This is a genomic window from Roseateles microcysteis (assembly GCF_036880965.1).
GTDB lineage: Bacteria > Pseudomonadota > Gammaproteobacteria > Burkholderiales > Burkholderiaceae_C > JAUASW01.
This window is the reverse complement of the sequence record NZ_JBAJMV010000002.1, coordinates 451,876-567,218: the sequence shown is the minus strand read 5'-3', so window position 1 is coordinate 567,218 and position 115,343 is coordinate 451,876. Positions and strand designations below refer to the sequence as shown.

The window sequence follows — 115,343 nt, the reverse complement described above, 5'->3', positions numbered from 1 at the left end:
TGGCGCGAGCGAAGAAGACCTGTTGTGGCTGGCCGATCAAGCGGAGAACTTTGACGGCAGTTGGTGGAGCGCGCTGCACTCTGGCGACACTGACCCTGCGCCCGGCGAAGCGCTGCCGCGCGCGGCCCGCCTGCTGGCCGCCTGGTCGGCCCGTGCGGGCCGCTGCAGCCCGCATGAGCTGCTCGACCAGATCGCCCATGAGGGCGAACTGCTGCCGCGCTTGCTGGCCGTGGTCCCCCCCTCTGAGCGGCGCTCTCGGGTCCATGCAATCGAGGCTCTGATCGCCCTGGCGCTTGACCTCGATGGTGGCCGCTACGCCAGCCTCTACGGCTTTGTGCGTGCCTTGAAGAGCAGGGCGCTGAAGTTGAGTGCGCCGGTCGAGAGCGAGGCCGTGCAGCTGTTGACTGTGCATGGTGCCAAGGGCTTGGAAGCCGAGGTCGTGTTCCTGCTTGATGGTGAAGCCGGCCCCGCGCGCGCCGAGAGTGCGACGCTGCTGATCGATTGGCCCGTGCATGCCAGTCATCCCACGCGCGTCGCCTTTCTGGCCTCTGAGAGCAAGGCACCGCCTGCATTGCAAGCCCTGCTGGATGAGGAACGCACGCAGCGGCAGCGCGAAGAACTCAATGCGCTTTATGTGGCGATGACGCGAGCGCGCTCCCGCCTTGTACTGAGCCGCACGCCTGCGTTGCGGGCGAGCAGCCAGGCCACGTGGTGGGGGCGATTGCAGCCCTTGTCGGTCCAATGGCAGCCGGATTCCGACGCGCCAATGAATGGAGAAGCGCAGCCTGCACAGTGCCTGGAGCTGCCTGCCGCGCCGCCGCTGCCGCCGCCGCCGCCGCGTGTCCAGTCCGGCGGTGAGGCCGAAGACGCCGCCAGCGCGGCGCTCGGTGAAGCCCTGCATCGCGTGCTCGAGTGGGCCAGCGGACCGGCGCCGCAAGCCTTGCCTCGCTTGTTGGCCAGTGCGGCCCAGATGTATGGGCTTGATGCCAAGCGGACCCAGGCGCTGGAGCGCAGTGCCACGGCGATTCTTCAAAGCAAGGAATGCGCGCCGTTCTTCGCGGCAGATCAGCTCTTGTGGGCAGGCAACGAAGTGGCCGTGAGCCTCGATGGCATGGACCAGCGCATCGACAGGCTGGTCTGCACGATCGACAAGACCTGGTGGGTGCTCGACTACAAGTTGAACCCGGTGCCGGAGCGAAATCCGGACTATGTCGAACAGCTTCGGCGTTACCGTCGTGCGGTTCTCGCGCTGCAGCCCGGAGAAAATATTCGCACTGCTTTCATCACTTCGGACGGAAGGCTCGTGGAATCAGGCTAGAATGGCGGTCTTGTCGGAGTGTAGCGCAGCCTGGTAGCGCACCTGCTTTGGGAGCAGGGGGTCCAAGGTTCGAATCCTTGTACTCCGACCAAGATGGTTCAAAGCAAGCCCGCATCGAGTTTCTTGGTGCGGGCTTTTGCCTTTGCGGGCCTCTGCGCGTCTGCCTTTGTTGAGAGCGTTTTTCAGTGCGATGTCCTCGGGCAAGCCCGACTGCCGACACGGCAGTTGCCCGCAGACAATCGCGCGCCAGTTTCCCTGGCAGCAGCCCACAAGGCACGCAGCGGCTCCTCTGCAGCCGCCCTCGTCACCGATCAAGAAGCGATACCCATGGCCATTCTTCAGCTTAGCGACGAACAGATCCGCACGATGACGCGGGCCGAAAAGGACCAATGGTGGTTCAGCAAGGTCTATCGCGACGACATGGCGCAATTGACACTGCGCTCGGCCCTGATGGGTTTCTTCCTCGGTGGCATCCTTTCGGCCACGGGCCTTTATATCGGCGCGAAGACCGGCATCACGTTGGGCGTTGGCCTGACCTCGGTGATCCTCGCCTTTGCGCTGTTCCGCATCCTGCACGGCGCCGGCCTGGCGGCCGACTTCACGATCCTCGAGAACAACTGCACCCAGTCCATTGCCACGGCCTCGGGCTATGTGGTGAGTCCGCTTTATGCAGGTCTCGGTGCCTACATGCTGGTGACCGGCAACATCCCGCCGTGGTGGCAGATCACAGTCTGGATGATCGTCGTCGCCATCCTTGGCGTGCTGGTGGCCTTCCCGATGAAGCGCCGCTTCATCAATGAAGAGCAGCTGCCGTTCCCCGAGGGGCGCGCCAGCGGCGTGGTGCTGGATTCGCTCTACACCGGCGACGCCGGCGAAGGCATGTTCAAGGCCCGCATCCTTGGCTTCACGGCCCTGGGCGCCGCGATCTACCAGGCCATCATCAGCGATGGCTGGATGAAGCTCCTGCAGGTCAAGACCTTTGGCGCTCAAGCCGCCTGGGTGCTGCACGAGCGCATCGACACCTATTACTACCAGGCGGCTGCCAAACTGGACTGGGTGATCCCGAAAATTCTCGGCACCGACCTGCGCGTGCTGGGCCTGCGCGCCACGCTGGACGTGGCCATGATTGGCACCGGCGGCCTGATGGGTATCGCGGTTGCCACCAGCTGCCTGATCGGCGCGGTGGTGAACTTCGTGCTGCTGGCGCCGCTGATGATCCAGCTCGGCGATATCGCGCCCCGCATCGCCCCCAATGGCTCGGTCGTGGCGCTGAACCGCGTCGAGATCGTCAATCAATGGTCGCTGTGGTGGGGTGTGACGATGATGGTGGTGGGCGCCATGGTGAGCCTGGCCGCCAAGCCCGAGCTGTTCACCGGCGCCTTCAAATCGATCTTCGGCAAGAAGAAAGCGGGCGCGCCCACCGTCGGCTCCGATGTGCTGGGTGGCATCGAAGTGCCGCTGTGGCTGTCCTATGTCGGTGTGCCGATCTTCAGCGTCATCGGCGTCTGGCTGACTCACACATTCTTTGGCGTGCCCTGGTTGCTGTGCTTCATCTCGCTGCCGCTGATCTTCATCCTGACGGTGATCTGCGTGAACTCGATGGCGCTGACCTCCTGGACCCCGACCGGCTCGCTGTCCAAGATCACGCAGTTCTCGATGGGTGCCATCGACAGCAGCAACCCGGCCAGCAACCTGCTGCCCGCAGCCATGACGGCCGAGGTGGCAACCAATGCCAGCAACCTGCTCTCCGACATCAAGGCCGGCTACATGCTCGGCGGCAAGCCGCGCCATCAGGTGGTCGGCCATGTGATCGGCATCTTTGCCGGCGTGCTGGCCTGCGTGCCGCTGTTCTTCCTGCTCTTCCTGCAGCCGGATGCCAATGGCGTGCGCACCACTGCCTCAATGATCTCCGACCAGTTCGCCATGCCGGCCGTCATGCAGTGGAAGGGCGTGGCCGAGCTGATCGCCAAGGGCGTCAAGGGCCTGCCGAGCTCGGCTGTCATGGCCATGGCGATTGCCGCCGTCGTGGCGCTTGTGATGGAAGTGACCCGCATCGTCACCAAGGGCCGCTTCAAGCTGTCTTCCGTGGCCATCGGCCTGGGCGTGGTGCTGCCGCCGGAGTCGGTGTTCGCGATGTTTGCCGGCGCCCTGATGTTCTGGGTCATGGGCCTGCGTCACAAGAAGACGCCGGGCACCTTGGGGCATCGCATCTGGGTGGAATGCTGCGAGCCGATCTGTGCCGGCCTGATCTCGGGCGCAGCGCTGATGGGCATCGGCAACGCCATCATCAATGTGCTGATCTGATACAGCAGGGGCTACCGCGAGGTGTCCCCATGCGAGAATTCGCCGCTCGCTGCCCGTAGCTCAACTGGATAGAGCAGCTGCCTTCTAAGCAGCAGGTCGGGGGTTCGAGTCCCTCCGGGCAGGCCATCACCGGCTTCAGTGGCGCTTGTACTGCGTGGCGCCGAAGAGGTTTTCGCGTGCGGTCTCGTCCATCATGGGTTTGCGGGCGGCCGCCAGCACTTGCACGCCGCGCTGCACGGCCGGCCGTGAGGCGATTTCGTCGAACCAGCCTTTCAGGTGCGGGAACTCGCTCATCTCAACGCCCTGGTTCTTCCAGGATCGCAGCCAGGGGAAGACGGCGATGTCGGCGATGCTGTACGCCTTGCCGCCGATGTAAGGGCTCAGGCCCAGGCGCTTGTTGATCACGTTGTAGAGGCGATGTGCCTCGTTGCTGTAGCGCTCGATGGCGTACTCGATCTTCTCGGGCGCGTAGATGCGGAAGTGGTGCGCCTGGCCCAGCATCGGGCCGACGCTGCCCATCTGGAACATCAGCCATTCCAGGACTTCGTATTTGGCTGCCGTGCCTGCAGGCAGATACTTTCCCGTCTTGCCTGCCAGGTAGAGCAGGATGGCGCCCGACTCGAACAGCGAGAGCGGCTTGCCATCGGGCCCCTCGGGGTCGACGATGGCCGGTATCTTGTTGTTGGGGCTGATGGCCAGGAACGCCGGGTCGAACTGGGCGCCGCTGCCAATGTCCACAGGGATCACCCGGTAGGGCAGGCCGCATTCTTCCAACATGATGTGAACCTTATGCCCGTTGGGCGTTGCCCACGAATAAACTTCAATCATTTGTCGGTCTCCATACGGCCACCCGCGCGGCTCATCAGCGGCTCCGGCCGGCCAAATGCATTGTCCTGACTCATGGTAATTAAGCAAGTCAAAAGCTGGTTTGTCGCCCGTGCCAATGCGGCCCGATGGCGGGGTGTGGCCGATTGGGCCGACAGCCGTCATGCGGTCTTCAAGCAGATACGCGATGGTCGCGGTTTCGTGATCGAGCAGCCCAAGGCCACGCCGGGCGGTCTGCGCATCGAATGGGGTCCATCGCAGCGCAGCTACATCGTCGGCCATGAGCTGCGCATCCGCTGCGAGCTCAAGCTGCATTCCGACTTGCAGATGATGGTGCTGGCGCGCGAGCTGATGGAGTCGCTCGAGAACACGGTTTTCGAGGCCTACACAGACACACTCAAGACCCGCGTCGATACCGACACTCCGGAAGAGATGCGCTGGCTGGTCATGTTCCCCAAGCTCGGCAATATCGCCTCCAAGCTGGTGCGTTCACGCTTTGGTGCCGTGGGTGTCAACAAGGAGCTGACCACCGCGTGGATCGATGGTGACCTGAGTCCGGCGCTGGTGCAGGCCAGCCAGGACTTGCTGCCGGCCAACCGGGCGTTCGTGCTTCTGACCATGCGCGGCAACGCCTATCTGCGTACCTCGATGGAGGAGCCGGTGCTGGAGCAGATCCAGTCCTTCGTGAAGCTGATGGAAGTGGCGGGCCGTGAAGCACAACGCGTGAACGGCCGCCTTGCCGATAGCGGCCCCTGGCCTACGACTTCGTCGATTGCCTGGCAAAGCCAGCCACCCGACGAAGAGCCCACCAGCCCGCCGCCGCGCGGCTGAGCGGCCTGGCTCGAGCTCAGCGCTGCGAAGCAGCGCTTTTCTGCGCGAACTGCCAGCCCAGTTCCGCCATCGGTCGCGCCCCGGCGCCGGCTTCCCGGGCCTTGTCGCTCGAGGCCGTGCCGGCTTCCACCCGCTTGGCAATGCCTTGCAGAATGGCAGCGATGCGGAACAGGTTGTAGGCGAGGTAGAAGTTCCAGTCGCGCATCACGGCGTCCACGTCCATGCGGCCAGTCCGCTCGCAATAGCTGCGCACATAGGCCAGCTCATCCGGGATGCCCAGCGCTGCCAGGTCGCGGCCGCCAATGCCGCGAGCTGCGCCCGAAGTCTGGATGTGCCAGGACATGCAGTGGTAGCTGAAGTCCGCCAGCGGGTGTCCGAGTGTCGAGAGTTCCCAATCGAGCACCGCGATCACGCGCGGCTCGGTCGGGTGAAACATCAGGTTGTCCAGGCGGTAGTCGCCATGCACGATGGACACTTCGGCCTCGTCGCGGGCAGAGGCCGGTATGTTGGCCGGCAGCCATTCGATCAGCCGGTCCATCGCCTCGTTCGGCTGCGTGATCGAGGCCTGGTACTGCTTGCTCCAGCGGCCGATCTGGCGTTCGAAGTAGTTGCCCGGCTTGCCGTAGCCGGCCAGGCCGATGGCGGCGAAATCGACTTGGTGCAGTGCGGCGATCACCCGGTTCATCTCGCGATAGATCGCGCTGCGCTCCTCATTGCTCATGCCGGGCAGTGATTGGTCCCACAGCACACGGCCTGCCATGAATTCCATGACATAGAAGGCGCGGCCGACGATGGCCTCGTCTTCGCACAGCGCAAGCATCTGGGGCACCGGGACCTGGCTGCCTTGCAAGGCGCTCATCACCGCGTACTCGCGCTCGATGGCGTGGGCTGAGGGCAGGAGCTTGGCCACCGGCGCGGGCTTGGAGCGCATCACATAGCTGCGCCCTGGCGTAACGAGTTTGTAGGTCGGGTTTGATTGGCCGCCCTTGAACTGCTCGATCGTCAGCGGGCCGGCAAACCCCGGTACGTGGCTGGACAGCCAGCCGGCCAGCGCCTCGCTGTCGATGGCTTGGGAAGGTGCTCGGGTGCCGGTGTTCTCGTCCATGGGTGCTGCTTCTCCTGGGCCGATTGTGGGGCGAGACCCGGCCCCGGGCAGTCGCTTGAGTGACGTGCTGTTGGGCGACCTGCTGACTTACTTGCTTGCTATCGCCAGCAGCTTGTCCTTGCTGAGCACCACGAGGCGGGTTGGTTCCACGCGCACCGCGCCATCGCGCTCGAAGCCCTTGAGCTCCTGGTTCACGCGCTGGCGCGAGGCGCCCAGCATCTGCGCCAGATCTTCCTGGGCCAGTTGCAGGCCGATGCGGATTTCTTCCTCGCCCTGCGGCACACCATAGGAGCGCGCCAGCAGCAGGATCTGCTTGGCCAGGCGCGAAGCGAGCGGCCGGGTGTTGAGGTCTTCGACCACGTCGAACATCAGACGCAGGCGGCGGCAGTTCAGGCGCAGCAAGGCTTCGTACAGCTCGGCATGCCTGGACAGCAGGTCCTTGAAGTCGGGCTTGCGGATGACCAGCAGCGTGGTGTCGCCATGCGCCGTTGCGTCATGCGTTCGGGGCAGGCCGTCGAAGAGCGAGATGTCGCCGAACCAGGTACCCGGCTCGACGTAGGTCAGGGTGATCTGCTTGCCGGAGAGCGAGACCGAGCTGATGCGCACCGCGCCCTTGGCCACGCCGCACCATTCCTCGGCAGGCTCACCGCGGCACGAGAGCAGGGCGTCGTCGCCCAGGCGGCGCACGGTGGCGCGCGAGAGGATGTCGGTGCGCAGGGCAGGGGAGAGCTTGGAGAACCACGAGCCTGCTTCAATGCTGCTGCGTTCGGATGCTGTGAGAACCGTGCTGTTCATGGGCTTGTCGCTGACGTGACAGCAAGGGCTTGCCGTCCTTGCCTATTGTCCACGAGCCGCCCCAACCCTTGCTTGACCGGAGCTCCCATGTCGCACCACCTGAATGAAACCTCGTCGCGCCGCGAGACTTGCAGCCCGGAGGAATGGGCCTTGCGCGTCGATCTTGCTGCGGCCTACCGGCTGGTCGCACTGTTCGGCTGGGACGACCTGGTCTTCACACACATCAGTGCGCGGTTGCCAGACAGGCACGACGAATTCCTGATCAATCCCTACGGCCTGATGTTCGATGAGATCACGGCCTCCAGCCTGGTCAAGGTCGACATGAACGGCAACAAGCTCGAGGACTCGCCCTTCCCGGTCAACCCGGCCGGTTTCACCATTCATAGCGCGGTGCATGCGGCGCGGCCCGATGCGCAGTGCGTCTTGCATACGCACACGCTCAATGGCGTGGCGGTGTCGGCACAACGCGGCGGTGTGCTGCCGATTTCCCAGCATTCGATCTTCGTGCTCTCGAGCCTGGGCTATCACGACTATGAAGGCGTGGCGCTGCGCGACGAAGAGAAACCGCGGCTGGTCGCCGACCTCGGCAAGAACAACTACCTGATGCTGCGCAACCACGGCTTGCTGACCGTCGGGCGTTCGGTGGCCGAAGCCTTCCAGGCCATGTATTTTTTCGAGGCGGTCTGCAATATTCAGATCCGGGCCCAGGCTGGTGGTGGCGAGTTGATCCAGGTGGACCCGGCGATCATCGCCACTGCCCAGGAGCAGGCGCGCCAGGTCACCAAGGGGCAGGGCGGTTCGCTCAGCTGGCCGGGCCTGCTGCGCCGGCTGGACCGACGTCTGCCCGGATACGAGTGCTGAATCACCGAGTCAAGGGGAGTCCCCCGGGGAGAGATGTAACTCTCCGTGATAGAGTGCCCGGCATCCAAGCTTTGCCTGTTGGCATGGAGCCTGTCATCAGCGCGCGAACTAGCAAATCCGAGGTACCGAAGCTCGCCCCACTGATGCTGGCGGTGTTGCTGCTCGGTGCGCAAAACAGTGCCCAGGCTCTGGGCGTCGGTCGGCCGCTGACCTTGTCGGCGCTGGGGCAGCCGCTCAACCTCCTGTTCCCCATCCAGCTGGGTGCCGATGAAGCACTGACCCCCGATTGCGCGCGCGCCGAAGTGATTGCGGGCGAGAGCCGCATCCTTGCCACGCAGGTGCAGGTGCAGCTGGAAGGCGAGAGTGACAGCACGGTGCGCGCGGTGCGCGTGCAAAGCCTGGTGCCGGTGGACGAGCCGCTGGTCACGGTCACCCTGTCGCTGGGCTGCCCGACGCGCTTCACCCGCCAGTTCACTGCCTTTGTCGACCCGCCCAGCCTGCGAACCGATCTGCCGCAGGAGGCCCGCCTGCCCGACACCTCGGTGCGCAGCTACTCGCCGCAACTGCGTGCCGCGCTGTCGACCGCAGATGCCAAGCCCGGTCAGTTGCTGGCGCCCACAGCAGCGCCGGTGCCCGCGCCGCAGCTGGCACAGACGCCCACCGAGGCCGCATCCGCGCCAGCTCCGGCGCCCAAGCCAGCCGCGCCGCGCCGGCCGGCCGGCAATGCAGACGTGAGTGTGGCCGCTGCCGGCGAGGCTGATGCAGCGAGCGCACCGGCCCGCGCCGCGTCGGCCAGCAAGCCCAAGGCAAAGGCAAAGCCGCCTCGCAAGCCTGCCACCACGACGCAGGCCAGTGCGGGCGGCGCGACCGGTGCCAAGCCTGCACCGGTGGTCCGGCCGCGCCTTCAGCTCGAAGCTGCGGAGCCGCTGGAAACGGCGCTGCCTGCCTCCGCGCCCTTGCCGATGGCGAGTGCGCCCGACGCCGGCGCCGAGCGCATCAAGCGCCTCGAGGAAAGCCTGCAGCGCATCCAGACCCAGAACAAGGAAACGACCGACAAGCTGGCCCTCTTGCGCAGCCAGCTGGAGCAGGAGCATTCGGCCCGCTACCAGAACCCGGTCGTCTATGTGCTGGCCTTGCTGCTGGCGGGCCTCGCGGCTTTCTGCGCCTATCTGTGGCGTGCCCGTGCACGGGACCGTGCCCTGCATGAATCAACCTGGTGGAACGAGGCCAAGGAGCATGCACCGCACGGCAATCGCATGCTCCGCGAGCCCGAGGCCATGGGCCTGGCCGGCGCCAGCATGCCGATGCAGCTGGATGACTTGCCGCCCGAGCCGGCAACGATTGCCGTCCCTGTGCCAGCGCCAGCGCAGTCGCCAGCGTCGGCGACCAACAGCCTGGCGGCCCGCCTGAGCGCAGCCGACCTGGACCAGACCGACCTCCTGCGCGCCGTGGAAACGCCGGACCTGGACAGTGGCGGCCATTCGACCATCGCCATTCCGCAGCTGGGCGACTTCGTCAGCGACTCGATGCTGATGCCCGATTCCTCGCTGCGCCGCCCGGCCTACAGTGAGCCGCTGTCCATCTCGCTCGTCGAGCAGACCATTCCCCTGGACACGCGTCCGGCATCGGCACGCAATGCCGAAAAGCCGCTGTCGGTGGAAAGCCTGATCGACCTGGAGCAGCAGGCCGAGTTCTTCATGTTGCTGGGGCAGGAGGGTGCTGCCATCGAGCTGCTCAGCAGCAAGCTGCGCGGCGTCAGCAGTCCTTGGCCTTACCTGATGCTGCTGGAGATCTACCAGCGCCAGAACGACCGCTCGGCCTTTGAATTGGTGGGCGAGAGCTACGCCCATCAGTTTGGCGTGCCGCCACTTGACTGGGATTGGCCGTTGGGCGATGGCCCGGGCCTGCTCACCTGCCCTGAAGTGCTGCACACGCTGGAGAAGATCTGGATCGACAACGCCGCCTGCATGGACCTTTTGCGCGGCCTCTTGTCGCGTGGTGGTCAGTGGCAGGGCGGCAAGGTGGCATTGGCGCCGTCGGACCTGCAGGACCTGGCGCTGATGCGCGACATGCTGACGCTCTATCTGGTGGCGCGCGACCTGGCCGAGCACCCGGCGCGTACGGCGGCGGAGTCGGTGGACCTGGTGCTGCCGCTGGACAGCAGCGCGTCGAACGGCCTGGACCTGGAGCTCGACCTGGACATCACCGGCGAGACACCTGCCTCGCCGTGACGCCCGGCCCAGGCTTCAGAGCCTGGCGAGCTTCTAGCGAAAGCTGCCCTCAGAGTGAGGCCAGCTTGTCCAATGCCCGCTGCAGGGTTGCCTCGGTCTTGGCAAAGCAGAAGCGGATGACCCGCTGAACCGGCGCTTCGACACTGAAGGCCGACATCGGAATCGCCGCCACGCCCACCTCGCGCGTGAGCCAGGCACAGAAATCGGCGTCCGCCATGTCGCTGATTTCCGAGTAATCGACGCACTGGAAGTAGCTGCCCTCCGAGGCCAGCAGGCGCAGCCGCGTGCCAGTCAGGCCGGCCCGGAACAGGTCGCGCTTGGCCTGGTAGAAGGCCGGCAAGTCCAGATAAGGGGCTGGGTCTGCCATGTAGCTGGCCAGGCCGTGCTGCATCGGCGTGTTGACTGTGAACACGTTGTACTGGTGGACCTTGCGAAACTCGGCCATCAAGGCCGCCGGTGCGGCCACATAGCCGACCTTCCAGCCGGTCACGTGATAAGTCTTGCCGAAGCTCGAGACGATGAACGAGCGTTCGGCCAGGCCTGGGAACCGCGCCGCGCTTTGGTGCGATGCGCCATCGAAAACCATGTGCTCGTAGACCTCGTCGCTGACCACCAGCACCTCGCTGCCGGCCAGCAGCGCTTCCAGCTGGCGCATCTCGGCTTCGGTCCAGACCGTGGCGCTCGGGTTGTGCGGCGTGTTGATGACGATCGCTCGCGTGTCTGGCGACAGCGCCGCGGCGATGCGATCGAAGTCGGGCCGGTAGGTCTGCGGGTTCAGCGGCACCCGCACGACGCGGCCGCCGGCCAGCTCGATATTGGGTGCATAGCTGTCATAGCAGGGCTCGAGGACGATCACCTCATCGCCCGGGTGCACGACGGCCAGCAGCGCCGTGAGGATGCCTTGTGTGGCCCCGGCGGTGATGGTGATCTCGCGATCGGCGTCGTAGCCGTGACCATAGAGGGCCGCGATCTTGGCGGCGACGGCCTGACGCAAGGCCGGCACGCCGGCCATCAAGGGGTACTGGTTGTGGTCGGCCCGCATGGCCGCGTCAACGGCATCGATCAACCGGCGGTCGCAGGCGAAATCCGGGAATCCCTGGCCCAGGTTGACGGCGCCATGCTGTGCGGCCAGCGCCGACATGGTGGAAAACACGGTGGTGCCCACATGGGGCAGGCGGCTTTGCAGGGTCAGCGGCATCTCGATATTGAATTCAAAGTCCGTAGTCGCTCGCCTCGCCGCCCATGGCGCGCTCCAGCAGCGGGCGGTTCAGGCGGTCGGACAGCAGTTCGGCGAAAGCGTAAACATAATTTCTCAGGTACGCGCCGCGCTTGAAGGCAATGCGGGTGACGTTCTGGCCGAACAGATGGCCGAGCGGTCGCGACACCAGATCGCCGCCCGGCGGGTCTTCACGCACCGCCATCTCGGCCACGATGCCGATGCCCATCCCCAGGCGCACATAGGTCTTGATCACGTCGGAGTCGATGGCTTCGAGCACGATCTGCGGTGTCAGATGGCGGCCGGCGAATGCCCGGTCGATGCGGGTGCGCCCGGTGAAGGTCGGGTGGTAGGTCACCAGCGGCTCGGCAGCCAATTGCTCCAGCGAGACATGCTCCTCTCTTGCCAGCGGATGGTCCGCCGGCATCACCAGCACATGCTGCCATTCATAGCAGGGCAGGGTGACGAGCTCGGGCATCTGGGCCAGCGACTCGGTGGCCAGTCCCACGTCCGCGCTGTCATCCATCAGCATGCGCGCCACCTGATCCGGCGTGCCCTGGTGCAGGCTGACGCGCACCTGCGGCAGCTGCCTGCGCAATTGCGCCACCGGCCCGGGCAGCACATAGCGCGCCTGCGTGTGGGTGGTGGCGATGGACAGCGTGCCGGTGTCCTGCTTGGAGTATTCCTCGCCGATGCGCTTCAGGTTGTTGACCTCGCGCATGATGATCTCGACCGACTTCAGCACCTGCAGGCCCGGCTCCGTGATGCGGCGCAGGCGCTTGCCGTGGCGCGAGAAGATGTCGATGCCCAGCTCTTCTTCCAGCTCCAGGATGGCCTTGGAGACACCCGGCTGCGACGTGAACAAGGCCTTGGCGGTCTCGGTCAGGTTGAGGTTGCGGCGCGCCGCTTCCTGGACGAAACGGAACTGGTGCAGGTTCATGATGGCTTGACCGTCGGGGCGGCTGTGTTCAACCAGTCCAGCGTGGCGCCGGCCATGGCCTCGATGACGGCCGGATGCTCGCCAATTGCGGTGTGCAGCTGCCATCGCACCGCCGGCCCATGCTGCTGGCGCAGCGCCTCGACCAGAGGCGGCACATCGCGCCGCACGTGGCCGCTGGCACCGAGAAAGAGCGGCATGACGTCGATGCGACGGCAGCCCGAGCTGACCAGTTCCCGCGCCGCTTCTTCGAGGCCGGGCGACATGAATTCGAGAAATGCCAGGCGCACGACCAGCTCCGGCCTCTGGCTGGCAATCTGCGCCAGCACCGCTTCAAAAGGCCGCGCCCAGGCCGGGTCGCGCGCGCCGTGGGCAAACAGCAGGAGGCCGGTCTTCTCGTTCATCGGGTTTGTCGTATTCATCGGTAGCGCACCAGCCAGCCGAACGCCGCCAGTGACATCAGAAGGTAGAGCATGCTGGGCGCGCCCGCCACCGCCCAGGGGGTCAGGTCTTGCAGCAGGCCCAGGTGGCCGGCGAGGCTGTTCAACAGCGAGAAGCTGATGCCCAGCATGATGCCGCCGAACACCTTGAAGCTGATGCCGCCGCCACGGGCATGCAGGTAGGCAAAGGGCAGGGCCAGCGCCACCATCACCAGGCAGGCCAGGGGCTTGAAGGCGCGCTGCCAGAACTGGATCTGGTACGCCTGGGCAGACTGCTCCTGCGCCGACAGATGCTGGGTATAGCGATAGAGCTCGGTGGTCGTCATGGTGTTGGGGGGCAGCACGGCGGCGGCCACAACACCCGAGGTCAGCGAACTTTGCCAGGCCGACTCAACCAGGGTTTCGTCGCTGATCTTGCCGACGCTCCAGCGGGTGCGCTGCACATCATGCAGGCGCCACAAGCCCTTGCCATCGACGCTGGCCGATGCGGCGGCCAGGCGGCTCAGGAGTCCGCCGGTGGCGTCGAACTCGAAGATGCGGACCTGGCGCAGCTCGCCATTGGCGCTGGCCTGTTTGACATGGATGGAATAGCTGCGTCCGCCTTGCACCTCGCGGTCTTTCAGCCAGGCACCGCCGCGGCTGGGCGCCACGCCGCCGGTGGCGACGGCGCGCGTCAGTTCGGCCTGACGCTCGAACCAGGGCGCGGCGTAGTCGCCCACTGCGAAGGTCAGCGCCGCGAACGCCAGGCCCAGGGTGGCCAGGAGCGCCAGCGCGCGGCCGGGCCCCAGGCCACCGGTACGCAGGATGGTGAACTCGCTGGACTGGGCCATGCGCGCCAGCGCATAGATGCTGCCGATCAGCACCGCGATAGGAAAGAGCTCGTAGAAATGGCCCGGCAGCTCCAGCAGAGCCAGCAATGCGGCCCGGCCGGCACCGGCGCCAGCGCGGCTCATCCGGTCCAGCTCCTCGACGAAGTCGATGAAATAGAACAGTGACAGGAATGCCAGTGCGACGAAGAACACCGAGCTGACGATGTCGCTGTAAAGCAGGCGGCGGACGGTTTTCATGGCAAAGCAACCGCCTTCCTGCGCACGAAGCTGAGGCAGTTGCCCTGCTCACGCAGCCAGATCAAGGTCATGGCCAGCAGGATCGCGCCGCCGTGCACACCGATCAGGGCCTTGAACATGCTCGCCCGGCCACTGCCGACCCAGGACTGGCTGAGATTGATCAGGTTGAAATAGACGACGAAGCTCAAGAGCGCGAACAGCATGCTCCAGTTGCTCGGCCGGCGCGGATTGGTGGCCGACATGCCTATGCCCAGCAGCGTCATGTTGACGCAGCCGAGTATCAGGCCCAGGCGCCAGGTCAGCTCGCCCTGGTTCTTCTGTGTCGGGTCGCTGATCAGCTCCAGGGTGCTGCGCGCCTTGGGCGGTAGCTGGTCAGCTTGGCGCACCACCTTGCGGTCGGTCAGCACGCGGTATTGCTCGAAGCGTGCCAGCGTCTTCTCGCCGTTGTCCTTGTTGATTTCGTTGCGCTGGCCGTTGTCCAGCACCAGGTAGCGGTCTTCGTCGGCAATCTCGATGCGGCCCTTGTGCGAGGTGGTCACCGATTCGCGGCTGGCCTGGTCAGCGAGGATGAAGACATTGCGACCGGTCTGCATGTCGTCGCCATCGCGCTCGATGAAGAAGACCTTGGAACCGTCGCGCGAGCTCTGGAACTTGCCCGGCGCCACGCGCGAGAGGTCGCTGCGGCGCTCGTAGCGCTCCTTCAATTGCGCGCTGTTGCGGTTGCCCCAGGGCCAGACGATCAACTCCAGCACCACCACAGCCAGGATTACCGGCACAGCCAGGCGCAGCACAGGCTTGACGAAGCGGGTCAGACCGATGCCGCTGGCGAACCAGATCGTCATCTCGGACTCGCGGTACATGCGGCCCAGTGTGGCCACGATGGCCACGAACAGCGACAGCGTCAGCATGGTGGGCAGATGTCCGAGGGCCAGATAGCCCATCATCAGGAGCACGTCCTGAGGTGCCACGGAGCCCACGGCCGCCTGGCCTATCGTGCGTATCAGCATGATGGTCAGGACGATGGTCAGGATCACGACGAGGGTGACGCCGAAGCTGCGGGCCAGCTCTTTGCGCACAGTGGAATCGAATAACATCCGCACACTTTTTATCTTCTATACCGAGACATTATGGACTTCCGTACTCTGTCGGCGTCGCAAGACGCCCTGGCCGGCACCAGCGCCGACGCGCTCCTGCTCGTGGTGGCCGGCGACAAGCTGCCGGCAGGCCTGGACAAGGCCCTCGCTGCAGCCGTTGCCGACGCAGTGAAGCTGGGTGATTTCGAATTCAAGGGCGGCCGCACGCTGGCGCTGCAGCGCCCCGCTGGCATCAAGGCGCCGCGCCTGGTGCTGGCTGCCGCTGGCAAGGGCAGCTTGAAGGCGGCGCGCGCCGCGCTGTCGTCGGCGCTCGGTCAATTGAAGGGGCGTGGCGCTGCGCATGCGGCTGTCGCCTTTGTCGGCTTCGAAGCCAGCGTTGAAGCGCTTGCCGAGCAGACCGTGCAGGCGGTCGCCGAATCGGTCTACGTCTACCGTCATACCAAGCCCAGCGCTCCAGCAGCTGGCGCCTTGGCCAAGGTCAGCCTGATCACCAGCAAGGACGACGCCAAGGCCGCCAAGGCTGGCCTGGCTCGCGGCGAGGCGATTTCCGCCGGTATCGAGCTGGCGCGCGAGTGCGCCAACCGCCCGGGCAATTACGCCACGCCTACCTACCTGGCCGAGCAGACCAAGGCGCTGGCCAAGAGCCATGGCATCAAGGTCGAGGTGTTGGACCAGAAGGCGGTCGAGAAGCTCGGCATGGGCTCCTTCATCTCGGTGGCCAAGGGCTCGGACGAGCCGCTGCGCTTCATCGTTGCCCGCTACGAAGGCGCGGCCAAGTCGGTGGCGCCGGTGGTGCTGGTGGGCAAGGGCATCACCTTCGACTCGGGCGGCATTTCCCTGAAGCCGGGCGCCGAGATGGACGAGATGAAGTTCGACATGGGTGGCGCCGCCTCGGTGCTGGGAACCTTGCGCGCTGTGGTCGAACTTAAACCCAAGGTGAACCTGGTCGTCATCATCGCTGCTTGCGAGAACATGCCCAGCGGCCGTGCTTTGAAGCCGGGCGATGTGGTCACTTCGATGTCGGGCCAGACGATCGAGATCCTGAACACCGACGCCGAAGGCCGCCTGATCCTGTGCGATGCCCTGACGTATGCCGAGCGCTTCAACCCGGCTGTGGTGGTGGACGTGGCCACGCTGACCGGCGCCTGCGTCATTGCCCTGGGCGGCATCCGCAGCGGCATGTATGCCAGCGACGACGAACTGGCGGCATCGCTGACAGCGGCGGGCGAAGCAGCGCTCGATCTTTGCTGGCGCATGCCGCTGGACGACGACTACGAAGAAGGCCTGAAGAGCAACTTCGCCGACGTGGCCAACGTGGGTTCTCGCGCCGGTGGTTCGATCACCGCCGCCAAGTTCCTGCAGCGCTTCGCCTCGAAGTACCGCTGGGGCCATCTGGACATCGCCGGCACGGCCTGGAAGGGCGGCGCATCCAAGGGTTCGACCGGTCGCCCGGTGGGCCTCCTGACCCACTTCGTGCTGTCGCAGGCGAAGTAAGCACCTCAGCACAGGCATGACCCAGGTCAGCTTCTATACCGGCGTGCCGGACCGGCTGGCCTACTGCTGCCGCCTGCTGCGCAAGGCGCAGCAGAGTGGCGCGCGGGTGGGCATCCTGGCGCCCGCGGCCATGCTGGACAGGCTGGACGCGGCGCTCTGGAGCTTCGAGGCCACCGAGTTCGTGCCCCATATGCGCTGGCAGCCGAACAAGCCCGAGCTGATGGCCGCCACGCCGCTGCTGCTTGCCGAACGGGCCGAACAGTTGCGCGGCTGGCCGGTGCTGCTGAACCTCGGCCCCGAGATGCCCGACCCGATCGAGGCCTTTGACCGGATTCTCGAGGTGCTGTCGCGTGATCCCGAGCAGGTGCAGCTCGGCCGTCAGCGCTTCAAGCGCTACAAGGAACTCGGCCACCAGCTCGACCATCACGAGGTGAAGGACTGAGTGGCTGAGTTGAGCGCTGCCCGCACAGGCGCAGCGCTGACTTTCCCCTCTGGAGCGGACCCCGCATTTCGGGTAAGGTCCGCGCCGCTGCAGTCCCCTTTTTATTGATCGATACAGACCGGGCGCTTTCCTGCCCACTCCGGAGGTATTCAATGCAAATCAAGATGAATCTGATCGTTGGCGCGGCCGCACTGGCACTGGGTGGTGTTGCCCAGGCCCAGGAGATGGAGGTCAAGATCGGCCATGTGGCCCCGGTCAGCGGCACGGGCGCGCATCTGGGCAAGGACAATGAGCTGGGCGCCAAGTTCGCCATTGACGAGCTCAACGCCAAGGGCGTGATGATTGGCGGCAAGAAGGTCAAGCTGGTGCTGCTGGCCGAAGACGACGCGAGCGATCCGAAGCAGGGCACGGCCGCAGCGCAGAAGCTGGTGGACTCCAAAGTCAATGGCGTCGTGGGTCACCTGAACTCCGGCACCTCGATCCCGGCCTCGAAGATCTATTTCGACGCCGGCATCCCGCAGGTTTCGCCTTCGGCCACCGACGTGGCCTACACGGCCAAGGGTTACAAGACCGCCTTCCGCATCGTGGCCAACGACGGCCTGCTGGGCGGCGCTCTGGGTCGCTATGCCGTCAACACGGTCAAGGCCAAGTCCATTGCCGTCATCGATGACCGTACGGCCTATGGCCAGGGCGTTGCCAAGGAATTCGAGAAGAGCGTCAAGGCCGCGGGCGGCAAGGTCGTCGGCCATGAATACACCACTGACAAGTCGACCGATTTCTCCATCATCCTGACCAAGCTGAAGGCCAAGCAGCCGGACCTGATCTTCTTCGGCGGCATGGACGCCGTCGGCGGCCCGCTGCTGCTGAACATGAAGAAGCTGGGCATCAAGGCCAAGTTCATGGGTGGCGACGGCATCTGCTCGGCCAAGCTGCCCGAGTTGTCGGTCGGTGCCATGGCGGACGAGCAGGTCATCTGCGCCGAGGCCGGTGGTGTCGAAGGTGAGGCCAAGAAGTCCACCGACGCCTTCAAGGAAGCCTTCAAGAAGAAGTACGGCGTCGAGGTGCAGATCTATGCCCCCTATGTCTATGACGCTGTGAATGTGCTGGTTGCTGCCATGGTCAAGGCCGGCTCGGCCGAACCGGCCAAATACCTGCCGGTGCTGGCCAAGACGACGGATTACAAGGGCATTACCGGCAATATCACCTTTGATGCCAAGGGCGATATCAAGAATGGCGCCCTGACCCTGTTTACATACAAGGGCGGCAAGCGCGACCAAATTGCCGTGGTGCGCTGATACATCTGCTTGCAATTTCTCTCCGCGAAAGCCCACTTCGGTGGGCTTTTTTATTGGTCGTGAAATATGCCCGCCCGGGCGTAGAACGGGTTTTGCAAGCATTTTTGATGTGCCGTGGAAAACGCACGAGCGGGGCGGCCATTGAGCGCGCCGCAGGGCCGCAACTGATATCTACTCGCGGCTCGTTCATCGGCAAGAAATATGTTTTGGGGACACTGCGCGGCGAAACGTCCGGATTGCACGTTTCAAGGGGCGCCGACCCTCTAAACGGGGGGCTTTCAAGACAGGGGTAGGCGGGCATCATCCCGACCCATAACGAAGCGTTGCGGCTCATGACGACTCCCCAGAGGGAGCGGCAAGAACAACAGCGGCTTCGCAGGGCGGCAGCTTCGCATGACTCGGCCACCAGGCTTTGCAGATGTGTTCGGCAGTATCGATTTCAGACCGTGGCTTGCGAGAGCGACCCGGGCTACGGACTGAGCGGGGAATAGCATGATTCGGATCTTCAATCACTACCTACATAAGCAGACACTGCTCCAGGTCTTCTTCGACGTGGGGCTGATCGTCTTCGCAGTGATTGCTGTGGTGCTGAGCCAAGGTGGCACAGCCGAGCAGATCATTCCGTTCGCTGCATCGCATGGCCTGTCCCTGGCCGGCGGCATGTTCGTGATCAACTCCGCCACTGGCTTCTATCAGCATGTGCACAACCGCTCGGTGACCGAGTCCTGTGCCCGAGCCCTGCTGGCCCTGTTCCTGGGCCTGCCGCTGGCCTACGTGATCTTCGGCCTGCTGCCGACCGACGCGATCAATCGCCAGCTGATGACGTTTGCCGCCATGGCCGCCGTGGCTGCCGTGATGGTCCATCGCGTCTATGCCGCCCACACGGTTTCGCAATCGCGCAACCGCACCAAGATCCTGATCTTCGGTTCTGGCGCTGCCGCCAAGGCCGTGGGCAGCACACTGGCCGCTGCCGATCCGCATGCCGAGATCATCGGCTACTACGCCGGCCCGAACGAAGAACATCCCGAAGTGGCCCGCTCGGCTCTGGTCGAATCGCGTGGTTCGCTGACCGATACCGCACTGGCCCTGGGCGTTGACGAGATCGTCGTGGCGCTGTCCGAGCGCCGTGGTGGCAGCATGCCGCTGCGCCAACTGCTGGACTGCAAGCTCTACGGCATCCGCGTGGTCGATATCGCCACCTATTTCGAGAAGACCCTGGCCCAGATCAAGGTCAGCCATGTGAACGCCGGCTGGCTGGTGTTTGGCGACGGCTTCAACCAAGGCGTGGTCCGCACCCTGGTCAAGCGTGTCTTCGACGTGCTGTTCTCTGGCGCCATCCTGGTGCTGGCCCTGCCGCTGATGGCACTGACCGCCATCGCGATTCGCCTTGAATCGCGCGGCCCGGTGCTGTATCGCCAGGAACGCGTCGGCCTCAATGGCGAGGTGTTCGAAGTCATCAAGTTCCGCAGCATGCGCACCGATGCCGAGAAAGACGGCACGCCGCGCTGGGCCACGCTGAACGATGATCGCGTAACCCGCGTCGGCAAGTTCATCCGCAGGGTTCGCATCGACGAGCTGCCCCAGCTCTTCAACGTGCTGCGCGGCGAGATGAGCCTGGTCGGCCCGCGTCCGGAGCGCCAGTATTTCGTCGACGACCTGATCACCAAGATCCCTTACTACGCCGTGCGTCACAGCGTGAAGCCGGGCGTGACGGGGTGGGCGCAGGTGCGCTACGAGTACGGCTCGACGATCGAAGACTCGGTCGAGAAGCTTCAGTACGACCTGTACTACGTCAAGAACCACACGCTGTTCCTTGACCTCTTGATCTTGCTCGAGACCGTCGCCGTGGTGCTGACGGGCAAGGGCGCCCGCTGACCGCGCGAGCGAAGCGCCGAGCTTCGCTGATTGCTTCACCTTCGAGGCTGCCCGGGTCGGCGTTGGCCCCTAGCGTTTGCGCCGATTCCCGTCGGCGCTCTCGCTTGATCGAATAGCGCATGTTCAATCTTGCTGCGGCGAGCCATGTGCTCGCGGCGCTGGCTTATGGCGCCTTCGCCATCCTCGTCGGAGCCAAGCTGCTTCGCCGGGACGAAACCAGCAGCGCCACCCTGTCCCTGAGTCTGCTGGCCGCCTTGCTGGCCAGCTTGCTGTGGGCCGTCCTCGGGCTGATGGCGCCCAGTTCGGGCCTGCAGCAACTCTCTGCGATCGCCTTGCCCCTGGCGGATTCACTGCGCTACGGCCTCTGGTTCGTCTTCATCCTCGGCCTGCTTTCGGTGCCCGGAGCGGGTGATCCAGGCAAGCTCCGGCTGTGGGCGGCGCTCAGCGCACTCGCGCTGCCGATGCTGCTGCTGACGCGTGAGTTGCTCGACTACCGGCCCGCCACCTTGCAGCAGCAGATGGCTTTTGCCTCATTGGCCGCTGCCGTGGTCGGGCTGGTACTGGTGGAGCAATTGCTGCGCAATTCCCGCGGTGACGCGCGCTGGAACGCCAAGCCGGTCTGCCTGGGCCTGAGCGCGGTGTTCGCTTTCGACCTCTTCGTGTTTTCGCAGGCCGTGCTGTTCCAGCACTTTGACAGCGACGCCTTCGACGTGCGCGCCGCCGTGCATGCAATGGCTGTGCCCTTGCTCTATCTGGCGTCGCGCCGCGAAGGCAATTGGCTGGGCAAACTGCATGTGTCGCGAGCGGCGGTGTTCCATTCGGCCACGCTGCTGCTGGTGGGCGCCTATCTGCTTCTGGTGTCGGGCGTTGGTTACTACGTGCGCTACACCGGCGGTGACTGGGGCAGGGCGCTGCAGCTGGCGCTCATCTTCGTGGCGCTGATGGCGCTGGTGATGTTGCTGCTCTCCGGTACCTTGCGCTCCAAGCTGCGGGTCTACATCAGCAAGAATTTCTTCAGCTACCGCTATGACTATCGCGAGGAGTGGCTGCGCTTCACCGCCATTCTTTCGACGACAACGGCGCCGCAGGAAGTCGGCGGCTCGGTGGTGCGGGGGCTGGCCAATCTGGTCGAGAGCCCGGCTGGCACGCTCTGGATGCTGCGGGGTGACCGGCGCGAATGGCGCCAGACTGCCATCTGGAACATGCCTGAACAGCGTGAGGTGGAAGGTGAAGACTCGGCCCTTTGCGCCTACTTGCGTGAGCGCGCCTGGATCATCGACCTGGATGAGTTCCGCCGCGGCTCACCGGCCTATCAAGGCCTGGTCCTGCCCGAGTGGCTGGGCGGTGACGAGCGCAACTGGCTGGTGGTGCCGCTCTTGATGTCGACGGAGCTGATCGGCTTCGTCGTGCTCGGTCGGCCGCGAACGCCAGTGGAGTTGAACTGGGAAGTGCGCGACCTGCTCAAGACAGCGGGTAGCCAGGCTGCCGCCTTTCTTGCGCAGATGCAGTCGACCGAGGCCTTGCTGGAGTCGCGCAAGTTCGATGCGTTCAACAAGATGTCGGCCTTCGTCGTGCATGACCTGAAGAACATCGTCACCCAGCTCTCGCTGATGATGAAGAACGCCAAGCGTCTGCGCGACAACCCGGAGTTTCAGCAGGACATGCTGGACACGGTGGAGAACTCGCTCGACAAGATGCGCCAGCTGATGCTGCAGCTTCGCGAAGGCGGCAATCCTCATGGGGTTGCCGGTGGCGTGGACCTGGCGGCGCTGGCGCGACGCCTCGCGGCTGCGGCTGCCAGCAAGGGGCGCCAACTGGAGCTGCAAATCCACGCCGAGATCAGCACGCGGGGCCATGACGAGCGGGTGGAGCGTGTGATTGGCCACATGGTCCAGAACGCCTTTGATGCAACTCCGGTACAAGGTCGCGTCTGGCTCGCGCTCGACGCCAGCGGCAGCAATGCGCGAGTTGAAGTGGGCGATACTGGCTGCGGCATGTCACGTGACTTCATCCAGAACCAGCTGTTCAAACCGTTCAGCAGCACCAAATCCAGCGGCATGGGTATCGGAGCCTACGAGAGCTTCCAGTACGTCCAGGAGCTGGGAGGAAAGATCAATGTCGAAAGCGAGCCCGAGCAGGGCACCAGGATCACCTTGCTGCTGCCGCTGTTTCATGCGACAGCTTCGTCGGACCTCGGCTTGATGAACACCCGATGAGCGCTGAACGTCTGCCCAGTCTCTTGATCGTCGAAGACGATCTGGCCCTGCAAAAACAGCTGAAATGGTCGCTGGACCGCTTCGAGTCGGCACTGGCCAGCGATGCGCCGAGTGCGCTGCTGCAGTTCCGGCGGCACAACCCCGCCGTGGTCACCATGGACCTGGGCCTGCCGCCCGATCAGGACTCTGTGACCGAGGGCTTTTCGCTGCTGGAAAAGCTGATCGAGCTGGACCCGTCGGTCAAGGTGATCGTGCTGACCGGCCAGAATGACCAGAGCAATGCGCTGCGGGCGATACGCCTGGGCGCCTACGACTTCCTGGCCAAGCCGGTGGACCCCGATCAGCTGGCGCTGACGGTCGAGCGCGCATTCCGACTGCACGAACTGCAGCAGGAAAACCGCCGCCTGCAGATGCAGCAGCATGCCGAAGTGCTGGGTGGCCTGGTCACGCGCGACCCCGGCATGCAACGCATCTGCCGCACGGTAGAGAAGGTGGCGCCCACCGATGCCACCGTGCTCCTGCTGGGCGAAAGCGGCACGGGCAAGGAAGTGCTGGCGCAGGGCCTGCATGATGCTTCACGCCGCAAGGGCCGCTTCATCGCCATCAATTGCGCGGCCATTCCCGAGGCCTTGCTGGAAAGCGAACTGTTCGGCTATGAGCGCGGCGCCTTCACCGGGGCCACCAAGACCACCGTCGGCAAGATCGAGACAGCCAATGGCGGCACGCTGATGCTGGACGAAATCGGCGACCTGCCGATGCCTCTGCAGGCCAAGCTCCTGCGCTTCCTGCAGGAGCGCAGCATCGAGCGGCTCGGCGGCCGGCAGGAGATTGCGGTGGACGTGCGCATCGTCGGCGCGACCCACCAGAACCTGAAAGGCCTGATCGCCGACGGCCGTTTCCGCGAAGACCTGTATTACCGCCTGGCCGAGATCGTGGTCGAGATCCCGCCGTTGCGCGAGCGCGCCGGCGACGCGGTGCTGCTGGTGCATGCCATGCTGCGCCGCTACGCCTCCGAGATGCGCCGCCCGGTGCAGGCGCTCAGCGACGATGCGGTGCGAGCGATCGAGGCCCATGCCTGGCCCGGCAACGTGCGCGAGCTGCAGAACCTGGTGAAGCGCGCCTCCATCATGGCCGATGGCGACCGAATCACGGCAGCCGACCTCGGGCTTGCGGTACCTGAGGCCGCCGAGGGCGACGCGGAGTCGCTGGACCTGCGCACGGTGCGCGAGCGCGCCGAGCGCGCAGCCGTCATTGCCGCGCTGTCTCGCACCGACGGCAATATGGTCAAGACGGCGGAGATGCTGGGGGTCAGCCGTCCGACCTTGTATGACCTGATCAACCGACTGCAAATCAAATGAACAACAAGACGCAAAGCAAGAAGATGACGCGCAGCCCGGCCGCGCTCAGCGCCGGTGTGGCGCTGGCCTTGTCGGCCTCTCTGCTGAGTGGCTGTTTCGGTGAGTCGCCCGAGCAGCAAGTGGCGTCGGCCAAGGCCTTGCTTGAGAAGAATGAACCCAAGGCTGCAGTCATCCAGCTGAAAAATGCACTGCAACAGAATGCCTCGCTGGCCGAAGCCCGTTTCCTGCTCGGCAAGGCCCTGTTCCTGTCTGGCGACATGCCGGGTGCCCTGATCGAGCTGGACAAGGCCCGCAATGCTGGCCACAGCAATGACGAAATGACCGTGCTCACGGCCAAGGCCCGCCTGCTCAAGGGCGAGGCGGATCGCGTGCTCGCCGACTTTGGCGACAGCAAGTTGCAAGACCCGGTTCAGCGCGCCGAACTCCAGGTCGTTCTGGCCAATGCGCACATGGCCAAGGGCAATGGGGCCGCTGCCGGCGCGGCCCTTGAAGCGGCCCTGCGCGATGATCCGAAGAATGCGCAAGCCGCATTGAGCAAGGTTCGCCTCCTGACCAGCAGCAAGGACCTGGCCGGCGCCATGGCAGTGCTGGACAAACTCCTGCAAGAGCAGCCCAAGAACGCCCCGGCGTGGCGCCTGCGGGCCGAGTTGCTGCAGCTTCAGCAGGGCGACAGCAAGGAAATCATTGCGGCCTATCAGCAGGCGCTGGCCGCAGACAAGAAGGACGTGGCGACCCACGCCGGCCTGATCAACGCGTTCCTCCAGCAGCGTGATGCGGCCGCGGCCGAGAAACAACTGGAGGCCTTGCGCGCCGTCGCGCCCAATCATCCGCAGACCCGCTACAACGCCGCCATGGTGGCGCTGGAGAAGCAGGATCTCAAGGGAGCTGAAGAGCAGGCCCAGGCCCTCCTGAAGATGACGCCCGAGAGTCCTCAGGCCCTGCATCTCGCGGGTACGGTTGACTTGCAGCTGGGCAGCTACCAGCGCGCCATCACCGAGCTGACCATGGCCTTGCAGTCGCGCGGCGGCACGCGTGCGATGCGCCTGCAACTGGCACAGGCCTTCCTGCGCTCGGGCGATACCGCCAAGGCCTTGCAGACCTTGGAGCCCTTGCTGGCTGAGACCAACGGTTCGCCGGAGGCCTATGCGCTGGCTGCCGAGATTCACCAGCAGGCGGGCGAACCTGCTGCGGCGCAAGAGCTGTACGCCAAGCTGGTCAAGCTCGACCCGAAGAATTCCCAGGGCCGCATCGCCGTGGCCATGACCCAGATCGAACGCGGCAAAGCGCAACAGGGGCTCGAAGCCTTGCGCGCTCTGGCCAAGAGTGAGCCGGGCAGCATCCGGGCCGACATGGCCCTGATCAATGCGCTGCAGCGGCGCCAGGAGTTCGACAAGGCGATGGTCGCCATCGATCTGCTGGATCAGAAGCAGCCGGGCAAGCCCCAGGCAGCGGTTCTGCGTGGCCGGATCGAGACCTTGCGTGGCAGGCCCGAGAAAGCGCGCGAGGCTTTCGAGCAGGCGCTCAAGCTGAGCCCTGGCTATTTGCCTGCGGCCACAGCCCTGGCTGGCATGGACATCCGCGACCGCAAGCCGGAGGAGGCCATCAAGCGCTTCGAGGCTGCGGCCAGCGCCAACCCGGAGTCTGTGGAAGCCAAGCTGGCCGTCATCGGCCTGCGGGCTCAAAAGGGTGAGAAGCGGGAAACGCTGGTCAAGCAGCTGGAAGCGCTCGTCAAGGAATTTCCCAAGGAAGCCGGCCCCTTGCTTTCCTTGGGCTCGGTCTACCTGGATGGTGCTCAGGCTGCGAAAGCGGTCGAAGTGGCGCAGCGTGGGCGCCAGGCTTTCCCGGGCAATGCGGCATTTGTCGAGCTGCTGGGGCGCGCCTTCGTGGCCAACAAGGACCTCAACCAGGCCCTCAATACCTTTGCTGAATTGGTCCGGATGCAGCCGCGTTCCCCGATCCCGCCGATGCGCCAGGCCGAGGTACAGGCCAAGCTGAAGGACACGGCCGGTGCGATCACGCTGCTCAAGAAGTCTTTGGCGCTGAAAGCCGACCATGTCCCGGCGCAGATCATGTTGGCCTCGCTGCTGGTGGCTGAAGGCCAGATGGCCGAAGCGCGGCAGCTTGCCAAGACTGTGCAGGCGCAGCGAGCCGGTGAGTCGGTGGGCTGGGTGCTCAGTGGCGACATCGAATTGTCGGCTCGCAATGCCGCCGCAGCCGCCGAAGCCTACAAGATGGCGTTGGCCAAGCAGGAATCGACCGACGGCGCGGTCAAGCTGCTGCGCGCCTATCGCCTCGCGGGCAAGGACGGCGATGCAGTTGCGCTCGAGTCGAGCTGGACTGGCCGCCATCCGTCGGATGCCGGCTTTGTCTTCGCCATTGCAGACCATGCCTTGGCATCGGGTGATGTGGTCAAGGCCCAAAGGCTGTACCGCAAGGTTCTGGAGCTTCAGCCTGACAACGTGTTGGCGCTCAACAATCTGGTGTGGCTGCTGAATCAGCGCGGCGATCCGGAAGCCAAGACCCTGGCCGACAAGCTGCTCGGCTTGGCGCCTGAGGCACCTGCGGTGCTCGATACCGTGGCCAGTGTCTACGCCAAGGCCGGCCAGCATGCCAAGGCGATCGAGCTGCAGCTCAAGTCGCTGTCGCTTGCGCCAAGCCTGCATCTGCACAGGCTGCATCTGGCAGAGATCTATCTGGCTGCCGGCAAGAAGGAAGAGGCGCGCAAGGAGCTGACGCAGCTGAGCGGCATGGGCAAGGAATTCGCGCAGCAGGCCGAGGTTCAGCGCCTCTTGGCGCAGGTGGGCGGCGCGCGCTGATCGCCGGCCGGGCAGGGCTGCCGCGCGCGGCAGCCCCGTCACCCGTTTCTTCTTGATTCGGGCTTTGCTTGCCGTTACGCCTCTGTTAGCCTCGGACGGGTGTTCACAGGCCGGACCCTCGCCCACTATCCATGAGCAGAATCAATCGATCCCGATTCCGCAAAAGCTTGCATCTGCTTTTGCGCCGGGCCTTCGGGGTGCTGCCTACGCGCCTGCGCTTTGCGCTGATCCGGTCGCTGGTCGTCTGTGACCCGCGACCCGATCCGCGCCTGGAGCTCAAGATCGCCGAGACGCGCGAAGAGCTCGAGGCCTGCTTCAAGATCCTGCATGACGCCTATGTCGGCGCGGGCTTCATGAAGCCGGACCCGTCTGGCATGCGTGTGACGATCTATCACGCACTGCCCACGACCACCACCTTGTGCGCCAAGTTCGATGGCGAGATCGTTGGCACGATTTCGATGATTCGGGAGGGCGTTTTCGGCTTCCCGATGCAGGCCATCTTCGACCTGGAGCCGGTGCGTACACGCGGTGGCCAGATTGCCGAGATTTCCGCCCTGGCTGTGGCGCCATCGTTTCGCAAGACCGGCGGGGCGGTGCTGTTTCCGCTCATGAAGTACATGCGTGAGTACTGCGAGCGTTATTTTGATACGCGCCACCTGGTGATCGCCGTCAACCCGGACCGCATCCAGCTGTACGAAGCCCTGTTGAGCTTTGACCGCTTGACCGAAATGACGGTGGCGGAGTACGACTTCGCCAATGGTGCGCCGGCTGTCGGTGCCAGCCTCGATCTGCAGCGCGCGCCTGAGCTGCTCAAGCGCAACTATGGCAATCGCAAGGCCATAAAAAACCTGCACAGCTATTTCTATTCGGTCGAGATGCCGAACTTCCGGTGGCCGCAGCGCCGTTATCACACCACGAACGATCCGGTGATGACGCCTGCACTGCTCGACCATTTCTTCAACAAGGCCAGTACCGTGTTCGAGAACATGGACAACCGCAAGAAGGCCTTGCTCTGGTCCATCTACGACCAGCCTGAATATCGTGCCGTGCTGCCATTGCTGGGCGGCACCGCCGAGGCCGACCACCACCCGCTGCGGCGGCATCGGCGATTTTCAATGCGCTGCCCCGGCCGCCTGCTGATGCGAAATGGCGCTGGTGAGGTGAGCTTTGCCCTGGACGTCATTGAAATCTCCTTCGCCGGGTTCCAGGCCGAGTGCAAGCTCGATCTTCCGCTGCAAGAAGAGGGCGAAGTGACTATCGAGCTGGGCAATGCCACCTCATCTCACCTGCATGCCATGGCGGTGCGCCGCAAGGCAGCCGAAGCGGGTGTGTTCTATGGCTTCACCTTCGATGAAGCGGACAAGAACTGGCGCGACTGCATTGCCGCGCTGGAGATGGGGCAGACCTACCAGGATCTGGGCTGATGCCCGGAGGTTTGTCTTGAGGCATGCTGCGCGCCAGCGCACCTCGCATCGCACAGCCAGGCCAGCGGACCGTGCAGAACGGTTGTCGCTGTTTTGCAACTTGCTCGGATGGTCCGAATGCTGGTCGGTACAAGTGCCGAAAAACAGCGAGTTGAGTGGCCACGGCCAGCCAATTTCGTTCGACCCTGTCCGGTTCAATCAATCTAGGTAGGAAAGAGGCCTCTTGTGAAGATCATGACACCCGCCCGTGCTCGATTCGTGGTGCTGAGTTCCGCCCTGCTGCTGGCGGGGTGCTTCGGCGATTCAGCTGAAGCCTTGATCGAGAAGGCCAAGGAGGCCGTGAACAAGCGCGATTCGAGAGCGGCCACGATCTACCTCAAGAATGCACTGGAGAAGGATTCGCAAAATGCCGAGGCGCGTTTCATGCTCGGCAGGGCATTGGTTGACATCGGCGACTTCCGGGGCGCCTTGATCGAGCTGCGCAAGGCCTCCGAGCTGGGTTTTGATCCCCAGGAGGTGGTGCCGCTGCTGGCCTATTCGCTGCTGGTTACCGGTGACGCCAAGCGCGTCGTTGCCGACTACGCCGAGTTCAAGCCCAGCACGGCGGCCGCGACCGCGGCCCTGAAGGCAACCCTGGCTTCTGCGCATCTGTTTCTTGGCAATTCGGAGGCCGCGCTTGCCGCGGCGGACCAGGCCCTGGCAGCCGGACCTAACTATCCACAGGCCTATCTGGTCAAGGTCAAGGTATTTGCGGCGAGCCGCCGGTACGACGAAGCCTTGGACCTGCTGAACCGTGTGCTGCTGATCAACCAGAAGCTGCCCGAGGCCTATCTGCTGCGTGGCGACATTCTCAAGGCCCAGAAGGGTGATCTGAAGCAGGTTGCGAATGCCTACGAAGATGCGCTCAAGGCCAACGCTCGCTACGTGCCGGCGCATGTGTCGCTGGTAGGCATGGCACTCAGTCGCAAGGACACCAAGGAAGCGCAGACTCGATTGGCAGCTCTGCTTGCAGTTGCACCCAAGCATCCGGATGCAATCTTCATTGCCGCCGTCGTTGCCTACGAAAGTGGCGACATGAAGACGGCTCAGGAAAAGACGCAGCAACTCTTGAAGTTCGCGCCGTCCAACCCGCGCGCGCTGCAGCTGATGGGCGCTATTGACCTCAAGCGCGGCTCGTTGGTTCAGGCTGAGACCTCGCTCACGAAGGCCGCTGCCGCCTTGGCGGATGACGATCATGTGCATCTGCTGCTGGCGCGTGCGCAGATCCGAGCCGGGAATTTCGACAAGGCGCTAAAGGGCTTGCGACCCATGACGGAGCGCCCGAACCCGTCCAGTGATGCGGTTTCGATGATGGCCGAGGCCTTGCTGCTGAGTGGTCAGGTCGAGGCTGCCCAGCAATACTTTGCGCGAGCTGCCAAGCTGGACCCCAAGGACAGTCGCAGCCGTACGGTCCTGGCCCTGGCTGCAACGATGGGTGGGCAAGCTGAGCAATCTGTCGCGCAATTGCAGTCCCTTGCAGCGCGCGACGAAGGAACTTTCCCGGACCTCGCGCTGATCAATCTGCTGATGAGCCAGAAAAAGTACCCTGAAGCACTGGATGCGATTGCCAAGCTGCAGGCCAAGCGCCCGGATAGCGCGGTGGCACCGAGCTTGCGCGGCAATGTGGAAATGGCCCGCGGGAACAAGGCGCAAGCTTACGCAGCGTACGAGGCATCCTCGAAACTGGACCCGAGCTACTACCCTGCGCTTGCGGCCGTCGCCAAGTTGGACGTCGCCGAGGGGCGCCTGAGCGTTGCCAAGGAGCGCCTGGAGGCCTTTGTCGCCAGGGTCCCCGACAACGTTCAGGCGCAGATGTTCCTGATTTCCGTGCGCGAGCGCAGCGGTGCCGATGCGAAGGCCGTGATGGAGGACCTGCGCAAGCTGGTCAGCAGCTTCCCTGGCGAAGTCGCACCCCGCATTCTCTTGACCCAGATGCAGCTGCGTCAGCGCGACGTCAGCGGTGCGCTGGGTACCGCGCAAGAAGCCTTCGCTGCGCTTGGGGACTCCCTGGAGATCGGCGACAACCTGGGGCAGATCCAGATCGCTTCAGGCGACTTGAATCTGGCCATGAGCACCTATGCGAAGCTGGCCAAGAATCAGCCGAACTCGGCCCTGCCGCACATGCGGATGGCGGAGATTCACACGAACCAGCGCAACACCACTGCGGCCATTCAGTCTCTGCGCCGCGCGATTGCCGTCAGCCCCGAGCTGGCGCCGGCGCTTCAGATGCTTGTTGTGATGGAGCTCAACGCGGGGCAAGTCAAGGAAGCCTTGGCGGTGGCGCGATCGGCCCAGCAAAAGTTCAAGGGAAGCCCTTTCGGCCATGCGCTTGAAGGTGATCTGTGGGCATCGCAGAAGAACTGGGATTCAGCAGCCAGCGCTTATCGCCGCGGGCTGGATCTCTTGCCTGCGCCGGAGCTGGCCATCCGCCTGCACCGGGCCCTGGCGCACTTGCCGGACCAGGCGCGCGCGAATGAATTTCAACGGCAGTGGCTTGCCCAGCAGGCGGCCGACGCTGCCTTCCGCATGTACCTGGCGACCGAAGCAGTCAAGCGTTCTGACTTTGCGCTGGCCAGCAGCCACTATGAGGCGATCATCAAGGCAAGCCCCAGCAACCTGGAGGCCCTGAACAACCTGGCCTGGACCCTGGCGAAGGCGGGCAAGCCAGGCGCGCTTGAAATCCTCGCTCAGGCGATCAAGCTGGCGCCCAAGGAAGCCAGCCTGTACGACACTCGGGCCGACATCTACGCGACGATGAAGGACTGGTCCAATGCCGTCGAGTCGCAAAAGGCCGCCCTCGCGCTGCGGCCCAACTGGCATGAAGCGCGCCTGCGCCTGGCCAAGCTCTACCTGCAGCAAGGCGACAAGCCGCACGCTCGCCAGGAGCTGGAGACCTTGTTGCGCCTGGGCGAGAAGCATCCGCTCTACCGTGAAGTGCAGAAGCTGCAAGTCGCCAGCTGAGCACTGAGCGCGCTTGCTGGACAAATCAAGTGACGAGTTTTTTTACAGTTGCCAGTCACCCCTTCCTCTTGAAATTGTTAAGTTATTGATTTGTAAGAAGAAATTCACCCTGGCACGGCGCGTGCTTACTACTCAGTCGTGAACCAGCCAATTGGCTTCAACAAGCAAGCTTTCTCCACAGGAGTGACATGATGAAGAGCAAACTTCTTTCCGTATGCGTCGCCGGCGCTCTTGCGCTCACGAGCTTCTCCGCATTCGCGGAATTCAAGGATTTCAAGATCAACGAAACGGTGATCCCTGGTTCCGCTGCGGGCCAGAGCTCGGTGACCGTCGACAAGATCACCGGCCTGTACACCGAAGTTCTGGGCCTGACCGGTCCTGGCACGTTCTCGGCTTCGGCAGTTGGCTTCTTCACCGGCTACGCCGCTGATGAAGGCACGTCGACCCCGTTCACCAACCTGACCAGCGGTCTTGGCGCTCCGGGCACGTTCTATCGCATGTACGCCAAGTTCGTCGCCTCTGGCGCCGCTACTTCGGCCACCGACTTCGTCGGCACGGCTGGCGCGATGCAAATCTGGCTGGACCCGGATGCCAACACGGTGTTCAACATCAACGCCGGCAGCAGCTACACCACGATGCAAACCGCAACTGGCCTCACGGCTAGCGATGACATCTTGATCGGTAGCAGCGTCACCAGCTACGGCACGGGTGACCTGGTTGGCCCCCCGGGCGCCTTCAACATCTTCTTTGATGACTTCACGCTGACCGCTTTCGGTTCGACCTACTGGTTCGATCCGGCACCGTTCCACATCCGTGTGCAGACCAATGGTGACTTCGACCGCGTCACCCCGACGACCGGCGGCGCCACCGATCCGTTCCCTTACCTGATCACGGGTGACTTCAGCGCCGTGTTCATCCCTGAGCCGGGTTCGCTGGCCCTGGTGGGTCTGGGCATGGCCGGTCTGGGCCTGCTGAGCCGCCGTCGCCGCGCAAAGTAAGCGCATCGCTTGGCACGAGTCGGAGCTTGCCCGACTCGATCCAAGAAGAAAGCCCGCTGCGAAAGCTGCGGGCTTTTTCTATTGTTGGGTGTCCTTCAGGTCTAGGCCTTGGAGCCTGCGTCGTTGCCCCGGAGCAGTGGCCTGACCAGCATCAGCAGTAGTTGCTGCAGGGGGTTCGAATTGCCCCAGGGGCGCCAGGTGAATTTGAGCTTTTGCCCATAGGCATCGAATTGCATCGCCCACGGGGCTGGGCGCAAGGCGCCTCGCCCGAGCAATACCTTGAGAACGGCCGTCCCCATCACGCCGCCACACAGTGCGCAGGCCATGCCGGTGGACGGGCCGCGCTTCTCGCGGAAATTCACGGCCTCGGGTGCAACCAGGTAGTTCCGGTTCAGCATGGCCGGTGAGAGCCCGACGGCGAAGCGCGCGAGTTGCTCGTCCTTCGCATGGCCTTCCAGCTTGAAATAGTCTTCGAAGCTCATGCCATCGGCTGAGAAGTAGAGCAGGGCGGTGCTCATGCCCAGGGGGGCGGCGGTCAGTGCCGGAATTCCCTTTTCACGGCAGCGCGCGAAAACCTGGCGACGAATGTCAATCGCAAAGAAATCCAGTGCGTCAACATATACATCGACGCCTTCCAGGAATTCATCCAGATTATTGAGATCAATGCCGGACGGGAATTTCCGGACTTGAATTTCCGGGTTGATGTCCAGCGCCATCCGTTCGATCGTGTCCAGCTTGGTTTGGCCCATGGTGGACATGAAGGCGCCTGCCTGGCGGTTCATGTTGTGCAGGTCGAATTCGTCGAAATCGGCCAAGACCAGCTTGCCGATGCCCAGCCGCGCCAAGACCAGCGAATGTTCCCCGCCAACCCCACCCAGTCCGGCAATGGCGATGCGGGCATTCCTCAGCCTGGCCTGCTCTGACTCGGTCACCCAGCCAATATTGCGGGAGAAAGCGCGGGCGTAGTCAAACTGCATTTGGTTCCTTTGCATTGCCGGCGGGCTGTCCCGGGCGGGGTGGCCGGCAGTCGCTGGGCAGTATCGCCGAGCGCTGTCGGCCCTACAACCGGAGCCGGGTCGGCGCCGATATTCAAGCTGATCGAATCCCCGTGCGATATTGCTCGCGCCTACTCGCAAGCCCCCTGTTTGCTGGGCACAAAAGCGTCAAAGCCCTGTGGCATGATCCGTGAATCAGCAGGTCGCCGGTCAGCGCTGTGCGTAGCTCAACGCATAGCGGCTTGGCGCTGTCGCCACCTACATCGAGAGGAATTGCCTTGAAGACACTGTTTGCATCCATTTCGGGCCGCTCCGGCTTGCTGGCTTTGGCGGTTTCCTTCGGTCTGCTTGCTGGTTGCGCAAGCACGGGAGGCATTCCTCCTGCGCCTGTCACGGCGGCTACGCAAGACTACAGCTACATCATCGGCCCCGGTGACGGCCTCAACATCATGGTCTGGCGCAACCCGGAGCTGTCGATGCAGGTGCCGGTGCGCCCCGACGGCAAGATCTCGGCGCCACTGATTGATGAAATGGTGGCACAGGGCAAGAACTCCATCGAGATTGCCCGCGACATCGAGAAGCAGCTCAGCAAGTATGTACGTGACCCGGTCGTCACCGTGATCGTCACCGGTTTCGTCGGGCCGTACAGCGAGCAGATCCGCGTGGTTGGCGAAGCCGCCAAGCCCCAGTTCCTGCCCTACAAGCAAAAGATGACCCTGTTGGACGTGATGATCGCTGTCGGCGGCCTGACTGATTTTGCTGCCGGCAACAGTGCCACCATCCTGCGCTCCGCCGAAGGCAACAAGCAGTATTCGGTGCGCCTGAAGGACCTGATCAAGCGCGGCGACGTGTCAGCCAACGTCGAGATGCGGCCCGGCGACATCCTGATCATTCCGCAGAGCTTCTTCTGACCTGAACAGCTGTCTGCGGCCCGGCCGGGCCGCAGTTCAGGGATGGCCGCCCCCCGGCCCTCTCGTTACCAACGCTTGAAGATTGTTTGATGGACCTCCTGCTCGCTCAACTGTTCTCGGTCACCAGGCGGATGTGGAAATACCGCTGGTACGGCGTGCTCGTCGCCTGGGTGACCGGCGCTATCGGTGCCATCGTTGTATTCAGCATGCCCGATCGCTACGAGGCCAGCGCGCGTATTTACGTCGATACGCAGTCCATCTTGAAGCCCTTGATGTCGGGCATGGCAGTGTCACCGAACGTCGAGATGCAGATCAACATGCTCAGCAAGACGCTGATCAGCCGGCCCAATGTTGAAAAGCTGGTGCGCATGGCTGACCTGGATCTGAAGAACCAGACCAAGGCGGAGCAGGAGGCGCTGATTGACCGCGTTAGCTCCGAGCTGAAGATCAGCAGCGCCGGCCGTGACAACCTGTATACGCTGGCCTACCGAGACCGGGACCCGGAACTGGCCAAGCGCGCCGTGCAGTCGCTGGTCACGATCTTCGTCGAGTCGAGCCTGGGTTCCAGTCGCAAGGACACCGCCACAGCTGCCAGCTTCATCACCGACCAGATCAAGAACTACGAAGCCAAGCTTGAAGAGGCTGAGTCCCGCCTCAAGGAGTTCCGTTTGCGCAATCTGCAGACGATGAATGCAGATGGCAAGGATTCGGCATCGCGCCTGGCTGAGATGAGCGGCCAACTGGATCGCGCCAAGCTGGAGTTGCGCGAGGCTACCCAGGCTCGCGACGCGGCGCGAGCGCAGCTGGAAGGCGAGCGGACTCGAGGCGCCAATACGACCACGCAGAGCTTGATGCAGGAATCGGCACTGACCGTCAGCACGCCCGAACTTGATGCCCGCATCGACGGCCTGAAGCGCAACCTTGACGCCTTGCTGCAGCGCTTCACCGAGCAGCATCCGGACATCGTGTCTGCGCGCAAGTTGCTCAAGGACCTGGAAGACCAGAGGCGTAAGGAAGTCGCTGAGCTTCGCAAGGCCGCCATGGCAGCTCCGGCTGTAGCGAACGGTCAGCCCTCCAGCCTGGCGCAGCAGGAATTGGCGCGCATGTTGGCCTCGTCGGAGGTCCTGGTTGCAGGCCTGCGTGCCCGGGTTGATGAATACTCATCTCGCTATGCGCAGGCCTTGGCTGCGGTCAAGACAGCGCCGCAGTTGGAGGCGGAGTTTGCCCAGCTGAATCGCGACTACTCGATTCACAAGAAGGCATACGAAGACCTGGTATCGCGTCGCGAGTCGGCTTCGCTGTCCGGTGATCTTGACGTTGCCAGCGGCGTTGCGGACTTCAAGCTGATTGACCCACCTCGTGCCAACCCAAAGCCCGTGGCCCCAAATCGCTTGCTGCTCCTGGCTGGCGTGTTGGCAGTCTGCATGGTTGCCGGTGTGTTCACGACTTTTGTCGGCTCACAGCTGCGCCCGGTTTTCCATGACGCGGGCGAACTGCGCCTGCGCACCGAACTTCCGGTCCTGGGTGTCGTTTCCCGGCTGATAAGCGATGCTGAAAAGCGCCGCGTACGTGTTGATCTGGTGCGCTTCGGCGTTGCCAGCGGTGGCCTTGTGGTCGTGTTTGCTGTGGGCCTATCCATCATGGCGATTCTGATGAGCAAGCAGGTGGGTTGAGCATGAGCAGCCTGATCGAACAAGCAGCACAAAGGCTGGAGCAACTGCGCCAGGCGGGCGTGATACTGCCGGATGCGCCGGTGCAAGCTTCGCCCATGCCTGAGTTGCCGCCCGCTTTGCCGGCCGCCACTGCAGATCTTGAAGTGTCGGCGACGCAATCCAAGCGCGTCGAGCTCGACCTGGTGGCCTTGGCGGCGCAGGGTTTCCTCGTGCCAACAGCGCCCCGCACCTTCATTGCCGATCAGTACCGTGTAATCAAGCGGCCGCTGATCCGGAACGCGATGGGCAAGGGTACCGACAAGCTCGCCCATGGCAATCTGATCATGGTGACCAGCGCCTTGGCCGGCGAGGGCAAGAGCTTTACCTCTCTTAACCTGGCGTTGAGCATTGCAGCCGAGCTGGACAACACCGTGATGCTGGTGGACGCCGACGTGGCCCGCCCCTCGGTGCTGCGCATGTTGGGCCTGCCACAGGGCCCGGGCCTCCTCGACGTGCTGGAAAACCAGGTCGACATGGCTGACGTGCTGCTACGCACCAATATCGACAAGCTGACGATCCTGCCCAGCGGTACACCGCATCCAAGGGCGACCGAGCTCTTGGCCAGCGATGCGATGACGGCGCTGCTGGCTGACATGGCCCAGCGCTACCCGGACCGCATCATCATTTTCGATTCGCCGCCCTTGCTGCTGACCACCGAGTCGCGCGTGCTTGCGTCTCACATGGGCCAGATCCTCATCGTCGTCCACGCCGACAAGACGCTTCAAGGCGCTGTCCAGCAGGCGCTGGCCAGCATTGAGTCTTGCCCCGTGAAGATGATGCTGCTGAACCAGGCCCATGCCGGTTCCGAGGGCAGCTACGGCTATGGATACGGATACGGCTATGGCTACGGATATGGCAATGACGCCAAATCTGAATGAAGGGCAAGGCTTCTGCATGCCGACGATGAGTCGTGTGGCTCAGGCGCTGCTGCTGCTCGGGGCAACGAGCCTGGCCTGGGGCCAGAGCGAGGATGGTGGTGCTGATCGCCGTGGCCTCAGCATCAAGCCGACGCTGAGCATGAGCGGCACCTTGACCGACAACATCGGCCTGAACGGTGGCCCCAAAGACAAGGCTGTGATCGGTATGGTGTCGCCGGGGCTCACGGTGCGCAGCAACACAGGCACGTTGCGGGGATCGCTCGACTATTCGATGGACGGGCTGATGTACTACCGCACGTCCTATGCCGACCGGGTGCAGCACCGGCTGCAGTCGCAGGCAAGCGCGGCCCTGCTCGAGGGCCGTTTTCTCATCGATATGCGGGCCACGGTCGGCCAACAGGCCCGTTCGGCCCTTGGTGCAGAACAGTCGGTCAGTCCGTATCTGAGCAATGCCAACCAGTCGCAGATGGCGTCGCTGACGATTGCACCGCGCTTGCGCGGCGTGCTCGCCGGCCTGGCCAACTACGATGCCAGCATTTCGGGCAGCGAGACCCGCGTCAAGGATTCCACGGTCGGTGACGGTCGCAGTGCACAGGCCAGCTTCAATCTCGAAGGCATGGGTGGAGTCGAGCGCATCATCAACTGGAATCTGTCGGCCCAGGCTTCGCGTGCGACAGGTTCCGGCCAGGCCCGCAAGACCTCGACCGACAGCGCCATGCTGGGTCTGCGCTACCGGCCCGACATGGACCTCGGCCTGAACCTGCAGGCCGGCAAGGAGCGTAGCAATTTCATTACGCTCGACCAGGTCACCAGCAACACGTACAGCCTCGGTGCGGACTGGACGCCGACCGAGCGCACGACGCTGAACGCCGAGTGGCGACGCCACAACTATGGCAACGCGCATTCGCTGAATTTCAGTCATCGCATGTCGCGCTCGTCCTGGCGCTACTCCGACAGCCAGGGCGTCAACGGCCCGGGCGCGGTCGGCGGTGGCACCCGCCAAACGAACTACGCGCTCTACGACTCCATCTTCACGGCGCAGGAGTCTGACCCCGTCAAGCGCGACCTGATGGTGCGTGCCTTCCTGCTTTCCAGCGGTCTCAGCGCTGATGCAATTGCCAACAGCGGCTTCCTTTCTGGCGCGGCCAGCCTGACCCGCTCGCAGACCGGTGCTTTTTCCCTGCTGGGCCAACGCAGCACTGCCACGCTGACACTCAGTCAGGCCAAGACCCGCCGGCTCGACCCGTTCAGCACGGTCAACGATGACCTGAGCAGCGGCGGCGTGTTGCGCCAGCGTTCGGGTGCCCTGAGCCTTTCGCACAAGCTGAGCCAGACCAACTCGGTGAGCCTCACAGTTGCGGACCAGAAGACCGACAGCAGTGGCAGTGGCCAGAGTACCGACCTCAAGACCCTGCTGGGGAGCTTCAATGGTCAGCTTGGGCGGCGCCTTTCCTATTCGTTCAGCCTGCGCCATGCGCGTTTCAACAGCGACGTGAAGTCTTATCGCGAGAACGCCGTGACCGCCACCCTTACTCAGCAGTTCCAGTAGCAGCCATGTACGAAGCCTTTTACGGCCTCAGCAGCAAGCCCTTCCAGCTGAGCCCGGACCCGAATTTCTATTTCGGCAGCAAGCAGCATCGACGGGCCAAGGCCTATCTGGACTATGGCGTGCTGCGCAATGACGGCTTCATCGTCATCACCGGCGAGATCGGTGCCGGCAAGACCACGCTCTTGCGCGGCCTGCTGGACAGCCTGAATCGCAGCAACGTGGTGATCGGCAATCTCGTCACCACTCAGCTTGACGCAGAAGATACGCTGCGCATGGTGGGGGCTGCCTTCGGCGTGCGCGTCAAGGACCTGCAGAAGTCCGAGCTCCTGATGACGCTGGAGGCCTTCTTCGTCAGCCAGGTCAGCCTGGGCAAGCGCTGCCTCCTGATCGTCGACGAAGCGCAGAACCTCTCGGCCCGCGCGGTCGAGGAGCTGCGCATGCTGTCGAACTTCCAGTTCAGCAACCAGTCGCTCTTGCAGACCTTTCTGGTCGGCCAGCCAGAGTTCCGCGGCATCCTGGCGCGGCCCGAGATGGAGCAGTTCCGCCAGCGCGTGGCGGCCACCTGCCATATCGGCCCGCTCGATGAAGACGAGACTCAGCGCTATATCGAGCACCGTTTGAAGTGCGCGGGTGCGGCCGGCAAGCCGACCTTTGAAGCCGATGCCTTCCCGGCCATCTACAAGGCCAGCCAAGGTATTCCACGGCGCATCAATTCGCTGTGCGACCGATTGCTGCTGCTGGGCTTCATGGCCGGCAAGACCCACTTGGCGCTGGCTGATGTGCAGGAAGTGCTGCGGGACGTCGAAGCCGAGACTGCGGTGCCCGTCAAGCCCTCGGCCAGCAGGCTGGACGACCTGAGCTCGCTCACCGGTGAAGTCGAGATCGATTTGGACCTGCGCGATAGCGAGATGAGCCGGCTCGACGGTGAACTCTCGGCGCTGAGCCAATCACAGCAACTGGAGCGCTTCCAGCGTCTGGAGGCCAGCCTGCAAAGGCTGGAGAAGATCAATTTGCAGACCCTGGGTCTGCTGCAGAAACTGGTGAAGGCCGTGCGGCCAACCACGACCGAGACACGAGAATGAGCGAAGCAGCAGTCAAGAGCCTGGCCCCTGTGATGTGCATCGTTGGTGCACGCCCGAATTTCATGAAGATGGCGCCCATCCTGCGCGCCCTGGCCCATCATCAGCCGCCGATTCCTGCGCTCCTGGTGCATACCGGCCAGCACTACGACACCGACATGAGCAAGAAGCTCTTCGTCGACCTGGGCCTGCCCACACCTGATATCAATCTCGAAGTCGGCTCTGGCTCGCACGCCGTGCAAACCGCCGAGGTGATGAAGCGTTTCGAACCGGCGCTGGACGAGCACAAGCCCAGCTGCGTCCTTGTGGTGGGCGATGTGAACTCGACCCTGGCCTGCACACTGGTCGCGGTCAAGAAAGACATCCCGGTGGCTCATGTCGAAGCCGGCCTGCGCAGCTACGACCGCAAGATGCCGGAAGAGATCAACCGTCTCCTGACCGACCAGGTGGCCGATCGCCTCTACACGACGGAACGCAGCGCCTTGGCCAACCTCGTGCGCGAAGGCATTGCCGAAGAGCGCGTGGTGTTCGCCGGCAATGTGATGATCGATTCGCTGGAAGCCAGCCGTCCGCATGCGCGTACGCCGGCTGACACGCTGGCCTCGCACCAGCTCGACCCGGCGTTGATCAAGCATCCCAAGGGCTATGGCGTGGTCACGCTGCACCGCCCCTCGAACGTGGACGATGCCGAGACGCTGAGGTCCCTCTTGACCGTGCTGGACACGGTTTCGAAGGACCTGCCTTTGGTGTTTGCGATGCATCCGCGCACCCGCAGCAATATCGAGCGCTTCGGTCTCAAGGACATGCTGGACCCGTCCCGCGTGGCCGTGTTGCCGCCGCAGGGATATCTTGAAATGCTGGGCTTGATGGGTGGCGCCACGCTGGTGCTGACCGACTCCGGCGGCCTGCAGGAAGAAACCACGGCCTTGGGCGTGCCCTGCCTGACGCTGCGCGAAAACACCGAGCGCCCGATCACGGTGGAGCAGGGCACCAACACCATGGTCGGCCTGGACCGCGAAGCGATCCTGCGCGGCGTGGCCGAGATCCTGGCTGGCCAGGGCAAGCGCGGTCGCGTGCCCGAGTACTGGGACGGCCACACGGCCGAGCGCATTGCCGCCGACCTCTACCAATGGCTCGGGGCCTGAAAGCAGGCAAGCAAGCAAGATGTTGATGCCCACCCAGCGCGGTACGCGCAATGCGATGACCATCGACGTGGAGGACTACTTCCAGGTCTCGGCCTTCGCGCCCTACATCCAGCGCAGTGACTGGGACTCGCGCGAGTGCCGCGTCGAGCGCAATGTGCAGCGCATCCTGGCTCTGCTGGCGCAGGAGGGCAAGCAGGCCACGTTCTTCACACTCGGCTGGGTGGCTGAGCGCTATCCGCAGCTGATTCGAGACATCGTTGCCGGCGGCCATGAACTGGCCAGCCATGGCTATGGGCACCAGCGTGTCAGCGACCTGAGCCGCGAAGAGTTTGCGCAAGACATCCGCCGCGCCAAGCAGTTGCTCGAAGACATTGGCGGTCAGTCGGTGCTCGGCTACCGCGCACCGAGCTTTTCCATCGGCCAGGCCAATCTCTGGGCTTTCGACGTGCTGCTGGAAGAGGGCTATCGCTACAGCTCCAGTGTCTACCCGGTCAAGCACGACCACTACGGCATGCCCGACGCGCCTCGCTTCGCCTATCCGGTGCGCGAGGGTCTGCTCGAGATTCCGCCCACCACGCTGCGCCTTGCCGGTCGCAACCTGCCCAGCAGCGGTGGCGGCTATTTCCGCTTGCTGCCCTACGCGCTGTCGCGCTGGATGGTGGGCCGCGTGAACGAGAGCGAGCAGCAGTCGGCGATCTTCTATTTCCATCCCTGGGAAATCGATGCCGGCCAGCCGCGCATCGAAGGCATAGACGCCAAGACCCGCTTCCGCCACTACGTCAATATCGAGCGCATGGAGGGCCGCATTGCCCAGCTGCTGCGCGACTTTGACTGGGGCCGGATGGACGAGATCTTCCTCGGGCGCCGCGCTGATGCGCTTGCCGCTGCCCAATGAGCTCGTCCTTCACAGTCAAGCGCCTGCAAGCACAGGACGCTGAAGCCATGCGGCGCTGGGACGAGTTCGTCTTTGCGCAGCCCAACGCCAGCTTCTTTCATCGCGCCGGCTGGCTGCGGGTGATCAGCCAGGTCTGGGGCCATGCCTGCTTCTTCCTTTACGTCGAGCAGGAAGCTCGCATCGTCGGCATCCTGCCGCTGGCGCAGGTGAAGAGTCGCCTGTTCGGCCATGCCCTGGTGGGGCTGCCTTTTGCGGTCTATGGCGGCGTGGTCGCTCAAGACGAGAGCGTGGCCAAGGCCCTGGAAGCCGAGGCCGGCAACATCGCCCGCCAACTCGGCGCCGAGCATCTGGAGCTGCGCCAGGTTCATGCCCGCAATGCAGACTGGCCGCGGCAAGACCTCTACGTCACCTTCCGCAAGGAAATTCTTGCTGAAGAAGAAGCGAACATGCTGGCCATTCCGCGCAAGCAGCGTGCCATGGTTCGCAAGGGCATCAAGAACGAGCTGCAGAGCCACATCGATGCCGACGCCGGCCGCTTCTTCGCACTCTATGCCGACAACGTCCACCGCCACGGCACGCCAGCCATGCCGCGACGCTGGTTCGAGGCGCTCCTGAAGGAATTCGGCCAGGACGCTGAAGTGCTGACGGTGACCGATGCAAACGGCCGGCCCCTGAGTTCGGTGCTGAGCTTCTATTTCCGCGATGAAGTGTTGCCGTACTACGCCGGCGACGACGAAAGCGCCCGCGACCTGGCCGCCAATGATTTCAAGTATTGGGAGCTGATGCGTCGCGCCTGCGCCCGCGGTTTGAAAGTCTTCGACTATGGCCGCAGCAAGCAGGGCACCGGCTCCTACAGCTTCAAGAAGAACTGGGGTTTCGAGCCAACTCCGCTGAACTACGAGTACCAGCTCTACAAGCGCGACGCCATTCCGCAGAACAACCCGAACAATGCCAAGTACCAGCTCCTGATCAAGACCTGGCGCCGCATGCCGATCAGCTGGGCCAACTGGCTGGGTCCGTTCATCGTGCGCAGCCTGGGCTGAGAGAGAAGCAGTCGATGGCCAATATCCTCCTGCTCGTCCACCGCCTGCCTTACCCGCCCAACAAGGGCGACAAGGTGCGCTCCTTCCATCTGCTCAAGCACCTGCAGGCGCAGCACCGCGTGTTCCTCGGCACCTTCGTGGATGACCCGGACGACGAACAGCATGTGGACACCGTGCGCGCCATGTGCGCCGGAGCCCATGTCGCGCGCCTGCATCCCTCGCGCGCCAAGCTGGCCAGCCTGCGTGGCCTGCTGAGCGGTGAGGCCCTGAGCTTGCCTTACTACCGCGACGCCGGCTTGAGCGAATGGGTCCAGGAGCTTGGCGCCAGCGGCAAGATCGATGCCGTGGTGGTGTTCTCGTCTTCGATGGCGCAGTACGCCGAGGCCTTGCCTGCTTTGCCGATGCTGGTGGACTTCGTCGACGTCGACTCGGCCAAGTGGACGGACTACGGCGCCGCCCATCGCTGGCCGATGTCCTGGCTCTACAAGCGTGAAGGCGAACGGCTGCTGGCCTATGAATCCGCGGTGGCCGCCAAGGCACGCTGCTCCTTCTTCGTCACCGACAAGGAAGTGGCCTTGTTCCGCAAGCTGTCGCCACAAAGCGCTGCTGCGCCGGTCGAGGCCCTGTGCAACGGTGTCGACGCGCAGTTCTTCGAGCCTGCGGCAGGGCGCGAATCGCCGTATGCGGCGGGCGAGGTGCCCGTGGTGTTCACCGGGGCCATGGACTATTGGCCCAATGTGGATGCGGTGCAGTGGTTCGCCACCGAAGTCTTGCCCAAGCTGCGCGAGCGCCGTCCGGAGGTCCGCTTCCACATCGTCGGCCGCAGTCCCACGCCGGCCGTGCAGGCGCTGGCCAGCGATGTGGTCAACGTCACCGGCACCGTGCCCGATGTGCGTCCCTGGCTGCAGCATGCCGCCGTGGTGGTGGCGCCGCTGCGGCTGGCGCGCGGCGTGCAGAACAAGGTGCTGGAAGCGATGGCCATGGCCCGCCCGGTTGTCGCGGCGCGCAGTTGCGTCGAGGCGCTGGACGTGGAGGAGGGCAGGGAGCTGGTCGCCGCCGAATCTGCGCAGGACTATCTGTTTGCCGTCGAGCGCCTGATTGGCTCACCGGCCGACGCTGCTGCCGTCGGCGCGGCGGGTCGTGAACGCGTGCTGAAGTCCTATGCCTGGACGGCCCATTTGTCGGGCCTTGATCGATATCTGACGCGTCCCGAGGAGATTGCTGGATGAGCCAAGTGATGCAAGAACCGGCGCGCGCGGCGTTGCCGGCTCACTGGCGGCAGCCGCTGCTGGCCTTGGCCCTGCTGCTGGCAGGCCTCGGCTGGCTGTTCCGCGACACCCTGACGGCCATGGTGCTGATCTGGGAGCGCTCCGAAACCTTTGCCCATGCCTTCGTGGTGCCGCCCCTCGCCCTGTGGTTGATCTGGCGGCGTCGCCATGAGCTGGCACAGATGCAGCCCAAGCCCAGCCCCATCTTCCTCCTGCCCATGGCGCTCATGGGCCTGGGCTGGCTGCTCGGCGAGCTGGTCTCAACCAATTCCGTGACCCAGTTGATGGCAGTGGCCATGCTTGTGCTGACGGTGCCGACGGTCCTTGGCAAGCGGGTGGCTGTGCATATCGCGTTCCCGCTGGGCTTTCTGTTCTTCTGCGTGCCCATCGGTGAGTTCCTGATGCCGCTGCTGATGGAGCACACGGCCAATTTCACTGTCGCGGCACTGCGGGCCAGCGGCATTCCGGTCTATCGCGAAGGCCTGCAGTTCGTGATTCCTTCGGGCCACTGGTCGGTGGTCGAGGCTTGCAGCGGCGTGCGCTACCTGATTGCCTCGCTGATGGTGGGCACGCTGTTCGCCTACCTGAACTACAACTCGATGAAGCGCCGCTGGATCTTCGTCGGCGTTGCGATTGCGTTGCCCGTCGTTGCAAACTGGTTGCGTGCCTATGGCATCGTGATGCTGGGCCATTTGTCGGGCAACAAGCTGGCCGTGGGGGTCGATCACCTGATCTATGGCTGGGTGTTCTTCGGCATCGTGATGCTGCTGATGTTCATGATCGGTGCGCGGTGGACCGAGCCCGAGTTGCCGTTTGTGCCCGCGGCCGCCGAACCATCTGCGCCCAGTGGGAGCAACAAGCTCTGGCTGGTGCTGGCTGCAGCCCTGCTGGTGCTGAGTCTGCCGCGCCTGGGACTGGATCGTCTCGATCGCCATGAAGGCCCCCGCGAGCTGAACATGTCTGCACCGGTGCTCAGCAACTGGCAGACCCAGGGCGAGCCTCTGAGTACTTGGGCCCCTGTGTTCGAGAATCCAGCCGCCAAGTTGCAAGGCACCTACGCGAATGACGGCGCCAAGGTTGGCCTGCATCTGGCGTACTACCGGCATCAGGGCTATGACAGCAAGCTGATCAATTCGCAGAACGTGCTGGTGGAGTCCCATGACAAGGAATGGGCACGGGTGAGCGACACCGCGAGCACTGTGGAACTCGGCAGCGCTGGATCGGTGGCCGTGCGCGGCATGCAATTGCGGGGCCTGACGAGCCAGGCGGCGCCTCGCCTGCTGGTCTGGCAGTTCTACTGGGTCGACGGCCACCTCACCAGCAGCGACATGCGCGTGAAGCTCTACACGGCCTTGTCGAGGCTGCAGGGCCGGGGCGATGATTCTGCCGCTGTCACCGTGTATACCTTGAACCCCGCAGAAAATGGCGAGATTGCGCCGCAGCTGCTCCAGCAATTCCTGCGCGAGAACTGGCCTGCCATCGAGCAGCATTTGCAGGCCGCGCGCAGCGGGCAGAAATAACCGAACTTCGGATTTGAGAAAGAAAGTAGAGGAATCGAGATGGCGACTACTGTTGCAGTGATTGGTCTGGGCTATGTCGGCCTGCCGCTGGTGGTGGAGTTCGGCAAGCACATGCGCACCATCGGCTTCGATATCTCGCTGCCCAAGGTCGAGGCCTGCCAGCGCGGCACAGACCCCTCGCGCGAGCTGACCGATGAGCAGGTGCAGGAAGCCAAGCACGCTGTCTATACCGCCGACCCGGCCATGCTGTCCGAGGCCGACATGATCATCGTGGCCGTGCCCACCCCGGTGGACGAGGCCCATATCCCGGACTTCAAGCCGCTGATCGGCTCCTCCACCAGCGTCGGCCGCCACATGAAGAAGGGCGTCACGGTCGTCTATGAATCGACGGTCTATCCGGGCGCCACCGAAGAGGTCTGCATCCCGGTGCTGGAAAAGGAGTCGGGCCTCAAGTGGAAGCAGGATTTCTTCGTCGGCTACAGCCCCGAGCGCATCAACCCGGGCGACAAGGAACACACGCTGACCAAGATCCTCAAGATCGTCTCCGGCGACACGCCGCAGACGCTCGAGAAGGTGGCCAAGCTGTATGAAACCATCATCATCCCTGGCGTGCATCGCGCGTCCAGCATCAAGGCCGCTGAAGCCGCCAAGGTGATCGAGAACACGCAGCGCGACCTCAACATCGCCCTGATGAACGAGCTGGCCATCATCTTCGACAAGATCGGCATCGACACCTCCGAGGTGCTGGAGGCCGCCGGCACCAAGTGGAACTTCCTGAAATTCAAGCCGGGCCTGGTCGGCGGCCACTGCATCGGCGTGGACCCGTACTACCTGACCCACAAGGCCGACATGCTGGGCTACCACCCGCAGGTCATCCTGGCTGGCCGCCGCATCAACGACAGCATGGGCAAGTTCATTGCCGAGCAGACCATCAAGCACATGATCGCCGCCGGCAGCTACATCAAGGGCGCCAAGGTCAATGTGCTGGGCCTGACCTTCAAGGAGAACTGCGGCGACCTGCGCAACTCCAAGGTGATCGACATCATCAACGAGCTCAAGACCTATGGTGTCGAGGTCTTCGTGACCGACCCGCAGGCTGAGGTCGAGGAAGCGATGCATGAATACGGCGTGCGCCTGCTGCCCTGGGATGAGCTGCCGCGCGCTGACGCCGTGGTGGCGGCCGTCGCGCACAAGGAATATGCGGGCCTCGGCGTGGACGACCTGGGCAAGAAAATGGTCAAGGGCGGTGCCTTCATCGATGTGAAGGCCGCCTTCGACGCTGCCGCGCTGCAGGACGCGGGCTACCGCGTCTGGCGCCTCTGAGCCCGAGGCTCACCGAGGGCATGTCCCCCGCTGCGCGGCCGCTGCTGATCGTCCACGTCATCCACCAGCTCCACATGGGCGGGCTGGAGAACGGCGTGGTCAACCTGATCAACCGGCTGCCGCGCGAGCGTTTCCGCCATGTGCTTGTCTGCATCGAGAGCATCGACCCCGACTTCGCCCGTCGCATCGAACGCGATGATGTCGAGCTGATCGCGCTGCGGCGTTCGCAGATCGGTGTCTGGAAGCTGCGCTGGCAACTGTTCCAGCTGTTCCGGCGCTTGAGGCCCGACGTGGTGCACAGCCGCAATCTCTCCGGCCTCGATGCGCTCTTGCCAGCGCGCCTGGCAGGGCTCAAGACCCTGCACAGCGAGCATGGCTTCGACATGGGCGACCTGCATGGCCGCCACAGCAAGCTGGCGCTCTTGCGCCGCCTGCATGCGCCGCTGGTGCGCCGCTATGTCTGCGTTTCGCGCGACTTGGGCCGCATCATGAGCGAGCATTGGGGCATTGCCGCTTCGCGCATCCGCCAGATCTACAACGGGGTCGATACCGAGCGCTTCAAGCCGGCCGAGCCACGCCGGCATGAGCTGCTGCCACTCGAGCTGCAAGGGCAGGGACTTTTCGTCATCGGCACGGTGGGTCGCGTTCAAGCCGTCAAGGATCAGGCGACGCTCTTGCGCGCCTTTGCGCTGCTCCTGCAGCGCCGACCTGAGCTGCAAACGCGCCTGCGCCTGGCCCTGATCGGCGATGGCCCCCTGTTGGCCGATCTGAAAGCTCTGGCCGGTGACTTGGGCGTTGAAGCTCAAACCTGGTTCACCGGCGCCCGCAATGACGTGGCCGAGCTGATGCAGGCGCTGGACCTGTTTGTGCTGCCTTCCTTGAACGAAGGCATCTCCAACACGCTGCTGGAGGCCATGGCCACAGGCCTGCCGCTGTTGGCCACGGCCGTCGGCGGCAACGTGGAACTTGTGCAGGAAGGCGTGGTTGGCGCCACATTCACGCCCGGCGATGCCGAGAAGCTGTCCGCAATGATCGAGAATTACGCTGACGATGCGGCGCTGTGTGCCCGCCATGGTGCTGCAGCGCGCCAGCGGGCGCTGCAGCAATTCAGCCTGGCGGCCATGATGGCCAGTTACCAGGACGTCTACGAGACGCTTTGAGGATCACCAGCCATGTGCGGTATCACAGGAATTTTCGACACCCGCGGCACCGGCGCCATCGCGCCTGAGCAGTTGCAGCGCATGAACGACTCGCAATGGCACCGAGGCCCCGATGAGGGTTCGCTGCATATCGAGCCGGGTCTGGGCTTCGGCCACCGCCGCCTGTCCATCATCGACATCGCCACCGGCCAGCAGCCGCTGTTCAACGCCGACCGCACCGTGGCCATCGTCTTCAACGGCGAGATCTACAACTACCAGAGCCTGATGGCCGAGTTGCAGGGCATGGGCTACGCCTTCCACACGAAGAGCGATACCGAATGCATCGTGCACGCCTGGGAGGCCTGGGGCGCCGACTGTGTCAAGAAGCTGCGCGGCATGTTTGCCTTCGCGCTCTGGGACAGCAAGCAGCAAACGCTCTTCATCGCTCGCGACCGCCTCGGCGTGAAGCCGATGTACTACTCGCTGCTGGACGACGGCAAGCTGCTGTTTGGCTCCGAGATGAAGTCCATCCTGGCCTACCAGGACGAGCAGGGCGGCATGCGCCGCGAGATCGACCCGCTGGCGGTCGAAGAGTATTTCGCGCTCGGCTATGTGGCCGAGCCGCGCTGCATCTTCAAGCAGGCCAGGAAGCTGGCGCCCGGGCACAGCCTGACCATCCGCCGTGGCCAGCCCATTCCGGAGCCGGTCGAGTACTGGGACGTGAACTTCACGCTCGACAACAAGATCGGCCTCGACGATGCCTGCGACGAACTGCGCGAGCGGCTGCAGGAATCGGTGCGCCTGCGCATGATCGCCGAGGTGCCGCTGGGCGCCTTCCTGTCGGGCGGCGTCGATTCGAGCGCCGTGGTGGCCACGATGGCCGGCCTCTCGGAGGGCCCGGTCAATACCTGCTCGATAGGCTTTGACGACCCCAAGTTCAACGAATCGGCCTTTGCCCAGACGGTGGCCGATCGCTACAAGACCAACCACCGCCTCGAGATCGTCAAGAGCGACGACTTCGACCTGATCGACATGCTGGCCCGCCTCTACGACGAGCCCTATGCCGACAGTTCGGCCATTCCGACCTACCGCGTCTGCCAGCTGGCGCGCAAGCATGTGACCGTGGCGCTGTCAGGCGACGGCGGCGACGAGAGCTTCGGTGGCTACCGCCGCTACCGCATGCACCTGATGGAAGAGCGCATGCGCTCGGCCCTGCCGGCCGGCCTGCGCCAGCCGCTGTTCGGCATGCTCGGCAAGATCTACCCCAAGGCCGACTGGGCGCCGCGCATGTTTCGCGCCAAGACCACCTTCCAGGGCATGGCGCGCAGCTCGGTCGAGGCCTACTTCCATTCGGTCTCCATCCTGCGCGGCCCGATGCGTGACCAGCTCTTCAGCCAGAAATTCAAGGCGGAGCTGGCCGGTTATGACGCACAAGCGGTGTTTGACCACCATGCGGCCAAGTCCAATACCGACGATCCGCTGGCGCTGATCCAGTACCTGGACACCAAGACCTACCTGGTCGGCGACATCAACACCAAGGTGGACCGCGCCAGCATGGCGCACTCGCTGGAAGTGCGCGAGCCGCTGATGGACCATGAGCTGGTCGAATGGCTGGCCACCTTGCCCTCCAGCCTCAAGATCAAGGGCCAGGAAGGCAAGTACCTGTTCAAGAAGGCGATGGAGCCGCAGTTGTCGGAAGACATCCTGTATCGACCCAAGATGGGCTTCGCGGTGCCGCTGGCGCGCTGGTTTCGCGGGCCGCTGAAGCAGCGTGTGCGCGATGCCATCCTCGGTGATCGCCTGGCGTCTACGGGTTGGTTCCAGCCTGAGTATCTGCGCCATCTGGTGGAAGGCCACCAGAGCGGTGCCTACGACTACAGCGCCCCGCTGTGGACCTTGTTGATGTTCGAAGCCTTCCTGCGCCAGGTCGTGGACGGCGGTGCGAGCGTGACCGGCCTCGCCCGAGAAACCGAAGAGGCGGTGGCCTGAGCATGACTATCCGCGTTCTGCACGTTCTTGATCATTCGATCCCGCTGCACAGTGGCTACACCTTCCGCACGCTGTCGCTGCTGCGCGAGCAGCGCAAGCTCGGCTGGGAAACCCACCACCTGACCAGCCCCAAGCACGCTGCCGGCCTGGGGCCCAAGGCGACGCAATCGCTGGAAGAGACCGTCGATGGCTGGCATTTCTTCCGCACACCGCCAGCCACCGGCGGGCTGCCCGGGCTCGGCCAGCTGCAGCTGATGCGCCAGACGCGCGCGCGCCTGCAGCAGGTGGCCGAGAAGCTGCGACCACACATCATCCATGCGCATTCGCCGGTGCTCAATGCGCTGCCTGCCATCAAGGTGGGCCGGGCGCTGGGCATCCCCGTCGTCTACGAAATTCGCGCCTTCTGGGAAGACGCGGCAGTGGACCATGGCACGACCAAGGAGGGCAGCCTGCGCTACCGCATCACGCGGGCCATGGAGACCCATGCGCTGAAGCAGGTCGACCATGCCTTCACCATCTGCGAGGGACTGCGCGCCGACATCGTGGCGCGTGGCATTGCGGCGAACAAGGTCACGGTGATTCCGAACGCGGTCGACATCGAGAACTTCGAACCCGGCGGCCTGCCCGACGAGGCCTTGAAGGCGGAGCTGGGCTTGAACGGCTGCACGGTGCTGGGCTTCATCGGCTCCTTCTATGCCTATGAAGGCCTGGACCTGCTGATGGACGCCTTGCCGCAGATGCTGTCGCAGCGGCCCGATGTGCGCCTACTGCTGGTCGGTGGCGGGCCGCAGGATGCGGCGCTCAAGGAGCAGGCGAAGCGACTCGGCGTGGCCGACAAGGTGGTGTTCACGGGCCGCGTGCCGCATTCGGAAGTCAACCGCTACTACGACCTGGTCGACGTGCTCTGCTACCCGCGCCATTCGATGCGCCTGACCGAGCTGGTCACGCCCTTGAAGCCGCTGGAAGCGATGGCGCAGGGGCGCATCCTGGTGGCCTCCGACGTCGGTGGCCACAAGGAGCTGATACGCGACGGCCAGACGGGCGTGCTGTTCAAGGCCGGCCATGCCGAGGCGCTGGCCAATGCCACCCTGGACCTGCTGAACAAGCCCGAAAGCTGGGATGCACTGCGCCGGCAGGGGCGCGCCTTCGTCGAGAACGAGCGCAACTGGCGGGCCTCGGTCGCCAACTATCCGGCGGTCTACGAGCGCTTGCTGGCGGGCTCGCGCCTTGCGCCGGTCTGAGCGCCACGATGAAGCAATTCGAGCGCCTGCGCATCCTGCTGGTCGGCCCCTTGCCGCCGCCAGCCGGAGGCATGGCGAATCAGACGCGCCAGTTGGCCGAACTGCTGCGCGGCGAGGGCGCCGAGGTCGAACTGGTGCAGACCAACGCGGCCTTCAAGCCCGCCTGGGTGGGCCGTGTGCCCATGCTGCGGGCGTTCTTCCGGCTGCTGCCCTACTTGTGGGCGCTGTGGCGCGCCGCCGGCCGCAACGACGTGATGCATCTGATGGCCAACTCCGGCTGGTCCTGGCATCTGTATGCGGCGCCGGCCATCCTGCTTGCGCGCTGGCGCGGCTTGCCGGTGATGGTCAATTACCGGGGCGGTGAGGCGGCCGGGTTTCTTGAGTCCTCCGGCGCCGTGGTCGCGCTGACGCTCAAGCGGGCCCAGGCCCTGCTGGTGCCCTCGGGCTTTCTGCAAGCGGTGTTCGCGCCCCATGGATACCAGGCGCAAATCGTGCCCAACGTGGTGGACTTGCAGCGCTTTTCGCCCGCTGAAGCAGAGCCAGCCGTTCCGCATCTGATGGTGGCTCGCAACCTCGAGCCGCTGTACGACAACGAAAGCGCCATCCGCGCGCTGGCCCTGGTGCGCGAGCGCCATCCGGCCGTGCGCATGACGGTGGCTGGCAGCGGCCCGGAGCTTGATCGCCTGAAGGCATTGGCTCGCGAACTGGGGCAGGGCGCCTCGGTCCACTTTGCAGGGCGCCTGGACCGCGAAGCGATGGCGGCGCTTTACCGCGAAGCCACGATTTCGCTGAACCCGAGCCTCGCTGACAACATGCCCAACTCGGTGCTGGAGTCCATGGCCAGCGGCGTGCCGGTGGTGTCTACCGATGTGGGCGGCGTGCCCTATCTGCTATCGCATGAGCAGACGGGCCTGCTGGTCAAGCCCAAGGACCCCGCCGCGCTGGCTGCTGCCGTGCTTCGGCTGCTGGACGAACCTGTATTGCGCGAGCACCTGCGCCAGGCCGGCCTGGCCGAAGTGCAGCGCTACACCTGGGCCCGCGTCGCGCCGCTGCTGGCCGGCCACTACCGCGCCCACCTGTCGCCACAGGCCGCGCCGGCCACCAAGCCCTCCTGAGCGAGCCAGAATCCGCCATGCCATCCCTCTACACCCGCTTCGTCTCCGGTGCCTTGTTCCCGCTGCACGAGCGGCTCAAGCATCACAACTCCGTGGCACTGCGCCAGCAGATGGAGCGCAGCCAGTGGCTGAAGCCGGCCGAGCTCGGGGCCCTGCAGCTGCAGCGGCTGAACGCCTTGCTGAGCGAGGTGGGGCAGCATGTGCCCTACTACCGTGAGCTGTTCGCCCGTGAGGGCATTGCTGCTGGCTCCTTCAAGAGCCTGTCTGAGCTGCAGCGCCTGCCCTTCCTGACCAAGGCTGTCATTCGCGCCAACACGGAAGGCATCAAGAGCGAGCGGGCGCAAGGCCTGGCGCGCTTCAACACCGGCGGCTCCTCGGGCGAGCCGCTGATCTTCTTCATCGGCAAGCAGCGCGTCTCGCATGATGTGGCGGCCAAGTGGCGTGCCACGCGCTGGTGGGACGTGGACATCGGCGACCCTGAGATGGTCGTTTGGGGCTCGCCCATTGAACTGGGGGCGCAGGACCGCATCAAGGCGATCCGCGACAAGCTGCTGCGCACCGAGCTCTTGCCGGCCTTCGAGATGAGCGAGGCCAAGCTCGACAGCTTCGTCGCCGCCATCCGCCGCAAGCGGCCGCGCATGCTGTTTGGCTATCCATCGGCGCTTTCGCACATTGCCAAGCACGCGCGGGCCAAAGGTCAGCGCATGGACGACCTCGGCATCAAGGTCGCCTTCGTGACCTCCGAGCGCCTCTACGACGAGCAGCGCGCGCTGATCTCCGAGGTCTTCGGTTGCCCGGTGGCCAATGGCTATGGCGGCCGCGATGCCGGCTTCATCGCGCACCAGTGCCCGTCGGGTGGCATGCACCTGACGGCAGAGGACGTGATCGTCGAGCTGATCGACAAGGACGGCCGGCTGGTCGCGCCGGGCGAGGCCGGCGAGATCGTCGTCACGCATCTGGCCACCAGCGACTTCCCATTCATCCGCTACCGCACCGGCGACGTGGCGGTGATGGACACCGCGAGCTGCCCCTGCGGGCGCGGCCTGCCGATGCTCAAGGAGATCCAGGGCCGCAGCACCGATTTCGTCATCACGCTTGACGGCACGGTGATGCACGGCCTGGCGCTGATCTACATACTGCGTGACCTGCCGGGCCTGGCGTCCTTCAAGGTGGTGCAGCACAGCCGCGAGCGCTGTGAGGTGCTGCTGGTGCCTGAGCCTGCTTTCGACTCGAGTGCGCCAGCGCGTATCGTGGCTGGCTTCAAGAAGCGGCTGGGCGAGGGCGTGCAGGTCGATGTGAACTTGGTCGATGCCATTGCGCCGGAGAAGTCTGGCAAGTTCCGCTACATCATCAGCCACGCCGTCTGAGCCCCGACCTGAACGCCTGAACGCATGCGCGATTTACTAATCATCACCATCGTCGTGCTGGCCTCGCTGGCGGCCTTGCGCCGCCCCTGGGTTGGCATCCTGGCCTGGACCTGGCTGAGCATCATGAACCCGCACCGCTATGCATTCGGCCTGGCCTATGACGCGCCGCTGGCCGCCATGGTGGCGGTGACCACGCTGCTGGGGGCGCTGTTCACGCAGGGCAAGCACAGCCCCTTCGTCGCCCCCCCAGTGAAATGGTTTGCCACCTTCATCCTCTGGATCTCAATTTCCTGGCTGGCGGGGCTGTCGCCCGAGGCCGACTATCCGCAATGGAACAAGGTCATGAAGATCGACTTCATGATCCTGGTGGCCCTGGTGCTGGTCAACACGCGCAAGCAGATCATGCTGCTCGGCTGGGTGGTGGTGGCGTCGCTGGCCCTGTTGGGTATCAAGGGTGGTCTGTTCACCATCCTGACCGGCGGCAGCTACCGGGTCTGGGGGCCGCCGGACTCCTTCATCTACGACAACAACGAATTTGCCCTGGCCATGGTGATGACCGTGCCGCTGCTTCGCTTCCTGCAGCTTCAGATGCATGGCAAATGGGTACGCAGCGCCATGTCCCTGGCCATGGTGCTTTGCATTGCATCAGCGCTAGGCAGCTACTCGCGCGGAGGCATGCTGGCTGCCCTGTCGATGGCTCTGTATTTCTGGTGGCGCTCCAAGAGCAAGCTGGTGCCCGCCGTTCTGATGGTGATTGTCGGCGCGGCGCTGCTGGCTTTCATGCCGGACCAATGGGCAGAGCGGATGAGCTCGGTTCAGTCCTATGAGGAAGACCGCTCCGCCATGGGGCGCATAAGCGCATGGTGGAATGCGTGGAACCTGGCCTTCCACTACCCCTTCGGCGTCGGGTTCAATGCCGCGCGGCCGGAGCTTTTTGCCCGCTTCTCGCCGTATCCGGAGTTCGTCCATGCTGCACATAGCATCTACTTCCAGGTGCTTGGCAACCATGGATTCGTTGGGCTCTTTGTCTTCCTGGGAATGTGGGTGTCGACCTGGCGCAGTGCCTCCTGGCTGATCAAGCATGGTGCCAAACAGCCTGAGAGCCGCTGGTGCGTGGACCTGGGCACGATGTCGCAGGTCTGTCTTCTTGCGTTCGGGGTTGGCGGCGCCTTCCTGAGCCTGTCCTATTTCGACCTGCCCTACAACGTCATGGTTCTGGTGGTGGCCGCCCGCATGTGGCTGCAGAAGAAAGCCTGGCTGACTGAGTCCAATCCCAAGCCCAAGCGCTGGGAGCTGTTCCTGGGGCTGCTCCCGAAGCCGGTGCCCCCGGCTCCCGCAGCATGATCAAGACCTTGATGAGCCTGGCCTCGCCGGCCGGGCCCCGCGCGCGGCTCTCCATCCTGATCTTCCATCGGGTGCTGGAGCAGCCGGACCCGCTGTTCCCGGGCGAGATCGACCGGGCGACGTTCGACGCCATCTGCACCTGGCTCAAGAGCTGGTTCCACGTGCTGCCACTGGACGAGGCGATGGTGCGGCTGAAGCGCGGTGACCTGCCCGCGCGCGCTGCAGCCATCACCTTCGATGACGGCTATGCCGACAACGAGGTGATCGCACTGCCCATCTTGCAAAAGCACGGCCTACCGGCCACGTTCTACATCGCCACCGGCTACTTGAACGGCGGCCGCATGTGGAACGACTCGGTAATCGAAGCGATCCGGCTCTGCCCGAACGGGACGCTGGACTTGAACGGCACGCCCGCCGCAGCGCTGGGCCAATTGGACATGGGCAGCATCGAGGCCCGCCGCACGGCTATCGGCGCCGTCCTGTCGGCCACCAAATACCTGGAGCCGGGCGAGCGCCAGCAATGGGCCGATGCCTTGCAGGAGCGCAGCCAGGCCGTCCTGCCTACCGCGCTGATGATGAACTCGGCGCAGGTGAAGGCGCTGCGCAGTGCCGGCATGCTTATCGGCGCGCACACGATGAACCATCCCATCCTCGCGCGGCTGTCACCGGCCAAAGCCGAGGCCGAGATCGCCGACGGGCGCGATGCCCTGGAAGCCTTGCTCGGTGAGCCAGTGCGGCACTTTGCCTATCCCAATGGCAAACCGGTGCAGGATTACGACGCGGCCAGCGTGGCCATCGTCAAGCGCCTGGGTTTTGACAGCGCCGTTTCCACTGCCTGGGGCGCTGCTAGCGCCGGGACCGACCTGCACCAGGTGCCGCGCTTCTCGCCCTGGGACCGCAGCCGTGGCAGGTTCGGCTTGCGGCTGCTGAAGAACCTGATTGCCGGGCCGGAAGCCAGGCTCTAGTCCACGGCGAAACCTCAGTTACCCCAGGCTTCCAGTTCGACGATGCGGCTGTGCCATGACAGCGCGTTGTTGACGGTGATGCGGATGCGGTCGGTGGTGACGGCCGGGAAGCTGAAGCCGCGCATCACGAAGTTGTTGCCCGTGACGGTGCCCCCGGGCACGGCGACCCAGGCCGAACCGTTCCAGTACTGGACCAGGAAGTCGGTGATGCCGTACTGGCTGAAGGTGGTGCTGGCGGTGGCCTCGGGGGCGCTGGCGTAGTTGTCGGCCAGGGTGTAGACCACGATGCGGTCGATGGTCTTGGCGCCACTGAAGTTGACTTGCACCCAGTCCGGGAAGGTGGCTGCCGAAGCATCGTTCCAGCCGCCACCGCTGGCCCAGTTGTTGCCGCGGCGGTTGCCGTCGTTGATGGATGCGACGGTGTAGAGCGAGGAGTAGGTGGACGAGGCGCTGGCAACGCCGCCATTGACCTGCAGCGCGACGTTGATGCTGGTGCCGCCGCCGACCGGGTCGTTCACCGTGACGGTGACCGAGCTGCTCGTGGCGCTGGCACCGGTGTTGTCGATGGCCCGAGCGGTGAGGGTGTAGCTGCCCGCCGCGACGCCGCTCCAGCTGAAGCTGTGGGGCGCCGAGCTGCTCTCGCCGATCTTGGCGGCGCCGGCGTAGAACTCGACCTTGCTCACCGAGCCATCACTGTCCGAAGCAGTGGCCGTGAGCGTGATGCTGGCCGGGCTGGTGTAGCTGGTGCCGGAGGTGGGCGCTGTGAGCGAGACGGACGGCGGCACATTGGCCGACGCATTGACCGTGATGCTGACCGGGATGGAGGTGGTGCTGGCACCGCTGTTGTCCGTGGCCTTGGCGGTGAGCGTGTAGCTGCCTGCGGCCACGCCGCTCCAGCTGAGGCTGTAAGGCGCGCTGCTGCTTTCGCCGATCTTGACGGCACCGGCGTAGAACTCGACCTTGCTCACCGAGCCGTCGCTGTCAGCCGCGTTGGCCGTGAGCATGATGCTGGCGGGCGCGGTGAAGACGCTGCCACCGGCAGGGCCGGTCAGGCTGACCGAGGGGGCGACGTTGGCGGGCGCGTTGACCACCACGGTTACGGCGCTGGAGGTGGTGCTGGCGCCGTTGTTGTCGGTGGCCACGGCCGTGAGCACATAGCCGCCAGCGGTCACACCAGTCCAGGTGTAGCTGTAGGGCGCAGTGCTGCTCTCGCCGATCTTGCTGCCACCGGAGAAGAACTCCACCTTGGCAATCGTGCCGTCCACATCGGAGGCACTGGCTTGCAGCGTGATGCTGGCCGGGGCAGTGTAGTTGGTGCCTGGCGTGGGCGAGGTCAGGTTCACGGCAGGAGCGCTGTTGGCCGGTGCGCCGCCCGTGGTCCAGGCTTCCAGTTCGACGATGCGGCTGTGCCATGACAGCGCGTTGTTGACGGTGATGCGGATGCGGTCGGTGGTGACGGCCGGGAAGCTGAAGCCGCGCATCACGAAGTTGTTGCCCGTGACGGTGCCCCCGGGCACGGCGACCCAGGCCGAACCGTTCCAGTACTGGACCAGGAAGTCGGTGATGCCGTACTGGCTGAAGGTGGTGCTGGCGGTGGCCTCGGGGGCGCTGGCGTAGTTGTCGGCCAGGGTGTAGACCACGATGCGGTCGATGGTCTTGGCGCCACTGAAGTTGACTTGCACCCAGTCCGGGAAGGTGGCTGCCGAAGCATCGTTCCAGCCGCCACCGCTGGCCCAGTTGTTGCCGCGGCGGTTGCCGTCGTTGATGGATGCGACGGTGTAGAGCGAGGAGTAGGTGGACGAGGCGCTGGCAACGCCGCCATTGACCTGCAGCGCGACGTTGATGCTGGTGCCGCCGCCGACCGGGTCGTTCACCGTGACGGTGACCGAGCTGCTCGTGGCGCTGGCACCGGTGTTGTCGATGGCCCGAGCGGTGAGGGTGTAGCTGCCCGCCGCGACGCCGCTCCAGCTGAAGCTGTGGGGCGCCGAGCTGCTCTCGCCGATCTTGGCGGCGCCGGCGTAGAACTCGACCTTGCTCACCGAGCCATCACTGTCCGAAGCAGTGGCCGTGAGCGTGATGCTGGCCGGGCTGGTGTAGCTGGTGCCGGAGGTGGGCGCTGTGAGCGAGACGGACGGCGGCACATTGGCCGACGCATTGACCGTGATGCTGACCGGGATGGAGGTGGTGCTGGCACCGCTGTTGTCCGTGGCCTTGGCGGTGAGCGTGTAGCTGCCTGCGGCCACGCCGCTCCAGCTGAGGCTGTAAGGCGCGCTGCTGCTTTCGCCGATCTTGACGGCACCGGCGTAGAACTCGACCTTGCTCACCGAGCCGTCGCTGTCAGCCGCGTTGGCCGTGAGCATGATGCTGGCGGGCGCGGTGAAGACGCTGCCACCGGCAGGGCCGGTCAGGCTGACCGAGGGGGCGACGTTGGCGGGCGCGTTGACCGTGATGCCGACCGCGGTCGAGGTGGCACTTACACCAGTGTTGTCTGTCGCCTTGGCGGTGATGGAATAGGTACCGGCCGGGACATTGCTCCAGGTGATGGCATAGGGAGCCGTCGTGCTTTCGCCGACCTTGGTGGCCCCGGCGAAGAACTCGACCTTGCTGATACTGCCGCCCGCGTCGGAGGCATCTGCGCTGAGGCTGATGCTGGCCGGCGCCAGGTAGGTATTGCCTGCGGCCGGCGAGGTCAGGGTCACGCTGGGCACGCCGACGGCGCTGGTGAGCTTGAGCGCCCAGATGTCGGACTTCATCGTGCTGGCCTGGCCGCCAAAGATGACGGTGCGCTGGCGGTCTGGGTCGTAGGCGATCTGGGACAGGTAGCGGCCTTCGGGCGCGGCGGCGGTGCTCACCTGGGTCCAGGTGTTGCTGGGGAAGTGGTAGTACCAGGTGTCGTTGGCGGTGCCGCCGTTCGTGCGGCCGCCGAAGAGGGTGACGACGCCATGCTGCTCGTCGTAGGCCATGACGTGCTGGGCACGTGCCGACGGCGCGGTCGGCGGGTTCATGTTGGTCCAGGTGTTGCTGGGCAGGTGATAGGCCCAGGTCTGGCCGTTCCTGGTTTCGTCAGCGCAGGCGCCGTCGTAGTTGCAGACGCCGCCGAAGAGGATAAAGACGTTGTTGACCTTGTCGTAGACGAAGGAGTTCAGCAGCTCGCGCATGTGCGGCGGTGTGCCCGAGGCAGGCACCGGCAGCTGCGTCCAGAGCTTGCTGCGGACATCCATGCGCCAGACGCTCTTGTCCGAACCGTTGGACTTGCCTGCGAACATGACGAAGGATTCATCGGCATCCGAATAGGCCACGGCCGGCGCGATGCGGGCGGCAATCGACGTGGGCGTCAGGCCTATGCGGCCGCCCGGGGTGTCCTGACCGGTCCAGAGCCTGCTAGCCGGATCGAAATACCAGATGCCGGCGCCGGTGGTGGCGTAGAGCTGGTAGCCGGCCCCTGTCGCGAGCGTGGCGATAGGGCTTGCCAACGTGAGCGACTTGCTGCTGTCGTCATAGGAGACGACGGCGACGTCGCCGCTGCCCGAACGGACCCGCCATTGGGCATAGGTGCCGCTGGCCGGCGGCTCCAGGCTGGGGTCGACCAGCAGGCTGGGCGCGCTGCCCTCGCTGGCCGTGCGAACCGGCGCGATGCTGAGGCAGCGGTAGCCGCTCGCTGCGCCGAACACCCAGTAGAGCCGATTGACCGGGTCGAATTTGAAGTTTGCGTCGTCGGTGCCGTTGGGCTTGGAGAAACCGTAGTTGCCGGGGCAGGAGACCTGTGGATCGATCTGCGTCCAGTTGGTGCTGTCCGCGTTGTAGGCCCAGATGTCGTTCTCGTAGCCGGTTGCGCCGTTGCCGCCAAAAATCACCATCTCGCCGCGCAGCGGGTCCCAGGTCATTTCCGTCCAGGCGCGTGCATAGGGCCCGGCGGGCGGTGCGTAGTTGGGGTTCGGAAGCTGGGTCCAGACGCCGTTCAGGACGGGCGCAGGCGGGACTGCGGTGGCTGCAGCCTTGCGCTTGCTGTCTGCTTGCTGGATCGAAGGATTGCTGCTGTCGCTGCCACTGCCGCCTCCGCAGCTGCTCAATAATGCAGCAGCCAGCACGGCCAGGGCGAGAAAGGGGAATTTAAACGTCCAGGTCATGGCGCGCATCGTCGCCAGAATTGCCGGGCGTGTCACCCCCCAGATGGTGTGTCAATAGGCGGCGCCGAGCGGCGGGAAGACCCTGGTGCCGGGCTCGGGCCGAGCCACCCCCCGCCATGGCCTTCCGCTGATAGAAGGGGCAAGCTTGGTCATCCGGTCATGGTCTTAGACCAGCGACACCAGCTTCCCAGCCGCCGTGTGGGCTAGCAGCCACTGCTCCAGCATCATCAGGATCCAGACCATCTCGCCGTAGTAGCCGGGATGGGCCGGCAGCAGCTCCGCAAAGAGGCGGCGGGCGAAGTCGGCCCGCACCCAGCCGCGGCTCACAAGGCCCTGCACGCTGCTCTCGGCCAGCTCGCGCAGTGCCGCGTGGCGGGTGCACCAGACGCCAAAGGGCAGGCCGAAGCCATGCTTGCTCTTGGTGATGATTTCGTCTGGAAGGAAGCCGCGCAGCGCCTCCTTGAAGAACCAGCGCAGCTGGCTGCCCCTGAGCTTGTATTCCTCGGGCAACAGCAGCGAGAAAGCCAACAAGTCATCGTCCAGCAACGGGAAGGCCACCTCGACGCCCGCCAACTGGCAGGCCTGGCGCACCTTGGGCAGGTCGCTCTCTGCCAGCGTGAAGCGCCAATCGAAGGCGAGCTGGCGGTCCAGCTCGTTGGCCTCGGGCACGGCATTCCAGACCTGACGCTGCAGGCCCAGCGGCTCGGCCTGGTCGACCCGGGTGAGGAACTTGGGCGTGAGCACTTCGGCGCGGCCGATGCGGGTCAGCAGGTTATACAGGTCCAGCCGATCAGGCATGGGCGTGCCGGCCTGCTCGATATAGCTGCGGCCCTTGCGCGCCAGCGGCAGCGTGCCCAGCGGCGTATGCATCAAGAGCGGCTCCAGCAAGCAGGTGCGCAACACGCTGGGCACGTTCTGGTACCAGCTGAAGACGCGCTGCTTGGCGTAGCGCGCGTTGCCGCCAAACAGCTCGTCGCCGCCGTCGCCGGCCAGCAACTGGGTCACGCCGTCGCTGTAAGCTAGCTTGGCGCAGCAAAAGGCGGGCAGCAGCGAGGAGTTGCCGAAAGGCTGGTCGATGGCGGCCGCCACGTGCGGGATCTCGCGCACCAGGTCGTCCGGCGTTACGTAGTACTCGTGGTGGTCGGTGCCGAAGTGCCGGGCCGCGAGGCGGGCGTATTCCATCTCGTCGTAGCCCTCGGCTTCGAAACCGATGGAATAGCTGGCCGGCTTGGCGCCACCAAGCCGCGCCAGCATGCCGGCGACGGTAGAGCTGTCTGTGCCGCCGCTGAGGAAGCAGGCCGGCTGTTGCTCGCCGAGGCTGCGCTTGACGCCTTGCTGCACCAGACGGCGGAACTCCTCCTTCAGAGCCACGAAGTCCGGCTTGGCCTGGGGGCGGAAATTCGGCGTCCAGAAAGGCTTCACCTCGATCTTGCCGTCCTTGAACAAGGCCCAGTGGCCCGCCGGCAGGCGCTGCACGCCGCTGAACACGGTGTGGGGCGAGGGAATGGCGTGGAAGTGCAGGTAGTCGAACAGGGCCTGCGCCTCGATCTGCTCGGCGCCCAGTTGGTCGGCCCGGGTCGCGACCTGCAGCTGGCCATCCTCGATGCGCCAGCACAGGGTCTCGACGGCAAAGCGGTCCACCGCCATCCAGATGGCACCGTCGGCGCGCCGAACGGCGACGGCAAAGCCGCCGCCCACGCTGGCCAGCCGCGCGGGATCGCCCTCGGCCAATGTCATCCAGGCCTGCTCCATGTTGCCGGAAAGCACGGCGTCGAAGCGGGGCTGGCCATGGGCGTGCAGAAGACCGGCGCTAGCCGTCGGTTCAGAGCGTTGGTTCATGCGGTTGGCGTTGAGTGACTTGGTTCGCGGCGGATTATTCCCTGTGTGCAAGCTTCAGCGGAGCAAGCAGCCTCACAAGTCGGGGACGATGGAGGCCTATCGCACACAGAAAGCTACGTAGCAGCCAGCTGGCGCGGCGGCTGCTGTCCCTTTGGGCCGCTTTCCAAAGCGCCGCCGCAGCTCGGGGGTGGCCGGTGCAGAACATGCCGTAGGCCGCGTTGGCCTGCAAAAGCACCCAGCGCTGGCGCTGTCTATCGCTGAGCAGCCCGCTGTCGAGCCAGCGTTCGTGGATCCGGTACTCGGTGAAGAAGTGGCGCCCATCCGGGCGCGCAAACATGGTCCGCACCATCGAGCTGGCGACGATTCGGTAGCTGGCCAAGCGGCCCGGCAGGTGCACGATGGGGAAGCGCGCGGCCAGGCGCAGCCACATGTCGTAGTCCTCGTAGCTGAAGCTCGCGTCGTAGCCACCAACCGCGTCGATGGCCGAGCGGCGGATCAGCGTTGCCATCGCCGGGATGAAGTTCCGCTCGACCAGGGCAGCGAAGAGTTTGCCGCTGGGCGCTGGCACAGGCGCCTGGTGCGCCTGCATGAAGCTTCCCGGCAACAGCGCGCCTGATTCGTCGATCTGGTGCGCATCAGAATAGACCATGGCGGCTTCGGGATGTTGGCGCAGCACGGCCAATTGGGCGGCCAGCCGCTCCGGCGCCCAAAGGTCGTCGGCCGCGATCATCGCCACATGGCGGCCGCGCGCCATACCTAGCAGCTCGACCAGCGTGCCGCACAGGCCCAGGTTGCATGTGTGGCGCACGAAGCACGCGGGCCGGCCCAGGGTGGACAGGCATTGCTCGATAAGCGCCGCGGAGCCATCGTCTGAGGCGTCGTCGCAAACGATCAGCTCGAAGTCCGTCCAGGTCTGCCCTGCCACGCTGGCCAGGCAGTCGGCCAGGAAGGGCCGGTGCCGGTAGCAAAGCACCAGCACTGTGATCTCAGGCTCTTGCGCGTCTCCCGTGGCATCCATGCTGATGGTGGACATGCGTGGCCTGGGGCGCGCGGGCTTCAGCCGCGGAGGAAGCCGGACTTGGCGCGAATGAAGCCGGCCATGCGCAGGCATTCGCTCCATAGGGGGTGCTTAAATAGCCTCAGTGCCAGCAGCAGCAGCATTCCGCCGCCTCCGAGCGCAGCGAGCAGTGGCACCAGCGGCGCGGCAGGGTGGCTGCCATAGCGCAGCACGAGCAGGATAGGCACAACGGCCACAAGGGCCACGCAGGCCGCGCTGCGCAGCAGCAGCGCCAGCAGCTCGGACCAACTGAAGCCGAGCTGCTTCTGGGCGCCGTGCAACCAGGCCAGAGCCACCGGTACCTGCGATAGCGCGAAGCCCTGTGCCGCTGCCTCGACACTGATGGCAGCTCCTGCGGTGGTGCAGACCAGCTGGCAGAGCGCCGCCATCATGGTGATGCGCAGCACCCGGTCCGCCTGGCCGGCGCCGATCAGCACCTGCGTGCAAAGCGCTGCCGGCAAGTTGATCGCCATGGCCAGCGCCAGCCAGCGCAGCGGCGGCACGGCATCGCCCCACTGGGCCCCGTAGAGCAGCAGCACCAGGGGCGAACCCAACAGCGCCACGCCGACGGCAAAACTCCAGCCCAGCACTGTCACGTAGGACGTGGCGCGCAGCCAGGGCTGCAGGCTGGAACCGTGTTCCCGCGTGGCGCGCGCGAACAGCGGCAGTGCCACCGCATTGGTGGCATCCATGACCAGGCGGCTGAACATGGCCGCCAGGCCGTTGGCGCGTGAATACAGGCCCACCGAATGCAAATCCTGCAGCTTGCCCAGCGCCATCTCCGACATTCCGCCGCCGATCACCCCGGCGACGCTGGTAAGCGAGATCTTGCTGCCGAAGCTGACGACCTCGCGCAAGCCCTCCCGGCCTGGCCACCAGCGGAAGCCGTCCGGCCGGTAGTACTGGCCGACTGCGGCGTTGGTGACGGCGGTGACGAGACTGCCCCAGGCCAAGCTGATTGGCCCATACTGCTTCCAGGCGAGCAGCAGTGTCACGGCCGTGCCGGTCAGCGTGGCGCTGAAGCGCATCATGGCCAGGGCCTCGAAGCGCAGCGAGCGCATCAGCCAGGCGTAGCTCATGGCGCCGAAGGAATTGAACACATAGCCCAGCGCGATCAGGGCCATGATGGGCACGATCCGGGGCTCGTCGTAGAACAGCGACAAGGGCCAGGCGCCTAGCAGGATGAGCAGGGCCATCAGGCAGCCGGCGGCGATCATGACGGTCCAGACGGCGCGCAAGTGTCGCGGCTCGAGCGCGCGTTTTTGCAGCAGGAATTGCCCGGCGCCGAGGTCGCGGAAGGCCGCGGCCAGTGAGACGAAGACCATGGTCACCGAATAGACGCCGATCTCGGCTGGCGTCATCAGGCGCGAGATGATCACCGAGGAGCCGATCGACAGCGCCAGCGCGGCGTAGCGGTCGAGGAAGGAGAAGGCGATGGCGCGGCGGGTGCTCATCGCGGGCCCGGCCTGCTGCTGACGCGGTCGAGCAGGCCGGCCAGGGCCTCGCTGCGGCCGCGGCGCGAGGCGGCGGCGATCGCGTCGGGACGTGCAAGTGTGTGCAGCGGCGATGTCCTGGCGTTCTGGCAGAAGGCCTGCAGCAGCCGGGCGATATCGCCCGCGTCATCGAGCCTGGCAATCGCGTTGATGCCAGCATCGAGCAGAACGCGCGCCGTGTCGCCGGCCGGGTCACTCAGGCACAGCACCGGCCGGCCGGCCCGCAGGTATTCATAGAGCTTGGCCGGGATCTGCGCATTGCAGTTGCTGGCCTGCAAGAGCAGCAGGCCGTCGGCCCGCAGCATTTCTTCCAGCGCCTCGCGATAAGGCACTGGCGGGCAGATCTGGATGTAGTCCTGCACGCCGTGCTCGCCTGCCAGGCGGCGGAGCAAGTCTTCCGCCACCGCTGCGCGGAAACGCAGCTGCAGCGTCGCGGGTGTGATCTGGCCGGCATCGTGCAGGCGTTTCAAGGCTGCCATCAGCTGGGTGGGATCGCGCTCGCTCGGATAGACGATGCCGCTATGCAGCAGCGTGATGGCGCCCGGGTTCAAGGGGCCGCCCGAGGCCAGGTCGCCGGCAAGGGCGAAGCTGTCCTCGTCGTAGCCGTTCTCCAGCAGGGCCAGGTCTTGCGCGCGATCTGGATAGCGCTGGCGGTATTCCTCAACGCAACTGGGCGTGGTGAAGGTGCTCAGCGCGGCACGGTCCACGGCCTCGCGCTCGATGTCCTTGTAGGCCTGCCAGGTCTTGGGGTCGGCTGGATAGCCTTCCTGGGCCATCGGGTCGCGGAAGTCGGCGATCCAGGGCAGGCCGCTGCGGCGCTGTAGCTCGGCGCCGATGCGGTGGGCGGTGGCGATTGGGTACGTGCTCCAGATCGCTTCGGGCTTGTACTTGTGGATCATCTCCATGCCCACCCGTACCGCATCGAAGCGCCAACTTATCCAGCGGTCCGGCCGCGCCATTGCCCCGACGTAGCGGCCCTTGAGGGAGAGATGTCGGGCCGTGTCGAGTGCGAAAGCGCGCCGCACCACGGTGCCTGGCGGGATGTCGGCTTCAAGATCGGTGCTGACGCGCTCGTAGGCCCGCGGATCGGCGCTAAGGACCAGCGGATTCCAGCCGAAGCTAGGCAGGTGCTGGACAAAGCGCAACGTGCGCTGGATGCCACTGCTGCCCGCCAGCGGCGGGAAGTGGTAGGCAACCATCAAGACATTCTTCATTGCAGACCCATGGGCTTGACCGCTCTCAGCGCAAACTGCTGATAGGGCATGTCGTTCATCAATCCGGGCATCAGGGCCCGGAGCAAACGGAACTTCCAGCTCAACCAGCAACCATTGATGCCGCCGATCTGCTGCACATCGAGGCCCGCCGCCGCGAAATCGCGCAAGATGCTTCTCCTGGTGAAGAAGCGCAGGTGGGTGCGGTCCAGCACGCCTTGCGATTCGTAGCGCCAGTCAGCTTCGAACAGGTATTGCTGGACATGCGGCCAGTAGCGGATGTTGGGGATGGACGCCACGATGGCGCCTCCCGGCTTCAGTAGGCGCACCGCCAATTGCAGGACGGGCACGTGGTCGGGGAAATGCTCCAGGCTGTCGTTGAAGACGATCACGTCGAAGAAGTTCTCTGGCAGCGCCATCGAGGCGTCAAAGCCGCCCAGCAGCGCACGGTCCAGCACGCTGGCGGCCACAGCGTGGGCTTCGGCCACTGGCTCCACCCCCCAGACCTGGACTCCTGGAAAGCTGACCTTGAGCAGCTCGCCGAAACGGCCATTGCCGCAACCGATGTCCAGCACCTTGGCAACGCTGGCCGGGAAGAAGGGCAACATCTCCTTGCGGGTATGGCGGTAGTAGTCCGCCGGTTTCGCCGCTGCCTCGCGTGTGGGTTCAGTCATGGTTGTGCGTCGCTCCGTCGGTCAGGTGCGGGGCTGCGCGCCCAGCTTGCGGCGCAGCGTGGCCAGTGGTGCCAGCAGCAACCGGCTGGCGAGATAGGGAGACAGCATGGCCAGGCCATGGAGCCAGGCCGGGCCTACCAGCTTGGTCGGCGGCGCGCCGTAGCGTCCATGCATTGCGTCCCACCAGCCAGCTACCACAGCTTGCGTTTTGTCCCGAGACACTTGGTTCTTCTTGAGCAAGGCCAGATCATGCAGGGAGCGGGCGGTCAGTCGCCGTGTCATGCCGGGCTTGCAAGCCTCAGGCGTGTGCTCGCGCCAGAACAGCCATTGGTTGCGCGACATCAGGTACAGCGCCATCGCGCTGTACTCGTGCAGCGGGCGGTAGTGGTGCAGGCAGATCGAATCCTTGCAGTAGACCGATTTCAGCCCTGCGGCGGCAACGCGGGCGCTCAGGTCGTTGTCTTCGTAGTACGCGAAATAGCGCTCATCGAGCAGGCCGATTGTCTGCAGGGCGGCACAGCGCAGCAGTAAGGCGGTGCCCACTAGCAGCATTGGCTCTCCGGCGGGCGGCTTGGCGTCTGGCGAATTGGGGCGAACCGACAGCTGCCGGGCCCAGTCGATCCAGCCGCTGACCATCATAGGCCGGCGCACTGCACCGGAGCGATAGATGACGCAGGAAGCGACGGCGATCTGAGGATCGCTGTCCAGCTGCTGCTTCAGGGCCAGGATGGCGTTGACATCGATCTCGCAGTCGTTGTTGAGGATAAGCACGGCACCGTAGCCTTGCTGCATCGCCCATTTGATCATCCAGTTGTGGCCACCGGCAAAGCCCAGGTTCCGCGGCACGCGGAAGTTCAGCACGTCGGGGCACTGCGCCTGGAACTGCGCGCTTGGGTCTTGGGCCGAGCCATTGTCGAGCACGGCGAACTGCAAGTCGGGGCACTGACTGCGGTCGATACCCTGCAGGCAGCGCAAGGTGTCGGCCGTGCCGTTCCAGTTGAGGATGCTGACCAGCACCCGGTCTGCATTGGACTGCATGGTGGAGGGGGGCAGCTCCGCGAGGGTCGTCATCGGCGACCCAACAGTCTTCGCAAGCCCACCCAGGGCACTGCAACCACGCTCCACGGGTCGAGCTGGCGCTGGGCTTTAACGAGGGGACGCGACACTGGCTTGCCATTGCGCAGCCTGTGGATCACGTCTTCGGCGAAGGCCTCGCGCAGCCGCGAGATCTCCCGTTGCACATGCTCGCGCTGGCTGGCGTTGAGCGGGAAACCGTCGCGGACTGTCTTGCGATAGCGCAGCTCGTTGTAGACACGGCGGGCGAAATCCTCGGTGCCCCAGCCGGAGGCGGCATAGACGTTAACCCCCCGGCCGTAGGTGGCCTCGATGACGGATGAGAACGCCGCTCGGGCGCCTGAGGTGATCAGCTCCATCCAGAACAGATAATCTTCACCGGCATGGGTGAACTCGACGCGGAAACGCTTGCCGGCAAAGCGGCGGAAGTCGTAGACCACGGTCGAGGTGCCGATGATGTTGCCGCGCAGCACCTGGTCGAAAAGGTCGCCCTGGTAGGCATGCAGCTGCGGCGTTGCGGGATCGACCAAGGGGTGGGCTGCGATGTCGATCTTGCCGGCACGGGCGAACGCGCCGACGTTTTGGCCGAGCTGGAAATGGTCGGCGAAGTAGAAATCGAAACCGCGCTCGGCGGCCTTGACCGCGCGCTGCAGATGCTCGGCGTGCCACTGGTCGTCCGAATCCAGGAAGGCAAGCAGCCGGGTGTTGGGCGGCGCGTGTTCCAGTCCGGTGTTTCGGGCCGCGCCGGGGCCGCCGTTGGGCCGGCGGACCAATTGGCAGCTCTGGCCTTCGTGCCAGACGGCTGCGGCGATTTCGGGCGCGGGGTCCACGGGCGAGGCGTCATCAACCACCAGCACGTGGATGGGCAGCGGGCAGTCCACCTGCGCAGCAATGCTGGCCAGCGCGCGCGTCAGCACGCCAGGCTCGCGCTGGAAGAAGGGAATGACGACGGTGATGCAGTCCGGGGTCATGGCGTGTGATTTTCCGATGCTTCGCTGCCTGCCGCGGGGGCGGCCGCGGCCGCCTTGGCCCGGCGTGCCGCCAGGTTCTTCAGCAGCGCCCAGCGGAACGAGGTCAGGTGGTAGAGCTCACGCTTGTTGTCGGTCCAGCGCGTATGCCACTCCATCACCTTACCGTAGTACTCCAGGCGCTGGATACGCTGCTGTTCGAGCAGTTGCTGGACGATGTCCTGGTGCAACAGGAAGGCGGCCGAGTAGCTCTGCAGCGCCTCGTCATAGGTGGTCTTCAGCATCACCAGAGTCGTGCCCCGGCGCAGGCAGAGGTTGCTGGCCACGGTCTTGCCGTCGAACAGCAGCTCGTAGACCACAGCCTCGCCTCGCGCGGCAGCCTCGGACAGCAGGCGTGTGTAGAAGCGGCCTTGCGCGTTGTCTGGTGTGATGGCGGTGCCGCTCTGCGCCTTCCAGCTGCGGCCTTCCATTTCGCCGTAGCGCTGGATCACGCCCGCCATGTCGGCCTCGGCTTCGAAGCTGCGCATCTCGACGGCAATGCCCTCAGCCTGCAGCTTGTTGCGCTGCTTCTTCATGTTCTGGCGCAGGTTCTTGCCTCGCGCGGCCCAGTAGTCGTCGAACGTGCCGGCAATGTCGACCCAGGCAGTGTCAATGTAGGCATCGTGGCGGCTGCGCGCATCGTCTTCGGCGCGGGGCGCGAACAGAGAGTCGATCTGGGTCAGCGACAGGCTCAGCGCGAAGCCGACAGCGCCCGAGCCCAGCAGGTCTTGCGCCAGTTCGTCGGGCGTAATGCCGGCCTCGGCTACCCAGGCGCCAAGCGGCTGCTGTGACGGCTGGAAGGTCTGCCAGCGCAGACTGCCCGCGGGTGCCAGCAGAAGCATGGCCTGCGCTCGGCCCTGGCCGTCGCGGCCGACAAGCAATTGCTCGCGCCCCTGGCCGAACACCTCGAGCGCAGCCAGCGTGGCCGCGCTGCCCATGAAGGGCAGGTCGCCGCGCTGGGCGTTGAGCCGGTCCCAGTCGGCCCGCAGCTGCGGGTCCTGCGCCAACTCACTGGCGGCTGTACGGGTCCATTTCATGGCGGGCTGGATTCCTGTTGAGGCTGTTCTTGTGGCGGCTGCAGCAGAGACAGCAGCTGCCGGGCTGTTTGTTGAATGTCGTTGTCGTCCAGGTCCTGGTGGCACAGCAACTGCAGCAAGTGGTGGCTCCAGCGGCGCCCGTGGTCTTGCGGGAGCTTGGGCGTGCCCGGCCAGAGGCGGTCCCAGCGGAACACGGGCAGGCCCCGCTCACGCAGCGCGTGATAGACCCGGTCCGCGTCTTCGACCCAGAACGGATAGACATAGGGCGCGCAATCGGCAATGCCCTGGGCGGCGAAGTCCCGCATGGCGTTGTGTTCGCCAAGCATCTGCTCGTACAAGGCGAAGTTGCGTTGGCGCAGCGCAATGATGCGGTCTCGCGGCAGGTGTTCACGCAGCAGCATGGACAGGGCCAAAGGCTTGGCGGCAATACGACCCATGTCGCAGCCCAGCATCAAATCCTCGGCCGAGGTGCCAGCGGCCGGCGCCGGCGCAACGCGACGCGAGACAGGGCCGGACTTGAGCCTGAAAAAGATTGCCAGCAAGGCCTGCAGGCCGGCCAGGCGGCCATGGCGGGTGCCGATCTCCAGCACGTCGACCCAGGCCTTGAGCTGGGCTTTGGCACCTTGGGGCCGAAGGGCGGAGTCCGGCAACGGCCGGGTGGCCGAGGCGAGCACGCCCGCTTCCGGCACGGGAAAGAACTTGGACACGCTGGCCGTGGCGTAGTCGCCCCATCGGCCGATGGGGCGCTCGCCAGCTTGGCCGAAGTAGCTGTGCGCACAGTCCTCGATCAACGCGATGCCTTGCTGGTCGCACCAGTCGCGCACGGCAGCCAGCGAACGCGGGAGGCCGAAGTAGTGTGAGACGAGCATGGCACCTGCTTCGGTCGCCTCGTCATGGCTGATTCCAGCCAGGTCGGGCAGGCCCTCGGCATTGAGGCCGAAATAGACGGGCCGCAGGCCCAGCATAAGCACCGGCGCGACCATGGTCGGGCAGTGGTAGGTGGGCAGCAGAACGGCGCTGCCGGCCGGCAGCTTTAGCAGCTGCAGGGCCTGATAGATGGCTGCGCGCCCGCTGGTGGTGAAGCGCAGCTGCGGCAGGTCCTCGACCGAGGGCAAGGTGGGCGCAGGCAGGTGGCGCAGCGCGGCCCAGCCAAACACCGGGCCTTTTGGCAAGGGTAATGGCAATGGTATGGGCCACTTGCCGTCCGTGCCATTGCCACCTGCAATGGTTGGGGCGGTGTAGGCCAGCCCTGCGGCACTGGCCGAAGATGCCTTTGTGTTCACGACTTTGACGGTTCCGAGGCGGCACCTGAAGCCGGTGCAGAAGCAGCTTCTGCAGCTGCGTCGTCGCCGGGCTCTTTCCAGCGACCTGCAGCGCGCAGCTTCTCCTGCAGCTCGGTGCGCGGATAGCCCAGGGCCAGTGCCTGGTGAGCCTCGACCAGGGCCTTGTCGTAGATTTGTAGGCCCAGATAGAGCAGGCCCAGGTTGTAGTGGGTAAGCGGGTTGTCCTTGGCCAGTTGCAGGCGCACGATCTCAAGCTGGCGCAGTGCGTCTTCGGAGCGTTTCTTCTCGGTCAGGAAGTTGGCGTAGAGCATGCGCACGACGTGATCGTCAGGGCGGAAGCGGATGGCACGGTCGAACCAACAGTCGACCGTGTAGCGCGAGCCGACCGGTTGGTCGGTACGCTCGCGGTCGGCCAGCCTGGCCATCGAGAGCAGGGCGTTCGGATGATTGGGAATCGCGCGCAAGGTGTAGTCGATGTCGGCGCCCGGACGTTGGGAGGTCGTGCCGCGAATCAGTGCTTCGACCATGGGCGTGAAGTGCGCACCTAGCACGATGGGCAGCTTGTCGCGGTCGTGGCGGAAGTCGTAGGGCCCGTAGGCGTTGTCGAGTCGGCCGCACATGTTCACACCCTCTTGGGCCGAGGCCGGCAGCGGTGTGGCCAGCAGCAACGCCAGCATGGAGGCGCCCAGACCTGGCAGGAGCGAAGCGGTGTGGGAGTGATCCGAATGGGGCATGGTGTCTCCGAGGGCGATTCAGGAGCTGGCAGCCAGCCGCTCCAGCCAGGCGCGAGTGTGCCCTGAGGCCAGGGCCTTTCCACCAGCGCCGGAGAACGTGTGGTCCATTCCTGGGCAATCTTGCCGGTCGAGGCCGGGTCGCTGTAGCGCTTGTGCCCATGCCGGGTCTTGCATCGCGTGGTCCAGGAACTCCTTGGCAGTGAAGTCCTCGCCGCTCAGCAGCAACAGGATGCGCCCCGGGAACGCGAGCCAGGCAGCAGCCATTTGCGCTTGGTAGCTCAGATCGGATTCCGCCATGGCGCCTGTCCTGTTGCCAGATCTGAAGGCACGCTTCAGCGCAGCCAGCAGCTCGCCGAAGGCGCCGAGCGCCACGCGACCGCCCAGAAGTTTGGCCCAGAACTCGCGTTGTCGCAGCCGCTGCAAGTAGTAGTGCTTGACCTGGGTGCGGGCCTGGCTAAGCACCGAGCGGACCCAGGGGTTTAGCAGGACCAGGCCGGCGACGCGCGCATCGCCGCGCCGCTGAAGGTAGAGCAAGGCAGCCGAAGCACCGTCGCAAAGCCCCCAGAGCACGATCCGGCGTACCTGCGGCGCCTGGCGCTGCAGTTCGTCCAAGGCCGCCGCAATGTCGTCATCCAGCGATTCAAAGCTGCGTGCCGCGCCGCCGCTGTCGCCCATGCCGCGCACGTCGAAGCGCAGGCAGGCGTGGCCGGCTGCTGCGACGTCGCGCGCCAACAGGGTGAATTGGCGGTGACTGCCGACCCGGTATTGCGGCCCGCCGACGACGATGAGCACGCCCAGGTCGCTTACCTTGGTACCCGCCGCCGGGCTCAGGACACCCAGGACTGGCGCTCCGGCGCAATCCCATTGCAGTGCGAGTTCCCTCATGCCAGGGCCTCCAGCAGCAAGCGCATGGTGGCTTGCAAGAGCATCGGCGCTTCCTCGATCTCGGTCGTGGCCCAGAAGGCCGGGCCGGTGACGGCCTCGGCCGCGATTGGCATTCCGGCGGCACGCCAGGTTTCGACCTGTTTGGTGGCGACCGGCGTGAGTGCGGGCGCTTCGGCGTCGCGGCTTAGCTCCAGCCAGATCAGTGGCTGCGGGCCCGGCGAATGCAGGGTGGCTGCGTCCAGTCCAAGAATCAGCGAGGCCGCGCAGATGTAGCCGGCGATCTCGACAGCCTCGCCCACCGCGAGCTGCTGGCGCAGTTGCTCCATTGCGCCCTTTGCAGCGCTGCCGCCGCCGCCCAGCATCTCGCCGGCGGCCTTCAGGCGCAACCATTGCTGGGCTAGCAGCTTGCCGCTGGCCGGCGGCTGCCACCACAGTTGGCCGCTCCAGCCGGGCTCGGCCCGTGCGGCGGCGCTTGCCAGCAGACAGCCGGCGCGCAGGCCCCAAAGCCACAGCGGTGCGTCGGGGAAGCGAGCCACCAGCCACTGGCGGGCGGCCTCGATGTCATCCAGCCAGTCCTGCCAGCTCGCGTCGCCGAAGTCGCCGCTACTGTCGCCACAGCCTTTCAGGTCGATCTGCAACACAGAGACGCCGCTCTCGGCCAGCAGGCGGCTTTGCAGCGCGGCCATGCGGCGAGTCTTGTTCAGCTCTTCGGCGAACGGGTGGACATAGAGCAGCAGCGCCCGCGGTGCGGCCGTGCTGCCGTGGAACAGGCAGTAGCGTTGGCCGCCGTCGGGTGCTTCGAGGAAGAAGGCTTCAAGCATCGGCGGCGGATGCGGCAGCCTCAGGCGCCCAACTTGGCGCTGACGAAATCGCTGAGCGAGCCGACCGTGGCAAAGGTGGCGCCGTCGATGTCATCGTCGTCAACGACCAGGCCCAGCTGTTCTTCCAGCGCGGTCAGCAGCGAGACGACGGCCATGGAATCGAGCTCCGGGATCGCGCCCAGCAGATGGGTGTTGCGGTCAAAGGCGGCGCTGCGGCCGCCCAGGCTCAGAACCTCGTCGAGGATGCGGAGGACTTGGGCTTCGATTTGCATGGGGAAAATGGGGCGCCTTGGGCGCGTTCCGGGTAGCCAGGCATCTTACCGCCCAGGCCTTGGCGGCTCCGTGCGTGATTGCCCCTCAAATAGAGGTCAGCTGCGGCTTGCTTCACGGCCGCCGCCCCATGGGCTGCGCTACATTCCCGGCTGATCAGCCGTGCACGTGTGCGGCCACCCCCCATTCCTGCCTGCCTCCTGCCCATGCTTGCTCGAAACGACGCCAGTCATCTGCACCACCTGATCCTGCGCAGTGCGGAACAGACGCCGACCGCCATCGCGCTGAGCTACCAGGCCGCCAGCTTGAGCTATGCCGAACTGGCCGGCCAGGTGCAGGCGCTGGCTGCCGCGCTGATCGGCCTTGGCCTGAACCGCGGCGACCGCGTCGGCATCTACCTCGAGAAGCGCTTTGAGACCGTCGTGGCGAGCTTCGCCGCACCGGCCGCCGGCTTGGTTTTCGTACCGCTGAACCCGCTGCTCAAGCCCGAGCAGGTCGGCTTCATCCTGCGCGACTGTGACGTGCGCGTGTTGGTCACGTCGCCCGAGCGCCATGCCTTGCTGGGCGAGGAGCTGAACGGCTGTCCCACTGTGGCTCATGTGGTGCTCACGGGCAGGCCCACGGCAGACGCGCAAGGCCAGGTCTTGCTCGACTGGACCGAGCTGTTGGCCACGCCGGCGTGTGCTGGCCATCGCGTGATCGATACCGATATGGCGGCCATCCTCTACACCTCGGGATCCACGGGTCGGCCCAAGGGCGTGGTGCTGTCGCACCGGAACATGGTGGCCGGCGCCAAGAGCGTGGCCTCCTACCTGGAGAACCGAGCGGACGACACCTTGTTGGCCGCATTGCCGCTGTCTTTCGACGCCGGCTTCAGCCAGCTTACGACCGCCTTTCACACCGGCGCTCGCGTCGTGCTACTGAACTACCTGATGCCGCGCGACGTGCTGAAGGCGCTGGAGCGCGAGAAGGTCACCGGCCTCACGGCCGTGCCGCCGCTCTACATCCAGCTGACGCAGATGGAATGGCCGGCCGCCATCAACGAGCACCTGCGCTACTTCGCCAATACTGGTGGCCGCATGCCGCGCGAGACGCTTGACGCCCTGCGTGCCCGCGTGCCTGCGGCCAAGCCCTACCTGATGTACGGCCTGACCGAGGCTTTCCGCTCGACTTATCTGCCACCTGAGGAAGTGGACCGCCGGCCCGACTCCATAGGCAAGGCGATCCCGAATGCCGAGATCCTGGTGCTGCGCGAAGACGGCTCGCCTTGCGCACCCGAGGAGCCGGGCGAGCTGGTGCATCGCGGCGCTCTCGTCGGCATGGGCTACTGGAACGACGCCGAGAAAACGGCCGAGCGCTACAAGCTTCTGCCCGCTGGCGCCCCGGGCCGCCAGGCCGGGTTGCAACTGCCCGAGTACGCCGTTTTCTCAGGCGATACCGTGCGCCAAGATGCCGACGGGTTCCTGTATTTCATTGGTCGCCGTGACGAGATGATGAAGACCTCTGGCTACCGCGTGAGCCCCACCGAGGTCGAGGAAATCCTCTATGCCACCAAGCTGGTTGGCGAGTGCGTGGCCTTCGGTGTCGACCATCCGACGCTGGGCCAGGCCATCCAGGTCATTGCCACGCCGCCCGCAGGTGCCGCCGCGCTGGATCAGGCGCTCCTTGCCGCCGAATGTCGCAAGCACATGCCGGCCTACATGGTGCCGGCCGGCATCGCCGAACGTGCGGGCCCGCTGCCACGCAACCCCAATGGAAAGATCGATCGCAAGCTGCTCTCCACCGAGTGGATCGCCAACCTCTGATGCACGCCTGATGTCTGACTCCGCACTCCCTCTTCGCAAGGCGCCGCCGGTTCACGCGCCCATGTCCCAGTTCCGCATCGAGCAGGGCGAACTTGTCGTTGGCGGACTTCAGCTCACGCGCCTGGCTGCGCGAGTCGGGCAAACGCCTTTCTATGCCTACGACCGCGAGCTCCTGAAGCGCCGCGTTGCCGAGCTTCGTGCGGCGCTGCCCAAGGCCATCAAGCTGCATTACGCGATGAAGGCCAACCCGATGCCGGCCGTCGTCGGCGTGATGGCCGGGCTGGTCGATGGCATCGACGTCGCTTCGGCTGGCGAGCTCAAGGTGGCCCTGGATGCAGGCGCCGATGTGGCCGAGGTCAGCTTCGCCGGCCCCGGCAAGCGCGAGGCCGAGCTTCGTCAGGCTGTGGCGGCCGGCGTGCTTCTCAACGTTGAATCCTTCCGCGAGGTCGAGCTGCTGGCTGGCATTTCCAAGGATCTGGGTTTGCCGGCGCGCGTGGCCGTGCGCGTCAATCCGGATTTCGAGCTGAAGGGCTCGGGCATGCGCATGGGCGGTGGCCCGAAGCAGTTTGGCGTCGATGCCGAACTGGTGCCGGAACTGCTGGCGCGCATTGGGGCGCTGGGTCTGGCCTTCGAGGGCTTTCACCTGTTCGCCGGTTCGCAGAACCTGAAGGCCGAGGCCATCTGCGAGGCCCAGCAAAAGTCATACGAGCTGGCACTTCGCTTGGCTGCTGATGCACCGGCGCCGGTGCGCTTTCTGAATCTCGGTGGTGGTTTCGGCATTCCTTATTTCCCCGGCGAGGAACGTCTGGACCTGGCCCCCATTGGTGCCAATCTGGCGCAGTTGCTGGAGCGAGCCGCGACGGAAATGCCCGAGGCGCATCTGGTGATCGAGCTGGGTCGCTACTTCGTCGGCGAAGCCGGCGTGTACGTCACCCGCGTGCTGGACAAGAAGGTGTCGCGCGGCCAGGTCTACCTGGTTACCGACGGCGGCCTCAATCACCACCTCTCGGCTTCAGGCAATTTTGGTCAGGTGGTGCGCAAGAACTACCCGGTCACGATCGGCAACCGTGCCGATGCAGCGCAGCGAGAAGTCGCCTCGGCCGTGGGCCCGCTGTGTACACCGCTGGACCTGCTGGCCGACAAGATGGACCTGCCGGCCGCCCGTGAGGGCGACCTGGTCGTGGTGTTCCAGTCGGGTGCCTATGGCGCCAGCGCCAGCCCGCAGGACTTCCTGGGGCACGCGGGGGTGGTGGAAGTGCTGGTCTGACCGCCGCCGGCTGAGCGCCCCCGGATTTTTAGGCGGCGACGGCCGTTCTCGTAGTTTCGCGCTGCGCAAGCGCCGGGGCCATGACCGCTGGCCTGTTCTTGTTCAGCAGTAGATGGATCCAGTTGCCATGCGGCTTGGCCGTCGCCATGCTGGGCCAGCGCGTCAGGAAGGCCAGCTTGGTCAGCAGCTTCTGGTGCAGGCCACGTGGTGGCGGGCCTTGCAATGCCTGCCCGCAATGAACGCAGGGCTCGTCCTGGCAGTAGGTACCGTAGGGGTTGCCCGCCCAGTCCATCAATAGGGCTGACAGTGCATTCGTGCGCTCGCGGTTGCTGCCCACGAAGTTCATTTCGGCCACGTTGCAGCCGCCAAACAGGCCGGCTAGCTTGTGCTCGTCGAAGGCGTTCACATGGCCCCAGGGCGGGCTGCTGCCGCCACAGGCCCGGCAGCTGGTGCGGCCGACCAGAATGTCCTGCCGGTACGGTACGCCAATCAGCAATTGCGAGCGGCTGACTCGCTGCAGTTCACTGCAGACTTGGGGCAGCAGTGGCGTGGGAATGTGCTCCAGCACTTCGGCGCAGAACACCAGGTCTATCGAGTTGTCCGGCAGGTCAATCTGCGCCGCATTGCCCTTCACGCATTCGACGCGCGGATGCTGGACCGTGGGCATCACCAGGTCCAGCGCAATCACGCGCTCAAAGCGTTCGGCCAGTAGCAGCGAGAAGTGGCCATCTCGCGCGCCAATGTCGAGCGCCACGCCACCGCGCGCTGGCATCAGCGCCAGTAGGTCGCGCGTGCGGAGTTGCTCCGAAGGCAGGGCGCGGTATTCTTGCGGGTCCATATTGCGGGCACCACGGATGGCGGTGCTGGCTGCTTTGAGATTGCTGCAATGTGCTCCTGGATGCGGCTGGGGTCATTAGGAATTGCGCGCCCAACCCCGCGATTCGGGGATGCCGGTTCGGGGGATCAGGCCTGGATTTCCCTCGAGCCAACCCAGCGGCGGTTCAGCAGTCGGCGCAGCGGCTGCTCAAGTGCGTAGAACGACAGCAGGCCCGCAGCCAGCGAGGCGGACAAGGCCCACCAGGCCGTCCCGTCGTCAGAACGCGACCAGAGGTAGAAGGGCTGCTGCCAGAGGTAGAGCGAAAACGACCAGGTGCCGACTAGGCACAGTGGTCGCCAGGACAGTGCACGCTGCAGCCAGGGCGCCGTGATTGGCAGCAGGATGACGGCTATGGCCAGTGCGCCCACCCCAAAGATCTTCTGCACCGCTGCCGGTACCGACCACCAATGCAGAACGCAGGCGAGCATCAGAAGACCGATGACCAGGGCTGCAGGCACGGCCTCCAGACGAAGGCGCTGCAATGCAAGGAAGATCAGAGCCGAGGCGAAAATGCCGTAGCCCGCCACCTCGGTGCGCAGATACTGATCGAACTGCAGTTGTGGACTGGCTTGGAGCCAGCTGTAGGCAAGGGCGCAGGCCATGCAGACGCCGGCTGCCAGCGCGATTCCAGCCATGGGCGGCAGACGCCAGCGCCGCGCGGCCAAGGCAATCAGCGACAGCAGCACATAGCAATGCTCCTCGACCGATAGCGACCAGATATGGCCGAAGGGCATCAAGGCCTGGCCGGGCTCCGGGGCCCAGTAGTTGTTCAGGAACAGCGCGGCGGCGCCGGTCTCGCTGGCGCTGACCGGTCGACCCGTGAGATACAGGGTCATGGAGATCACCAGCAGGAAGGCCAGATGTGCGGGCAGGATGCGTGAGATCCGCCGGCGGTGGAACGAGTCCAGCGGCGTCTGCTGGACGAACAGCAGCCGCGTCATCAGCCAGCCCGACAGAACGAAGAAGAAATTTACCCCGAGCGCGCCCAGGTTGATGCCGGCAACCGGAAAGAAGTGCCCGGTAAGCAGCAGCACGATGGCCAGGCCGCGCCAGCCATCCAGGTAGTCGAGGTGTGGCCGGATCAGTTGCTCGGGGGGGAGAGTTGCTGGCAGGCGGGGATTCGAACTCAAAGCGCCAGACCCTTGAGGTAGTCGCGAAATCCGCCGCCCAGCTGCGGATGCGCCAGCGCCAGCTCCACATTCGCCTGCAGAAAACCTTCCTTGCTGCCGCAGTCATAGCGCTTGCCCTCGTAGCGATAAGCGAACACCTTCTCCCGGCGGAGCAGCCCTGCGATGCCGTCGGTCAGCTGGATTTCGCCGCCCACGCCGCGCGGCTGGTTGGCGATTTCATGGAAGACGCCGGGCGTCAGGATGTAGCGGCCGGCCACCCCCAGGCGTGAGGGCGCGTCTTCGGGCGCTGGTTTCTCGACGATGCGGCTCACATCGACCAGCTTGTCATTGACCACCGAGCCGGCCACGATGCCATATCGGCGCGTGTGTTCCGCGGGCACTTCCTGCACAGCGAGGATGGAGGCTCGCCATTCCGCGTACTGCTCGACCATCTGCTTGAGGATGGGGGTTTCACCGACCATCAGGTCGTCTGCCAGCAGCACAGCGAACGGTTCATTGCCGACCAGGCGCTGTGCGCACAAGACGGCGTGGCCCAGGCCCAGCGCCTGGGCCTGGCGCACATAGATGCATTCCATGTCGTCGGGCTTGACGCTGCGCACCACCTCGAGCAACTCGGCTTTACCCGCCTGTTCAAGGGCTACCTCGAGCTCGAAAGTCATGTCAAAGTGGTCTTCGATCGGCCGCTTGTGGCGGCCGGTCACGAAAATCATTTCGCGTACGCCGGCGGCATAGGCCTCTTCAACGGCGTACTGGATCAGCGGCTTGTCGACCACCGGCAGCATTTCCTTGGGCTGGGCCTTGGTGGCCGGCAGGAAGCGCGTGCCCAAGCCTGCAACAGGGAAGATCGCTTTTGTGACCGATGTGCTGAATGCCATGCCCGAAATCTCTCATATGAATTTGCGAGGGATTGTTGCATGGGGCCCCCATGTCTCCGTAGCAGGACAAGCGGAGCTCGTTGCATTGTGAGCATGCTGATCGTCGAGCCGCTGGAGGCCGAAGTGATGCAGTGGCTGGCCGAGCGCCATGCCGTTCATTACGCGCCCGACCTGGCCACCGAACCCCATCATCTGCGTGAGGCCCTGCATCAGGTGCAGGCCGTGGTGCTGCCGCCCTCGGTGGCGGTGGACGCCACGCTCTTGCGCGCCGCGCCGCGCCTGCGTGTGGTGGGTCGCATGAGCGGCGGTGCCGAGAACATCGATGCCGAAGCCTGCCGGGCCGCGCGTGTCGAGGTGGTGCGCAGCCTCACGGCCACGGCCGGCGCCGAGGCCGAGTTCGTCGTCGGCGGCTTGCTGGCCATGTTGCGTCGCGTGCCTGTGCTTTCCAGCGACGGCATGCTGGTCGGCCGCGAGTTGGGTTGCGCCACGGTAGGCCTGATAGGCATCACGCCGGCCGCCAAGCTGCTGGCACAGCTGCTGCCAGCTTTCGGCACCCGCGTGGTCGGCTACGACCCGAGCCTGCACCAGAGCGACCCGATCTGGGCGCAATGGGGCATCGAGCCCGTGCCTTTGCGCGAGCTGATGGAGCTGAGCGACGGCGTGGCTTTGCTGCTGGGCTTCTTCCAGCGCTATCGCGGCCTGCTGGGCGAACGCGTGCTCGGTTTTGCCAAGCCGGGCCAGGTGCTGATCTGCATCGGCCATTCGGCCCTGGTGGACGACGCTGCGCTGGCCCGCGTGCTGCAGGAGGGCCGTGTGCTGGCAACCTGGTTCGACAGCCTCGAGCCCGGCCTGATGGACCCCGGCAAGCCCTTGCATGGCCTGGCCGGCATCCAGGTCACGCCGCGCCTCTCGGGCACGACCAAGGAGTCACGCACGCGCGCGGCCTGGGGCGTGGCCCGCCGCATCGACGAATTGCTCGCCGCCACGCCGGAACCGCCGCCAGAGTTCCGCTCGACCTTCCCGGCCGACCTCCCGGACCCCGCAGACGAGCTGCGGTGGCGGTAAGCCGCTTCAGCGGTTCAGCAACAGAGTCAGTTGCGCGCGCAAGCGCGTGACGGTATTGCTGTAACCCGCTTCAGCGGGCCAGCAACAGATCCAACTGCGCGCGCAAGCGCTTCACGGTATTGCTGTAACCCGCTTCAGCGGGCCAGCAACTGATCCAACTGCGCGCGCAAGCGCTTCACGGTATTGCTGTAACCCGCTTCAGCGGGCCAGCAACTGATCCAACTGCGCGCGCAAGCGCTTCACGGTATTGCTGAAATCCGCAACCCTCTGACGCTCCTGCGCCACCACTGCCTCTGGCGCACGCGCCACGAAGCCTTCATTGCCGAGCTTGGCCTCGGCCTTGGCGATCTCGCCTTCCAGGCGGGCGATTTCCTTGCCCAGGCGGGCCTTCTCGGCTTCCACGTCGATCTCGACCTTCAGGGCCAGGCGAGCGTCACCATGCACCAGCACCGGCGACATCGAGCTGGCAGCCTGGAAGGCAGCTTCGTCGTCCATGATCTGCACCTCGGCCAGCTTGGCCAGCGTCTTCAAGATCGCGGCAGCTTCCTTGACGAAGCCGGTGTCACCACCCACGAGCAACGGCACGCGGTCTGAAGGCGAGAGGCCCATTTCGCTGCGCAGGCTGCGGCAGGTGCCGACCATGGACTTCAGGTTCGCCACCCAGGCATCGGCCGCGGGGTCGATGCGCTCCAGCGCGGCGATGGGGTAGGCGGCGGTCACGATGTACTCGCTCACCTTGCGACCCGAACCATCCTGAGTGCCGGGCCCACGGCCCGCCACGGGCGCCACCTTCTGCCACAGCTCCTCAGTGATGAAGGGCGTGATCGGGTGCAGCAGGCGCAGCGTGGTTTCCAGCACGCGGATCAGGGTGCGGCGCGTGGCGCGCTGTTGCGCTTCGTCGCCGCGATCCTTGGCATCTTGGATCTGGACCTTGGCGATTTCCAGGTACCAGTCGCAGTACTCATCCCACACGAACGAGTAGATGGCGCTGGCCACGTTGTCCAGTCGGTACTCGGCAAAGCCTTGCGCCACGGCGGCTTCCACGCGCTGCAGCTCGCCGGCGATCCAGCGGTCTGCCTTGCTGAAGCTCATATAGCCCGGTGGGCACTGGCCTTGCTCATGCGCCAGGCCGCAGTCCTGGCCTTCGGTGTTCATCAGCACGAAGCGCGTGGCGTTCCAGAGCTTGTTGCAGAAGTTGCGGTAGCCCTCGCAGCGCTTGGAGTCGAAGTTGACGCTGCGACCCAAGGTCGCCATCGAGGCGAAGGTGAAACGCAGCGCATCGGCGCCGTAACCAGGAATGCCTTCCGGGAATTCCTTCTCGGTGGCCTTGCGCACCTTGGGCGCGTTCTCGGGTTTGCGCAGGCCGGTGCTGCGCTTGTCCAGCAGCTCGGGCAGGGCGATGCCGTCGATCAGGTCCACCGGGTCCAGCACATTGCCTTCGGACTTGCTCATCTTCTTGCCCTGTGCATCGAGCACCAGGCCGTGGATGTAGACATGCTTGAAAGGCACCTTGCCGGTGAAGTGCTTGCTCATCATGATCATCCGGGCGACCCAGAAGAAGATGATGTCGTAGCCGGTCACGAGCACGGAGGAGGGCAGGAAGAGGTCCTGCTCGATGGTCTTCTCGGGCCAGCCCAGCGTGGAGAAAGGCACCATGGCGGAAGAGAACCAGGTGTCCAGCACGTCTTCGTCGCGGGTCAGCGTCTTGCCGGGCGCCTTCGCCTGAGCTTCAGCTTCTGTCTTGGCCACGTAGACCTTGCCGTCTTCGTCGTACCAGGCCGGGATCTGGTGGCCCCACCAGAGCTGGCGCGAGATGCACCAGTCCTGGATGTTCTTCATCCACTGGTTGTAGGTGTTGACCCAGTTCTCGGGCACGAACTTCACCTCGCCCGAGTCCACGACCTCGATGGCTTCGTCAGCAATGCTCTTGCCGTTGGCGCCAGCTTTCGTCATCGCCACGAACCACTGGTCCGTCAGCATCGGCTCGATCACCTGGCCGGTGCGGGCGCAGCGCGGCACCATCAGCTTGTGCTTCTTGACCTCGACCAGCAGGCCTTCTTCTTCCAGCTGGGCCACGATCTTCTTGCGGGCCACAAAGCGGTCCAGGCCGCGATAGGCCTCAGGCGCCTCGTCATTGACCTTGGCTTCCAGCGTGAAGATGGTCAGCATCGGCAGCTTGTGGCGCAGGCCGACCTGGTAGTCGTTCTGGTCGTGCGCCGGCGTCACCTTCACGACGCCGGTGCCGAAATCCTTGTCCACGTAGTCGTCGGCGATCACCGGCACCAGGCGGCCGGTGATGGGCAGGCGCACCTGCTTGCCGATCAGGTGGGTGTAGCGCTCGTCTTCCGGGTGCACCATCACGGCGGTGTCGCCCAGCATGGTCTCGGGGCGGGTGGTGGCAACCACCAGCGACTCAGCTCCTTCGGCCATCGGATAGCGGATGTGCCAGAGAGACCCGTCTTCCTCCTCGCTCTCGACCTCGAGGTCGGACACGGCCGACTTCAGGATCGGGTCCCAGCTCACCAGGCGCTTGCCGCGGTAGATCAGGCCTTCTTCGAAGAGCTTGACGAAGGTGTCGGTGACGACGGACGAGAGCTTCTCGTCCATCGTGAAGTACTCATGCTCCCAGGACACCGAGTCGCCCATGCGGCGCATCTGGCGCGTGATGGTGTTGCCGCTCTGCTCCTTCCACTCCCAGACGCGGGCAACAAAGTTCTTGCGGCCGAGCTCATGCCGGTTCTGGCCCTTCTCCTGCAGCTGGCGCTCCACCACGATCTGCGTGGCGATGCCGGCGTGGTCGGTGCCCGGCACCCACAGCGTGTTGTGGCCGAGCATGCGGTGGTAGCGGGTCAACGAGTCCATGATGGTCTGGTTGAACGCATGCCCCATGTGCAGCGTGCCGGTGACGTTGGGCGGCGGCAGCTGGATGCAGAAGGACTCGCGGCTCGTGTCCAGCGATGGCTTGTAGAGGCCCTGGGACTCCCACAGCGGGCCCCAATGGGCTTCCAGGGCGGCGGGTTCGAAGGACTTGGCAAGTTCGGTCATGGCTCGCGGGCGGCCTGAGGGGCCGCCAGATCAATGGCTACGGGGGAGGGGCGATTGTAGAGGGCGCCTCCTGGCTGGATACAAAACGAAACCCAGCGATACGGCAGCGAGATGCCCCGCACGGCGGGGACGGGAATCATTCGCCCCATCCCAGACGCCACGAGAGACACGATGATGAGATTCCTTGCCATGAGCCTGTTCCATCGCAACGGCCGTCACCATGGTCACGCCAACCACCATGGATTCGACCATCGCCACCACGGTCATGCACCCCAAAGCTTTGAGGACCGCGTCGACCAAGTGGCCAGCCACCTGGACCTGACCACGGCCCAGCAGCGCCAACTTGACGAGTTGCTGAGCTTGGCCCAGCGCCAACGTCGCGGGCTGCGCACGGCGCTGTCGCCGGCTGGCGTGCAGGACCTGGTGGCCAGCGAGAACTTCGACCGGGCAGCGGCGCGCGAGATCTTCAACGCCCGGCTGGACGCGCTGAGAGATGCCGGCCCGGCCTTGATCGATGCCGCCGCAGACTTCTTCGACGGCCTGGACTTTGACCAGCAGCAGGCCCTGCGCTTCCTGCTGCGCAGCCGCCTGGGCCGCCGGGCACAATGAAGCGATGCACCGCCTGCTCCTGATCGACGACGACGAGGCGCTGTCCGCCCCACTGGCTCAGTACCTGAAGCGCTTCGACTTCGAGCTCGAAGCGGTCACGCGGCCCAGCGCGGCGCTGCAGCGTCTCAAGGCCCAGCGCTTCGATGCGCTCATTCTCGACGGCATGCTGCCCGAGATGGACGGCTTCGAGTTCTGCAAGCGGCTGCGCGCTGGTTCCGAACCCTGGCGCGACATGCCCGTCCTGATGCTCACCGCCCGTGGCGACCTGACCGACCGCGTGGTCGGCCTGGAGCTGGGTGCCGACGACTACCTGGCCAAGCCCTTCGAACCACGCGAACTGGCGGCACGGTTGCAGACCATACTTCGGCGCACCCGTCTGGCGTCTTCATCGGCCAGCGCCCAGCTGCTCTTCGAGGGCCTGGAGATCGACACGGCGCGGCGCGAGGTGCGATGTGGTGCCAGCTTGCTGGAGCTGACCAGCACCGAGTACGAGCTCTTGCTGCTCTTGGCCCGCGAGCCCGGCCGCGTGTTCTCGCGCGACGAGATCCTCAACCGGCTGCGCGGGCAGGAGGCCGATCTCTACACACGTGCCGTGGACATACTGGTGAGCCGCCTGCGCCGCAAGCTGGAGCCCCTGGAAGCCTTAAAGACGCTGCGCAATGCCGGCTATTGCTTTGCCTTGCCGGGGCGTGGGCAATGAGGGTCGAGCCGGCTGCCTGCCGCCGCGAGGTGAAGCACCGGACCAAGCACCGGATGAAGCTCCGGCTCAAGCGACGCATTCAATTGAGCCGCAAGCGCCCATTGATGTGGCGGCTGCGTGCGCGTCAGCGTTGGCATGACCGCTGGCACCGGCACCATGCGCATTTCAAGCATTCCATTGGCGCACGACTGATTGCCGTCTTCATCGTGCTGGCCGCGCTGGGTGGGCTGATCCTCTGGGGCGTTCAGGAGGGCCGCTATGGCATGGTCGTGGCCGGCTTCCTGCTGTTCCTGGTGATTGGCTTGGCCTTCGGTGCGATCCGCCGCATGCTGAGGCCCTTGCGGGCGCTGGCGGCGGGGGTCGAGGCCTTTGGCCGTGGCGACCTGGAGCACCGCATCCGCTACTTTCATCGCGATGAACTCGGTGATCTGGCGCATCGTTTCAACCAGATGGCGTCAGACATCCAGGCCATGCTGGACGGGAAGCGGGCCTTGCTGCTGGCGATGAGCCACGAGCTGCGCAGCCCCCTGACCCGGGCGCGCCTGCATGCGGAACTGATCGACGAGAGTGAATCCAAAGAGGCGCTCTTGCATGAGCTGGGCGAGATGCGCGATTTGATCTCGGCCTTGCTGGAAAGTGAGCGACTGGGCAGCGGCCACAGTGCCTTGCAGCTTCGTAAATGCGATCTCGCTGCCTTGGTGCGAGAAAGCGTGGACGCTGAGGTGGCGCTGCAGATCGAGCCGGGGCTGCCGCTGCTGGCGGTGGACGCCATGCGTGTCCAGCTGCTGCTGCGCAACCTGGTCGCCAACGCGCTGAGACACAACGATGCGGGGCGCGGGCCGGTCAGTGTGGCCCTGAGCCGCGCAGGGCAGGGCGTGCGGCTCGTGGTGCGTGACCACGGCCCCGGCGTGCCGCCCGAGGCCCTGGGCCAGTTGGGCGAACCCTTCTTTCGACCCGACGCGGCACGCAGCCGCAACGAGGGCGGTGTCGGCCTGGGCCTGAGCCTGTGCAAGCTGGTGGCGGCAGCCCACGGCACACGGCTGGAGCTGCGCAACGCACATCCTGGCCTCGAGGTGGCGGTGAGCTTGGCCTGAGCGCTACATTGCAGCCTTGAACTTGTTTGTTGAAGGCTGTTGCTCCATGCGTCCGACCCTGCGCTTTCTTGCTCTCGTCCTTGCCGTCCTTGGCGCAAGCCAATCCCGTGCCGATTTCGGCATTCCCGGTTTCGAGCTGGTCCACACCGTGCCGGTCGAAACCGCGCTGGCCACGCCCGATCTGCGCGAACCGGTGCAGGTCTGGCGCGAGATGTTCGACGCTGCGAAGAAGGAAATCGTCGTTGCCCAGTTCTACGTCGCGGGCGAGCCCGGCGAAGTGCTGGAGGGTGTGATCGATCGCCTGGAAGCGGCCGCGGCCCGAGGCGTGAAGATCCGCTTCCTGATGGAAGACAAAGGCCAGCGCCTGTCGGTGCCGGCCACGCTGGAGCGGCTGAAGAAGATCCCGGGCATCGACTTTCGCCTGCTCGACTACAACAAGCTCAGCGGCAACGGCATCATTCACGCCAAGTACTTCATCGTGGACGGCATGCAGGCCTTCGTCGGCAGCCAGAACTTCGACTGGCGCGCCTTGAAGCACATTCATGAGACCGGTCTGCGCATCAGCGAACCCGTGATGGTCGCCAAGATCCAGGCCATCTTCGAACAGGACTGGCAGGCGCAGGCCCTGTTGGCCGCCGGCAAGACTGTGCCGGTGCTGCCTCAGCCGGCCGAAGCCTTCGACATCACGCAGAAGGCCTTTCTGCTTTCCAGCCCGCGAGCCTGGAATCCGCCGGGCGTTGGCGATTCGGAAGAGGTGTTGCCGCGTCTGCTCGCCGAGGCCAAGAGCGAGGTGCGGGTGCAGGTGATGGACTATGCGCCGCTGAGCTACGCGCCGGGCCGCAGGCCGTTCTATGCGGTGATCGACAACGCGGTGCGCTCGGCCGTGGCTCGGGGCGTCAAGGTCAAGCTGATGGTGTCGAACTGGAACACCGAGGAGCCGCCCATCGACCACCTGAAGAGCCTGGCCATGCTGCCCGGCATCGAGATCCGCATCGTCACGCTGCCGCAGGCCTCCACGGGCTTCATTCCGTTTGCGCGCGTGATCCACACCAAGACCATGGTGATCGACGGCGAGCTGGCCTGGGTCGGCACCAGCAACTGGAGCGGCGGCTACTTCGACAAGTCGCGCAACCTGGAGATCGTGCTGCGCGACAAGGCCATGGCCGCTCGCGTGGCAGCGCTCCATGAGCAGACCTGGACGTCCTCGTATGCGGCGCCCATCGACGTGATGAAGCACTATCCGAAGCCGGCCAAGGCAGCGCCTTGACCCGCTTCGCGGCGATCACATGAAGAGGTGTTCGCCTGCGTTCTCTCCACCCAGGATCACGTAGTTCACCTTCTTCAGATCGCTCAGTGAACGTCCGCCCGCATAAGAGATCGAGCTCTGCAGGTCTTCCTGCATCTCGCGCACGGTGTCGGTGAACTTGCCCTTGACCGGCTCAAGGATGCGCTTGCCCTCGACGTGCTTGTACTCGCCCTTGTTGAAGTCGGACGCGGAGCCGTAGTACTCCTTGTAGCGCTTGCCGTCGACCTCGACCGTCTGGCCGGGAGACTCCTCATGGCCAGCGAACAGCGAGCCGATCATCACCATCGAGGCGCCGAAGCGCACGCTCTTGGCGATGTCGCCATGGTGGCGGATGCCACCGTCGGCAATGATGGGCTTGGTGGCCACGCGGGCACACCACTTCAGGGCCGAGAGCTGCCAGCCGCCAGTGCCAAAGCCCGTCTTCAAGCGCGTGATGCAGACCTTGCCCGGGCCGATGCCAACCTTGGTGGCATCGGCGCCCCAGTTTTCGAGGTCGATCACGCCTTCGGGCGTGCCCACATTGCCGGCGATCACGAAGGTTTCGGGCAGCTTCTGCTTGATGTGGGCAATCATGCGCTGCACGCTGTCAGCATGGCCGTGGGCGATGTCGATCGTGATGTAGTCGGCGCCCACGCCTTCGGCCGCCAGGCGGTCGATCACCTCGTAGTCGGCCGGCTTGACGCCCGAGCTGAGCGACACGATCAGGCCCTTGTCGCGCATCGAAGCCGCATAGGCCACGTTATCGAGGTCGAAGCGGTGCATCACGTAGAAGTAGCCGTTGGCGGCCAGCCATTCGGTGATGTGCTCATCGACCACCGTCTTCATGTTCGCCGGCACCACCGGCAGCTTGAAGCGATGCTGGCCGAGCTCCACCGAGGTGTCGCATTCGGCGCGGCTGTCCACCCGACATTTGCGCGGCAGCAGGAGGATGTTGTCGTAATCGAAGATTTCCATGAGATTTCCAAGTTCGCATTCGGGCTGCGTTGTGCAGTGCAGGCCCGGGGCTGCGAGCGCTTGACCAGGAAACCGGTTGCCTTGCCGAGGCCCTGCGGCGGGGCAGGGTGGCCATAAGAAAACCGGGTCCTAAATTTGGGCCCGGTGCCCGATTCTACGCATCTGCGCCCCGCTTTCGGGCATACACGCACCAATCGGTAAAATCACGCCCAGAATCGGCAGCTTCCTAGAAGGAAAACATGAGCAACAACGCAGTCGTCATCAGCGGCACCGGCATCTATGTGCCGCCGCACACCATCACCAACGAGGAGTTGGTGGCTGCCTTCAACGCCTATGTGGACCTGCAGAACGCCGAGAACGCGGCTGCCATTGCCGCCGGCACCCATCCTGCGCTGACGCACTCCAGCGTCGAGTTCATCGAGAAGGCCTCGGGCATCAAGCAGCGCTATGTGATCGAAAAGGGCGGCGTGCTCGACCCGACCCGCATGTACCCGCGTTTCCAGGAACGTCCGGACGACGAGATCTCGCTGATGGCCGAGATCGCCGTCGTGGCGGCCAAGGACGCGATGGCCCAGGCCGGCAAGACCGGCGCCGACATCGATGCCGTGCTCTGCTCCAGTGCCAATATGCAGCGCGCCTATCCGGCCATGGCCATCGAAATCCAGCAGGCCATTGGCGCAGGCGGCTATGGCTTCGACATGAACGTCGCCTGCTCCTCGGCCACCTTTGCCATCGAGCAGGCTGTCAATGCCGTGAAGAGCGGTTCGGCCAAGTGTGTGCTGGTGGTCAACCCCGAAATCACCTCCGCCCACCTCGAGTGGAAGGACCGCGACTGCCACTTCATCTTCGGTGACGTGTGCACCGCCGTGATCGTCGAGCGAGCCGATACGGCCACCTCGAAGGACCAGTGGGAAGTGCTGGGTACCAAGCTGGTCACGCAGTTCTCGAACAATATCCGCAACAACTTCGGTTTTATGAACCGGATGGAAGACAGCGACCCGAACGGCCGCGACAAGACCTTCCGCCAGGAAGGCCGCAAGGTGTTCAAGGAAGTGGTGCCCATGGCCGCCGCCCACATCGAGGCGCATCTGGCCGCGCTGGGCAAGGAGCCCACAGCTGTGCGCCGCTACTGGCTGCACCAGGCGAACCTGGGCATGAACCAGCTGGTGATCAAGAAGCTGGTGGGCGCTGAATCGACAGTTCAGGCAGGCTCTGACGTGGCGCCGCTGATCCTCGACGAATTCGCCAACACCGCCTCGGCGGGCTCGATCATCGCTTTCCACCGCCATCGCGCCGACATGCAGCCGGGCGACGTGGGCGTGATCTGCTCCTTCGGCGCTGGCTACTCGATCGGCAGCGTGATCGCGAAAAAGCTCTAGCCGGGCCCGGATGCCGCCGCAGCTGGCGGCGGGGCGGTTTCCGACGGGAAGCCCAGGCGCTGCAGCCCGGCTTCGCCTGCATACTCCTCGAACACCCAGCCACTGCCCTGGCGCAGCAGGCCCTCTTCAGGCGGCCTGATTTCGCCCACCGGCACGCCACGCAAGGCCACCGCCATGAAGTCGATCCAGGCAGGCAGGGCGAGGCCGCCGCCTGACTCCCGGTCGCCCATGGGCTTGGGGTTGTCATGGCCGATCCAGACGGCCGCCACCAGGCTGGGCTGGAAACCGACGAACCAGGCATCCACCGCATCATTCGTGGTGCCGGTCTTGCCATAGAGATCGGGGCGATGCAGCGCAGCTTGGGCCCGGGCCGCGGTGCCGCTGCGCGTCACTTCCTGGAGCAGGTCGGCGATGACGAAGGCGTTGCGCTCGGAGATGGCGCGCTGCTCTTCAGTCGGCGCCGTGGGGGCAGCTTCGAACAAGACCTGCCCCTTGGCATCGGTGATGCGCTCGATGATCACCGGCGCCACGCGGAAGCCGCCATTGGCCAGCACCGAATAGGCCTGCGCCATCTGCATCGGCGTGACCGAGCCCGAGCCCAGGCCTAGCGTCAGGTTGTCGGGCTGCTTGTCCACGTCCAGCCCGAATCGGCCGGCCCAGTCGCGCACCGGGCTCGCGCCCAGCATCTGCATCACACGCACGGTGACCATGTTCTTCGAGCGGGCCAGCGCCTGGCGCACGGACAGAGGGCCGTCGTACTGGCTCTCGTAGTTCTTGGGCTCCCAGTCGCCGATGACGATGGGCTCGTCGTTGACGACCGTCTCCTGCGTCAGCCCGGCCTCCAGCGCCGCGGAGTAGACCAGCGGCTTGAAGCTGGAGCCCGGCTGGCGCCAGGCCTGGGTGGCGTGATTGAACTTGTTGCGCGAGAAATCGAAGCCGCCCACCAGCGCATGGACCTTGCCTGTGCCCGGCTCCAGCGCCACGAAAGCGCCTTCCGCCTCGGGCGACTGCACCACCAACCAGGCGCCTTGCGGCTCGGCCCGGGTCGGCGCACCGCGCATCACGCGGATGATGGAGCCGCGGCTGACGCGCAGGCTGGCCCTGGCCTTTTCAGACATCGCATGCTGCACGAGGCGCAGGCCCTCGCCAGTGATCGTGATGTCGTCGCCACTTTGCAGGCTGGCCCTGAGTTTGCCAGGCGCGACTGCCGTGACCACGGCGGCACGGAGGTCATCGTTGTCGGGATGCTCGGAGAGCGCATGGCTGACGGCGGTGTCTTCCTCGCCGGCGTCATCCGGCAGCTCGACCTGGCCTTCCGGGCCGCGATAGCCCTTGCGGCGCTCGTAGTCCATCAAGGTCTTGCGCAGCGCCTTGTAGGCGGCTTGCTGCTGCTCGCCAACCAGGCTGGTGTAGACGTTGATGCCGCGGGTGTAGCTCTCCTCGCCGTACTGGGCAAACACGACCTGGCGCGCCATCTCGGCCGCGTACTCGGCGTGCAGGCGCTGGTCTTGCGGCGTGCGGATGTGCAGCTTCTCCTTCTTGGCTGCTTCATGATCATCCGGGCTGATCATGCCGGTATCGGCCATGCGCTCCAGCACCACCAGCTGGCGGCGCTTGGCGCGCTGCAGATTGCTGATCGGGTTGGCGTAGTAGGGGTTCTGCGGCAGGCCCACCAGCATCGCGGTCTCGGCAATCGAGAGTTCAGCCAGCGGCTTGCCGAAATAGGCCTCGGACGCGGCCGCAAAGCCGTAGGCGCGCTGGCCGAGGTAGATGTGGTTCATGTAGATCTCGAGGATCTGGTCCTTGCTGAGCTGGCTCTCGATCTTCAGCGCCAGCAGGATCTCCACGAACTTGCGCCAGTAGGGCTGGCGCTTGGTCAGGTACATGTCGCGTGCCAGCTGCTGCGTGATGGTCGAGCCGCCTCCCTTCTTCTTCTCGGCGAAGGGGTTGGCCAGATTGGCCACCACAGCCCGCGCGATGCCGCTGAAGGAGATGCCGTCGTGGTGATAGAACTCGGTGTCTTCCACCGCCAGCAGCGCTTCCTTGGTGCGCTTGGGGATCTGGTCCAGCGGCGTGTAGCGGCGCCGCTCGGCACCGAACTCGGCCATCAGCTGGCCATCGCTGGTGTAGACCCGCAGCGGCTGCTTGGGGTGGTAGTCGGTCAGCTTGTCCAGCGAGGGCAGGGTGGGGTAGACCAGCACCGCCGTGATGGTGAGCAAGAGCATGAGGCCACCGATCAGGCCTGCAACGATCAAGGCCACGCGCCTGGGCGAGAAGCCGCGCGAGCTGAGGTAGTCGGGCCAGGGGAACTTGCGCGAGTCTGCGTTCATCGGTTGCGGGTCAGGCCTGTGGGCGAGTGCGCATTATGGCCAGAGGGCCCAAGCGATCTCTGCAGTCATGGAAGTCGTGCATCGGCAAGCCGCCCGGCCGGTGCCGGAGGTCATGGATAACCCGGCGCTGTGCCGGCCCTTGGCGCAGTGAGAATGCCGCTCGTCAAAAACAAGATTCAGGGTGGAGTGATGGAACGCAGAGATTGCTTGCGTGCCGGCATCGGGCTGGCCGCGTCGGGCATATTGCCCTTGCTGAGCGCCCAGGCCCAGGCCGCGAAGTCCGCCCACGTGCCAATGGAGGCCTTTGCGCGCCGGCCACTGCTGGAGCAGCTCAGCCTGTCACCCGACGGCAAGCTGCTGGCCGCCATTGTCAACAGCGGCAAGGACAGCCTGATCGTGGTTCGTCCGACCGCCGGCGGTGCCTTCAAGACCCTGGCCAGAACAGACAACCTGGAGTTGATGTTCAACTGGATCAAGTGGGTCAACAACGAGCGACTGGTCTTCAGCACTCGCCATCCTTCGGGCCGAAGGGAAAAGGACAACCTGATCGGCAACGTCGAAGCCACGGAGACCCGCCTGCATGCCATCAACGCCGATGGCAGCAACCTGCTCAACCTGATCAAGAACTGGGGGGCTTCCGGCAAGAACCTCGAATGGGCCTACGAGCAGGACAATGTGATCGACTGGATGCGCGGCGATGGTAAGCACATCCTGATCACGCTGCCGGCCAGTGAACTGAATGGCTGGCCCGCGGTGTTCAAGGTCAATGTCGACACGGCGGAACGCACCGGCTACAGCAATTCCAACTCGCGTGAGCGCATTTACGGCTGGATGACCGATGACAGCCATCGCGTGCGCCTGGGCTTGGCGCGCACGACCCATGGCGCGCGCGAGCGCGTGATTCATGTCTGCGACCCCGATGGGAGCAATTGGCGCGTGCTCAGCCAGATGCGCTGGCTCTCGCCCGACGTGTGGTGGCCCTTGGGTTTCGGACTGGACCCCAACCTGCTCTATGTGTGGGCCCGGCATGAGGGCCTGGCGGCCGTGTTCACGCTGGACCTGCGCCAGCCGGATGCCAAGTTGCAACTGAAACTGGCCCATCCGCGCTATGACCTCAATGGCAGCCTGATCTACGACCTGAAGGGAGAGGCTGTCGGCGTGCGGCAGCAGGCGCTGGGTGATTCCTCCTCCTTCTACTGGGATGAACGCTACAAGGAGCTCCAGCTGGCGCTGGACGAGGCGCTGCCTGACCGCTTCAATCAGTTGTACAGCGCCTCGCGCGACGGCCGGACTTTCGTCGTCCGCTCTGACGAGCCGGGTCGTCCGCCGTGCTTCTACATCGGCTACATCGGCGAGCAGGCACGCATGGAGTTGCTGGCCGACTGCTACCCGGAGCTGCTGGATCAGCCGCTGGCCAGCAAGCGCCCCTTCGACATGAAGGCACGAGACGGGATGGAGCTGCACGGCTTCCTGACCTTTCCGCCTGGCACAGATGAGAAGAGTGGCAAGCTGCCGCTGGTGGTCTACCCGCATGGTGGCCCGCATGCCGCCGACGGGCCGGAGTTCAGCCCCCGGGCAGCCTTCATGGCCGATCGCGGCTGCCTGGTGATGCAGCTCAATTTCCGCGGTTCCACGGGCTATGGCCGCAAGTACCTGGAAGCCGGCTATCGGCAATGGGGGCGCGCCATGCAGGAGGACCTGGAGGACGGCGTTGCCGAACTGGTCAAGCGCGGCCTGGCTGATCCGGCGCGGGTGGTCATCGTCGGTGGCAGTTACGGCGGCTATGCGGCCCTGATGGGCTTGATCAAGACGCCTGATCTCTATCGTGGCGGCTTCGCCATCGCGCCGGTTACCGACTTGCTCGAGATGGCCGAGGACGATGGCCAATGGGGCTGGCGTGAGGAGACGCGCGCCTGGGTCGGCGACTTCCGCGACGACAAGGACCTGCTCAGGGCCAACTCACCCTGCCTGCATGCGGCACGCATCAAGGTGCCGGTGGTGCTGGTGCATGGCACGCACGACCGGGTCGTCCACTACCGGCACTCCGAGAAGATGGCCGAAGCGCTGAAGGCGGCAGGGAAGCCGCACCAGCTGATCCGGCAGCAACATGGCGATCACTACCTGAGCCACCAGGGCTATCGCCTCGAGCTGCACGCGGCGCTTGAGAAATTCCTGAGGCAGACCCTGGGTGTCTGAGCCGGCCCGTCCTCACGCCTGAGGACTGGCCTGGCTCGCATGCTGCTATCGTGCCGCCCATGCAAGAAATCAGCTTCTACTGGCACGACTACGAAACCTTTGGCCGGGTGCCGCGCCGCGACCGGCCGGCGCAGTTTGCCGGCATCCGCACCGACGAGGAGCTGAACGAGATCGGCGAGCCGCTGATGCTCTATTGCCAGCCGCCCACCGACAACCTGCCCGACCCCGAGTCCTGCCTCCTGACCGGCATCCTGCCGCAGCTCTGCGCCGAGCAGGGCTTGCCCGAGCATGAGTTCGCGGCGGCCATCGAAGACCAGCTGGCCAGGCCTGGCACCGTGGGCCTGGGCTACAACACCATCCGCTTCGACGACGAGGTCACGCGCTTCCTGTTCTGGCGCAACCTGCGCGACCCCTACGCACGCGAGTGGCAGAACGGCTGTGGCCGCTGGGACCTGCTGGACGTGGTGCGTTGCGCCTACGCCTTGCGGCCCGAAGGCATGGCGTGGCCCAAGCATGAGGATGGCCGCCCCTCGTTCAAGCTGGAGCACCTCACTGTGGCGAACGGCCTGGCGCATGAGGCGGCGCACGATGCGCTGTCCGACGTGCGGGCCACCATTGCGCTGGCGCGCCTCATCAGGTCGGCGCAGCCCAAGCTCTGGGATTTCTGCGTGAAGCTGCGCAAGAAGGAAGCCGTCTGGGCAGAGATCGGCGTGGGCAAGCCCTTTCTGCACATCTCCGGCATGTACGGGCCCGAGCGTGGCTGCATCGCGCTGGTCTGGCCGCTGGCGCCGCACCCGACCAACAAGAACGAGCTGATCGTCTGGGACTGCAGCGAAGACCCGAGCGAGCTCCTGACGCTGAACGCCACCGCCATCCGCGAGCGCATGTTCGTCAAGCAGGCCGATCTGCCCGAGGGCGTGACGCGGCTGCCGATCAAGAGCATCCATGTCAACAAGTCGCCCATCGTCATCGGCAACCTGAAGACACTCTCGCCAGCCATGGCCGAGCGCTGGGGCTTTGACCAGGCACGTGGCCTGGCCCATGCGCAGCTGCTGGCAGAGAAGGGCCGCGTGCTGGATGGCTTGTGGGGCGAAGTCTTCAAGCGCCCGGATGGTGCGGCGCCGATCGATGTCGATGAAGACCTCTATGGCGGCTTCGTCTCGCCAGACGATCGGCGTGCCCTGCAGCGCTTGCTGGGCATGAGCCCGGAGCAAGTGGCTGACCGGGCCTCGCAAGGCAAGCTCTCGTTCCAGGATGATCGGCTGGAGGAACTGGTGTTCCGCTGGCGAGCTCGCAACTTCCCGGCCACCTTGAGCAGCAGCGAGCAGCAGCGCTGGACCGAGCATTGCGCGGCCCGCCTGCATGGCGGCGAGGGCGGGGCAACCACGCTGTCGGCCTTCTTCGAGCAGGTCGACGCCCTGAGCGAAAACGCGGACGAGCGTGGCCAGGCCATCCTCGGCGCGCTCTACGACTGGGCCGAGCAGATCGCTCCACCAGGCTGACCTCTGGCTGGCTGCGGATCGCCGGACGCCAAGCCCTCTCCATCAAGTTCGGGACGCGGCTGCGAGGCCAGATGATCAGAATCTCGCCACGCCCCGATCCAGAGGGCGAGGAGGAGACAGACATGACAAAGCTTTCCCGGCGTGTGCTGCTGTGCGCGCTCGCCCAGGCATGGCTGGCGGGCGATTCCTCGGCGGCGCAGGCGCCAGCGCTGCTGCTCGCTCAGAACGCGCCGGCCAGGCTGGACCCGCAGGGCTATCTGGTCAGCGAAAAGCTCGACGGCGTGCGCGCCTTCTGGACTGGCCGCCGCCTGCTGTTTCGCAGCGGCATCGAGATTGCGGCGCCAGACTGGTTCACCGCGCGCTTGCCCTCACGGCCGCTGGACGGTGAGTTGTGGATGGCGCGTGGGCGTTTCGAGGCCCTCTCAGCTGCCGTGCGCCGCAATGTGCCGCTGGATGCCGAATGGCGCTCGGTGCGCTACATGCTGTTCGAGCTGCCGGACGCGCCGGGGGGCTTCGAGCAGCGCGTGGCGGCGCTGACGAGCATTTCCGAAACTGTGGCGTGGGCGGGGCTGCAAGCCGTGGAGCAGGCGCGCATCGAAACACCTGCGGCCCTGCACAAGCGGCTGCGAGAGGTCGTGGCAGCAGGCGGCGAGGGCTTGATGCTGCATCGGGCTGACGCGGCCTACGCAAGCGGCCGCAGCGAGCTTCTGCTCAAGCTCAAGCCGATTGACGACAGCGAAGCCACCGTCATCGCCCACGAGCCCGGCCAGGGCCGGCTGAGCGGCATGCTCGGGGCACTGCGGGTGCGCAGCCCCGAGGGTCGGGAGTTCAGCATTGGCAGCGGGCTCAGCGAAGGGGACCGCCGAGCGCCGCCGCCGGTTGGCAGCCTGGTGCGCTACCGATTTCGCGGCCTGACCAACAGCGGGCTGCCGCGCTTCGCGACCTTTGTTCGCGTGGAAAGCTAGAGCAACTTCAGCGCCTGCTCATCACCAGTTCAGCGCAGGTAGCGCTGCAGGTACTTGTCGCGCAGGCCCGTCTGCTTGTCCTTCAGCTCGATCTCGCGGCCCTGGATGAAGATGCGCTCGACGTTGCTGCGAATGTCCAGCGGGTCACCGTCGCTGACGAAGAAGCTGGCCAGCTTGCCGACCTCAAGCGAGCCGAGCAGGTTCTCGGCACCGAGGATGCGCGCGGGGTAGAGCGTGATCGCCTTCAGCGCCTCATCGGCGGGCAGGCCGAAAGCCACGGCCTGGCCGGCCTCGAAGCCGAGGTTGCGCTCGTTCGACGGGTCGCGGTCTTCGCGCGCGATGCAGAAGCGCACGCCCGCACGGGCCAGCTCGGCCGGCAAGCGGAAGATTGCGTCCACATCGTCGTCGCGGCGCAGGGGCAGGCGGTTCAGCGAGCCGATCACCACGGGGATGTCGCGGGCCTTGAGTTCATTGGCGAACACGGCCGCATCGGCGCCGCCGACGATCACGATCTTCAGCTTGAAGCGATCAGCGAACTCCAGCGCCTGGCGGATCTGCCAGCGGTCGTTGGCGTCGATGAATACCGGCCGCTCTCCGCGCACCACGGGCAGCATCGCTTCCCAGCGGGTGTCGAGCGGGGTCTTCGCGTCGGCAGCCTTGGCCTTGGCATAGGCGGCGGCCGACTCGAACACTTCGTCCAGCAACCTCAACTTGGCCGTCACGGTGCGGCGCAGCTCGTCGCGCGGCGCTTCAGAGGTGGCGAAGACGCTGGCGGCCGTGCGCATCGTTGGCATGCTCACATGCAGGCCCACCTCGGGGCGGATCGCCATGTCTTCCCAGTTCCAGCCATCGAGCTGGACCAGAGCGGACGTGCCCGCCAGCAGGCCCGTGCCGGCGCGCGGTTGCGGCACCGAAAGCACGGTCAGGACGCCGCTTGCACGGGTGACCGGGATGATGTCGCTGTCGGCATTGATGGCGACCAGCGCGCGGGCATTCGGATTGATCGAACCGGTTTCTGCTGTGTCCACCGTGGCGCGCACCGCGCTCACTTCCACAAGACCCATCACCGTATTGGCTGAAACCATGCCGGGGTAGACATGGCGGCCTTTCAGGTCGATGACCTGGGCGCCGGCCGGTGCGGCGAGCTCCGCACCGCCAATCGCCTTGATGCGCCCGCCTTCGACCAGCATGCGGCCATTGCTGAGCACCGGCCCGCTGACCGTGTGCAGCGTGGCATTGCTGATCAGCAGAGGTTTGGCCTGTGCCGGCGGCGGCACATTGGGATTGGCTTGCGTGACGTCGGCGAGGCTGGCCAGCAGCAGGGCGACGGCGCCGACCATTCGAGTCGTGGTCTTGATCATTGGTGGATCTCCTCGGTGCATTCGTGCCATTCGCCGTTGCCGTAGCTCTCGGCATAGCGGGCTTGCTCATGCAGCCATTGCTGCAGGCGGGCTTCATCCAGCGCCAGCCGCGTGGGCGACTCACTGCCCGGCGTGGCGCCAGGCCGGGCCGTGGCTGCGTTGCCGCCCATGCCGAGGCGCGCCGTGATGGCCTTGGACAGCAGGCGCTCGCGCTCGGCGCGGTGCTGAGCGCGCAGCCTGGCGTCTTCGCTGCGGCTGAAGTAGCGGCGGCCCTCGATCCAGGTCTCTTCGGCGCGGCTGGTGGTGGCCAGCGGGTTGCCGTTCCAGAGCACGAAGTCGGCGTCCTTGCCCACTTCGAGCGAGCCGGTGCGATCGCCCACGCCCAGCTGCCTGGCCGGGTTGATGGTGACGAACTTCAGGGCCTCGGTTTCACTCAAGCCACCGTAGCGCACGGCCTTGGCCGCCTCGGTGTTGAGGCGCCGGGCCAGCTCGTTGCTGTCCGAGTTGAAGCTGGTATTGACACCGACCTTCTGCATCATGGCGCCGTTGAACGGAATCGCGTCCACGACCTCCATCTTGTAGGCCCACCAGTCGGAGAACGTCGAGCTGCCGGCACCGATCTCGGCGATTTCCTTCGCGACCTTGTAACCTTCGAGCACGTGCTGGAAGGTGGCCACCTTGAGGCCGAACTCCTTGGCGATCTTGGTGAACATCAGGATCTCATCCGCCCGGTAGGAGTGGATGTGGATCTCGCGTTTGCGATGCAGGAGTTCGACCAGCGTGTCGAGCTGCAGGTCGCGGCGCGGCGGCTCGCTGCCCTTGGGGTTGCGCTTGAATTCGGCCCAGCGGCCTTCGTATTCGCGAGCGGCCTGGAAGGCGTCGCGCAGCAGCTGCTCCACGCCCATGCGCGTCTGCGGGTAGCGGGTGTTGTTGCCGTCGCCCCAGTTCGATTGCTTGACGTTCTCGCCCAGTGCGAACTTGATGCCTGGTGCCGCCTCCTTGAACTTCAGGCCTTCCGCGTCCAGCCCCCAGCGCAGCTTGATCACCTGGTTCTGGCCGCCAATGGTGTTGGCAGAGCCATGCAGGAGGTTGGCTGCGGTGAGGCCGCCGGCCAGCTCGCGATAGATGTTGATGTCGGTGGCATCGATCACGTCGGCCACGCGCACTTCAGCGGTGATCGAGCTCGTGCCTTCGTTGACGCCGCGGGCTATGGCCGTGTGCGAGTGCGCGTCGATGATGCCCGGCGTCAGGTGCATGCCCTGGGCCATGATGACCTGGATCGTGACGCCCTGGGGTGTTGCCGGGCCGCCGGAGAGGCTGTTGATCTGGCCGATCTGCACGATCTTGCCGTCACGTACCAGCATGTCCGCGTTTTCAAGCTTGCCGGCCGGGCCGCTGGTCCAGATCGTGGCGCCCTTGATGAGCAGCAGCTTCGACTCCGGTGGCGTGACGCCGTAGGCACCTGCTGGATAGCGCTGCAGCGAAGCCAGCTCGACCTTGGGTTCGACCTTCGCCGGCGCTTCTGCATGCGGCTTCTCGCGCTCGGCCGTCAGCGTGTCGCCAACCAAGCGCTCGCCCTGCAGGCGCAGCGTCAGCCAACTGGCCGATTCACCTGCGGCACAAGGCCAGCGCAGATGGAGTTGATCGCCACGCCAATGGCCTTCGCAGGTCTTGCCGTCGAGCTTCACCTGTGGGCGTGCGGCCGTGCCGGCAATCAGCAAGGGCTTGTCAACGCCGGTGAGCTTCCATTGGCCGCGCACATCCTTGCGCTGCCAGGCTTCGGTAGGCATGGCGCGGCCATCGACAAAGGCCAGCTCGATCTCGGCCGATTCGCTGCCGAACAGGTCGCCGCTGGCGACCACCAGGTTGGCGATCTGGCCCGGGGCAATCTGGCCCAGACGCTGTTGCTGGCCGATCAACCTTGCAGGCACTGTTGTGAGGCCGGCCAAGGCAGCATCGGCGCTCAAGCCGCGCTTGACGGCCTGGCGCAGCCGCGGCCAGAAGTCGCGCTTGGCATCCGTCAGGCCGCGCGGACTGACGGCGAATTCGACGCCAGCGCCAGCCAGCACCGAAAGATTGCTCGGCGCCAGTTCCCAGTGCTGCAGCTGCTGCAGGGAGACATCGGCCGCCAGGTCCGGGTTCTCGACCTCGGGCGCGGCCGGATAGGCCAGCGGCACGATCACGGGCATGCCGAGGCTCTTCAGTTGGGCGGCGCGGCGGTACTCATAGCCATTGCCCTGCAGGATGACCTTGAGCTTGAACTCGTCGCGCACCTTGGCAATGCGCAGGAAGTCTTGTTCATCGTCGGCCTGGTAGACCACGGGCTGCTTGCCTTGCACCGCGGGCTGCAGCGCCGCCAGCGAGCTGTTGTGCTCGCGGCGTTCACCGCCAGCAGCGTTTTGACCGTACCAACGCGCGTCCCACCAGGTCTGCCGCGAGAGCGCGATGGCGCCCATCAAGGAGTTCGGATAGCCGCCGCTGCGGCCGCGTTCGAACTCATGCGAGAGATGCTGGGCGACGTCGCTGGCGATCAAGAGATTCTTGGCGTCCGTGCCTTCGCCGGCAGAGAGCAGGGCGCTTTGCCCGCGGAAGATGCCATGTGCAGGCGACGAAAGCAGCGCCGTGAAGCCCAGTTCGCGCGAGGCCTTCAGCTCGTCGGCCTTGAGCTCAAGCACTGCGGCCACCGATTGCTCGGGATGGACCTGCGCATTGCGGCTCGCGGCGCTGCGGCCAGCCAGTGCGGTGCCCGCGGCTGCCGCCGGGCCTCGCTGCGGGCGCAAGGAGGCGGGCACGCCGGCCAGGCTTGCCATGTCGATGAAGCCGGCATAGATGCTGCGCCCCGGCAGTTTCCAGACGCGCGCGCCAACGGGAATGGCCACGTCGGCACCGGCGGCGACGATCTGGCCATCCTTCACGATGACGGTGCCGCGTTCGATCACCTTGCCCGGTGCCAGCACGAGCCTGGCTTCTGTCAAGGCGTGCCAGCGCGGCGTGTTGTCGCGCAGGCCTTCGACCCGGTCGCTGCTGCTGTTTTGCGCCAGCGCGGCGCTACCGATGATCAGGCCCAGCCAGGCCAGGGCATGGCGTTGCTTGAATTCCATTGCTTTGCTCCCTCTGGGGCGGTGGCCGGCGATGGCCGGTGAACCCCGCGGCATTGTTCAGGCAATCGAGGGGCGCCGACATGGCGTATTCCCCGGTGAAAATGCAAATGGGCGTTGCTCGCGCGGCGCGATTGGGGTTTCCGTCAGGCGGCAAACGCGGTACACCTGCAATAGTTGCTTCATTCACCATTGCGCGACCACCGCATTTCGCACGCCAGTTCCAGGAGACATCAATGCAAACAACGCCCGAGAACGCCGAATCCGGCCATGAGGTGGTCGCGGCTCGCATGCGCGCCCTGATGGTGCGCTCGCCGGTGGCGGTGGGTTTCGTCCTGAACCAGCGCTTCGAGCTTGTCAGCGAGCAGTTCAACCACCTGTTCGGTCATGGCGACGAGACCGACCTGGCCGGCCAGGCGACCCGCTCGATCCATGTGTCGGATGGCTCCCACGCCGGCATGCATGAGAAGTCCACGGCGGCCTTTGTGGCCGGTCGGCCGCTGGATGAAGAATTCGAGTACGTCCGGCGCGATGGCAGCCGCTTCTGGGGCCGCCTGCAGGCCACGCCCCTGCACTGGGACCAACCGGGTGGCGAAGCGGTCTGGATCATCGAAGACATAACCGCCGCGCGCCAGCTGCGCATGCAGCCGACCTGGACTGCCAAGCACGATGCGCTGACCGAGCTCGCCAACCGCCGCGAGTTCGAGCGCCGCCTGGCCGAGCACGTGGGCAGCCGCCGTCACGAGCCGGTGTCGGTGCTGTGGGTGGACGTGGACAAGTTCAGCGAGGTCACGGCTTCGATGGGCAGCGAGGTGGCCGACCATTTCCTGTACGGCCTGGGCCAGATGCTGATCACCAAGGTGCGGGCCTCCGACCTGGTAGCTCGCCTGGACGATGATCATTTCGCCGTGCTGCTGCCCGACTGCGACCAGCATTACGCCCAGATCGTGGCCGAGAAGATCCGCTCGGCCGTGGCGGGCTTCCGCCTGCGCTGGGGCCTGCATCGCACCCGGGTCAAGGCCTGCGTCGGCGTCGTGCAGCTGCAGCCCACGCTCGAAACGGTGGACGCCGTGCTGGGCGCCTGTGCCCTGGCCTGCACCGAAGCCAAGGCGGCCGGTGGCGACACGGTGCGCGTGTTTGTCTCGGCCGGTGGCTATGAGGAACTGGCTGGCTGAGGTCCACCGGGAGCACCGCTGGAGCCGGTTTTCGTGAACTGCGGCGGGCCTGATCCGAGAAAAAGGCCCTTTTCACCATTCTTTTCTTCAAGTTTGGCCGGCTTTCGCCGATAGTCGGGGTGTCCGAGCCTGCTTTTAGGGCCCGGCGTAGCCCGGAGCGCACCGCATGATCAGCCTTTCAACCGCCTTGTCCGGCATTTCTGCCGCCAATGAGCGGCTGCGCGCGTCGGCCCACAATGTGGCCAATCTCTCCACCGAGAACTTCAAGCGCGAGACCGTGGAACTGACCAGTCTGGCTGGCGGCGGCGTCGGCGCCACCAGCCGCACGGCTGAGAACCCCGGTGTTGCCGAAGCGACCGAACTGGTCGAGCAGAAGTCGGCCACCTATGCCTTCGTGGCCAATCTGCGGGTCCTGCAGACCCAGGTGCGAGCCGAAGGCGCCATGCTCGATATCCACGCTTGATCAAGGGCTGATCCAAGCGAAAACGGCGCCTGCATCAGGCGCCGTTTGCATTTGCTGCCCTTGCTCAGGGCTTCAATTCATAGTCCGCCCAGCCGTCGCCGCGGTCCCGCAGCAGGCGGACCTTGGGCACGCGGTCCAGGTACTTGATGCCGCCTGCACCGGAGACAAAACGCAGCTTGATGCCAGGCACCGGCTGGATGCGCCAGTTGCCATCGGCACTCGGGTTGAAGCTGGGCCGGGCCGCCAGGTAGGCCGCCACGGCCTCGCGGGTTTCGTCCGGGCTGTCGATGACGATCCTGCTCGAATTGACGCCAGGAAAATTGCCGCCGCCGGCCGCACGGTAGCTGCTGGTCACGACCAGGAACTCGGCCTTGTCGTCCAATGGCTTGCCGGCATGGCGGAGCTCGCGGATGCGGGTGGACTGCGGCGCCACGAGCTTGCCATCCGTGTTGTAGCGGGCGGCTTGGGTCAGGTCGATCTCGTAGCTCAGGCCATCCAGCGTGTCGAAGTTGTAGGAGCGGGCATTCGGGTCGACCAGGTCCTGCTCGGCCGGCCCATGCGGGTCGATGCGCAGCAACTGGCTGACTGCCATCTCAAGCCATTCGCGTACTTCGGCGCCGCTGAGCTTCATCAGCTTGATGGTGTTCGGATAGACATAGAGGTCGGCCACGTTCTTGATCGCCATGGCGCCGGCCGGAATATCGGTGTAGTTGGCCGGCCCCTGGCGGCCGCCGGCCTTGAAAGGCGCTGCGGCCGAAAGCACCGGCAGCTTCTCCCAGGCCGTGCCCTGGACCACGCGCTTGCCGTAGGCCAGTTGCGCATTGGCTACCACTTGCACCGACGGGTCGTCCGTCACCTGTGCAAAGTAGCTGAACACCGGCGCTTCGCTTCGGGTCACCTCGCTGCGCACATGGGCCAGCGTGGCGGCATGCTCGGCGGCGATGGTCTGGGCAAAGCGCGGGTCGGCCTCGACGAGCGGTTTGCGCGTGCGGGCATCCTGGATGGCGCGCAGGCTGGCCTGGCTGTTCAGCACCTTCCAGCGGCCGTTGACCTTGTCCAGGCTCAGGTCGATCAGGCCCAGGTGGTCGCCCCAACGGCCCGGCATCACGGCCGGCGTGCCGAACAGCAGGCCGCGAGCCAGCTCGACACCTGGGAACCCGGCAAAGGCAGGCCCGGGGAACTCGGCATGGGCATGTCCCAAGAGCAAGGCGTCGATGCCTCCGACCCGGGCCAGCTGCGCGGCCACGTTCTCGGACAGCCGGCCGCCCTCGTGCTCCTCGATGCCGCTGTGGGCGATGGCGATAACCACGTCCGCGCCCTTGGCCCGCATCTCGGGCAGCAGGCGGCGCGCAGTCTCGATGATGTCAGCGGCGATCACCTGGCCCTCCAGGTGCTGGCGGTCCCACATCATGATCTGCGGCGGCACGAAGCCGATCACGCCGATCTTGAGCCTTTGCTTCGCGCCCGCCTCGTCGATGAACTCGCGCTCCAGCAGCACATAGGGCGTGAAGGCATGCTGCGTGGGCTTGCTGGCCAGCATCACATTCGCGTTCACATAGGGAAAGCGGGCGCCGCTGATGGCCCGACGCAGGAAAGGCAGGCCGTAGTTGAAGTCGTGGTTGCCGATATTGGCGGCGTCCACGGCCAGCAGGTTCAAGAGCTTGTAGGCCGGATGCACCTTGCCTTCGGCCAGCGGCTGCACCTTGGCCACTTGGTCTCCGAGCGGGTTGCCTTGCAGCAGGTCGCCGTTGTCGAACAACAGGCTGTTCTTCGCCTCGGCACGTGCCTGGCTGATCAAGGTGGCCGTGCGGGCCAGGCCGAACTCGCTGCTGGGGCGGTCCTGGTAGTAGTCGTAGTCCAGCAGGTTCATGTGCACATCCGTGGTTTGCAGGATGCGCAGCTTCAATTCGGCGGCCAGCGCAGGCCGCACAGACATGGAAAAGGCCAGCGCGAGGCTGGCCATCAGGATGAGGTGGTGGCGGGGCTTCATGGCCCGGCCATGGTAGCTGGCTTCAGAGTTTCGGATAGACGTAGCTCGCACCGATGCCCAGCGGGATGTCCAGCGCCCAGAAACCGAGCAGGAAGGCGCTCCAGCCGACCAGCAGTGCCAGGGAGTAGGGCAGCATCAGCGCAATCAGCGTGCCGATGCCGGCACCCTTCACGTACTTCTGGCAGAACACGACGATCAGCGGGAAGTAGGGCATCAGCGGCGTGATGATGTTGGTCGAGCTGTCGCCCACGCGGTAGGCGGCCTGCGTGAAATCGGGCGAAAGGCCCAGCTGCATCAGCATCGGCACCATGATGGCGCCGATCAGGGCCCATTTCGCCGAGGCCGAACCGATCAGCAGGTTGACCATGCTGGTGAGCAGGATCATGCCGATCAGCGTGACGCCGGTCGGGAAGGCCATGGCCTTGAGCCAGGCAGCGCCCTTGATCGCGATCAGCGCGCCGAGGTTGGACTGGCCGAAGGCGTAGATGAATTGGGCGCAGAAGAAGGCCATGACGATGTAATAGCCCATGCCGCTCATGGCCTTGCTCATGCCCTTGACCACGTCGCCGTGGCTCTTGATGCTGCCCGCGGCGTAGCCATAGACGATGCCGGGGATCAGGAAGAACACGAAGATCAGCGCGACGATGGACTTCATCAGTGGCGCGGCAGCCGCGGCCAGGCCGCCGTCCGGCGCACGCCAGGCCGAGTCGCTCGGCAGCAAACTCAGCAGGAAGAGGCCGGCGGTGACTGCAATCGACAGCACGGCGAACAGCAGTCCGCGTTTCTCGGCGGCGCTCAGCGGCTCCATCTTGGGCAACTCGGCCGGGTCGCCATCAACCGCTGTGCCCTTGTTCAGGCGCGGTTCAATCAGCAGGTCGGTGATGGCCCAGCCGATCAGCACGATCAGGATGGCCGAGGCCGAGGTGAAGTAGAAGTTGTTCAGCGGGTTGACCACGATGGCAGCCGCGCCGGCGTCAGCGGAGAGCCGGGCTGCGGCCTGCGTCAGGCCGGAGAGCAGCGGGTCGAGGCTGGACGGAATAAAGAAGGTGGCCGAGAAGCCGCCCGACACGCCGGCGAAGGCGGCCGAGATCCCCGCCAACGGATGCCGTCCGGCGGCATAGAACATCACGGCGCCCAGCGGTATCACCAAAACATAGCCGGCATCTACGGCAATATGGCTGAGGATGCCGACGGCGATCAGCACCGGTGTCAGCAGCGAACGGGCGGTGACGGCCAGGATGGCGCGCAACCCGGCATTGATGAAACCTGTGTGCTCGGCTACACCCAGCCCCAGCATGGCCACCAGCACCACGCCGAGTGGCGGAAAGCCGGTGAAGGTCGTGACCAGCCCCGAGGCAAAGGCTGCCATTGAAGCGCCGGAAAGCATGTTCTTGATGGCGATCGGCTGCTGGCTGCGAGGGTCGATGTCACTGAACTGCATGCTGGACATCAGCCAGGAAGCGATCCAGACCGTGACCATCAGCAGGGCGAACAGAATGGCCGGGTCGGGCAGTTTGTTGCCGACGCGCTCGATGGCGTTGAGCGCCCGGCTGAGCCAGGACGCGCCTGCGGGGGCAACTTGGTTGGCGTGGGTCATCTTGGTATTGGGCTGGGTTGAGCGGGCCTTACGAAGCAGGCCCGGGGGGGGCAGTCTTGCTGCGCGCGTGAGCTTAGTGGCTGCGGCCTTGCTGTCAGCGGGGGCAACCCTAGGGTCCGTGCCGCTGACTCGGCCGGCACTGTCAGCTGCGCAGCGGCAGCCGCAGCTCGACGCAGGTGCCGCCGCGCCCCAGCGAGCGCACTTCAATGCGGCCGCGCATCAGCTCTTCCACCAAGGTGCGAGCCACGCTCAGGCCCAGCCCAGCGCCACCACGGCCGAGCTGGCCGCTGAAGAAGGGGTCGAACACATGCGGCAGGTCTTCGGCAGGAATGCCGCGGCCGGTGTCCTGCAGGCGCAGGCTGCACAGGCTGTTCTCGAGATCGATGCTGAACTGGATGCGCCCGCGCTGGCCGTCCAGGCCGTGATGCAGCGCGTTGTCGATCAGCTCACCGAGCACGTCCTGCAAGGCATGGGGATAGCCGTCCAGCAGCAGTTGCTCAGGTCCCTCAATCCGGGTGTCGACCGAGCGGGCGGCCAAGGCCGCGCTGCGCGCATTGAGCATGCTGCGCACCAGCCCGACGACATCGAATCGACTTGGTGGCTCGGCCACGCTGCCGCTGGAGAGGGCCTTGAGTCGCTGCACCAGCGAACCGGCTGAATCGAGCGAGCGATCCATGAGCGCCGCGCATTCGTTGAGCGTGCGTGCGGTGTCGTTCAAGACCTGCTTTTGCAAGCGGCCATGCTCGAGTGCCTGCAGCAATTCCTCGCTGCGCTCCCGTATCACCGAAGCACCCATGCGCGCATTGCCAAGAGGTGTGTTGAGCTCATGCGCCATGCCCACCACCACGCGACCCAGGGCCAGCTGCTTCTCCTGCTGCAGCAGCTGGCGCAGGGCTTGTTCCAGGTCTTGCGTGCGCTGCTGCACCCGCAGCTCCAGTTCCTCGTTGGCCTGCTGCAAGGCGGCCTCGGCCGCGCGGCGGATCGTGGCTTCGGCCTGCACGCGTGAAAGCGCCAGGTTCAGCTCAGTATTGCGCTGCGCGAGCGAGCGCTCCAGCTCGTTGCCCTGGCGGCTGAGGCCTTCGTTGTCGACCAGCACCTTCTGCAGCCGCAAGGCGTCGTCAATGGTTTGACCGAGGCTCGCGGAAAGTGCCTGCATATGATGGCGCTGCTGGACCAGCAATTGCTGGCTGGCCCACACGGCCTTCTCCGGCTGGCCTGCCGCCAGCCCCAGGCGCGCAATGGCGCGCAGCGCATGCTCGCGCACCATGCGCATGTTCTCGCCCTGCGGGTTGAGTTCGCGCTCGAACTTCAGCAGCGCGGCCCAGGCATCAGCAGCCCTGCCTTCCTGCCAGGCCAGCAGCAGCTCGACCAGCTGACAGCCTTCCTCGGCGCCGTCCAGGAGTGCCATCAGCGGCGCGGCCTCGGGCTTGCGCAGTTCAGCCAGATGGCGGCGGGCCATGTCGGTTGCACCCGCCAGCGCGGCGCTGAGCATCACATTGATGGAAGACAGCAGTTGCTCGAAGGCCAGGTTTTCGCGCTTGGCCATGGCCAGCGCCTGTGCATGCCAGCGCATGCCTTTCTGCCAAAGCGGCGAGGCCGAGAGCGCCTGGGACTCCGACCATTCCGAGCTCAATTCGACCTGGCTGGTGCAGGCCACGGCGGCATTGTTGTAGACATGGTGCAGGCTGCGGGGCTCGAAGCGTTCGGGTGCCACCAGCAGTTGTTCGGCCAGGGCCACCAGTTCCGCATACATCTCGGCCTGCAGCAGCACGTAGCAGCGGTTGGCCAGCAAGCGGCCCGAGAGCGTGCTATCGCCCGCCTTCTCGGCCAGCAGGTGCGCCCGCTCCAGGCGTGAGAGTGAGGCGTGATACAGCCGCAGGCGCAACTGCACGATGGAGAGATTGGACAGCGCCAACGCTTCCATCTGCGGCTGGGCCGGATACGCGGCGGCCTGGTCCAACGCCTGCATGGCCTCGGTCAGTGTGGCTGCGTCGGCCATCTTCGGGTTGGCGCGCAACTCAAGCTGGAGGCGGCCGATGCGCAGCAGCAAGCGTTCTTCTTCACTCTCGACGCTGTCGTTCAGGGCGTCGAGAATCAGCCGGGCGTCGGCGAGACGTCCGGTGTACAGCGTTTCGCGTGCCCGCTCCAACTCGCGCAGCACGCTTCCTGGTGGCTCCATGACTGCCTGCCACTTCTGCAAGCACCGGTCGACCCGTGCCGAGCTTGCTGGGGAATAGAAATCCGAAGCGGGTCGGGTGAAGTATGCACGCGCCGACCCGCTCCTGTCCGTCCCCGATGCGCGGGGAGCGTCGACCGAGTCAAAAAAAGGCCCGCATCACTGCGGGCCTTGCATGACGAACGGCTGGTCGCCCGCTCAAACGCTCACGCCGCGAGCCGTGTCCGCGTATTCCTCGATCTGGTCGAAGTTCATGTAGCGGTAGACCTTGGCGCCGTCCTTGTTGATGACGCCCATGTCGGCATGGTATTCCTCGACGGTCGGGATGCGGCCCAGCTTGGAAGCGATGGCCGAGAGCTCGGCCGAGGCCAGGAACACATTGCTGTTCTTGCCCAGGCGGTTGGGGAAGTTGCGGGTCGAGGTGGACACCACGGTCGCGCCTTCCTTCACCTGCGCCTGGTTGCCCATGCACAGCGAGCAGCCCGGCATTTCCATGCGCGCGCCGGCCGTGCCGAAGGTGCCGTAGTGGCCTTCCTTGGTCAGCTCGGAAGCATCCATCTTGGTCGGCGGTGCCACCCACAGCTTGACCGGGATGTCGCGCTTGCCTTCCAGCAGCTTGGAAGCTGCGCGGAAGTGGCCGATATTGGTCATGCAGGAACCGATGAAGACTTCATCGATCTTGGTGCCGGCGACTTCGGAGAGGAACTTGGCGTCGTCCGGATCGTTCGGGCAGCACAGGATGGGTTCCTTGATGTCGGCCAGGTCGATCTCGATGACGGCTGCGTACTCGGCGTCTGCGTCGGCCTTCAGGAGCTGCGGGTTGGCCAGCCAGGCTTCCATGGCCTTGATGCGGCGCGTGATGGTGCGGGCGTCGCCGTAGCCGTCGGCGATCATGTTCTTCATCAGCACGATGTTGGAGGTCATGTACTCCGCGATCGGTGCCGGGTTCAGGTGCACCGTGCAACCGGCGGCCGAGCGCTCGGCCGAAGCGTCGCTCAGCTCGAAGGCTTGTTCGACCTTCAGGTCCGGCAGGCCTTCGATCTCGAGGATGCGGCCCGAGAACACGTTCTTCTTGCCGGCCTTGGCCACCGTCAGCAGGCCGGCCTTGATCGCGTACAGCGGGATGGCATGCACCAGGTCGCGCAGCGTGATACCAGGCTGCATCTGGCCCTTGAAGCGCACCAGCACCGACTCAGGCATGTCCAGCGGCATCACGCCGGTGGCGGCGCCGAAGGCCACGAGGCCCGACCCAGCGGGGAAGGAGATGCCGATCGGGAAGCGCGTGTGCGAGTCGCCGCCGGTGCCCACCGTGTCGGGCAGCAGGAGGCGGTTCAGCCAGCTGTGGATCACGCCGTCACCCGGGCGCAGCGAAACGCCGCCGCGGTTGCGGATGAAGTCGGGCAGCTCGCGGTGCATCTTCACGTCGACCGGCTTCGGATAGGCGGCCGTGTGGCAGAAGGATTGCATCACCAGGTCGGCCGAGAAGCCCAGGCAAGCCAGGTCCTTCAGCTCGTCGCGGGTCATCGGGCCGGTGGTGTCCTGCGAGCCGACCGTGGTCATCTTGGGTTCGCAGTAGGTGCCCGGGCGCACGCCCTGGCCTTCGGCCAAGCCGACGGCGCGGCCGACCATCTTCTGCGCCAGCGTGAAGCCGGCCTTGGTCTCTGCGGGTGCCTGCGGCAGGCGGAAGGCGGTGGAGGCGGGCAGGCCCAGGAATTCGCGCGCCTTGGCGGTCAGCGAGCGGCCGATGATCAGGTTGATACGGCCGCCGGCGCGCACTTCGTCGAACAGCACGTCGCTCTTGAGCTGGAACTCGACAACGGTTTCGCCGTTCTTCTGGATCTTGCCGTCGTAGGGCAGCACGTCCACCACGTCGCCCATTTCCAGCTTGCTGACGTCGACTTCAATCGGCAGCGAGCCCGAGTCTTCCTGCGTGTTGAAGAAAATCGGCGCGATCTTGCCGCCCAGCGTGATGCCGCCGAAGCGCTTGTTGGGCACGAAGGGAATGTCTTCGCCGGTGGCCCAGACCACGCTGTTGGTGGCCGATTTGCGCGAGGAGCCGGTGCCGACCACGTCGCCCACATAGGCCACGAGGTTGCCCTTCTTCTTCAGGTCCTCGATGAACTGCATCGGACCGCGCTTGCCGTCTTCCTCGGGCTTGAAGGCTGCATCCGCGCGGGTGTTCTTCAGCATGGCCAGGTAGTGCAGCGGAATGTCCGGGCGGCTCCAGGCGTCAGGCGCAGGCGAGAGGTCATCCGTGTTGGTTTCGCCAGGCACCTTGAACACGGTGACGGTGATCTTCTTGGCGACTTCAGGGCGCGAGGTGAACCATTCGGCATCGGCCCAGCTCTTGATCACTTCCTGGGCCTTGGCATTGCCGGCCTTGGCCTTCTCCGACACGTCGTGGAAGAAGTCGAACATCAGCAAGGTCTTCTTCAGGCCTTCGGCCGCGACCGTTGCGACTTCGCTGTCGTCCAGCAGGTCGATCAGCGGCTTGACGTTGTAGCCACCAACCATGGTGCCCAGCAGCTCGGTGGCCTTGGCCTTGGAGATCAGGCCGACCTTGATGTCGCCGTGAGCCACGGCAGCCAGGAAGCTGGCCTTGACCTTGGCGGCATCGTCCACGCCCGGGGGCACGCGGTGCGTGAGCAGGTCCAGCAGGAAGGCGTCTTCACCGGCGGGCGGATTCTTGATCAGCTCGATCAGCTCGGCGACCTGCTTGGCGTCCAGGGGCAGCGGCGGGATACCAAGGGCGGCGCGCTCGGTGACATGTTGGCGATAGGCTTGCAGCATGGGAGGGACTCCAGGGCGGGTAGATGTTGGGTTGAGAGGATCGACTGTCAGGGTTTGGGCGCGATGACGCGCAGGCCCTTGAAGTAGTCGCGGAAGAAGCCGGCGTCGCGGGTGATCAGGCCCTGGCATTGCAGCAGGGCGTGCGCGCCGATCAGGAAATCAGGGACGGTACGCCGACCTTCGCGGGGCTCGGTGCTGCCGGCCAGGCGGGAGCGATAGCGACGCTGCATTTCTCCAGCCCGCAGGGCTGAGCGCAACTCCAGCGGCGAATAGGCGATGCCAATGGCCTCCAGCGTCTCCATGACGATGTCGCTGTGGCCGAGGCCCGCCACGACTTCGCTGACCACCACCTCGCAGGCCACCACGGGGCCGAGCGACAAGGCATTGCGCAGCAAGGTCTCGGCCTCGTCCGCAGATGGGCCGTCGCCGATGTAGTCGACCAGGATGGAGGTATCGACGGCAATCATGGCAGCAGGGTCGGGCTCATGCTTCGTCGGGTGGCGGATAAGGGTCGCCGGGCGCTCGGCCCCGCAGCTCGCGCATCACATCGTCCGAGGTGGTGCCGGCGGGCAGCTTGATACGGCCGCGCATGCGGGAGAGGGCGTCGCCGACATCCTTGCGCAAGATGATACGGCCGCCGTCCAGCTCCACCGTCAGCGTCGTGCCCTTGGTCAGGCCCAGCGCATCACGCACTGCCTTGGGCAAGGTGATCTGGCCGCGTTCGGCAACTGTGGCTTCCATGAGGGGCTCCGTCGAGTATGACGATGAAAGTATGCATGAATTCTACATACTTCAAGTCCCCACGCGAGCTTCGGGCAACAAAAAAGGAGACCCGCGGGCCTCCTTCTTGCACACTGCCGCGGCTTGTTCAGCGGTTGGCGGCGGTGGCCTGTGCAGCAGGGGCGATGCTGGTGCCCGGCGTGATGCCGATGCCGGAGTCTGCAGCGGCCGGCACGGCTGTTTGAGCCACTTGCGCCGGATGGACACAGGCGTCCACCATGCGCTGGCCGATCTTGCTGTTCATCAGCATGGACTTGGTCGGAATCTGCAGCCAGACCACGCCGGCCTTCTTGTCTTCCAGGCGCACGGCGCCGGTAGTGGTGGGCTCGGGCGCCATGATGTAGACCATCTTGCCGAAGCGCAGATGGAAGCGGCCGGGCTGGTCCGGGTGGGGCGTGATGCTGACCTTCTGGTTGAACTCGCAGGGCACATCGCCATGATGAACGCGTGGCGCCACAGCCATCTGCTCTTCGCTGAGCACCATGGGCTCGTCCGGCGGCAGCGGCGCTACCGCCGTTTGCGGCTTGGCCTTGGCAACCAGACGATTGACCGGCTTGGCTTTCTCAACGGCGGCTGCGGCGCTTGCCGCGCTCACCAGACCGAAGCAGGCCAGCAGGCCGAGGGAGAGGGTGCTCAGGGCGCGAAGCTTGATGTTCATAGGTACGGCAGAAAGTTGCAGCGATTGTCGGCGCGCCAGCGTGGTGCATGAGCTAGCGTTTGCCAGCATAGCGAAAAGGATTTGCCCAGCCATCAGCGAGCCGGTAAGCGATGTATCAAGCCGTCCCGAACCAGGCTTGCCGGATTTCGACCGGCAGGGGCTGGCTGGTGCCGTGCGCGCGCTGCAGCAGATGCCAGAAGAAGCGATAGCTGGCGCGGTCGTGCAGGCTGTCGCGATGCTGGATCGGCGCCCAGTGCGCCGCTTGCGCCGCCTGCAGGATCTCGACGGCCTCGTCAATCTCGGCCACGCTGGGCGCGAAGGCATCGATGATGGGCTGGATCTGGTTGGGGTGGATGCTCCACATCCGCGTGTAGCCGAACTCGCGCGCTGCCCTTGTCGCTGCTTCCTGCAATGCAGCAGCGTTCTTGAACTCGGTGACCACGCAGTGCGATGGTGTCTTGGCGTGGGTGTGCGCTGCTGCGGCGATCTCAAGCTTGGCACGAACCACCAGCGGATGGTTGAACTGGCCTTGCACCGTGAGCCCGCTGCGTGGAATGGCACCGCGGTGGGCTGAGACGAAGTCCATCAGGCCGAAGGACAGTGATTCAATGCGTGGGTGCGCGGCAATCTGCTGCACCTCGCGCAGGGCGCCATGGGTTTCGATCAGCGTGTGGACGGGCGGCTGCTTGACGCCATGCCGCGCGCAAGTGGCATCGATGAAGTCGCAGGCATCTGCCACCTCATTCGCGCTGCGCGGCTTGGGCACCATCAGGTAGGCGAGCTTGGCGCCGGCCTTGCTGATCAGGGCATCGACGTCGGCCTCGAACGAGGCGTGGTCCAGCGGATGAACGCGTGCGCCGACGCGGCCATGCTTGTTCAGCGGGCTGTTCAGGAGTTCGGCCACCAGGGCTGCATGCTCAACCTCGCCACCGATGGGTGCGCCGTCTTCGCAGTCCAGCGTGATGTCGAACACCGGGCCCATCTGGGCCTGCAGCTCCAGGCTCTTGCGCATGCGCGCCTCGACGCCGCAGTAGTGGTCGACCACGGGAAGCAGGGTCGCGGCATCGCCTTCGTCGAACAAGGCCTGGCGGGGATGAAGTGCTGCGTTCATTCGATCCGGATCAGAAAAAAAAAAGGGCCGGCATGGCCGGCCCTCAGTGTCGCTCACGCCGCGAGCTGATTACAGCAGGTGCTTGACGCCGTCCTGCTCGTCCGTCAGTTCCTTCAGGGTCTTGTTGATGCACTCTTGCGAGAAGGCATCGATTTCCAGGCCCTGGACGATCTTGTACTCGCCACCTTCGCAGGTGACCGGGTAGCCGAACATGACTTCCTTGGGGATGCCATAGGAGCCGTCAGACGGGATGCCCATCGTGACCCACTTGCCGTTGGTGCCCAGGGCCCAGTCGCGCATGTGGTCGATGGCGGCATTGGCGGCCGAGGCCGCCGAGCTCAGGCCGCGAGCGGCAATGATGGCAGCGCCGCGCTTGCCCACGGTAGGCAGGAAGGTTTCGCGGTTCCAGGTCTCGTCATTGATCATGCCCTTGACCGAGGCGCCGCCGATGGTGGCGAAGCGGTAGTCGGCATACATCGTGGGCGAGTGGTTGCCCCAGACGGTCAGCTTCTCGATGTCGGCCACGGCCTTGCCGGTCTTGGCAGCGAGCTGCGAAGCGGCACGGTTGTGGTCCAGGCGCAGCATGGCGGTGAAGTTCTTGGCCGGCAGGTCCGGGGCCGACTTCATCGCGATGTAGGCGTTGGTGTTGGCCGGGTTGCCGACCACGAGCACCTTGACGTTGCGCGAAGCGACAGCGTTCAGCGCCTTGCCCTGCGTCGTGAAGATGGCGCCGTTGATGGCCAGCAGTTCAGCGCGCTCCATGCCCGGGCCGCGCGGACGCGAACCGACCAGCAGGGCGTAGTCGGTGTCCTTGAAGGCTTGCATCGGGTCGCTGTGGGCTTCGATGCCGGCCAGCAGCGGGAAGGCGCAGTCTTCCAGTTCCATGATCACGCCCTTCAGCGCGTTCTGGGCCTTCTCGTCGGGAATTTCCAGCAGCTGCAGGATCACCGGCTGGTCCTTGCCCAGCATTTCGCCGGAAGCGATGCGGAACAGCAGGGCGTAGCCGATCTGGCCGGCAGCGCCGGTGACGGCGACGCGAACGGGTTTCTTGCTCATGGGACTCTCTCCGAAAGGTTGGAAATGAAAATCTGTTCGGTTGGCGAGCTCAGGGCGCATCAACGTTCTGTGCGGCCGGCTGCCGGTGGGGCAGTCGCAAAGTGTAGGTCAGAGTCCGGGCATTCCCGTAGTCGACACGGCCGTTTAAGCGATCTTGCGTACCGATTCTTCGTGTTGCATCGCACAAATCCGACACTCTTGTGTCTTATAGAAGATGTCAGGCATCAGAGGGTGGACGGGACTCAGGGTTTCTGCTCGAATGCCGGCCATGCCGCGCGAGCCCCTGTCCTCATCCGCTCCAGCCAGTGCATCGAGCCCGGTCGATGCCGGGCCCTCATTCAGCCCGCTCTATCGCCAGATCAAGAGCCTCCTGATCGCCGGCCTGCAAGGCGGTGAGTGGAAGGCGGGTGAGGGCATACCGAGCGAGATCGAACTGGCCCAGCGCTATGGCGTCAGCCAGGGCACGGTGCGTAAGGCTATTGACGAACTTGCTGCCGAGAATCTGCTCGTGCGCCGGCAGGGGCGGGGAACTTTTGTTGCCACCCATGCCGAGCAGCAGCAGCAATACCGCTTCCTGCGCCTGATGCCCGATGAAGGTCAGGAACCGGGGCTGGGGCGCCAGTTGCTGGACTGCAAGCGCCAGCGTGCGCCGGCCTGGATTGCCAAGCAGCTGCAGATGCGTGCGGGTGACCCCATGGTCGAAGTGCGCCGTTTGCTGCATGGCAAGGACAAGCCGGTGGTGCTGGACGACATCTGGCTCCCTGGTGATTTGTTCAAGGGCTTGACCACCGAGCGCTTGAACAAGCATCGCGGGCCGTTCTATGGATTGTTCGAGACGGAGTTTGGCGTGCACATGATCCGTGCCCAGGAGAAGGTCAAGGCGGTGGCGGCCGATGAGGAGTCTGCGGCGCTCCTGCACGTGGCTGTCGGCACGCCATTGCTGAGCGTCGAAAGGCTCTCATTCACCTATGGCGACAAGCCCGTGGAGCTGCGCCGCGGCTTGTACAACACTTCAACGCACTTTTATCGCAACGACTTGAATTGACCCTCGGCATTC

87 protein-coding genes and 2 tRNA genes (1 of these 89 running past the window's edge) are annotated in these 115,343 nt (G+C 65.2%); 49 read left to right on the top strand and 40 right to left on the bottom strand.

What is annotated here, in order from left to right; translation table 11 throughout:
* The 4 genes from V3596_RS07495 to V3596_RS07480 form a co-directional block, all read left to right on the top strand.
* Positions 1-1,318 carry the 3' portion of a UvrD-helicase domain-containing protein gene (locus tag V3596_RS07495; RefSeq protein ID WP_334277056.1) on the top strand. It extends 1,907 nt beyond the left edge of the window, so only the last 1,318 of its 3,225 coding nucleotides appear in the window; the start codon falls outside the window, past its left edge; its stop codon occupies positions 1,316-1,318.
* A gap of 14 nt (positions 1,319-1,332) precedes the next feature.
* Positions 1,333-1,409, top strand: a tRNA-Pro gene (locus V3596_RS07490).
* Between the two features lie 236 nt (positions 1,410-1,645).
* The gene (locus V3596_RS07485; RefSeq protein ID WP_334277055.1) at positions 1,646-3,622 is read left to right on the top strand and encodes an OPT family oligopeptide transporter; all 1,977 of its coding nucleotides are present in this window, start codon (positions 1,646-1,648) and stop codon (positions 3,620-3,622) included.
* A gap of 49 nt (positions 3,623-3,671) precedes the next feature.
* Positions 3,672-3,748 (top strand) — tRNA-Arg (locus V3596_RS07480).
* Between the two features lie 9 nt (positions 3,749-3,757).
* On the opposite strand, the gene V3596_RS07475 is transcribed toward V3596_RS07480, so the two are convergent.
* The gene (locus V3596_RS07475) at positions 3,758-4,450 is read right to left on the bottom strand and encodes a glutathione S-transferase N-terminal domain-containing protein (protein WP_334277054.1); all 693 of its coding nucleotides are present in this window, start codon (positions 4,448-4,450) and stop codon (positions 3,758-3,760) included.
* 72 nt (positions 4,451-4,522) lie between these two features.
* Here V3596_RS07475 and V3596_RS07470 point away from each other — a divergent pair, with 72 nt between their 5' ends.
* Positions 4,523-5,278, top strand: coding sequence for a hypothetical protein (locus V3596_RS07470; protein WP_334277053.1), 756 nt, complete (start codon positions 4,523-4,525; stop codon positions 5,276-5,278).
* Positions 5,279-5,294: 16 nt separating this feature from the next.
* On the opposite strand, the gene V3596_RS07465 is transcribed toward V3596_RS07470, so the two are convergent.
* The gene (locus tag V3596_RS07465; protein ID WP_334277052.1) at positions 5,295-6,383 is read right to left on the bottom strand and encodes a phosphotransferase; all 1,089 of its coding nucleotides are present in this window, start codon (positions 6,381-6,383) and stop codon (positions 5,295-5,297) included.
* Positions 6,384-6,470: 87 nt separating this feature from the next.
* Positions 6,471-7,178, bottom strand: coding sequence for a Crp/Fnr family transcriptional regulator (locus V3596_RS07460; protein WP_334277051.1), 708 nt, complete (start codon positions 7,176-7,178; stop codon positions 6,471-6,473).
* Between the two features lie 87 nt (positions 7,179-7,265).
* Here V3596_RS07460 and V3596_RS07455 point away from each other — a divergent pair, with 87 nt between their 5' ends.
* Together V3596_RS07455 and V3596_RS07450 are read left to right on the top strand one after the other, a co-directional pair.
* On the top strand, positions 7,266-8,039 hold the full coding sequence (locus V3596_RS07455) for a class II aldolase/adducin family protein (protein ID WP_334277050.1): 774 nt from the start codon (positions 7,266-7,268) through the stop codon (positions 8,037-8,039).
* Between the two features lie 143 nt (positions 8,040-8,182).
* Positions 8,183-10,270, top strand: a complete 2,088-nt coding sequence (locus V3596_RS07450) for a type IV pilus assembly protein FimV (RefSeq protein WP_334277049.1) — start codon at positions 8,183-8,185, stop codon at positions 10,268-10,270.
* A 49-nt stretch (positions 10,271-10,319) separates the two neighbouring features.
* Here V3596_RS07450 and V3596_RS07445 read toward each other — a convergent pair whose 3' ends face one another.
* Genes V3596_RS07445 through lptF form a run of 5 tightly spaced genes read right to left on the bottom strand, consistent with a single transcriptional unit; the run spans position 10,320 to position 15,024 of the window.
* Entirely contained in the window at positions 10,320-11,468 is a 1,149-nt protein-coding gene (locus tag V3596_RS07445; RefSeq protein WP_334277048.1) for a pyridoxal phosphate-dependent aminotransferase, read from the bottom strand.
* A 13-nt stretch (positions 11,469-11,481) separates the two neighbouring features.
* Positions 11,482-12,426, bottom strand: coding sequence for a CysB family HTH-type transcriptional regulator (locus tag V3596_RS07440; RefSeq protein WP_334277047.1), 945 nt, complete (start codon positions 12,424-12,426; stop codon positions 11,482-11,484).
* A complete protein-coding gene (locus V3596_RS07435; RefSeq protein WP_334277046.1) occupies positions 12,423-12,845 on the bottom strand; it encodes a sirohydrochlorin chelatase in 423 nt (140 codons plus the stop codon). The genes V3596_RS07440 and V3596_RS07435 overlap by 4 nt, the downstream gene beginning before the upstream one ends.
* Positions 12,842-13,930: an LPS export ABC transporter permease LptG gene (gene lptG / locus V3596_RS07430; RefSeq protein ID WP_334277044.1), complete on the bottom strand. Its 1,089-nt coding sequence runs from the start codon at positions 13,928-13,930 to the stop codon at positions 12,842-12,844. The genes V3596_RS07435 and lptG overlap by 4 nt, the downstream gene beginning before the upstream one ends.
* Positions 13,927-15,024, bottom strand: a complete 1,098-nt coding sequence (gene lptF, locus V3596_RS07425; RefSeq protein WP_334277043.1) for an LPS export ABC transporter permease LptF — start codon at positions 15,022-15,024, stop codon at positions 13,927-13,929. The genes lptG and lptF overlap by 4 nt, the downstream gene beginning before the upstream one ends.
* A 33-nt stretch (positions 15,025-15,057) precedes the next feature.
* Here lptF and V3596_RS07420 point away from each other — a divergent pair, with 33 nt between their 5' ends.
* From V3596_RS07420 to pepA, 10 genes are all read left to right on the top strand, one after another.
* Entirely contained in the window at positions 15,058-16,518 is a 1,461-nt protein-coding gene (locus tag V3596_RS07420) for a leucyl aminopeptidase (RefSeq protein WP_334277042.1), read from the top strand.
* Between the two features lie 16 nt (positions 16,519-16,534).
* A complete protein-coding gene (locus tag V3596_RS07415) occupies positions 16,535-16,960 on the top strand; it encodes a DNA polymerase III subunit chi (protein ID WP_334277041.1) in 426 nt (141 codons plus the stop codon).
* A 152-nt stretch (positions 16,961-17,112) separates the two neighbouring features.
* Entirely contained in the window at positions 17,113-18,255 is a 1,143-nt protein-coding gene (locus V3596_RS07410) for a branched-chain amino acid ABC transporter substrate-binding protein (protein ID WP_334277040.1), read from the top strand.
* A gap of 492 nt (positions 18,256-18,747) precedes the next feature.
* Positions 18,748-20,130, top strand: coding sequence for a TIGR03013 family XrtA/PEP-CTERM system glycosyltransferase (locus tag V3596_RS07405; RefSeq protein WP_334277039.1), 1,383 nt, complete (start codon positions 18,748-18,750; stop codon positions 20,128-20,130).
* 119 nt (positions 20,131-20,249) lie between these two features.
* Complete coding sequence (gene prsK / locus V3596_RS07400; RefSeq protein ID WP_334277038.1) at positions 20,250-22,346, top strand: XrtA/PEP-CTERM system histidine kinase PrsK; 2,097 nt, start codon at positions 20,250-20,252, stop codon at positions 22,344-22,346.
* Positions 22,343-23,704 (top strand): PEP-CTERM-box response regulator transcription factor, encoded by a 1,362-nt coding sequence (gene prsR, locus V3596_RS07395; protein WP_334277037.1) that lies wholly within the window; start codon positions 22,343-22,345, stop codon positions 23,702-23,704. The genes prsK and prsR overlap by 4 nt, the downstream gene beginning before the upstream one ends.
* Positions 23,701-26,520, top strand: a complete 2,820-nt coding sequence (gene prsT / locus V3596_RS07390) for an XrtA/PEP-CTERM system TPR-repeat protein PrsT (RefSeq protein ID WP_334277036.1) — start codon at positions 23,701-23,703, stop codon at positions 26,518-26,520. Before prsR ends, prsT (V3596_RS07390) begins: the two co-directional genes overlap by 4 nt.
* A 167-nt stretch (positions 26,521-26,687) precedes the next feature.
* Positions 26,688-27,944: a GNAT family N-acetyltransferase gene (locus tag V3596_RS07385; protein ID WP_334277035.1), complete on the top strand. Its 1,257-nt coding sequence runs from the start codon at positions 26,688-26,690 to the stop codon at positions 27,942-27,944.
* A gap of 234 nt (positions 27,945-28,178) precedes the next feature.
* The gene (gene prsT / locus V3596_RS07380) at positions 28,179-30,944 is read left to right on the top strand and encodes an XrtA/PEP-CTERM system TPR-repeat protein PrsT (protein WP_334277034.1); all 2,766 of its coding nucleotides are present in this window, start codon (positions 28,179-28,181) and stop codon (positions 30,942-30,944) included.
* A gap of 191 nt (positions 30,945-31,135) precedes the next feature.
* Complete coding sequence (pepA, locus tag V3596_RS07375; protein WP_334277033.1) at positions 31,136-31,942, top strand: flocculation-associated PEP-CTERM protein PepA; 807 nt, start codon at positions 31,136-31,138, stop codon at positions 31,940-31,942.
* 101 nt (positions 31,943-32,043) lie between these two features.
* Here the strand turns inward: pepA and V3596_RS07370 are convergent, their stop codons facing one another.
* The gene (locus V3596_RS07370; protein ID WP_334277032.1) at positions 32,044-32,919 is read right to left on the bottom strand and encodes a ThiF family adenylyltransferase; all 876 of its coding nucleotides are present in this window, start codon (positions 32,917-32,919) and stop codon (positions 32,044-32,046) included.
* A 362-nt stretch (positions 32,920-33,281) separates the two neighbouring features.
* On the opposite strand from V3596_RS07370, the gene V3596_RS07365 reads away from it, so the two are divergent.
* The 18 genes from V3596_RS07365 (at position 33,282) to V3596_RS07280 (ending at position 55,420) form a co-directional block, all read left to right on the top strand.
* Entirely contained in the window at positions 33,282-33,848 is a 567-nt protein-coding gene (locus V3596_RS07365; RefSeq protein WP_395386850.1) for an XrtA/PEP-CTERM system exopolysaccharide export protein, read from the top strand.
* A gap of 89 nt (positions 33,849-33,937) precedes the next feature.
* Positions 33,938-35,521 (top strand): XrtA system polysaccharide chain length determinant, encoded by a 1,584-nt coding sequence (locus V3596_RS07360; RefSeq protein WP_334277031.1) that lies wholly within the window; start codon positions 33,938-33,940, stop codon positions 35,519-35,521.
* 2 nt (positions 35,522-35,523) lie between these two features.
* Positions 35,524-36,438: an XrtA-associated tyrosine autokinase gene (locus tag V3596_RS07355; protein ID WP_334277030.1), complete on the top strand. Its 915-nt coding sequence runs from the start codon at positions 35,524-35,526 to the stop codon at positions 36,436-36,438.
* Complete coding sequence (locus V3596_RS07350) at positions 36,419-37,987, top strand: TIGR03016 family PEP-CTERM system-associated outer membrane protein (RefSeq protein ID WP_334277029.1); 1,569 nt, start codon at positions 36,419-36,421, stop codon at positions 37,985-37,987. The genes V3596_RS07355 and V3596_RS07350 overlap by 20 nt, the downstream gene beginning before the upstream one ends.
* A gap of 5 nt (positions 37,988-37,992) precedes the next feature.
* On the top strand, positions 37,993-39,069 hold the full coding sequence (locus tag V3596_RS07345) for an XrtA/PEP-CTERM system-associated ATPase (RefSeq protein ID WP_334277028.1): 1,077 nt from the start codon (positions 37,993-37,995) through the stop codon (positions 39,067-39,069).
* The gene (gene wecB / locus V3596_RS07340; RefSeq protein ID WP_334277027.1) at positions 39,066-40,211 is read left to right on the top strand and encodes a non-hydrolyzing UDP-N-acetylglucosamine 2-epimerase; all 1,146 of its coding nucleotides are present in this window, start codon (positions 39,066-39,068) and stop codon (positions 40,209-40,211) included. Before V3596_RS07345 ends, wecB begins: the two co-directional genes overlap by 4 nt.
* Positions 40,212-40,230: 19 nt before the next feature.
* Entirely contained in the window at positions 40,231-41,106 is an 876-nt protein-coding gene (locus V3596_RS07335; RefSeq protein WP_334277026.1) for an XrtA system polysaccharide deacetylase, read from the top strand.
* Complete coding sequence (locus V3596_RS07330) at positions 41,103-42,149, top strand: FemAB family XrtA/PEP-CTERM system-associated protein (RefSeq protein WP_334277025.1); 1,047 nt, start codon at positions 41,103-41,105, stop codon at positions 42,147-42,149. Before V3596_RS07335 ends, V3596_RS07330 begins: the two co-directional genes overlap by 4 nt.
* Before the next feature lie 14 nt (positions 42,150-42,163).
* Complete coding sequence (locus tag V3596_RS07325) at positions 42,164-43,378, top strand: TIGR03087 family PEP-CTERM/XrtA system glycosyltransferase (protein WP_334277024.1); 1,215 nt, start codon at positions 42,164-42,166, stop codon at positions 43,376-43,378.
* Entirely contained in the window at positions 43,375-44,937 is a 1,563-nt protein-coding gene (gene xrtA, locus V3596_RS07320; RefSeq protein ID WP_334277023.1) for an exosortase A, read from the top strand. The genes V3596_RS07325 and xrtA overlap by 4 nt, the downstream gene beginning before the upstream one ends.
* Before the next feature lie 39 nt (positions 44,938-44,976).
* Positions 44,977-46,260, top strand: coding sequence for a nucleotide sugar dehydrogenase (locus V3596_RS07315; protein WP_334277022.1), 1,284 nt, complete (start codon positions 44,977-44,979; stop codon positions 46,258-46,260).
* A 20-nt stretch (positions 46,261-46,280) separates the two neighbouring features.
* Positions 46,281-47,420, top strand: a complete 1,140-nt coding sequence (locus tag V3596_RS07310; RefSeq protein ID WP_334277021.1) for a TIGR03088 family PEP-CTERM/XrtA system glycosyltransferase — start codon at positions 46,281-46,283, stop codon at positions 47,418-47,420.
* A gap of 12 nt (positions 47,421-47,432) precedes the next feature.
* Positions 47,433-49,388, top strand: coding sequence for an XrtA/PEP-CTERM system amidotransferase (locus tag V3596_RS07305; RefSeq protein WP_334277020.1), 1,956 nt, complete (start codon positions 47,433-47,435; stop codon positions 49,386-49,388).
* Between the two features lie 8 nt (positions 49,389-49,396).
* The gene (locus V3596_RS07300) at positions 49,397-50,629 is read left to right on the top strand and encodes a TIGR04063 family PEP-CTERM/XrtA system glycosyltransferase (protein WP_334277364.1); all 1,233 of its coding nucleotides are present in this window, start codon (positions 49,397-49,399) and stop codon (positions 50,627-50,629) included.
* 8 nt (positions 50,630-50,637) lie between these two features.
* The gene (locus V3596_RS07295; protein ID WP_334277019.1) at positions 50,638-51,744 is read left to right on the top strand and encodes a glycosyltransferase family 4 protein; all 1,107 of its coding nucleotides are present in this window, start codon (positions 50,638-50,640) and stop codon (positions 51,742-51,744) included.
* 17 nt (positions 51,745-51,761) lie between these two features.
* Positions 51,762-53,111, top strand: a complete 1,350-nt coding sequence (locus V3596_RS07290) for a phenylacetate--CoA ligase family protein (protein ID WP_334277018.1) — start codon at positions 51,762-51,764, stop codon at positions 53,109-53,111.
* Between the two features lie 24 nt (positions 53,112-53,135).
* On the top strand, positions 53,136-54,455 hold the full coding sequence (locus V3596_RS07285; protein WP_334277017.1) for a putative O-glycosylation ligase, exosortase A system-associated: 1,320 nt from the start codon (positions 53,136-53,138) through the stop codon (positions 54,453-54,455).
* Positions 54,452-55,420: a polysaccharide deacetylase family protein gene (locus tag V3596_RS07280; protein WP_334277016.1), complete on the top strand. Its 969-nt coding sequence runs from the start codon at positions 54,452-54,454 to the stop codon at positions 55,418-55,420. The genes V3596_RS07285 and V3596_RS07280 overlap by 4 nt, the downstream gene beginning before the upstream one ends.
* Before the next feature lie 14 nt (positions 55,421-55,434).
* Here V3596_RS07280 and V3596_RS07275 read toward each other — a convergent pair whose 3' ends face one another.
* The 14 genes from V3596_RS07275 to V3596_RS07210 form a co-directional block, all read right to left on the bottom strand.
* Positions 55,435-59,547 (bottom strand): Ig-like domain-containing protein, encoded by a 4,113-nt coding sequence (locus V3596_RS07275; RefSeq protein ID WP_334277015.1) that lies wholly within the window; start codon positions 59,545-59,547, stop codon positions 55,435-55,437.
* Between the two features lie 165 nt (positions 59,548-59,712).
* Positions 59,713-61,386 carry an asparagine synthetase B family protein gene (locus tag V3596_RS07270; RefSeq protein ID WP_334277014.1) on the bottom strand — a complete coding sequence of 558 codons (1,674 nt, stop codon included), beginning with the start codon at positions 61,384-61,386 and terminating at the stop codon, positions 59,713-59,715.
* A 34-nt stretch (positions 61,387-61,420) separates the two neighbouring features.
* Positions 61,421-62,419 (bottom strand): glycosyltransferase family 2 protein, encoded by a 999-nt coding sequence (locus V3596_RS07265; RefSeq protein WP_334277013.1) that lies wholly within the window; start codon positions 62,417-62,419, stop codon positions 61,421-61,423.
* A gap of 23 nt (positions 62,420-62,442) precedes the next feature.
* On the bottom strand, positions 62,443-63,897 hold the full coding sequence (locus V3596_RS07260; RefSeq protein WP_334277012.1) for a lipopolysaccharide biosynthesis protein: 1,455 nt from the start codon (positions 63,895-63,897) through the stop codon (positions 62,443-62,445).
* Entirely contained in the window at positions 63,894-65,135 is a 1,242-nt protein-coding gene (locus tag V3596_RS07255; protein WP_334277011.1) for a glycosyltransferase family protein, read from the bottom strand. Before V3596_RS07255 ends, V3596_RS07260 begins: the two co-directional genes overlap by 4 nt.
* An 11-nt stretch (positions 65,136-65,146) precedes the next feature.
* Positions 65,147-65,821 carry a class I SAM-dependent methyltransferase gene (locus V3596_RS07250; protein ID WP_334277010.1) on the bottom strand — a complete coding sequence of 225 codons (675 nt, stop codon included), beginning with the start codon at positions 65,819-65,821 and terminating at the stop codon, positions 65,147-65,149.
* A 21-nt stretch (positions 65,822-65,842) separates the two neighbouring features.
* Positions 65,843-66,892, bottom strand: a complete 1,050-nt coding sequence (locus tag V3596_RS07245) for a glycosyltransferase family 2 protein (RefSeq protein ID WP_334277009.1) — start codon at positions 66,890-66,892, stop codon at positions 65,843-65,845.
* Positions 66,889-67,866, bottom strand: coding sequence for a glycosyltransferase family 2 protein (locus V3596_RS07240; RefSeq protein WP_334277008.1), 978 nt, complete (start codon positions 67,864-67,866; stop codon positions 66,889-66,891). Before V3596_RS07240 ends, V3596_RS07245 begins: the two co-directional genes overlap by 4 nt.
* The gene (locus tag V3596_RS07235; RefSeq protein WP_334277007.1) at positions 67,863-68,939 is read right to left on the bottom strand and encodes a GNAT family N-acetyltransferase; all 1,077 of its coding nucleotides are present in this window, start codon (positions 68,937-68,939) and stop codon (positions 67,863-67,865) included. The genes V3596_RS07240 and V3596_RS07235 overlap by 4 nt, the downstream gene beginning before the upstream one ends.
* On the bottom strand, positions 68,936-70,111 hold the full coding sequence (locus tag V3596_RS07230; protein ID WP_334277006.1) for a DegT/DnrJ/EryC1/StrS family aminotransferase: 1,176 nt from the start codon (positions 70,109-70,111) through the stop codon (positions 68,936-68,938). The genes V3596_RS07235 and V3596_RS07230 overlap by 4 nt, the downstream gene beginning before the upstream one ends.
* A gap of 107 nt (positions 70,112-70,218) precedes the next feature.
* Entirely contained in the window at positions 70,219-70,956 is a 738-nt protein-coding gene (locus V3596_RS07225) for an ABC transporter permease (protein WP_334277005.1), read from the bottom strand.
* Positions 70,957-70,974: 18 nt separating this feature from the next.
* Positions 70,975-71,841, bottom strand: coding sequence for a hydrolase 1, exosortase A system-associated (locus V3596_RS07220; protein WP_334277004.1), 867 nt, complete (start codon positions 71,839-71,841; stop codon positions 70,975-70,977).
* On the bottom strand, positions 71,838-72,662 hold the full coding sequence (locus V3596_RS07215) for a hydrolase 2, exosortase A system-associated (protein ID WP_334277003.1): 825 nt from the start codon (positions 72,660-72,662) through the stop codon (positions 71,838-71,840). The genes V3596_RS07220 and V3596_RS07215 overlap by 4 nt, the downstream gene beginning before the upstream one ends.
* 20 nt (positions 72,663-72,682) lie before the next feature.
* A complete protein-coding gene (locus V3596_RS07210; RefSeq protein ID WP_334277002.1) occupies positions 72,683-72,934 on the bottom strand; it encodes an acyl carrier protein in 252 nt (83 codons plus the stop codon).
* A gap of 204 nt (positions 72,935-73,138) precedes the next feature.
* Here V3596_RS07210 and V3596_RS07205 point away from each other — a divergent pair, with 204 nt between their 5' ends.
* Positions 73,139-74,737 (top strand): acyl-CoA ligase (AMP-forming), exosortase A system-associated, encoded by a 1,599-nt coding sequence (locus tag V3596_RS07205; protein ID WP_334277001.1) that lies wholly within the window; start codon positions 73,139-73,141, stop codon positions 74,735-74,737.
* Between the two features lie 61 nt (positions 74,738-74,798).
* Entirely contained in the window at positions 74,799-76,004 is a 1,206-nt protein-coding gene (locus V3596_RS07200) for a pyridoxal-dependent decarboxylase, exosortase A system-associated (RefSeq protein WP_334277000.1), read from the top strand.
* A gap of 28 nt (positions 76,005-76,032) precedes the next feature.
* Here V3596_RS07200 and V3596_RS07195 read toward each other — a convergent pair whose 3' ends face one another.
* From V3596_RS07195 to galU, 3 genes are all read right to left on the bottom strand, one after another.
* The gene (locus tag V3596_RS07195; RefSeq protein WP_334276999.1) at positions 76,033-76,842 is read right to left on the bottom strand and encodes a class I SAM-dependent methyltransferase; all 810 of its coding nucleotides are present in this window, start codon (positions 76,840-76,842) and stop codon (positions 76,033-76,035) included.
* Positions 76,843-76,967: 125 nt separating this feature from the next.
* On the bottom strand, positions 76,968-78,011 hold the full coding sequence (locus tag V3596_RS07190; protein WP_334276998.1) for an acyltransferase family protein: 1,044 nt from the start codon (positions 78,009-78,011) through the stop codon (positions 76,968-76,970).
* On the bottom strand, positions 78,008-78,886 hold the full coding sequence (gene galU / locus V3596_RS07185) for a UTP--glucose-1-phosphate uridylyltransferase GalU (RefSeq protein ID WP_334276997.1): 879 nt from the start codon (positions 78,884-78,886) through the stop codon (positions 78,008-78,010). The genes V3596_RS07190 and galU overlap by 4 nt, the downstream gene beginning before the upstream one ends.
* 93 nt (positions 78,887-78,979) lie before the next feature.
* Here galU and V3596_RS07180 point away from each other — a divergent pair, with 93 nt between their 5' ends.
* On the top strand, positions 78,980-79,951 hold the full coding sequence (locus V3596_RS07180) for an NAD(P)-dependent oxidoreductase (protein WP_334276996.1): 972 nt from the start codon (positions 78,980-78,982) through the stop codon (positions 79,949-79,951).
* A gap of 198 nt (positions 79,952-80,149) precedes the next feature.
* Here the strand turns inward: V3596_RS07180 and V3596_RS07175 are convergent, their stop codons facing one another.
* Entirely contained in the window at positions 80,150-82,996 is a 2,847-nt protein-coding gene (locus V3596_RS07175) for a valine--tRNA ligase (protein WP_334276995.1), read from the bottom strand.
* A 171-nt stretch (positions 82,997-83,167) separates the two neighbouring features.
* On the opposite strand from V3596_RS07175, the gene V3596_RS07170 reads away from it, so the two are divergent.
* From V3596_RS07170 to V3596_RS07155, 4 genes are read left to right on the top strand one after another with little or no spacing between them, the layout of a single operon-like run.
* Complete coding sequence (locus V3596_RS07170; protein WP_334276994.1) at positions 83,168-83,605, top strand: Spy/CpxP family protein refolding chaperone; 438 nt, start codon at positions 83,168-83,170, stop codon at positions 83,603-83,605.
* Positions 83,606-83,609: 4 nt separating this feature from the next.
* Entirely contained in the window at positions 83,610-84,305 is a 696-nt protein-coding gene (locus V3596_RS07165; RefSeq protein ID WP_334276993.1) for a response regulator transcription factor, read from the top strand.
* Between the two features lie 53 nt (positions 84,306-84,358).
* Positions 84,359-85,399: a sensor histidine kinase gene (locus V3596_RS07160; protein WP_334276992.1), complete on the top strand. Its 1,041-nt coding sequence runs from the start codon at positions 84,359-84,361 to the stop codon at positions 85,397-85,399.
* A 46-nt stretch (positions 85,400-85,445) separates the two neighbouring features.
* Positions 85,446-86,666 carry a phospholipase D-like domain-containing protein gene (locus V3596_RS07155; RefSeq protein WP_334276991.1) on the top strand — a complete coding sequence of 407 codons (1,221 nt, stop codon included), beginning with the start codon at positions 85,446-85,448 and terminating at the stop codon, positions 86,664-86,666.
* Positions 86,667-86,681: 15 nt separating this feature from the next.
* On the opposite strand, the gene V3596_RS07150 is transcribed toward V3596_RS07155, so the two are convergent.
* Positions 86,682-87,659 (bottom strand): GMP reductase, encoded by a 978-nt coding sequence (locus tag V3596_RS07150; RefSeq protein ID WP_334276990.1) that lies wholly within the window; start codon positions 87,657-87,659, stop codon positions 86,682-86,684.
* A 239-nt stretch (positions 87,660-87,898) separates the two neighbouring features.
* On the opposite strand from V3596_RS07150, the gene V3596_RS07145 reads away from it, so the two are divergent.
* Positions 87,899-89,038 (top strand): beta-ketoacyl-ACP synthase III, encoded by a 1,140-nt coding sequence (locus tag V3596_RS07145; RefSeq protein WP_334276989.1) that lies wholly within the window; start codon positions 87,899-87,901, stop codon positions 89,036-89,038.
* On the opposite strand, the gene V3596_RS07140 is transcribed toward V3596_RS07145, so the two are convergent.
* On the bottom strand, positions 89,035-91,368 hold the full coding sequence (locus V3596_RS07140; RefSeq protein WP_334276988.1) for a penicillin-binding protein 1A: 2,334 nt from the start codon (positions 91,366-91,368) through the stop codon (positions 89,035-89,037). The genes V3596_RS07145 and V3596_RS07140 overlap by 4 nt on opposite strands.
* 189 nt (positions 91,369-91,557) lie before the next feature.
* On the opposite strand from V3596_RS07140, the gene V3596_RS07135 reads away from it, so the two are divergent.
* The 3 genes from V3596_RS07135 (at position 91,558) to V3596_RS07125 (ending at position 96,031) form a co-directional block, all read left to right on the top strand.
* The gene (locus tag V3596_RS07135) at positions 91,558-93,564 is read left to right on the top strand and encodes a S9 family peptidase (RefSeq protein WP_334276987.1); all 2,007 of its coding nucleotides are present in this window, start codon (positions 91,558-91,560) and stop codon (positions 93,562-93,564) included.
* 59 nt (positions 93,565-93,623) lie between these two features.
* The gene (sbcB, locus tag V3596_RS07130; RefSeq protein WP_334276986.1) at positions 93,624-95,066 is read left to right on the top strand and encodes an exodeoxyribonuclease I; all 1,443 of its coding nucleotides are present in this window, start codon (positions 93,624-93,626) and stop codon (positions 95,064-95,066) included.
* Between the two features lie 122 nt (positions 95,067-95,188).
* Positions 95,189-96,031, top strand: coding sequence for a DNA ligase (locus tag V3596_RS07125; RefSeq protein ID WP_334276985.1), 843 nt, complete (start codon positions 95,189-95,191; stop codon positions 96,029-96,031).
* Between the two features lie 29 nt (positions 96,032-96,060).
* Here the strand turns inward: V3596_RS07125 and V3596_RS07120 are convergent, their stop codons facing one another.
* Both V3596_RS07120 and V3596_RS07115 read right to left on the bottom strand, forming a co-directional pair.
* Complete coding sequence (locus V3596_RS07120) at positions 96,061-97,392, bottom strand: amidohydrolase family protein (protein WP_334276984.1); 1,332 nt, start codon at positions 97,390-97,392, stop codon at positions 96,061-96,063.
* Complete coding sequence (locus V3596_RS07115) at positions 97,389-100,493, bottom strand: amidohydrolase family protein (RefSeq protein ID WP_334276983.1); 3,105 nt, start codon at positions 100,491-100,493, stop codon at positions 97,389-97,391. The genes V3596_RS07120 and V3596_RS07115 overlap by 4 nt, the downstream gene beginning before the upstream one ends.
* Before the next feature lie 233 nt (positions 100,494-100,726).
* Here V3596_RS07115 and V3596_RS07110 point away from each other — a divergent pair, with 233 nt between their 5' ends.
* On the top strand, positions 100,727-101,665 hold the full coding sequence (locus V3596_RS07110; RefSeq protein ID WP_334276982.1) for a GGDEF domain-containing protein: 939 nt from the start codon (positions 100,727-100,729) through the stop codon (positions 101,663-101,665).
* Positions 101,666-101,831: 166 nt separating this feature from the next.
* Positions 101,832-102,128 carry a flagellar basal body rod protein gene (locus V3596_RS07105; RefSeq protein WP_334276981.1) on the top strand — a complete coding sequence of 99 codons (297 nt, stop codon included), beginning with the start codon at positions 101,832-101,834 and terminating at the stop codon, positions 102,126-102,128.
* Between the two features lie 64 nt (positions 102,129-102,192).
* Here the strand turns inward: V3596_RS07105 and V3596_RS07100 are convergent, their stop codons facing one another.
* The 9 genes from V3596_RS07100 to V3596_RS07060 all read right to left on the bottom strand — a co-directional run bounded on the left by V3596_RS07100 (position 102,193) and on the right by V3596_RS07060 (position 114,286).
* On the bottom strand, positions 102,193-104,118 hold the full coding sequence (locus V3596_RS07100) for a bifunctional 2',3'-cyclic-nucleotide 2'-phosphodiesterase/3'-nucleotidase (protein WP_334276980.1): 1,926 nt from the start codon (positions 104,116-104,118) through the stop codon (positions 102,193-102,195).
* Between the two features lie 22 nt (positions 104,119-104,140).
* On the bottom strand, positions 104,141-105,715 hold the full coding sequence (locus V3596_RS07095; protein WP_334276979.1) for an AbgT family transporter: 1,575 nt from the start codon (positions 105,713-105,715) through the stop codon (positions 104,141-104,143).
* Positions 105,716-105,857: 142 nt separating this feature from the next.
* The gene (locus tag V3596_RS07090) at positions 105,858-107,894 is read right to left on the bottom strand and encodes a HAMP domain-containing sensor histidine kinase (RefSeq protein ID WP_334276978.1); all 2,037 of its coding nucleotides are present in this window, start codon (positions 107,892-107,894) and stop codon (positions 105,858-105,860) included.
* Between the two features lie 195 nt (positions 107,895-108,089).
* Entirely contained in the window at positions 108,090-110,681 is a 2,592-nt protein-coding gene (gene acnB, locus V3596_RS07085) for a bifunctional aconitate hydratase 2/2-methylisocitrate dehydratase (RefSeq protein ID WP_334276977.1), read from the bottom strand.
* 47 nt (positions 110,682-110,728) lie between these two features.
* Positions 110,729-111,148 carry a type II toxin-antitoxin system VapC family toxin gene (locus tag V3596_RS07080; RefSeq protein ID WP_334276976.1) on the bottom strand — a complete coding sequence of 140 codons (420 nt, stop codon included), beginning with the start codon at positions 111,146-111,148 and terminating at the stop codon, positions 110,729-110,731.
* Positions 111,149-111,164: 16 nt separating this feature from the next.
* Entirely contained in the window at positions 111,165-111,422 is a 258-nt protein-coding gene (locus V3596_RS07075; protein WP_334276975.1) for an AbrB/MazE/SpoVT family DNA-binding domain-containing protein, read from the bottom strand.
* 127 nt (positions 111,423-111,549) lie between these two features.
* Positions 111,550-112,119 (bottom strand): hypothetical protein, encoded by a 570-nt coding sequence (locus V3596_RS07070; RefSeq protein WP_334276974.1) that lies wholly within the window; start codon positions 112,117-112,119, stop codon positions 111,550-111,552.
* 115 nt (positions 112,120-112,234) lie between these two features.
* Complete coding sequence (locus V3596_RS07065; protein ID WP_334276972.1) at positions 112,235-113,230, bottom strand: HpcH/HpaI aldolase/citrate lyase family protein; 996 nt, start codon at positions 113,228-113,230, stop codon at positions 112,235-112,237.
* A 69-nt stretch (positions 113,231-113,299) separates the two neighbouring features.
* Positions 113,300-114,286: a malate dehydrogenase gene (locus V3596_RS07060; RefSeq protein WP_334276971.1), complete on the bottom strand. Its 987-nt coding sequence runs from the start codon at positions 114,284-114,286 to the stop codon at positions 113,300-113,302.
* Between the two features lie 259 nt (positions 114,287-114,545).
* On the opposite strand from V3596_RS07060, the gene V3596_RS07055 reads away from it, so the two are divergent.
* Complete coding sequence (locus V3596_RS07055; RefSeq protein WP_395386217.1) at positions 114,546-115,331, top strand: GntR family transcriptional regulator; 786 nt, start codon at positions 114,546-114,548, stop codon at positions 115,329-115,331.
* Positions 115,332-115,343 lie beyond the last annotated feature (12 nt).

Coding starts and splice junctions, on each gene's coding strand:
- V3596_RS07370 (WP_334277032.1), bottom strand. CDS start 32,919: ATGCAGTTTGACTACGCCCGCGCTTTCTCCCGCAATATTGGCTGGGTG.
- V3596_RS07265 (WP_334277013.1), bottom strand. CDS start 62,419: ATGTCCACCATCAGCATGGATGCCACGGGAGACGCGCAAGAGCCTGAG.
- V3596_RS07060 (WP_334276971.1), bottom strand. CDS start 114,286: ATGAGCAAGAAACCCGTTCGCGTCGCCGTCACCGGCGCTGCCGGCCAG.
- prsT (WP_334277034.1), top strand. CDS start 28,179: ATGACACCCGCCCGTGCTCGATTCGTGGTGCTGAGTTCCGCCCTGCTG.
- V3596_RS07120 (WP_334276984.1), bottom strand. CDS start 97,392: ATGATCAAGACCACGACTCGAATGGTCGGCGCCGTCGCCCTGCTGCTG.
- V3596_RS07315 (WP_334277022.1), top strand. CDS start 44,977: ATGGCGACTACTGTTGCAGTGATTGGTCTGGGCTATGTCGGCCTGCCG.
- lptF (WP_334277043.1), bottom strand. CDS start 15,024: ATGTTATTCGATTCCACTGTGCGCAAAGAGCTGGCCCGCAGCTTCGGC.
- V3596_RS07115 (WP_334276983.1), bottom strand. CDS start 100,493: ATGGAATTCAAGCAACGCCATGCCCTGGCCTGGCTGGGCCTGATCATC.
- V3596_RS07455 (WP_334277050.1), top strand. CDS start 7,266: ATGTCGCACCACCTGAATGAAACCTCGTCGCGCCGCGAGACTTGCAGC.
- pepA (WP_334277033.1), top strand. CDS start 31,136: ATGAAGAGCAAACTTCTTTCCGTATGCGTCGCCGGCGCTCTTGCGCTC.
- V3596_RS07155 (WP_334276991.1), top strand. CDS start 85,446: ATGCGTCCGACCCTGCGCTTTCTTGCTCTCGTCCTTGCCGTCCTTGGC.
- V3596_RS07410 (WP_334277040.1), top strand. CDS start 17,113: ATGCAAATCAAGATGAATCTGATCGTTGGCGCGGCCGCACTGGCACTG.
- V3596_RS07225 (WP_334277005.1), bottom strand. CDS start 70,956: ATGCCCCATTCGGATCACTCCCACACCGCTTCGCTCCTGCCAGGTCTG.
- V3596_RS07210 (WP_334277002.1), bottom strand. CDS start 72,934: ATGCAAATCGAAGCCCAAGTCCTCCGCATCCTCGACGAGGTTCTGAGC.
- V3596_RS07140 (WP_334276988.1), bottom strand. CDS start 91,368: ATGAACGCAGACTCGCGCAAGTTCCCCTGGCCCGACTACCTCAGCTCG.
- V3596_RS07405 (WP_334277039.1), top strand. CDS start 18,748: ATGATTCGGATCTTCAATCACTACCTACATAAGCAGACACTGCTCCAG.
- V3596_RS07250 (WP_334277010.1), bottom strand. CDS start 65,821: ATGACTGAACCCACACGCGAGGCAGCGGCGAAACCGGCGGACTACTAC.
- xrtA (WP_334277023.1), top strand. CDS start 43,375: ATGAGCCAAGTGATGCAAGAACCGGCGCGCGCGGCGTTGCCGGCTCAC.
- V3596_RS07235 (WP_334277007.1), bottom strand. CDS start 68,939: ATGAAATGGACCCGTACAGCCGCCAGTGAGTTGGCGCAGGACCCGCAG.
- V3596_RS07285 (WP_334277017.1), top strand. CDS start 53,136: ATGCGCGATTTACTAATCATCACCATCGTCGTGCTGGCCTCGCTGGCG.
- V3596_RS07325 (WP_334277024.1), top strand. CDS start 42,164: ATGGCCAATATCCTCCTGCTCGTCCACCGCCTGCCTTACCCGCCCAAC.
- V3596_RS07205 (WP_334277001.1), top strand. CDS start 73,139: ATGCTTGCTCGAAACGACGCCAGTCATCTGCACCACCTGATCCTGCGC.
- V3596_RS07470 (WP_334277053.1), top strand. CDS start 4,523: ATGGTAATTAAGCAAGTCAAAAGCTGGTTTGTCGCCCGTGCCAATGCG.
- V3596_RS07095 (WP_334276979.1), bottom strand. CDS start 105,715: ATGACCCACGCCAACCAAGTTGCCCCCGCAGGCGCGTCCTGGCTCAGC.
- V3596_RS07160 (WP_334276992.1), top strand. CDS start 84,359: ATGAAGCTCCGGCTCAAGCGACGCATTCAATTGAGCCGCAAGCGCCCA.
- lptG (WP_334277044.1), bottom strand. CDS start 13,930: ATGAAAACCGTCCGCCGCCTGCTTTACAGCGACATCGTCAGCTCGGTG.
- wecB (WP_334277027.1), top strand. CDS start 39,066: ATGAGCGAAGCAGCAGTCAAGAGCCTGGCCCCTGTGATGTGCATCGTT.
- V3596_RS07150 (WP_334276990.1), bottom strand. CDS start 87,659: ATGGAAATCTTCGATTACGACAACATCCTCCTGCTGCCGCGCAAATGT.
- V3596_RS07055 (WP_395386217.1), top strand. CDS start 114,546: ATGCCGGCCATGCCGCGCGAGCCCCTGTCCTCATCCGCTCCAGCCAGT.
- V3596_RS07255 (WP_334277011.1), bottom strand. CDS start 65,135: ATGGTTGCCTACCACTTCCCGCCGCTGGCGGGCAGCAGTGGCATCCAG.
- V3596_RS07145 (WP_334276989.1), top strand. CDS start 87,899: ATGAGCAACAACGCAGTCGTCATCAGCGGCACCGGCATCTATGTGCCG.
- V3596_RS07450 (WP_334277049.1), top strand. CDS start 8,183: ATGCTGGCGGTGTTGCTGCTCGGTGCGCAAAACAGTGCCCAGGCTCTG.
- V3596_RS07090 (WP_334276978.1), bottom strand. CDS start 107,894: ATGGAGCCACCAGGAAGCGTGCTGCGCGAGTTGGAGCGGGCACGCGAA.
- V3596_RS07460 (WP_334277051.1), bottom strand. CDS start 7,178: ATGAACAGCACGGTTCTCACAGCATCCGAACGCAGCAGCATTGAAGCA.
- V3596_RS07070 (WP_334276974.1), bottom strand. CDS start 112,119: ATGAACATCAAGCTTCGCGCCCTGAGCACCCTCTCCCTCGGCCTGCTG.
- V3596_RS07180 (WP_334276996.1), top strand. CDS start 78,980: ATGCTGATCGTCGAGCCGCTGGAGGCCGAAGTGATGCAGTGGCTGGCC.
- V3596_RS07350 (WP_334277029.1), top strand. CDS start 36,419: ATGACGCCAAATCTGAATGAAGGGCAAGGCTTCTGCATGCCGACGATG.
- V3596_RS07170 (WP_334276994.1), top strand. CDS start 83,168: ATGATGAGATTCCTTGCCATGAGCCTGTTCCATCGCAACGGCCGTCAC.
- V3596_RS07110 (WP_334276982.1), top strand. CDS start 100,727: ATGCAAACAACGCCCGAGAACGCCGAATCCGGCCATGAGGTGGTCGCG.
- V3596_RS07065 (WP_334276972.1), bottom strand. CDS start 113,230: ATGAACGCAGCACTTCATCCCCGCCAGGCCTTGTTCGACGAAGGCGAT.
- V3596_RS07330 (WP_334277025.1), top strand. CDS start 41,103: ATGAGCTCGTCCTTCACAGTCAAGCGCCTGCAAGCACAGGACGCTGAA.
- V3596_RS07485 (WP_334277055.1), top strand. CDS start 1,646: ATGGCCATTCTTCAGCTTAGCGACGAACAGATCCGCACGATGACGCGG.
- V3596_RS07105 (WP_334276981.1), top strand. CDS start 101,832: ATGATCAGCCTTTCAACCGCCTTGTCCGGCATTTCTGCCGCCAATGAG.
- V3596_RS07245 (WP_334277009.1), bottom strand. CDS start 66,892: ATGACGACCCTCGCGGAGCTGCCCCCCTCCACCATGCAGTCCAATGCA.
- V3596_RS07280 (WP_334277016.1), top strand. CDS start 54,452: ATGATCAAGACCTTGATGAGCCTGGCCTCGCCGGCCGGGCCCCGCGCG.
- acnB (WP_334276977.1), bottom strand. CDS start 110,681: ATGCTGCAAGCCTATCGCCAACATGTCACCGAGCGCGCCGCCCTTGGT.
- prsK (WP_334277038.1), top strand. CDS start 20,250: ATGTTCAATCTTGCTGCGGCGAGCCATGTGCTCGCGGCGCTGGCTTAT.
- V3596_RS07475 (WP_334277054.1), bottom strand. CDS start 4,450: ATGATTGAAGTTTATTCGTGGGCAACGCCCAACGGGCATAAGGTTCAC.
- V3596_RS07415 (WP_334277041.1), top strand. CDS start 16,535: ATGACCCAGGTCAGCTTCTATACCGGCGTGCCGGACCGGCTGGCCTAC.
- V3596_RS07310 (WP_334277021.1), top strand. CDS start 46,281: ATGTCCCCCGCTGCGCGGCCGCTGCTGATCGTCCACGTCATCCACCAG.
- V3596_RS07435 (WP_334277046.1), bottom strand. CDS start 12,845: ATGAATACGACAAACCCGATGAACGAGAAGACCGGCCTCCTGCTGTTT.
- V3596_RS07080 (WP_334276976.1), bottom strand. CDS start 111,148: ATGATTGCCGTCGATACCTCCATCCTGGTCGACTACATCGGCGACGGC.
- V3596_RS07275 (WP_334277015.1), bottom strand. CDS start 59,547: ATGACCTGGACGTTTAAATTCCCCTTTCTCGCCCTGGCCGTGCTGGCT.
- V3596_RS07355 (WP_334277030.1), top strand. CDS start 35,524: ATGAGCAGCCTGATCGAACAAGCAGCACAAAGGCTGGAGCAACTGCGC.
- V3596_RS07100 (WP_334276980.1), bottom strand. CDS start 104,118: ATGAAGCCCCGCCACCACCTCATCCTGATGGCCAGCCTCGCGCTGGCC.
- V3596_RS07465 (WP_334277052.1), bottom strand. CDS start 6,383: ATGGACGAGAACACCGGCACCCGAGCACCTTCCCAAGCCATCGACAGC.
- V3596_RS07270 (WP_334277014.1), bottom strand. CDS start 61,386: ATGAACCAACGCTCTGAACCGACGGCTAGCGCCGGTCTTCTGCACGCC.
- V3596_RS07220 (WP_334277004.1), bottom strand. CDS start 71,841: ATGAGGGAACTCGCACTGCAATGGGATTGCGCCGGAGCGCCAGTCCTG.
- V3596_RS07135 (WP_334276987.1), top strand. CDS start 91,558: ATGGAACGCAGAGATTGCTTGCGTGCCGGCATCGGGCTGGCCGCGTCG.
- V3596_RS07125 (WP_334276985.1), top strand. CDS start 95,189: ATGACAAAGCTTTCCCGGCGTGTGCTGCTGTGCGCGCTCGCCCAGGCA.
- V3596_RS07075 (WP_334276975.1), bottom strand. CDS start 111,422: ATGGAAGCCACAGTTGCCGAACGCGGCCAGATCACCTTGCCCAAGGCA.
- V3596_RS07360 (WP_334277031.1), top strand. CDS start 33,938: ATGGACCTCCTGCTCGCTCAACTGTTCTCGGTCACCAGGCGGATGTGG.
- V3596_RS07215 (WP_334277003.1), bottom strand. CDS start 72,662: ATGCTTGAAGCCTTCTTCCTCGAAGCACCCGACGGCGGCCAACGCTAC.
- V3596_RS07345 (WP_334277028.1), top strand. CDS start 37,993: ATGTACGAAGCCTTTTACGGCCTCAGCAGCAAGCCCTTCCAGCTGAGC.
- sbcB (WP_334276986.1), top strand. CDS start 93,624: ATGCAAGAAATCAGCTTCTACTGGCACGACTACGAAACCTTTGGCCGG.
- V3596_RS07240 (WP_334277008.1), bottom strand. CDS start 67,866: ATGACCCCGGACTGCATCACCGTCGTCATTCCCTTCTTCCAGCGCGAG.
- V3596_RS07290 (WP_334277018.1), top strand. CDS start 51,762: ATGCCATCCCTCTACACCCGCTTCGTCTCCGGTGCCTTGTTCCCGCTG.
- V3596_RS07445 (WP_334277048.1), bottom strand. CDS start 11,468: ATGCCGCTGACCCTGCAAAGCCGCCTGCCCCATGTGGGCACCACCGTG.
- V3596_RS07200 (WP_334277000.1), top strand. CDS start 74,799: ATGTCCCAGTTCCGCATCGAGCAGGGCGAACTTGTCGTTGGCGGACTT.
- prsT (WP_334277036.1), top strand. CDS start 23,701: ATGAACAACAAGACGCAAAGCAAGAAGATGACGCGCAGCCCGGCCGCG.
- V3596_RS07420 (WP_334277042.1), top strand. CDS start 15,058: ATGGACTTCCGTACTCTGTCGGCGTCGCAAGACGCCCTGGCCGGCACC.
- V3596_RS07260 (WP_334277012.1), bottom strand. CDS start 63,897: ATGAGCACCCGCCGCGCCATCGCCTTCTCCTTCCTCGACCGCTACGCC.
- V3596_RS07335 (WP_334277026.1), top strand. CDS start 40,231: ATGTTGATGCCCACCCAGCGCGGTACGCGCAATGCGATGACCATCGAC.
- prsR (WP_334277037.1), top strand. CDS start 22,343: ATGAGCGCTGAACGTCTGCCCAGTCTCTTGATCGTCGAAGACGATCTG.
- V3596_RS07440 (WP_334277047.1), bottom strand. CDS start 12,426: ATGAACCTGCACCAGTTCCGTTTCGTCCAGGAAGCGGCGCGCCGCAAC.
- V3596_RS07165 (WP_334276993.1), top strand. CDS start 83,610: ATGCACCGCCTGCTCCTGATCGACGACGACGAGGCGCTGTCCGCCCCA.
- V3596_RS07175 (WP_334276995.1), bottom strand. CDS start 82,996: ATGACCGAACTTGCCAAGTCCTTCGAACCCGCCGCCCTGGAAGCCCAT.
- galU (WP_334276997.1), bottom strand. CDS start 78,886: ATGGCATTCAGCACATCGGTCACAAAAGCGATCTTCCCTGTTGCAGGC.
- V3596_RS07305 (WP_334277020.1), top strand. CDS start 47,433: ATGTGCGGTATCACAGGAATTTTCGACACCCGCGGCACCGGCGCCATC.
- V3596_RS07195 (WP_334276999.1), bottom strand. CDS start 76,842: ATGGACCCGCAAGAATACCGCGCCCTGCCTTCGGAGCAACTCCGCACG.
- V3596_RS07295 (WP_334277019.1), top strand. CDS start 50,638: ATGAAGCAATTCGAGCGCCTGCGCATCCTGCTGGTCGGCCCCTTGCCG.